Here is a 112,815-nt window from a genome sequence, read left to right on the forward strand (position 1 = left end):
GGCACTTTGACCGACAGCACGCAGGTCAGGCCTTCGCGGGCATCGTCGCCGGTAAAGTTGACCTTTTCTTTCTTCGCGATCCCCGAGGATTGCGCGTAATTGTTGATCGTGCGGGTCAGCGCGCCACGGAAGCCCGCCATATGGGTGCCGCCATCGCGCTGGGGGATGTTGTTGGTGAAGGGCAGCACGGTCTCGTGATAGCTGTCATTCCACCACAGTGCCACCTCGACGCCGATCCCGTTGACCTCGCCCAGCATATAGACGGGGCTCTCCATCACGGGCGTCTTGGAACGGTCGAGATATTTGACGAATTCGCGCACGCCACCATCGTAATGCAGTTCGGTCTTCAGCGGCTCCGCGGGGCGTTCATCCTCGATGATGATACGCACGCCCGAGTTCAGGAAGGCCAGTTCGCGCAGGCGCTTTTCCAGCGTCTCGAAGCTGTAGTTGAGATTCGAGAAGGTGCCCTCGGGGTCGGTTTCCTTGTTGGACGCAAGGAAGCGGACCTCGGTGCCACGTCCACCGACCTCGTCGCCCACGACATGCACATGCTCGACGCATTCGCCCTTCTCGAAGCGGGCTTTGTAGATCTTGTCGTTGCGCCAGACGGTCAGCTCGAGCCAGTCCGAGAGCGCGTTCACCACTGAAACGCCCACACCGTGCAGACCGCCCGAGACCTTGTAGGCATTGCCATCGGTATCGGTATTGTTGAACTTCCCGCCCGCATGCAGCTGGGTCATGATGACCTCTGCCGCCGAGACGCCTTCCTCGGCATGCATATCGACCGGAATTCCGCGCCCGTTATCGCGCACCGATACCGAGCTATCGGCGTGAATTTTTACATGGACATAGTCGGCATAATTGGCCAGCGCCTCGTCGATGCCGTTATCGACGACCTCATAGACCATGTGATGCAGGCCCGACCCGTCATCCGTATCCCCGATATACATGCCGGGGCGTTTCCGTACAGCTTCCAACCCCTTCAAAACCTTGATGGAATCGGCGCCATATTCGGATTTCTTGACGTGTTCTTCGGTCATGCCTGCTCGTCCTTTTTTACGTCCCCGATTTATAGGGGTTTTGGGCCGCCATGTCACGCCTTAGCCACAGAATTCGGGGCTTTCTTGGCGATACGGGCGGCCTGTCAAATAAGGGCGATCAATACCGCTACGGCAAGCATGAGGCTGCCTGCGATGCGGTTCATGCGGGTCATGGCCGCAGGGCTGGAAATCAGTCTGCGAACGCGGCCGACAAAGGCGGCAAGGATCAGGTTTCCGATCATCGGGCAGAGCGCCGAGAGCAGGGTAATCACCGCGATATCGGCCGGGGTGATCGTGTCGAGCGCGAAGAAGCCCGGCACGACGCCCATATAAAACAGGATCGCCTTGGGGTTACCGAGGATTGCCACGACCCCCACAACAAACCCCGCCCAGCGTCCAGGCCGGGTCAGTTTGCTGTTTTGCGAGATCCCCGCCTTGGCATGGCGGATCAGCATCGCGCCCATAAAGGCGAACATCGCCGCAGCCACCCAGCGCAGGACCGTCAGGAAGCCTGCGACATGCTCTACAACCCAGCTCATGCCGACAAGAGCCAGCACGGACCAGAACGCATCGCCAAGCGCCACGCCCACGGCCAGCGGCCACGCTGCGGCAAAGCCGCCGGAGACGGTGCGTGCGAGCATCGCGAGCCAGACCGGTCCAGGGGTCAGGAAGATCACGAGAAGCGCGCCCGAATAGAACAGGGCCTGATGCAGCGTAATCGTCATGGCAGGGCTACTCGGTCGGGGGCAGCGTCAGGCTGCCATCTGCGGCCAGCGGCCAGAACGGATTCATTGCGACCTCCCAGACATGGCCGTCGGGATCGGACCAATAGCCGGAATATCCGCCCCAGAAGACCTTTTCGGGACGTTTGAGCGGCGTGGCACCTGCCGCGAGGGCTGCGGCAAAGGCTGCGTCCACCTCTGGCTCGGTGTCGAAATTCTGCGCCAGTGTCATGGCGCCCGTGCCAAGGGTCGCGCCCGCACGGCCTTGATCCTTGGCCAGATCATCGCGCCCGAAAAGCGCCAGACCCTGTCCGTGCATCTGGTAGAAAGCCACGCCGTCCTGCTGCGCCGCAGGCTCCCAGCCCAGCTGCGCGTAGAAGGCGCAGGAGGCGGCGAGATCGGTCACACCTAGCGTGATCAGGGTGATGCGCTGCACGGGATAGCTCATTCGACTTCCTCCAGAACCGAGGTCGCGGCCTCTTCCGAGACCTGAAGATAATGTCCGCGCGCGCCCAACGCGTCGAACAAAGCGCGTTCCGTGCCCGTCATGAAGACCTGTGCGTCGAGGGCGCAGATCTCGTCATAAAGGGCTGCGCGGCGGTTCGGGTCAAGATGGGCCGAGACCTCGTCGAGCAGGACGATGGCGGGCGCCCTCTCGATCGCGCGCGCATTGGCCAGCACCAAAGACAGCAGAAGCGCCTTCTGCTCTCCGGTCGAGACCTGATCGGCGGGCATCGCCTTGGCACTGTAGATCGCCGTCAGATCGGCCCGATGCGGCCCTTCCAGTGTGCGTCCGGCGGCCATATCGCGACGGCGCGTCTCGGCCCAGAACAGGGCGAGATCTGCGGTGTCATCGCCGGTAACCGACAGATCGGCCGCCGGAAATGCGGTCTGGGCCGCCGTTTGCGCCTGTGCGATCCGCGTAAGAGCGGCAGCGCGTGCGCCACGGATCTCGGTTGCGGCCTCGCTCATCCGCGCCTCCAGCACCTGATACCAATGCGGATCGCCCGCGCCGTCCTTCAAAAGTCTGTTCCGCTCGCGCATGGCCTTTTCGTAAGCCAGACTGGCCTCGGCATGATCGGGGAAGAAGGACAGAGTGATCCGGTCCAGAAAACGTCGCCGCCCTTCGGGGGCCTCGATCCAGAGCCGGTCCATCGCGGGCACCAGCCACTGAATGCGCACCAGCCGCCCCAAAGCGGTCTGCGGCACAAGTTTTTCATCCACCCGCACCTGACGGGGCTGGGCGGGTGCGGCCTCGGTCTGCACCTCGTGGCCGGACAGTCGGGCGCGGATCTTCCAGCCGACATTTTCAGCACGGCGCATCAGGTCGGGGGCCTGCGCGCGGCGCAACCCCCGACCAGGCGATAAAAGCGAGATCGCCTCGAGGATATTGGTCTTGCCCGCACCATTGGCCCCGAAGATCGCAACAGGGCGCGTATCCGGCGCCAAAACGGCACGGCGATGCGACCGGAACTGATAGAGGCTCAGTTCCGATAGCATCGCATTACTTCCCGTAAGAGGCTGATCTTAGACACGCATCGGCATGACGACATAGACCGCCGAGGTGTCGCCACCTTCGCGCATCAGGGTCGGGTCGCCCGAGGTGTTGAACATGAAGACCGCATTCTCGCGATCGACCTGATTGGCGATTTCCAGCAGGTATTTGGCGTTGAAGCCGATTTCGAGACGCTCGTCGGCATAGGCCACAACCAGCTCCTCCTCGGCGGCACCAGCATCGGGTGCGTTGACCGAGAGCACCAGCTTGTCGGCGTCCAGCGTCAGCTTGACGGCGCGCGAACGTTCAGACGAGACGGTGGCCACACGGTCCACAGCCTTGGCGAACTCGTTTGCATCTACTTCGAGACGGCGCGTATTGCCCATCGGGATCACGCGTGTGTAATCGGGGAAAGTGCCGTCGATAACCTTGGAGGTCAGGGTGATACGCGGGGTGGCAAACCGGACCTTGGTCTCCGAAACCGAGACCTCGATCAGCGTTTCGTCATCGTCCAGAAGTTTGCGCAGCTCGCCCACGGTCTTGCGCGGCACGATCACGCCAGGCATGCCCTCGGCGCCCTGGGGCAGGGGGGCATCGATACGGGCCAGACGGTGACCATCGGTCGCCACGGCGCGCAGCATCTGGCCATCTTCGGCGGTGGCCACATGCAGATAGACGCCGTTCAGGTAGTAGCGGGTCTCCTCGGTCGAGATCGCAAAGCGCGATTTCTCGAAGAGACGTTTCAGCTCGCCCGCCTTGGCCGAGAAATTCGCGGTGTAATCCGAGCTGGCCATCACGGGGAAATCCTCGCGCGGCAAGGTCGCCAGCGTAAAGCTCGAGCGGCCCGCCTCGATCACCAGACGGCCCGAGGCAGGATCATCCATCAGTGTGACGAGCGCCCCGTCGGGCAGCTTGCGCACGATCTCGTGCAGCATCACGGCGGAGACAGTGGTGGCACCGGCCTTCTCGACCTGCGCGGGCGCACGGTCGACCACTTCGATATCGAGATCGGTGGCGCGGAAGGAGATCGTGCTGCCTTCGGCCTCGATCAGCACATTGGCCAGAATCGGGATCGTGTTGCGACGTTCGACAACCGATTGTGCTTGCGCGACGGCTTTCAACAGTTCTGCGCGTTCGATGCTGATCTTCATTTCAATCCCTCACGGCTGTCCGGACCGTGACGTTACCATCTAAGACACCGGACACAAGAATTTTCGCGACAATCTAACGCAAAGGCGGGCAGGTCAAGGGACCAGCCCGCTTTCACACAGATTTCGCTTGGTTTTCCCGGAATCAGTTTTCCAGAAGGCGGCGCAGCAGATCGATATCCTCGGCCAGCTGGCGGTCATCGCCCTTCAGCTCCTCGATCTTGCGGATACCATGCATGATGGTCGTGTGATCGCGGCCACCGAAGCGGCGCCCGATATCGGGAAGCGAGCGGGTGGTGAGCTGTTTGGACAGATACATCGCCACCTGACGCGGACGCGCGATGGTGCGCACGCGCTTGGGGCCGATCATATCCGCAAGACGGACATTGTAATGCTCGGCAACCTTGCGCTGGATCTCCTCGATGGTGACCTTGCGGTCCGAGGTGCGCAAGATATCGGTCAGACATTCCTGTGCCAGATCGAGCGTAATCTCGCGGCCGACCAGCGAGGCGAAGGCGAACAGACGCGTCAGCGCGCCCTCAAGCACACGCACGTTGGTCGAGATACGATGGGCGAGGAATTCCAGCACGCCATCGGCAATCATCAGGCCCGGATATTGCATCCGGTAATTTTCGGTCTTGGTCTGCAGGATGCCAAGGCGCAGCTCGTAATCGGTGGGATGGAGATCCACCACCAGCCCGCATTGCAGGCGCGATTTGATCCGTTCTTCCAGTTCCTTGATCTCGCCCGGCGCACGGTCGGCGGAGATCACGATCTGTTTGCCCTGATCGACGAGCGCGTTGAACGTATGGAAGAACTCTTCCTGCGTCGAATCCTTGCCCGCGATGAACTGTACGTCATCGACCATAAGCACGTCGACCGAGCGGAACATCTCCTTGAAATCCATGATCTGGCGTTCGCGCAGAGCCTGCACGAAACGATACATGAATTGCTCGGCCGAGAGGTAAAGCACGCGCAGATCGGGGCGCTTGGTTTGCAGCTCGTGGGCGATGGCATGCATCAGGTGGGTCTTACCCAGGCCCACGCCACCATAGAGGAAGAGCGGGTTGAAGGTCACCGGACCGCCTTCTGCCACACGGCGCGCGGCGGCATGGGCCAGCTCGTTCGGCTTGCCGACCACGAAAGTGTCAAAGGTAAAACGCTGGTCCAGCGGCGCGCCGGGCAGATCGTCATCCTGCGTCTGGGCAAGACGCGGTTTGATCTGGGCAATGCGTGGCGTGCTCGTGGGGGCAGGGGCCTGCTGGACGGGATTGGCGGAATTGGCCGGACGGATCATCGGTGCCGAAGACACGCGAAGATCGATACGCTCAACGATAATCCCAAATTTGCGCAGCTCGTTCTGGATCGCCTCGGAGAAGTTCCGCTGCACCCAGTCGCGCATGAATTTTGTAGGGGCCTCGAAGGCGGCAATGCCGTCATCGACCTCAATGACCTTCAGCGGGGCAATCCACGTCAGGAAGTTGTTTTTTCCCACGCTCTTTTGCAGCTCATCGCACACACGCCCCCAAGTATCGTCGGTCATCATTCTTGCCCATTCTTATCACACCTCGCGACCAACGATTCTCGGAAAATACGATCCACCACGCCAAACAGATTTTGGCGCGTGGTGCATTTTCTGCACTTAGGACAAGGTTACCCGACCCGCTCACGCGGGTTTCGACAGAATCGAAATGTGGGAGGTGGCAGCCCTCCAGCATCGGAATCGCATCCCCCAGGCCAATTGGTCCGGTTGTTATCCTTGTCGTGGCAGACGTTATTGTCCGGTCCAGCTAGGGTAAGATGCGTCAGTCCCCCGAGGCGACGTTGATCGCTCAGTGAAACTACTCCGGCTCGCTGACGAGTCGCAACAGAACTTCACGCTTGACTCCGGATTGCGTGAATCGAATCTGCCACAGTTTCGTCATGTTGCATTTCGGACATATCATCTTATTGAAAACATTGCGAAAAATGAAAAAGGCGCCATAAATGGCGCCTTTTTATCTTGCTTTTGCAAGGGAATCGCTTAGGCGTTCAGAGCCTTCACGCGAGCCGCCAGACGCGACACTTTGCGCGATGCGGTGTTCTTGTGAATCACGCCTTTGGTCACGCCACGCATCAGTTCCGGCTGCGCCACTTTCAGAGCTTCCTGAGCTGCTGCGTAGTCGCCCGAGGTGATGGCTTCTTCGACTTTGCGGAGGAAGGTACGGATGCGCGAACGACGTGCTTTGTTGATGTCGTTACGACGCTCGTTCTGACGTGCGCGCTTTTTGGACTGGAGCGTATTTGCCATGTGTGTGTTTCCACTTTCGGGTTTGGTACAATATGCGACTGCATGCAAAACCCGGGCACACCAGTGAACCGGTTGATTCTAGCCTAAGCGGGCTCCACACGCATTTGAAGGGGGCCTATACGGCAATTTTGCCAAGTTGGGAAGCCCCAAATGAGAACCGGGCCCCGAGGCCCGGCATTTCGCGTAAGTGACCGCGCTTATTTATCGCGGAATTGCGGCTCGCGCTTCTCGAGGAAGGCGGCCATGCCCTCTTTCTGGTCCTCGGTGGCAAACAGCGCGTGGAACATGCGTTTTTCAAACAGCAGCCCCTCGCGCAGGGTGGTCTCGTAGGAGCGGTTCACCGCCTCCTTCACCACCATGGCCGAAAGCTGCGATTTCTCGGCGATCTTCGAGGCGGCAGCCATGGCTTCGGACACCAGTTTGGCAGTCGGCACCACGCGGGAGACAAGGCCCGAACGCTCGGCTTCCTCGGCATCCATGAACCGGCCCGTCAGATGCATGTCCATTGCCTTCGACTTGCCCACGAAACGGGTCAGGCGCTGGGTGCCGCCGATTCCCGCGCAGATGCCGAGATTGATCTCGGGCTGGCCGAATTTCGCATTATCGGCGCAGATGATGAAGTCGCACATCATCGCCAGTTCGCAGCCGCCGCCAAGCGCATAGCCCGACACGGCTGCAATCACCGGCTTGCGGGTGCGCAGGAAATTCTCTGTGGCATCGCCGAAGAAATCGGCCTTGAACATGCCGACAAAGCCCTTCTCGGACATTTCCTTGATGTCGGCGCCGGCGGCAAAGGCCTTCTCGGAGCCGGTGATGACAATGGCACGCACCTTGTCATTGGCGTCGAGATTCGCCAGCGCGTCCCCCATCTCGGTCAGCAGAACGGAGTTCAGCGCGTTCAGTGCCTCCGGACGGTTGAGCCGGACTAGGGCGACATTATCTTCGATCTCGACGATCAGCGTCTGGTAGGCCATTTGGCAGTGCCTTTCCTTTTCATCAGACCGGAGTCCTAACAAAACCGGCCCATATATCAAGTCAACTCTCGCGCCCGTGTTCCTCTTAGCGCTGGCAATGCGCACAATAAAAGCTGGATCGCCCCGATTGCACGATCCTGAGCACCGGTTGCCCGCAGTTTTGGCAGGGCGCGCCCTCGCGACCATAAACTTTGAAGCGGTGCTGGAAATATCCCAGCTCCCCATCGGCCTGCCGGTGGTCGCGGAGCGAAGATCCACCCGCCTCGATAGCTTCCTCCAGAACCTCGCGGATGATTGCGACAAGAGGCCGCAGACGCTTTTCGGCAATCTGGCGGCCCTGGCGGCGCGGATCGATGCCCGCGCGGAACAGCACCTCGCAGACATAGATATTGCCAAGCCCCGCCACGATCGCCTGATCCAGAAGCAACGTCTTGATCGGGCTCGCGCGACTGCGCAGTCTGGCGGTCAGATACTCCTCGTTCAGCTGGTTGCTGAACGGTTCAGGGCCGAGCTTCTCGAGGAGCCAGTAACTGTCCTCGGCGCCAGTGGGGAACAGATCCATCGCCCCGAAGCGACGCGCATCATTGAAGGTGACACGCCCGCCGCCCTCCATATGGAAGACGATGTGGTCATGTTTCTGTGGCGTCGGGTGGTCGATGACGAACTCGCCCAGTGCCACACCGGAGACCAGCATCCGCCCCGACATGCCCAGATGGATCAGGAGGGTCTCCCCGCGATCCAGATCGGCAAGGATATATTTCGAGCGTCTGCGCAGGCGCAATATGCGTGCGCCGGTCAGGCGGGCGGCCATGTTATCCGGCAGGGGCCAGCGCAGATCGGGGCGGTTGACCTCGGCGCGTTCGATCACGCGGCCCTCCATCGCGGGTAAAAGGCCCCGCCTGACGGTTTCGACCTCGGGAAGTTCGGGCATTGTGATCGTCCTCGTGCATTGTCACTTCTGAAACGGCCCCTATAAGAAGGGGGTAGACCAGACGAACCTCAAGGGGCCACGGGACAGATGACCGCAGATCAGAGCAAGACGACGCATTTCGGCTTTCAGACCGTGGACGAGAGCCAGAAGGCCGGCATGGTGCATGGCGTGTTCTCGCGCGTGGCTTCGAAATACGACATCATGAACGACCTGATGAGCATGGGCATCCATCGCGTCTGGAAAGACGCGATGATGGATTGGCTTGCGCCGCGCCGTGGCCAGAAGCTTCTGGATGTGGCGGGGGGGACCGGCGATGTGGCCTTCCGCTTTCTCGGTCGTGCGCCCGAAGCCACGGCGACCGTCTGCGATATGACCGAATCGATGCTGATCGAGGGCCAGAAGCGCGCCGAGGCCGAGGATATGGCCGAGCGTCTGGACTGGATCGTGGGCGATGCGATGGCGCTGCCCTTCGAGGATAACTCCTTTGATGTCTATACGATTTCCTTCGGTATCCGGAACGTGACGCGCGTGCAGGACGCGCTGGACGAAGCCTATCGTGTGCTGAAACCCGGCGGGCGTCTGATGGTTCTGGAATTCAGCCAGATCCCGAATGATCTGATGCAGAAAGCCTATGATCTCTATTCCTTCAATATCATTCCGGTGATGGGCCAGATCGTGGCCAATGATCGTGACAGCTACCAGTATCTGGTCGAATCAATCCGCAAATTCCCCGATCAGGAGACGTTCCTGTCGATGATTCGCAAGGCGGGCTTCGAGCAGGCGAGCTATCGCAACCTGACCATGGGTATCGCGGCGCTGCATTCTGGCTGGAAGATCTGAGATGCGCGGGCCGATCAATATCTGGCGCCTGATCCGCACTGGCGCCACCTTCATCCGCTCGCGCGCGATGCATCAGGTGCTGGAGGCCATGGACGCGCCGCCGCGCCTGCGGGCGGCCGCCTATGCGGTATCGGCCCCTTTCGCGTGGCTTGGCTACAAGGGCGACCCGAACTTGCCGCCGGTGACACGGGCGATCACAGCGCTTGGTCCGGCCTATATCAAATTCGGGCAGATTCTATCGACGCGCGCAGATGTGGTCGGGCCAGAACTGGCCACGCAGTTGCGCGTGTTGCAAGACCGCCTGCCACCGTTCTCGACCGATCTGGCAAAGAAGACGATCGAGGAAGAATTCGAGCGTCCGATCTCCGAGATGTTCACCGAGTTTTCCGAGCCTGTGGCTGCGGCCTCTATCGCACAGGTCCATCAGGCCGTGCTGGCGCGTACTGGCGAGAAGGTTGCCGTGAAGGTGCTACGTCCGGGGATCGAACGCGCCTTCCGCCGTGATCTCGATGCGTTCCATTTTGTGGCGAAATTCATCGAGCGGTTCTCGCCTTCGTCGCGAAGGTTGCGTCCGACCGATGTGGTGAAACACTTCGAGCGCACTGTCATGGGGGAGTTGGATCTGCGCATGGAAGCGGCGCGCGCGTCGCAATTTGCCGCGAATACGGCAGATGATGCGGGGTTTGCGGTGCCAAAGCCTGCCTGGGACATGTCGAGCCGCCGCGTGATGGTGCTGGACTGGGCCGAGGGCGTGCCGATGGGCGATCCCGAGGCGATAAGGGCTGCAGGCCATGATCTGGTCGCACTGTCCGAGCGTATCTTGCAGCTCTTTCTCAGCCATGCGCTGCGCGACGGATATTTCCATGGGGATATGCATCAGGGCAACCTGAAGGTCGCCGCCAATGGTGATATTCTTGCCTATGATTTCGGGATCATGGGGCAGATCGATGAATATACCCGTCGTGTCTATGCCGAGATCCTCATCGGGTTCATCCAGCGCGATTACCGCCGTGTGGCCGAGGTGCATTTCGAGGCGGGCTATGTGCCCGCGGATCGGGACGTGAACGAATTCGCGCTGGCCCTTCGCGCGGTGGGCGAACCGATCTTTGGCATGGATGCAAGCCATATTTCGATGGCACGCCTTCTGGCCTATCTCTTTGAAGTCACGGAGCGTTTCGGAATGCCGACGCGCACCGAACTGATCTTGCTGCAGCGATCGATGGTTGTGGCCGAGGGGGTCGCACGGTCTCTGAACCCGTCGCTGAATATGTGGCAGGCCGCCAAGCCCGCCGTCGAGACCTATATCCGTGAGAATCTCGGGCCGAAAGCGGCGCTGCATGACCTGCGCAAGGTGGTGAAAGTCATGGCGCGTTACAGCCCGCAATTCCCCGATATGTTGAAGAATTCCATCGAGCGGCGCGCGCATCCGGAGGCGCCAACCCCTGCGGACAAACCGCTTCATCCCGCCATTTGGGCGGGGATCATCGCAGCTGTCTTCGTCGCGGGGCTGGCGGCCGGTCTGCTGGCCTGATCAGCTTGAGGGGCTACGCAGTCCGGTGATATCGTCGCTCGAGACGGTAGAGCCCGACATCATGACGAGTTCCGTGCCGCTATCGGTGACGCGCGCTTCGATGATGCGGCCATAGGCTGGTGCGGTCTCGGTAGAGATAAGGTCACTGCCGCTATAGCTTTTGAGTGTGAAGGTGTAGTTGCCATAATCGGCGGTTTCACCATCCGAATTGGTGCCGTCCCACTCGACGAAATCCTCGTCCACATCTACGGCACCGCTGTAAACGGTGTTCCCCGACTCGTCCTGAACCGTAAGAACAGCCGAATCCGCTTGGCTATCGGCTTCGGTTTCAACGACGATCGAGCTACCAAAGAAATACACAGGCTCTTCGGTTTTTCCGTCCATACCGACCCAGCTTGCCAGCTCCGAGATGCCCATCTGGCTGATCGAGGATGCGATGCTTTCCAGAAGCGAGTTGGTCTCTACCTGCTGTTCGACCCCCGAGAAGGTCGCGAGTTGCACGGCATAATCCGTACTATCCATCGGATTGAGCGGGTCCTGATTCTGCATCTGGACGGTCAGCATCTCGAGAAAGGTCTGGTAATCCGAGGTTGCGAAGGTTTGTGCATCCGCCGTCGAGCTGGAGCTCGTCGCGGATGCCGTGGTTGAGGCGCTTGTTACAGTGGTCATGGAAATCCTCCGTCACATTCTGAGATCTAGCCCCCCCAGCACGGAGCCGGAGGTGCGCGAGGGATTGAGGGTGTTGGAAATGGAGCCAGCGCTGAATGCGGCTTGGGTTCCGCGTTCGGCGCGGATACGGTCGGCTTGTTCGGCAAGTTCCTGGGCGTTCTGCCCGCTTTGGCCCTGATCCGTGAAATTCAGGTTCACATCCGTATAGCCGAGCTCCCGCAGGTCGCGGCTGAGCATCTCGGCATGTCTTCGCATCAGGTCGAGAGTTTCGGGCCTGTCGGCATAGATCATCACGGACATGCCGCTGTCGCTATGATGCATGACCATCCGCACCTTACCCAATTCTTCGGGGGCGAGGGTCAATTCGACTGCTCCATCCGATGTGCTGGTTGCGGCGCGTGCGAGCTGTTGCGAGACGTTTTGGGCCATAGCCTGTTGCGCGGCGGGTTGGGATGCCGTTGTCGCCGCGGTCATGCCGGTGTGACTGGGGAGAGGAGCAAGGCCGAAGCGTTGGCTGTCTTCATCGATAGGAGTGGGTTGATCCTGCGCAAGCAAGCCGCTTTCCGCCGGCAGAGACTGTCCGGATGCGCCGTTCGACATTGTCGTGCTCGCTGCGGAGGTAACGGCATAGGCCGTCTCCATACGCGATTGCGCCGTTCGGTCCTTGCCGATCTGGGTAACTGTCAGTTCCTCGTCGAGTTGTTCGCTAAGTTCACGGCGCTTCGTGACATATTTCTCGGCACCCAGTTGCGCCTGCGCAACCGTTTGTAGAGGTATCGCCGAGGTCTGCAGGGGCGTATTCGAGCCGGTATTCACGGTCGAGGTAATAGTCGTCGTATCCGTGCTATCGGTCGTCTCGATGTCGATCGGTGCTGCTGCGGCCGGCTGGGTTTCCTGCGGAGAAATGGCACCGGTCTGCCCGGTTACAATGCCGGAAGGTACTTTGGGTTGCGAGATGTTACGCACCGAGACGCCAATCTCGCTGCGCAGCGCGGGATCGGATTCCACATTTTCGTCCGTCGGAATCGGTAGAGCTACGGCATTTTCCGAGATCTCCTCCATACCGTCGGGAAGTGCAATCTGCCCGGAGGTGGCTCCGTTCTGTGGTGTGCTGAAGAAGCTTGCAGTCGAACTGTGCAAGGCGAATCGTGCTTCGCTGACCGAAGGTGCCGCGGTCGCGGTATATCTTGCTTCGGGGCGCTGCTCGGAGGCTGGCTGTAGTGTTGCGGGTTCGTCTGCTGTTGCGACCGTCTCAGCGGTGCCGGTCTCGTCCGCTGCTGTCAACTGACGACCATATACATCAGATTGCCGAGGCAGGTCGGGTTGCGGAGTTGCGCTCGTACCAGAGGAGGACTGGGCACCAGGGCGAACCGTTTGAGGGGGAGCCTTCTCTTGCGACGCGAAGCCTCGGTTATTGAAAGCGATTTGTGCGGTTGGCTCCGAGGCCTGCAACTCGGAATCCTGCATCGGTGCTACTGCTGACTGCGGCACCATGGCGGATTGCGTCTGGACGCCTGTGTGCGAGAGGAATTCAGGCGCGGTATCTGTTCCCTTATCTGTCTGGAAGGAAGCCATTTCCTCGTCCAGTTCGGCGTGGGGTTCGCTCACTTCCGATGCCGTGAAGTTCAACGTTGGGGAGCTTCGGGGATCAGATTGAGGGAGTGCCGATGCCTCTAGCTGCGTATCGGCGGCAGGAACGTGCTCGGTATCGAAAACCTCATCCGTTTGGTCTCCATCCTTCGAGGAACCATCATTTTTCTTGCTCTCGACCGGAGAGCTGGTGGCCTCTGCTGCGCGCGGCAAGCCCTGTTCTGTCCAGAGAGGATTACTTTGTTCACCTGGCGCCCACGCTTTATCCGTGTTCTTTGCAGAAGAAGGAGCATCTTGCGGTGCTTTGATCTGCCCGGGTGTTACTGTGGGCATCTCGGCAGAGACAATCTGTTCGTCGCGCGGCAAGTTGAATGCGCGGGGTTGCTGTTCAGAATTCGTAGAAACCGGGCCCTTTGAATGTGGCCGAATCGTCGCGCCAGTATCAGCGCGGCCTATCGTCTCGGTCAGAGCCGAAAACTCCAAAGAAAATTCTGTGCTCTTACCGTTCGTCGCGGTGGCGGGCGAATCGATTCCAGCTGCTTGGCCCTTTGTAGAAAAGGGAAATTGAGCTGCTATTGCGTCAAAACTGGTCATGATCCTCAAGACTTCTGCCTGTGATGATCACCACATTGCCTCAATGAGGTTACCGGTTCTTTACCGCAAGCTGTCAAAAAGGAGAGAATGCGAATGATGCGGAGAATCCCATGCAAGTCACATCGACTGGGTTACCTTTAACGACAGATGGATCGAAGTCCTTGCGCGTTGTCAGCGCGGAGCAGCAAGAGAAGATGCGTGATACTGCGCAGGCTCTTGAGGCGAGCTTCCTGTCCGAGATGCTCAAATATACGGGTTTGGGCGAAAATAAATCCGAGTTTTCCGGCGGTGTCGGCGAGGAACAGTTCTCGTCGTTCTTGCGGGAAGAGCAGGCCAGTGAGATGGCAAAGGCCGGAGGAATCGGCCTGGCTGAAACTATTTTCAACTCGATGCTGAAGAGGGCGCAGAATGGCTGATAAAGATGATGCGGTAGTTGAGGAGCTGATCAATTTGCTGCGCCTCGAACGGGATGTGATTCGCAAAGCAGAATTCGAAGCGCTGACGGCTCTGGTTGCGCGAAAGGAAGCACTCCTTATGCAGGTGAAGGATTTCCCGGCGCAAAAGCTGAAGCGTGCACATGAGATGTCCCGCCAGAATCAGCGACTTCTTTCTGCGGCGTTGAAAGGTATCCGCGCGGCGCAGATCAGGCTCTCGGCGATCCAGAAAGCGGCCCATAGTTTCGGAAGCTACGACAAATCGGGCCGCCCGCAGCGCATTGTCGGTACGCAGGGGTCGATCGAGAAGCGCGCATAAACCATTTTAATAAAATGCAACCAAAACAAGGCCGGCCTCAAAGCCGGCCTTAGCTTTTCGTTAGGGGAGATGGTGCAAACATACCCCTGCATCCAGTGACTGGGTGGCGCGCTCCGGGAACCGGGGCGCATGTGTCAGAAGGACCTGTGCATTCGCTCCGACAAGAAGTCGGGCGGTATATAGACACCTTCGCGCAAAAGCGCACATATCTGAGGACCCAAAACTATGTCCAGCATTCTGACCAACACCGGCGCAATGACCGCACTTCAAACCCTGAAGTCGATCAACTCCTCGCTTGGCGATACCCAATCGGCCATCTCGACCGGTAAAGATATCTCCACTGCAAAAGATAACGCCGCAGTTTGGGCAATTTCGAAAGTCATGGAATCGGACGTTGCCGGTTTCAATGCGATCGAAGACTCTCTCGCTCTGGGTGAATCGACCGTTGCTGTCGCGTCGACCGGCGCAGAGCAAATCGTTGAGAAACTCAACGAGATGAAAGAGAAAATCGTTTCGGCGACCGGTGAGAACGTTGATAACGACAAGCTGACCGCAGACGTGAACGAGCTGAAAAAGCAAATCGGTTCGATCATCAATGCGTCGCAGTTCAACGGTGCAAACCTTCTGCGCACCGATGTTGATGGCAATGGCGGGACCGGTATCAGCGTCCTGTCCTCGCTCGACCGCGTCGGTTCGGGCACGGGTGCGACGGTGAGTGCGTCGAATATCAACGTGGCATCGGCTGACCTCGAAGCTGCGTTCGGTACCTACAGTGCGGCTGCCTCTGATGGTGGCATGCTGACCGACATCGACGTGTCCAGCGCAACTGCCGCTGATGCATCGCTGGCGGCGATCGAAGCCCATATCCAGACTGCAACCAACAAAGCTGCAGAACTGGGTGCCGCTGCTTCGCGCATCTCCGATCAGAGCGACTTCATCTCGAAGCTCTCTGATGCCGTGACCTCGGGTATCGGTTCGCTCGTCGACGCCGATATGGAAGAGACGTCGGCACGTCTGCAGGCTCTGCAGGTTCAGCAACAGCTGGGCACGCAAGCTCTGTCGATTGCCAACCAAGCGCCGCAACAGCTCCTGTCGCTGTTCCAGTAATGAGCATCTGAGGGGCGCAGTCAATGCGCCCCTCAACCACCTGGCAAAACGCCGGGTTTTAAAACTTGCAGCCACAGGAAGGGCTTCTCGTGAACGCTTATGCTCAGGCCAAAATGGCCTATTCCAAACCAAACCAGGCGGTGCGAACCGACCGCGATATCGAGTACGAAGCACTTGCTCGTATCACCAGCCGCCTTCGTGGTGTAGCTGGCAAAGAAAAAGAAAAGTTTCCAGATCTCGTCGACGCTGTAAGCCGAAACCGCAAATTGTGGCGGATCTTCGCAGATGATGTCGGTCTTTCGGATAACGGCCTACCAGAGTTGTTGCGGGCGCGGATATTATTCCTCCAGAAATTCGTCGATGTGCACAGCTCGAAGGTTCTGGCGCGTAAAGCTAACCTCGATCCTCTTATAGAAATTAATACTGCCATTATGCGTGGCCTTCGCCCTACTGGAGGCACAAAATGAGTGGCCTTGTTCTAAAGTTGGCTCCCAAGGAGCGTGTTCTCATTAATGGCGCTGTGATCGAGAATGGAGACCGGAGATCCCGTCTCGCGATCATGACCCCGAACGCGAATATTTTGCGACTTCGCGATGCAATCCATCCTGAGGAGGCAAACACACCTGTTCGCCGGGTATGCTATATCGCGCAACTCGTTTTGTCGGGAGATAACAATCCTGAAGAAACTCGACTGCAGCTACTGCGCGGTATTGAGCAGCTTAGCCAAGTCTTGACGGATCACGATAGCAGGACGCAGCTCGCGATTGCAACCAAATCCGTTCTTGAGGAACAGCACTATCAGGCTCTCAAGGCGCTTCGTAGTCTTCTACCAAGGGAGGAGCGGCTTCTGGCCGCGGCACGCCAATGACATATCAACCCATTGTTCCGCTAAGTGGTTATGCCGGTTGGAAAGTCCTTAATCGGACAATGGAAACACAGAAGGCGGCATTCACCGCCTCTGTGACTATTCAGAATGACGAAGAGTATTTTCGTGAAAATATCGGAAACGTAACCTCGGCGGAGGAACTCGTTTCCGATTATCGACTGCTCAAAGTTGCGCTGGGGGCTTTTGGTCTAGATGATGACCTACAGAACAAGTATTTCATCAAGAAGGTTCTCGAAGAGGGTACGCTTGACGAGGATTCCTTTGCAAACAAGCTTTCGGATAAGAAATATGCGGCACTTTCCGAAGCCTTCGGTTTTGATTTCGATCCACCCAATACCGTTCTGAGTTCCTTCGCTGACGAGATGATCGCGAATTACGAAGAAAGGCAGTTTGAGATTGCTGTGGGAGATAGTGATGAAAGCTACCGTTTCGCACTCAATGCTCAGCGTGAATTGGCAGACCTCGCAGCAGAGGATAGCTCTGACAATACAAAATGGTATACGATTATAGGTAATGAAGCTCTCGCTACGGTTATGCGCACCGGTTTGGGATTGCCCGAAAGTACATCGTCCTTGGATGTCGACCAACAGGTCACAATATTCAAGCAAAAGGCCCAACAGGTATTCGGGTCCGATGAGGTTTCACAATTCACTGACGAGGAGAGCGTCGAGAAGCTCATCAAATACTATCTTCTGCGAGATCAGGTGATGAACGGCAGTGTTTCAACCAGCTCCAACTCTATTGCGCTAACCCTGCTGCAAAACGCAGCCAGCTTTTCTGCTCGTTTTTAATGTAAAGCCAAGCATTAAATCACGGGGCCAGTGGCTAGTTTAGGAATGTACTTGGTAATCCCCCCGTTTTTGCGGGGGCTTGGTCGTAGAGTTTCCGCGGCCATTCTCAGTTTCTATGCTGGGGTCATCCCGCCGTTGCCCATGTTCGGACGTTCGTTGTTGTAGGACCAGAGCAATTCGGTGGCAATGTTCTGGACCTCGTCGATGGTTTCGAAGATGTGGAGGTCCAGCTATTCGTGCCGGACCGTCCGGTTGTAGTGCTCGACAAAGGCGTTCTGCTGCGGCTTTCCGGGCTGGATGTGCGCCAAGGCGATGCCTTTGTGTTCGGCCCATTCCATCAAGGTGCCGCTGATATATTCCGGGCCATTGTCGACCCTGATCGTCTTGGGCGGGCCGCGCCATTCGATGATCTGGTTCAACGCTCGGACAACGCGCTCGGCGCGGAGCGAGAAGTCGATCTCGATCCCTAGGCCTTCGCGGTTGAAGTCGTCTAGGACGTTCAGCAGCCGGAACTGGCGACCGTCCCCGAGGCGGTCTGCCATGAAATACATCGACCAGACTTCGTTCGCGGCCTCTGGAACCGCCGACGCCTCTGGCTTGTCCCGCTTCAGCCGCTTGCTGGGCTTAATCCTGAGATTCAGCTCCAGCTCGCGGTAGATCCGGGACAGGCGCTTGTGGTTCCACCCGTGCCCTTGGACGTTGCGCATGTAGAGAAAACACAGGCCGAAGCCCCAGGTCTTCTTTGCCTTTGTCAGTCCGGGCAGCAGACCGGCAATCTGTTCGTTCTCGTCATCGAGCTTCGGGCTGTATCGAAAGCACGTCTCGCTGACATCGAAGGCCCGATACGCTAGCGCAATGCTGACGCCCTTCATCGTCACCGCTTTTACGGCCAACTCCCGGCGTTGAGTTGGCGACTTCAGGCCTCCTTGAGCAGATCATTCTGCATGCTGACGTCAGCATACATGCGCTTCAGGCGGCGATTCTCCTCCGCCATCGCCTTCATCTCGCTGACGATACTTGGCGCGCCACTTGTACAGTGTCGTGCTGCTCATCCCGTGCTCACGGCAAAGCTCGGCTGCTGGCACACCGCCTTCCACCTGGCGCAGCACGCCCATGATCTGGACCTCGGTGAAACGTGTGTTCTTCATCGGAATCTCCTCACTCATCCTGACGAGAAAATTCTACTTCCGCATCCCTTTGGGATCAGGGGAGATTACCCGCTGAACGGAAAACTTGGTCTCACCAACCATCATGGCCTGTGCCGGTGCTACATGCCGCTACGTACGAGCGCATCTGGGACAGTTGTGCCGCGGCGAGCGACGATGAGGAAGTGTCTACAAAGCGCTGAGACCGGCCATCGGATGCAATGGCACGAATGACGGCAATGGGCCGTGAGTGTCAGGCAGCGGGAGGCCGGAGGGACCATGCGGTTTGTCCGCTTCAGCAGTTTCGCCAAGGAATCTAGAGATGAAGGTCAATTTGCCATTTGCTTACAGACAAAGTCGGCGCGTGTTACAAAATCGGCGCGCGGCAGCTCCGTGATTTTGTATCCGAGGGCCGTGTAGGTCTCGCGCATGACGGCACAGGTCGCTTCGGCTTCGGCGTGAGACTGCTTGCGTTCGGTGTCCTGCGTGAAGATCTCATCCCAATACGGCGCCAGAAAGACGCGGGCGTTGTAACTCGCTGCCTTAGCCGCTGCGGCGACGTGGGGCGGCACGGGGAGGCCGCAGAGGGTCAGGTAGCCCAAGATATCAGGGATGCCGCGGTCGAAGATCACGGGGCCTGAAAGCGCCTGTGCGTCGCTGTAGCCGCGCAGATCCCGCTCCAGCATCCGCTCGGCATAGGCCAGACGGTCGGCCCAAGGGAGGGCGTCTCCGCCGTGCGCCATCTCCTCGCGGATGATCGCGCGACCGGATTCGGGGATCGTGTGAAAGCCACGGCGGGAGAGCACGGTGATCAGGCTGGTCTTGCCCGCGACCCAAGGCCGCCCGTCACGACGAAGAAATGGTCGCTCATGGGCCATCCTTGGGTTTGGCAGAGGAAGGGCCACGACGATATCAACACGCCCTAGACGTGGATCAAAGCAGCATGGATTTTCATAGGGAAAACAGCACCGGTCTGCGTGGCAGAGGCAAAACCTCTGACGGGAAAGACAGAACTATCTGGTGCTTTTCATTTACAAGTAAATTTTGGTGGAGCCTAGGGGGATCGAACCCCTGACCTCTTGCATGCCATGCAAGCGCTCTCCCAGCTGAGCTAAGGCCCCGTGCGCAAAGTGTTTTGCGTAGGCGGGTTATTAGTAGGGAATTTGGGGTAGTGCAAGCGGGAATTTTGATTTTTTGTAATTTTCCAGAAGATGTTTTCGGATGTCGCGAGGAACCATCCCAGTGGTCTCATCCATATTTGGCCCGCTTATCAAAATGTCTCTTTTTACAAGACGAGGTGATAATGTCGCCGTCCCCCTTTTCTTTTTTGTGGTCTCTGAGCTGGCCTCGAAATGGTAATTGTCGTCGTCGGTCCTGAGAAGGTCGCTACGCCGTGCGCGGCGGTCTTCTTTGCGTCGCCTAAGACGCAAGTCGGTGAGCTGCAGCTTGAATATCTGGTGGTTACGACACTGGGGTGCGGTTAGGGTTTGGCTCGCGCAGGTGGGACCGCAAAGCGACGCATGAGGCGCCGAAGGGCAGGCATCCTAACTCCCCCGGGAACACCCACCCGCTCCGGATCAACGCTTCTGTGGACCTCCCCTCACTTTGCTGCGCCTCCACCAGTCCGATTGTTTGGGCGCAGCACAGCCCCCGCGCAGATGCAAGAGCGCCTGAGACCGGCGGGCCGTCGCGACATGGCTGGTCCCGGTTTCTGACAACCAATCAGGACTACGGTGCCGGCACCAACCAGGAATTCCATTGGGAACGTTGCCGCATATGGTCCTTGTTGATCCCGCTCGCTGCGAAAGTGACGCCAGACAGGTCTTTGTTAGACGGGACAAGATTGACCCGCCCGCCCGAGGTTTGGTGGAATACGAGATGGAAGAGACCTTATGTTCTGACATATCGGCCTTCGGTAGCTGTAAAAGGGTGGGGCATGTTAAAGGGCGCCTGCATCATCTTGATGGTATGCGTCCGGCATGGCGTGATGCGGTGCCAAGGGCAGGATTTCTCCACTCCCTCGATCACTGCCTCGCGCCCAGGAACCGATTTATCCAGCAACTGGCGGAATGCCCCCGGAATCTCGAAATATGGGGAGCCATTGTGCGCAGCGCATCCGGTTGCGAGCCTGAACCTGAACCGGTAAAGCTACGAGAGGATCAAACCCGTGGTGGATCTTCGCGCTTGCCGACCGGAGTGGCGATGCGGATTTGTTGCGCGAGATGATCGGCTTTATCGCGGAGCACCTGATGGCTCGGAGGTAGGCGTGGACCAGGGAGACATCAGGGCTGAGCGGCTGGCTCCGCGCAATGGCCCCAGAGAGCGGGATCGGCAGATCCGCGTATCCCGACATATCCGGTCTGGGGAAGGGAAGCGGGGAGGCTGTTCTCAGCGACACCCAGTAACGATCTTTCAGAACGTCAAGCAGCGCTGCTTTTTCAGCGGGGGTTTGCGGAGAGCTGTCGATGTGTCTCTGGTGGTCGGCCGGTTTGGTGATCTCGGCGCATAGGGGCATGAAAAAAGGCCGGGAAGATGTCCCGGCCTTTCCATCGTTATCAGCCCAGCTCTGCCAATCGTTTGACGGCAGCGGCGATCTTGTCCGCCTCTTCCTGACGAAGTGCCAGATTGCCGCGAGTTTCCTCGATCACCTCGGCCTCGGCTTTTTCGAGGAATTTCGGGTTCTTCAGACGCCCCTCCATTCCGCCGATCTCCTTCTGGATCTTGGCCAGAGCCTTCTCCAACCGGGTCTTCTCGGCCTTGACGTCGATCACCCCTTCGAGCGGCAGGCCGAAGAGCGCGCCATGGGCAGGGATCGAGATCGCCCCTTTCGGGATCGGCCCTTCGGTGATGCTGTCCACGCGCGCCAGTTTCAGGATCAGCGCCTCGTTATTGGCAAGCGCCGCACGCGCCGCCGCATCGGCCTCGGCCAGGATCATCGGCAGTTTCAGTCCCACCGGCACGCCCATCTGCGCCCGCGAGGAGCGGATTTCCTCGATCAGCGCGATCACCCAGTTCATCTCGGCATCGGCTGCCGGGTCAACGAGTTCCGCTGCCGTGTAAACGGGCCAATCGCCATGGGCCAGAAGCTTCGTGCGCTCGCCGGTCAGCTCCCAGAGCTCTTCGGTGATGAAGGGCATGATCGGGTGCAGCATGGTATAGGCCTGATCCAGCACCCAGCGCATGGTCTCGCGGGTTTCCTGTGCATGCTCGCCGTCAAACAGAGGCTTGGCGAATTCGACATACCAGTCGCAGACCTTGCCCCAGACGAAGCCGTAAAGTGCGTTGGCCGCGTCATTGAAACGATAGGTGTCAAAGGCAGCATCGACCTCTTCGCGGACCTTGGCGACCTCGCCCACGATCCAGCGGTTTACCGTATGGGTGGGCGCGGGCATTGCGACAGGTGCGCCCTCAAACACCCCATTCATCTCCGCGAAGCGGGTCGCGTTCCAGATCTTGGTGCCGAAGTTGCGATAGCCCGCGATGCGGTCTTTCGAGAGTTTCAGCACGCCGCCAAGGGCCGCCATTGACGCATTGGTGAAGCGCAGCGCGTCGGCCCCGAACTCGTCGATGATTTCCAGCGGATCGATGACATTGCCGGTGGTCTTCGACATCTTCTTGCCCTTCTCGTCACGCACGAGCTGGTGCAGGTAGACGGTGTGGAACGGCACCTGATCGACAACGGCGAGCTGCATCATCATCATGCGCGCCACCCAGAAGAACAGGATGTCAAAGCCGGTGACCAGAACATCGGTCGGGAAGTATTTCTTGGTGCTCTCGTCCCAGTTCGGCCAGCCCAGCGTGCCGATCGGCCAGAGGCCCGAAGAGAACCAGGTATCGAGCACATCGCCGTCGCGCCAGACCGGATAGACCAGATGGGTCGGGTCCTGAGACAGGTTATACTCGGCCAGAGATGCCGCCAGCGTTTCCATTGCGGCCTTCCGGTCGGCCACCTCGACGATACGGGCCGCCGAGAGTGGCACGGGCAGAGCGGCATTCGCATCGCGGAACATCTCGGTCACCGAGTCGAAATCGGCGGCGCAATGGTGGATGTCACCACGGTGCAGCATGCCGCCTTCGTTCAAGAGACGGCCCAGTTCGACCTCGTCCAGATCGCCATTGTTCTCGTCATCGGTGAAACCCGTCACCGACAGGTCCAGGCCATACCATACAGGGATCTGATGCCCCCACCAGAGCTGGCGCGAGATGCACCACGGCTCGATGTTTTCGAGCCAGTGGAAATAGGTCTTCTCGCCCGATTCCGGCATGATCTTGGTGCGGCCATCGCGCACGGCATCCAGTGCCTTGCCCACGATCTTCTCGGCATCGACGAACCACTGGTCGGTCAGCATCGGCTCGATCACCACCTTCGAGCGGTCGCCGAAGGGCTGCATGATCGGCTTGTCCTCGACATAAGGCACCCAGATCGCGGCTTCGTTATCCTCGTCATCAGTAATGATCTTCTCGATCGTCACCGCAAGCCCGGCGGCATTGATATCCGCGATCACCGCCTTGCGGGCCTCGAACCGGTCCATGCCACGATATTTCTCGGGCACGAGGTTGAGGCTGTCGATTTCCATCTCGCCCGCTTCGGCGCCTGCCGCGATCTCGCGGGCACGCGCCACGCAGTCCTCGTAAGGCAGGCCATCGGCGCGCATCGCGCCCTGCATGTCCATCAGGCGATACATCGGCAGGTTACAGCGTTTGGCGACCTGATAATCGTTGAAATCATGCGCGCCGGTGATCTTCACGGCGCCCGAGCCGAAGGTCATGTCCGGATATTCATCCGCCACGATCGGGATCAGACGGTCACAGAGCGGCAGATGCACCATCTTGCCGACGATGGGCGCATAACGCTCGTCTTTGGGGTTCACGGCCACCGCGCCATCGCCCAGCATGGTTTCGGGGCGGGTGGTCGCGATGGAGATATAGTCGCGCACCTCCTCGAAGGTGACGTTGCCGTCTTCGTCCTTCTCGCGGTAGGTATAGGTCTCGCCACCGGCCAGCTTGTATTTGAAGTGCCACATATGGCCCGCGACTTCGATATTCTCGACTTCGAGGTCCGAGATCGCGGTCTCGAAATGGGGGTCCCAGTTCACGAGACGCTTGCCGCGATAGATCATGCCCTTGTTATACATATCCACGAAGACCTTGATGACGGCATCGTGGAAATTCGGGCTATTTTCGTGGCCGGTGCGCGGATCGCCCGGTGCGCCCGCCATGGTGAAGGCATTGCGCGACCAGTCACAGGACGAGCCAAGTCGCTGAAGCTGGCCCACGATGGTCGAGCCGTATTGGCCCTTCCAGTCCCAGACCTTCTCCAGGAATTTCTCGCGGCCCAGCTCGCGGCGGCCCGGCTGGCCGGTCTTGGCCAGTTCCTTTTCCACCATCAGCTGGGTGGCGATGCCGGCATGGTCCTGACCAGGCTGCCAGAGCGTGTCAAAGCCGCGCATCCGGTGCCAGCGGACCAGAATATCCTGAATGGTGTTGTTGAACGCATGGCCCACATGCAGCGCGCCGGTCACGTTCGGCGGCGGGATCATGATGGTGAAGGTTTCGGGGCGCGAGGCATTGGCACCCGCTTTGAAGGCCCCTGCCTCTTCCCATTTGGCGGAGATGCGGGGTTCTGCCTCGGCGGCGTTGAAGGTCTTTTCCATCGGCATGCGTCTGATCCTTGTAAGGCTTGGCCCTCTTTAACGTGGGCCAAGCGCGAGGAAAAGCCTTTGGAGCAAGGCAAATGTGTCAGAGCGTGATCCGGTAGAGCGCGAATCCGTCTTGGGCTTCGCCCGCATCCGCGATCTGCACACCCTTCACGGCCTCCATGAAGTCCCGTCCAGCGGGGCCGGAGGCGAAGGTCACCGTGGTGCCTTCCATTGGCGCAAAGCTCCAGTTGCCATCCGCCGCGGGGTTGATCGTGCCTTGCTCCTGAATAAACCGCACGATGATATCGCGATTGGTATCGGGCCCTTCGAACACGATTTTCGAGGCATCCACGCCCGGGAAATGGCCACCGCCGCCAGCGCGGTAATTGTTCGACGCCACGATGAACTCCTGATCAGGGTCGATGGGTTTGCCCTCGAACATCAGATCCACGATCCGCCCGCCCTCGCTGACCTGTTTGCCCTCGCTGTCGAATTTGGCGGGTTTCGAGAGATCGATGCGGTAGCTCACCCCGTCGATCACGTCGAAATTATAGCTCGGGAAATCAGGGTTGAGGAGGGCCGCATCCTTGGCCCCCACTTCGATCTGGTTGAACGCCCCCGCCGAACGCTCGAGCCAGTCGGCCACGGTGGCACCCGTCACCTTCAGCGCGCGGAAGGTGTTGGGATAGAGATAGAGATCGGCCACATTCTTGATGGCAACAGGGCCTTTGGCGACATTGGTGTAATAGTCCGGCCCGCCACGCCCGCCACATTTGAACGGTGCCGCCGCCGAGAGGACGGCCAAATCCTTATAGGCGGTTTCCTTCAGCATATCCTTGGCATACCAGCTTTGCGCCTGCGAGACGATCTGCACCGAAGGGTCATCGGCGACCAGCGCGAAATAGCTGTAAAGCGGGGCCGAGGTCTCGCCCACCGGCGAGCGGATATAGGCGAGTGTCGCCTGATGGTCCGGCTCGACGGCCTCGGTGATGGGTGCGAAGCTCTCTGTCAGGGCGATCGCCTTGCGGTCCTCGCGCTTGTAGATGGGGCGGGCCTCGGAAGTATGGCTCACAATCCCCCATTTGCCGTTCTGCTTCTCCAGCATCAGGTCGATCAGCCCCATATGCGAGCCCCAGAACCCCGCCATCACGGCGGGCTTGCCGGCGAGCGTGCCCTTTTCGGCATCCACGCCCTCGATGCCCGCATAATCGGGGCCGGGCAGGACACGGTGCTGGTGGCCGGTCAGCACGACATCGATACCCTCGACCTCGGCCACATAAAGGGCCGCGTTTTCCATGCCTTCGGTATAGCCACCGCCCTCGATACCGGTATGGGCCAGAGCGATCACCAGATCACAGCCCTCGTCGCCTTTCAGCTTGGGCACCCATGCCTTGGCGGCCGCCACAATATCGCGCGTCGAAACTCGGCCTTTCAGATTGGCCTCGTCCCATTGCATGATCTGTGGCGGGACGAAACCGATCACGCCGATCTTCACCAGATGCGCCTCGCCCGAGCCATCGGTCAGGGCGCGCTCCATCACATAATAGGGCGGGAAGAGTGTCTGGTCCTCCAGCGGATCGGCGCCCAGCTCGGGGCCCGAGACGACATTGGCGCAGACGAAGGGGAAGGCTGCCGCCTCGAGGGATGCCTGCAGGAATTCGAGCCCGTAATTGAACTCGTGATTGCCGAGCGTCGCGCAATCATAGCCAAGGATGTTCATCGCCTTGACCATCGGGTGCACGTCATCGCCTACACCTTTCTGATGCGCGATGTAATCACCCAGAGGATTGCCCTGCAGCAAGTCGCCATTATCCAGCAGAAGCGTGTTCTCGGCCTCGTCGCGCAAGCCCTCGATCAGGGTCGCGGTGCGGGCCAGCCCTTGGGTGTCGTCGGGCTTGTCGCCGTAATAGTCATAGGGGTCGAGCGCGACATGGATATCGGTCGTCTCGATGATGCGCAGATGGATCTGGCCCTCGGCGGCCTCGGCCTTGAACGGATGCACCAGATAGGCGCCGGTGGCGGCGCTGGCCGACAGAAAGAAGCGGCGAGAAATGCCCGACATGAAAATCCCCTTCATCAGTTTTTTCCAAATCTGGCGCAGATCCCCGACAGTTTCACGACAATTGCGCAGGGCACGTCGGGTCAATCCGCCGCAACCTGCCGAAATGCGCGAAAATTAGACCACACGATCAATTCCTATCAACGAGCGGAGGACGGCTTCGGGGTTGATTTGGGTGGTCCAGCTGGCACTTTGGGGACGTGACGCGGTAATTTGCCCTTTTCAGGGCAGGGCTTTGGCCCCATATCGCAGCTCTGGAAAGGCAGGAAGGGCGGACAGCCTCACCTGAGAACGAATTGCGTAAGCGCTTTCCCATCCGCAGGGCGGTTCCTGCATTGGGGCAAAAGGTGGCTGCCACTATGATGGGAGGAAAGCCGATGGGCGTTTCGAAGACGATCTGGATGAACCCGTCCGAGATTATCCGTGTGAACCGGCCCGATCATCCGGTGCTGGTCTTCTCGCCTGCGGTGCTACAGCAGACGGCGGTGCGCTATATCCGCGGCTTTCCGGGGCTTGTGACCTATGATGTCAAATCGAACCCCGCCGAGATGGTGATCGAGAATCTCGCCGCCGCCAGTATCCGCGGCTTTGATGTGGCCTCGCCCGACGAGATCGATCTGATCCGCCGCCTCGCGCCCAATTGCGCGCTCCATTACCATAATCCCGTGCGCGGGCGGGCCGAGATCGCCCATGCGGTCGAGGCCGGCGTGAAGGTCTGGTCGGTCGATAGCCGGAGCGAATTGTCGAAGCTGGTCGATCTGGTGCCCTATGAGGGCTGCGAGATCTCGGTGCGCTTCGAGCTGGCCGACGAGACGGGGGCCTATGACGCAAGCGCGAAGTTCGGCGCGACCGAGGATCTGGCGGTTGCTCTTCTGCGCGATGTGGATGAGGCGGGCTTCAAGCCCTCGCTCACCTTCCAGCCCGGATCGCAGGTGACCGACCCGATGGTCTGGGACCGCTACATCCGTGCCGCGGCGCGCATTGCGGAGCAGGCAGGTGTCAGGCTTCACCGGCTTAACGTGGGCGGGGGATTCCCCAATCACCGCAAGGCGGGGCCTGCGCCCAAGGTCGAGGAGATCTTCACCACCATTGACCGCGTGGCAGGCGAGGCCTTTGGCGAGGCGCGTCCCGCATTGGTCTGCGAGCCGGGGCGGGGGCTGGTGGGCGATGCCTTCACCCATATCACCCGCGTGAAATCGCTGCGCGATGGCGGTGACGTGTTCCTCAATGACGGGATCTATGGCGGGCTGGCCGATCTGCCGCTGGTGGGCAATATCGAGCGCCTGACCTGCTACGGACCTGATGGCCGCAAGCGCGAGGGCGCAACGCTCCCGCGCACGGTCTTCGGTCCGACCTGCGATCCGGTGGACCGCCTACCCAGCCAGCTGGCGCTCCCCGAGGATCTGGAGGAAGAGGATTACATCGTCTTCCACGGCATGGGGGCCTATAGCGCCGTGACCAACACCCGCTTCAGCGGTTTCGGCAAGATGGAGATCGTCACGGCGCTCAGTCTTGTGTGATCAGGGCTTCAGGCTGGTGGTGACGTAATTCACCGACAGATCGCGCGCCGAGGTGGACCAGCGCCATGTGATGGGGTTGAGCACCATGCCCTTGCGGTCGACCATATCCAGCTGGGCGTTCAGGACCATGTCCTCCAGCTCGTCGGGGGTGATGAACTTTGCCCAGTCATGGGTGCCGTTGGGGAGCCATTTCAGGATCCGTTCGGCCCCGATGATGGCGAACATATAGCTCTTGGCATTGCGATTGAGGGTGGAGACAAACATCATCCCCCCCGATTTCACCAGCGCCGCACAGGTCTCGATGAACTCTTGCGGCACGGCCACATGTTCGACGATCTCCATCGCCAGAACCACGTCGAATGTCTCGCCATCTGCGGCCAGCGCCTCGGCGGTGCCGTGGCGGTAATCGATCTCGAGCCCCGATTGCTCGGCATGCAGCCGCGCCACCGGCAGGTTGCCTTCAGCGGCATCCACACCCACCACGGTCGCGCCGAGCCGCGCCATCGGTTCCGACAGGAGCCCGCCGCCACAGCCGATATCCAGAATGCGCAGCCCTTCAAAAGGTCGTGCGTCGCGCAGGTTGCGGCCGAATTGCGCTGCGATCTGTGTGGTCAGATAGTCGAGGCGGCAAGGGTTCATCTGGTGCAGCGGGCGGAACTTGCCGTTCGGGTCCCACCATTCGGCGGCCATCGCCTCAAATTTGGCGACCTCATCGGGATTGATCGTCGATTTCGCGTCTGACATGCTTTGCCCTCGAAATATCTGCCTCTGCCCCGTGGTGGAGCACCGTTTTGCGCTATATAGTCTGATCATGGATAGAACTGCAGGTCAAAAACGTCAGCCGACATCATATCTTTACCCGCCGATCGAGCCTTTCGACCGGCGGATGCTGGATGTGGGCGATGGCCATCAGCTGTATGTCGAGCAATCGGGCAATCCGCATGGCGTGCCCGTGGTAGTGTTCCATGGCGGTCCGGGGGGCGGGTGCAGCCCCGCGATGCGCCGGTTCTTCGATCCGGCCCATTACCGGATCGTGCTCTTCGACCAGCGTGGTTGCGGGCTGTCCAAGCCGCAGGCCTCGGTGGAGCATAATACCACATGGCATCTGGTCGCCGATATCGAGCTGATTCGTCAAACCCTCGGGATCGAGCGCTGGATCGTTTTCGGCGGCAGCTGGGGGGCAACGCTGGCGCTGATCTATGCCGAGGCGCATCCGGACCATGTGCAGGCGCTGGTGCTGCGCGGTGTGTTTCTGGCGATGCAGCGCGAGATCGACTGGTTTTACGGGGGCGGCGCGGGGCAGTTCTTCCCCGATCTGTGGGCCCGCTTTTGCGAGCAGATCCCCGAGGAGGAACGCGACGATCTCGTCGGGGCCTATCACAAACGCCTCTTCTGCGGCGATTATGTGACCGAGGCCCGCCATGCCCGCATCTGGACGATGTGGGAAAACGCTCTGGCATCGGTGGATACTGACGGCCATATGGGCGAGGCGCCGGCGGATTATGCCCGTGCGTTCGCGCGTCTGGAAAATCACTATTTTACCAACAGGGCCTTTCTCGACGAGGATGGCCAGATCTTGCGTGACCGTCACCGGATCGAGCATATCCCGACCATGATCGTGCAGGGGCGGATGGATATGATCTGCCCGCCGCTTTCGGCATGGCGTCTGGCGCGGGACTGGCCGCTGGCCGAACTGCAGATGGTGCCAGCCTCGGGGCATGCGCTGTCGGAGCCGCGTATCACGCAGGCGCTGGTGGGCATCATGGACAGGCTGCGTCGCTGAGGCTCCGAAAGCGGGGCCTGCGCGAAACGCTTGCAAACAGGCGTTCTGTAAGCTATAGACAGGGCCAACAGCGGCGTGTCGGGCTTGGCTCGGCATCCACCGAACCTATGTAACGGGCCGCTTGGCCCGTTTTTTGTTATACGGGTCAAGGCATTCAACGAAGGACGGACATGACCGACCTCATCGCAAAGACCGCCATCGACCGGCGTTTGGCAGATATTGTTCAGCCCACCATTGAGGGGCTGGGTTTCGAGTTGATTCGTATCCGCCTGCAGGGCGGCAGGACGGCAACGCTCCAGATCATGGCTGATCGCCCCGAGGGCGGTATCATCGTGGACGATTGCGCCAAGATCTCGACCGCGGTGAGTGCCGTTCTGGATGTGGAAGACCCGATCGAGGAGAATTACCATCTCGAGGTCTCCTCGCCGGGTATCGACCGCCCGCTGACGCGTCTGAAGGATTTCGACGCATGGGAAGGCTACGAGGCGAAGATCGAGACCTCCGAGATGATCGACGGCCGCCGCCGCTTCAAAGGTTTTATCCGTGGCACGGAGGGCGAGGAGGTCCTTCTCGAGCTGGAAGAACAGGGCGAGACGGTGACCATCGGTCTGCAATTCGACTGGCTGTCGGATGCAAAACTCGTGCTGACCGACGACCTGATTGACGAGATGCTGCGCCAGAAGAAAGCCTCTGGTGCGATTGATGAAACCCAATTCGACGAGATCGAAACGGATACGGATGCTTCCGACGAGGAGAAAGAGTGATGGCAATCACCTCTGCCAACCAGCTTGAACTGCTGCAGACCGCCGAGGCCGTGGCCCGCGAAAAGATGATCGACCCCGATCTGGTGATCGAGGCGATGGAGGATTCGCTGGCCCGTGCGGCAAAGTCCCGTTACGGCTCGGAAATGGACATCCGCGTCCATATCGACCGCAAGACCGGTCGTGCGACCTTCACGCGGGTGCGCACCGTCGTGGCCGACGAAGATCTGGAAAACTATCAGGCAGAGCTGACCGTCAAGCAGGCCAAGCAATACAAGGCAGAGCCGGAGATCGGTGACGAGATCATCGACGAGGTTCCCCCGGTCGATCTGGGCCGCATCGCCGCGCAATCCGCCAAGCAGGTGATCCTGCAGCGCGTGCGCGAAGCTGAGCGTGACCGCCAGTTCGACGAGTTCAAGGATCGCAAGGGCACCATCATCAATGGTGTGGTCAAGCGCGAGGAATACGGCAATATCATCGTCGATATCGGTCGTGGTGAGGGTATCCTGCGCCGCAACGAGAAGATCGGCCGCGAATCCTACCGCCCGAGCGACCGCATCCGCTGCTTCGTGAAAGACGTGCGCCGCGAGACCCGTGGCCCGCAGATCTTCCTGTCGCGCACCGATCCGCAATTCATGGCGGAACTGTTCAAGATGGAAGTGCCGGAGATTTATGACGGCATCATCGAGATCAAGGCCGTGGCCCGTGATCCGGGCTCGCGCGCGAAGATCGCCGTGATCTCGCATGACAATTCGATCGACCCCGTCGGCGCTTGCGTCGGTATGCGCGGTTCGCGTGTGCAGGCCGTCGTGGGCGAGCTGCAGGGCGAGAAGATCGACATTATTCCGTGGAACGAAGATACCGCGACCTTCCTCGTGAACGCGCTGCAGCCGGCAGAAGTGTCGAAAGTGGTCTTCGATGAAGAAGCGCAGAAGATTGAAGTGGTTGTGCCCGACGAGCAGCTGTCGCTGGCCATCGGCCGTCGCGGCCAGAACGTGCGTCTTGCCTCGCAGCTGACCGGTCTCGACATCGACATCATGACCGAGGCCGATGAATCGAGCCGCCGTCAGGCCGAATTCGCAGAGCGGACCAAACTGTTCGTGGATGCACTTGATATCGACGAGTTCTTTGCCCAACTTCTGGTTTCGGAAGGCTTCACCACTCTCGAGGAGGTGGCCTATGTCGAGAGCGACGAGCTGATGTCCATCGAAGGTATCGATGATGGCACCGCCGAGGAACTCCAGGCCCGCGCCCGCGATTATATCGAGGAGCTGAACCGCAAGGCCATCGAGAGCGCTCGCGCGCTCGGTGCCGAGGACAGCCTCTTCGAGGTCGAAGGTCTGACCGCACCGATGGTCGAGGCGCTGGCAAAAGACGGCGTGAAGACGCTGGAAGATTTCGCGACCTGCGCCGACTGGGAGCTGGCCGGTGGCTGGACCACCGTCGATGGCAAGCGCCAGAAAGACGACGGTCTTCTGGAGGCGTTCGACGTCTCGCTGGAAGATGCGCAGACAATGGTTATGACCGCACGCGTTCAGCTGGGTTGGGTTGACCCGACCGAGCTGGAAGCAGCGGCAGACGTAGAAGAGGCCGAGGGCGAAGAGCCCAAGGCCTGAAAGAGAAGGGGATCGGACCGATCATGAGCCGTGGTGGGCGAGACAAAACAAATGACGAGTCGGAACGGCGCTGCATCGTCACGCAAGACGTGCAGCCCAAGGTCGGGCTTGTGCGTTTCGTGCTGGGGCCGGACGGTCTGATCTATCCCGACGTGGCAGAAAAACTGCCGGGTCGGGGGATCTGGGTGACCTCGGATCGCGAGATCATCGAGAAGGCAGTTGCCAAGGGATTGTTCTCCCGTGGCGCAAAAACCAAGGCGGAGGCGCCGGATAATCTGGCGGATCTCGTCGATCAGGCTCTTGCACAACGCGTGGTCGAGCTTATCTCCTTGGTCAGGAAATCTGGCAAAGCCGTATGTGGCTTTGAAAAGGTCAAGGGCTGGCTCGCGGAAGGTCGGGCAAAGGTACTCTTCCAGGCGACCGATGGATCGGAACGCGGGAAGGGCAAGCTCTGGACCCCCGAAGGCAGCCGTTGGTTCGGTTGCCTGACCAGCGCGGAATTGGGTTTGGCTTTTGGGCGTGATCGTGCAATACACGGCGCGCTTGGTTCTGGTGGACTCACTCCGCGTGTCATAACAGAAGCGGCAAGGCTTGCGGGGATGCGCAAGCAGGACGGCGGCAAAGCGGCTGCCAGTAAGGATACGAAGACGGCATGAGCGATACGGACGGCAAAAAAACCCTCGGTCTTGGTGGCGCACGCCCCGGTTCGGTGAAGCAGAGCTTCAGCCACGGGCGCACCAAGAGCGTGGTGGTGGAAACCAAGACCAAGAAACGGGTCGTGAACAAGCCTGCGGCCGGTGCGGCCGGCAAGCCCTCCGGCTCGCGCCCGAATTTGGGTGACCCTAAAAAACGCCCTGCAGGCATTTCCGATGCCGAGATGGAGCGCCGTCTGAAGGCGCTCCAGGCTGCAAAAGCACGCGAAGTCGAGGAAGCTGCAACCCGTGAGGCCGAGGAAAAGGCCCGCGAGGAAGAGCGTGAGCGTCGTCGCGCCGAGCAGGAAGCAAAAGAGAAAGAAGAGCGTGAGCGCGAAGAAGCGCTGCGCCTGAAGGCAGAAGAGGACGAGCGCAAGGCGCGCGAGGCCGAACTGCGTGCGAAGAAGAAGGAAGAGGTCCGCAAGGCTCCCAAAGCCGACGCACCTGCCGCGCCGCAAGACCGCGCCGCTGCAGAGGCCGCTGCTTCGCGTGCCGAGACCAAAGGGGTTTCGGCCTCGGGTCCGCGCAAGACTGATCGTGAGCGTGATCGCAGCAGCGACCGCGACTCGCGTGGCAAAGCTGCCAAGGACGAGAGCCGCCGTTCGGGCAAGCTGTCGCTCAATGATGCGCTGACCGGCCGCGAAGGGCGCCAGCGCTCGCTCGCGTCGATGAAGCGCAAGCAGGAGCGTCAGCGTCAGAAGGGCATGGATAGCGGTCGCGCCGAGAAGCAGGTGCGCGATGTCCAGCTGCCGGAAACCATTCTGGTCGGCGAGCTTGCCAACCGTATGGCCGAACGGACTGCGGATGTGGTGAAATCGCTCATGAAAATGGGCATGATGGTGACCGCAAACCAGCCGCTTGATGTCGATACCGCAGAGCTGGTGATCGAGGAATTCGGCCACCGCGCGGTGCGCGTTTCGGATGCGGATGTCGAGCAGGTGATCGACACGGTTCAGGACAAGGATGAAGATCTTCAGCCGCGTCCGCCGATCGTGACCATCATGGGCCACGTGGACCACGGCAAGACCTCGCTTCTGGATGCGATCCGTAAGGCGAATGTCGTTTCCGGTGAGGCTGGCGGCATCACCCAGCATATCGGCGCCTATCAGGTGACCACCGATAGCGGGGCGGTTCTGACCTTCCTCGACACCCCCGGCCACGCGGCGTTCACGTCGATGCGGGCACGCGGTGCCAATGTGACCGACGTTGTCATCCTGGTTGTGGCGGCAGATGATTCGGTCATGCCGCAGACGATCGAGGCGATCAACCACGCGAAAGCGGCGAATGTGCCGATGATCGTGGCGATCAACAAGATCGACAAGCACGAGGCAAACGCACAGCGCGTGCGCACCGAGCTTCTGCAGCATAACGTGGTTGTCGAAGAGATGGGCGGCGACGTCCAGACCGTTGAAGTGTCGGCCAAATCGGGCAAGGGGCTTGATACCCTGCTGGACGCCATCGCGCTTCAGGCAGAGATCCTCGAACTGAAAGCCAACCCGAACCGTCAGGCGCAGGGTGCGGTGATCGAAGCCAAGCTCGATGTGGGTCGTGGTCCGGTTGCCACCGTTCTGGTGCAGCACGGCACGCTCAAGCGCGGCGATATCTTCGTCGTGGGCGAGCAGTGGGGTAAGGTCCGCGCGCTGATCAACGATCGCGGCGACCGCGTCGATGAGGCCGGTCCGTCGGTTCCGGTCGAGGTGCTCGGCCTCAACGGTACGCCCGAAGCAGGCGACGTGTTGAACGTGGTTGAAACCGAGGCACAGGCCCGCGAGATCGCGGATTACCGTATCTCGGCCGCCAAGGACAAACGTGCGGCTGCCGGTGCGGCGACGACGCTGGAGCAGCTGATGGCGAAAGCCAAGGCCGACAAGAGCGTTTCGGAACTGGCCGTTGTGGTCAAGGCCGACGTGCAAGGGTCGACCGAGGCGATCGTTCAGGCGCTCGAGAAGATCGGCAACGAGGAAGTGCGCGTGCGCGTCATCCATTCGGGTGTGGGTGCGATCACCGAATCCGATATCGGTCTGGCCGAAGCAAGCCAGGCGCCGGTCATCGGCTTCAACGTCCGTGCCAACGCTCCGGCGCGCAGCTCGGCCAACCAGAAAGGTGTCGAGATCCGCTATTACTCGATCATCTATGATCTGGTGGATGACATCAAAGCGGCCGCATCGGGCCTGCTGTCGGCCGAGATCCGCGAGAACTTCATCGGCTATGCGGAGATTCGCGAAGTCTTCAAGGTTACCGGCGTCGGCAAGGTTGCAGGCTGCTTGGTCACCGAGGGCGTTGCCCGCCGTTCGGCAGGCGTGCGTCTGCTGCGCGAGGATGTGGTGATCCACGAAGGCACCTTGAAGACGCTCAAGCGCTTCAAGGACGAGGTCAAGGAAGTCATCTCCGGTCAGGAATGCGGTATGGCCTTCGAGCGTTACGAGGATATCCGCCCCGGCGATGTCATCGAGATCTTCGAGCGCGAAGAGATCGAACGCTCGCTCTGATCAGACACAAGAAAAGGCGGCCCGCGAGGCCGCCTTTTTTATTGCGCGAAAGGGCGGGGCTCAGAGCCCCAGCACATCCATCATATCATATTGCCCGGGGTCCTTGTCCTGACCCCAGAGCGCCGCTTTCACCGCTCCGCGGGCGAAGATGCCGCGATCGGTCGCCATATGGCGCAGGATGATCCGCTCGCCCATGCCCGCAAACAGCACATCATGTTCGCCCACGATATCGCCACCACGGATGGCGGAGAAGCCGATGGCGCCTTTCTCGCGCGCGCCGGTGATGCCGTCGCGACCGGCTTCGCGGTGATCGGCAAGCCGGATGCCACGGCCCTCGGCTGCGGCCTCGCCCAGCATCAGTGCGGTGCCCGAAGGCGCATCGACCTTGCGGTTGTGATGGGCCTCGATCACCTCGATATCCCACTCCTCATCCAGCGCTTGGGCCACCTTTTTCGTCAGCTGGGTCAGCAGGTTCACGCCAAGGCTCATATTGCCCGCGCGCACCTGCACCGCATGGAAGGCCGCGGGTTTCAGCGCCTCGAGCTGCTCATCGGTGAACCCTGTCGTGCCGATCACATGGGTGGCGCGTGCCTGCGCGGCGAGTTCGGCAAATTCCAGCGTGGCTTCGGGGGTGGTGAAGTCGATCACCGCCTGGGCCTTGGCAAAGGCTTCGAGCGGGTCATCGGTGACCACGACGCCATGGCCCAGCCCCATCAGCTCGCCCAGATCGCGGCCGGCCCATCCGTTGCCCTGCCGCACGACCGCGCCGGCCAGCTGCACTTTGTCGGAGGCCACGACGCTGCGGATCAGCATCTGCCCCATACGGCCCGAGGCCCCTGTGATGACGATTCCGGGAAGTTCACCCATGGTTCTCTCTTTCGTTATTGGCCTTTCAGTTGCGACCCTGCTTATCCTGAGTGCCAAGTGTTGGCAAAGCCTCATGCGCCCCTGTCTATCAGGGGCATTGCGTGACGGGCTGCAAATGTCTATGTGCGGAAGTATGGCAAAGAACCGCTTCAATTCGGCCGAAGGGCCCTCTCAACGGCAGCTCCGCGTAGGCGAGCTGATCCGTCGTGCATTGTCTGACATCCTGCTGCGCGGCGATGTGCATGATCCCGATCTGTCCGGCGTGTCCGTGACGGTGGGCGAGGTGCGCTGTTCGCCCGACCTGAAGGTCGCCACCGCCTATGTCACCCCTCTGGGCGGCAGGGGCGAGGAGGGGCTGATCAAGGCTCTGGCCCGCAACAAGGGCGAGATCCGCCATATGGTGGGCAAGAGCCTGACCCTGAAATTCACTCCTGATCTGCGGTTCCGCCTGGACGAGACCTATGACCGTATGGATGAAACCCGCCGTCTGTTCTCGGACGAGACGGTGCAGCGTGATGTGGCCCGTCATGATGACGATGATGACGAAGATCTGGACTAATTTCCTGATCCTTGGCCTTCTGGCTCTGGTCTCGCGCCCACTCTGGGCGCAGACCGCTGATGACCCTTGCCATCGGGTCGATTTCGATGGCGCGGCCTTTACCGTATGCGAGGCCGATGCAGGCGATGATCTGCGGCTATGGTGGAACGATCCGTCCGGACAGCTGATCGGCACCCCCGAGCGCCTGGAAGGTCAGCTGGGTTCCGACGAAGTTCTGGGCTTTGCGATGAATGCCGGGATGTATCACTCGGATCGTCGCCCCGTGGGGCTCTATGTCGAGAAGGGGCAGCAAGAGCGCCCGATTGTCACCTCCGAAGGGCCGGGGAATTTCGGGCTGCTGCCCAATGGCGTGTTCTGTATTGCACCCGACCGTCTGACGGTGATGGAATCGCGCAGCTTCAATGCCGATCCGCCCACCTGCACCTATGCGACGCAATCCGGCCCGATGCTGGTGATTGACGGAACGCTTCATCCGAAATTCCTGCCCGATAGCGACAGCCTGAACATCCGTAACGGAGTGGGCGTGTCGGCGGATGGCAAACACGCATGGTTCGCGATTTCCGAGACACCGGTGAATTTCCACCTCTTCGCGCGGCTCTTCCGTGACGAGCTGGGTGCACGCAATGCGCTCTATTTCGATGGCAAGATCTCGCGGTTGGTCGATCCGTCCGAGAACCGCGCCGATTTCGGCCTGCCGATGGGGCCGATTGTCGGGCTTGTGCGCCCCAAGCCCGCGCCTGCCGAGTGACCCTGTCGATACTCTCGACGGCAGGTTGACCGGATGACGCCCTTGAGCTAGCAGGGCGCCTTGCAGATCTGGTCAAGCGAAGGACGGGCAATGGCACGCAAAAAAGGTCGGGATGTTTCGGGCTGGCTGATTATCGATAAGCCCGCCGGTATTACCTCGACATCCGTTGTCAACAAAGTGCGTTGGGCGCTTGGCGCCAAGAAGGCTGGCCATGCGGGCACGCTGGATCCGGCAGCAACCGGCGTGCTGGCCGTGGCCTTGGGCGAGGCCACGAAGACCGTTCCCTATATCACCGATGCCGACAAGTGCTACCGTTTCCAGGTGCGCCTGGGGGCTGCCACCAATACTGATGATGCCGAGGGCGAAGTCATCGAGACTTCGGACAAGCGTCCGAGCGATGACGATATCCGCGCCGCACTGCCGCAATTCGTGGGCGATATCATGCAGGTGCCGCCGCAGTTCTCGGCTGTGAAGGTGGATGGCGAGCGCGCCTATGCGCTGGCCCGCAAGGGCGAGGAGATGGAGCTGGCCGCACGTCCCCTCTGGGTCGAGAGCCTCGAACTGGTGTCGCGGGTCGATGTCGATACGGTCGAGCTGGAAATGGTCTGCGGCAAGGGCGGTTATGTGCGCTCGATCGCCCGTGATCTGGGGCAGGTGCTTGGGTGCTTGGGCCATGTCCTGTGGCTGCGCCGCGAATGGTCCGGCCCGTTCGAGGCCGCACAGGGGATCAGCCTCGAGACGCTGGATGAGCTGGCCAAGACGCCCGAGCTGGATGCCCGCGTGCAGCCGCTGGAGATCGGTCTGGCGGATCTGCCCGAGCTGAAATGCACCCCCGAGGGCGCGGTGCGCCTGCGCAATGGCAACCCGGGAATGGTGCTGGCCTCGGCCTGCGAGTATGGCGATGAGGCATGGGTGTCCTATGAGGGGGTGCCGCTGGCTGTAGGCACCTACAAGGCGGGCGAGTTGCATCCGAGCCGCGTCTTCAATCTGTAATCCTTGACGGGCCGGTGGATTTCCTCCGGCCTTTGCCTTGGCGAAAGGACGGCCTCATGGTCACGCGCGAGTTTCTCAAGGGCGATGCGGCTTCCATCGCGGTCTATTCCGATGACGAGCAGTTCCGGTATCTGCTGACCCGTGTATGGGACCCGAAAGGCCCGCGCGCGCTGTTCATCATGCTCAACCCCTCGACCGCGACCGAGGTGCAGAACGACCCGACCGTGGAGCGCTGCGAGCGCCGTGCACGGGTGTTGGGATTCGGGGCGTTCCGCGTGACCAATATCTTCGCCTATCGCGCCACCGACCCCAAGGTGATGCGGGCCCAGCCAGATCCGGTCGGCCCCGAGAACGACCGCGCCATCCTCGAGAGCCTCGATTGGGTGTCCGGCCCCGAGGATCGGGTGATCTGCGCATGGGGCGCACATGGGGCACATCTGGGCCGTGGCGCGGTTGTCGAGGCGCTTTTGCGCGGGGCCGATCGCCCGCTCTACCATCTGGGCCTGACACAGGCCGGCGCGCCCAAACATCCTCTTTATATCAGCTACGCGCAGCAGCCGGTGCTCTGGGGGTGAGTTTACCATAGCACCAGAAAGCCTTCCCATTTCGCGATTGCCCTTAGGGAATCTTGTGATGTTGCTGTAATGTTCTTCCTCGCTGGGGGGCGCGAGGAGAGTGGAATGTTGTTTCTGACGGGATTGGTCGGGCTGCTGGTGGCGGGGGCGGGTGCGGCCTTTGCGGGCGGTTTCCGCACCGATGAGGCCGATGACGAAGAGGATGCACAGGAGATAAGCCCCGATATGGAGGACAGTCCCCTGACGGAAGCGGGGGACCGGATTATCGGTGGTGGTCCTACGGATGAGGTGATCACGGGCGGCGCAGGCGATGACCAGATCAACGGCTACGGGGGCGATGACAGCCTGACGGGGCGCGCGGGCGATGACCAGCTCTGGGGCGCGGAGGGCGATGATACGCTTCTGGGCGGGACGGGCGATGATACGCTGAGCGGCGAATGGGGCGAGGACTTCCTTGTCGGAGCGGAGGGCGATGATCTTCTGCGGGGCGGAAGTGGCGATGACAGCCTGACGGGCGGGGCGGGCGATGATAGCCTGCAGGGCGGCGAGGGCGCAGACACCCTGTCGGGCGGCGCAGGAGATGATGCGGTGCAGGGCGGGGCGGGCGATGACAGACTGTCTGGCGGTCCGGGCTCGGACGAGCTGGATGGCAATGGCGGCGATGACCTCCTATGGGGCACCAGCGATTTGGAAGAGGATCAGGATACGGGCGATTACCTCAACGGGGGCACGGGAGCCGATACGCTGATTGCAGGACATGGCGATTATCTTTCGGGCGGCGAGGATGGCGATGCCTTCGTGCTGGGGGCATGGCAAGGGGATGCGCCTGCCGTGATTGCCGATTTCGATCCTGCCGAGGACCGCATCGTTGTCGTCTATGACACCGCGCTGGTTGCCGACCCGGAACTCGGATTGGAAGAGGATGACACGGGCGCATGGATCACGCTTGACGGGCAGCGGCTGGGGCAGGTGCACTCCGAAGAGGGCGTGACGCTGGAGGATCTGCAACTGGTCGGGCGCGCGGCGTTCGAGGCGCAGATGACGGCCCAGTAACCGGGTCCGGTGATTGGGGCTTTATTTTTGGTGCGATTCGGTGTAACTGCGCCCATCGCTTCCCTGAGGGAGGCGTGTTCTATGGACCCTGCTGGACGACATCCCGGCTTGTGCCCCAACCCTTAACCAAGGAGATTCCGATGTCGATCACCGTCGAAGACAAGAACGCCCTGATCAAAGAATTCGCAACCAAAGAAGGCGACACCGGTTCGCCCGAAGTGCAAGTTGCGATCCTGACCAAGCGCATCTCGAACCTGACCGAGCACTTCAAAACCCACAAGAAGGACAACCACTCGCGTCGTGGCCTTCTGATGCTGGTTGCTCAGCGCCGTAAGCTGCTGGACTATCTGCGTGGCAAGGAAGAAGCACGTTACCAAGCGCTCATCGCGCGTCTGGGTATCCGTCGCTAAGCGCATCCGCGCATCGTCAGAATAGATCGGGACGCCCGCTGATTTCAGCGGGCGTTTTGTTTTTTCGTCCTATGTAGAATCAATATGTGACAATTTGCCGCTTTTTCGGGCATAATTTTAAAAACACAAATCGTCTAAATCGCGGGTATTTCTGTTCGTTTAGGCTGTTTGTTTCTGTCCATTTGGTCGGTTTGACTTATTTCGAGATAAGCACAATGTGATCCGTCTTTTTTCTTCGTTTTCGGGGCGGTCCGTGCCACAGACCGCACAAACAAAACAGAGGGGGAAATGATGAGTATCGGTATCTGGATCAGTCTCATCGCCTATTTCATCTTGATGCTGGGCATCGGTGTTTACGCCTGGCGCAAGTCCACATCGAATTCCGAGGAATACATGCTGGGTGGCCGCAGCCTGCCGCCCTCGGTCGCCGCCCTTTCGGCGGGCGCCTCGGATATGAGCGGCTGGCTGCTGCTGGGCCTGCCGGGCGCGCTTTATGCCTCGGGTCTCGTCAGCGCATGGATCGGGATCGGTCTGTTCATCGGCGCGCTGTTCAACTGGATCATCGTGGCGCCGCGCCTGCGCGAGCAGACCGAGCGCTATTCCAACAGCCTGACCATTCCGGCCTTCCTGGCCAACCGCTTCCCGTCCTATGCCACCGCGTTGCGGATGGTGTCGGCGGTGATCATCGTGGTGTTCTTCGCGGTCTATACCGCCTCGGGCCTTGTGGGGGGCGGCAAGCTCTATGCCAGCGCCTTTGGCGGTGATTATATGGTGGGCGTCTGCCTGACCTTGGGCATCGTGCTGGTCTACACGGTCATCGGCGGCTTCCTCGCCGTGTCGCTGACCGATTTCGTGCAGGGTTTCATCATGATGCTCGCGCTGATCATCATGCCTGCCGTGATCCTTTATATGGGGCAGGGCAATGGCGTGGATCAGGCAACCGCTCGCCTGTCCGACATGCAGGAAGGCTATCTGTCGCTGACCCATGGCCTGACCGCGATCGGCTGGATTTCGGCGATGGCGTGGGGGCTTGGCTATTTTGGCCAGCCGCATATCATCGTGCGCTTCATGGCGGTGCGCTCGGTCGCCGATGTGCCAAAGGCGCGTAATATCGGCATGGGCTGGATGGCGATCTCGCTTCTTGGCGCGATCGGTGTGGGCATCTTCGGCCGCGCCTATGTCGAGCGTAACGGTATCTCCGTGGAAGATCCCGAGACCATTTTCATCCTCTTGGCGAACCTGCTGTTCCACCCGCTGGTGACCGGCTTCCTCTATGCAGCCCTTCTGGCGGCGATCATGTCGACGGTCTCCTCGCAGCTTCTGGTAGCGGCCTCCTCGATCTCGGAAGATTTCTACCGCATCGTGCTGAACCGCAAGGCGTCCGATCGGGCGCTGGTGAATGTGGGCCGTATCGCGATCGTGCTGGTCGGCGTTGTGGCGATCTGGATCGCGGCGGACCCGAATTCCGAGGTGCTGGGGCTTGTGTCCAACGCATGGGCCGGTTTCGGTGCCGCCTTCGGCCCGCTGGTGATCCTCGCGCTGACCTGGCCGCGGATGAACGGCGCAGGCGCGCTGGCAGGTCTGATCGTGGGGGCGGGCACGGTGATCTTCTGGATCTATTCTGGGCTTGCCGCCTCGACCGGTCTCTACGAGATTATCCCGGGTTTCGTCGCGGCCTTCATCGCCATCATCGTGGTGACGCTGATCACCCGCGATTCCGGCGAGTTCCGCGCGAAATAAGCGCCCCATCTCCAACACAGAAAGGCCGCAGCCCCCGCTGCGGCCTTTTTTGTTGCGGGCAATGATTCACGGGAAACGCTAACGGGGCCGTTAACCAAAGAGGTGACGCGATGTCGCACAGTTTGCTTTCCCTGAGCCGCATTTTCCTGTATGAGCCGATGCATCTGAGACGTGACGCCCGAGCCCCCGGGGCACATGCACAGGATAGAGGGGCGGCGGCAATGGGGCCGCCATGCAAACGGGAGCCCACGGGATACGCCTGTGAGGTTTCCAGACAGGATACGCTGAATGTTCAACGTTACTAAAAAATCCATCCAGTGGGGCGAAGAGACCCTGACGCTGGAAACCGGCAAGGTGGCACGTCAGGCCGATGGGACCGTGATCGCCACGCTGGGCGAGACCTCGGTCATGGCCAACGTGACCTTCGCCAAAGCACCGAAGCCGGGTCAAGATTTCTTCCCGCTCACGGTTCACTACCAAGAGAAATACTACGCAGCCGGTAAGATCCCGGGTGGCTTCTTCAAACGCGAAGCACGCCCGACGGAAAAAGAGACGCTGACCGCGCGTCTGATCGACCGTCCCTGCCGCCCGCTCTTCGTTCCGGGCTTCAAGCATGAAGTTCTGGTCATGTGCACCGTGCTCAGCCACGATCTGGTCAACGAGCCCGATATCGTCGCGATGATCGCGGCTTCGGCAGCCCTGACCATCTCGGGCGTGCCCTTCATGGGTCCGATCGCGGCTGCCCGCGTTGGCTTCGTGGATGGGGAATATATCCTCAACCCCGAATGCGAGGACATGACCCAGCTGCGCAATAACCCCGAGCAGCGCCTCGATCTGGTTGTCGCCGGCACCAAAGACGCCGTTATGATGGTGGAATCCGAAGCCTACGAGCTGTCGGAAGAAGAAATGCTCGGCGCGGTCAAATTTGGCCATGACGCGATGCAGCCAGTTCTGGACATGATCATCGATCTGGCCGAAGCCTGCGCGAAAGAGCCCTTCGATTTCGTTCCGCCGAACTATGACGAGCTGTATGGCAAGGTCAAAGCTGCTGGCGAGACCCAGATGCGCGCCGCTTTCGCGATCAAGGACAAGCAGGAGCGCACCAATGCGATCTCCGCTGCCGTGACCGCGATCAAGGAAGCGCTGTCGGAAGAAGATCTGGCAGATGCCAATCTCGGCTCGGCCATCAAGAAGCTGGAATCGGGCATTCTGCGCGGTGACATCATCAATGGTGGCGCCCGTATCGACGGCCGCGACAACACCACCGTGCGTCCGATCACCTCGGAAGTGGGCATCCTGCCGCGCACCCATGGTTCGGCGCTGTTCACCCGTGGCGAGACCCAGGGTCTGGTCGTGACCACGCTGGGCACCGGCGATGACGAACAGATCATCGACGCGCTCGAAGGCAACTACCGCTCGAACTTCCTGCTGCACTATAACTTCCCCCCCTATTCGGTGGGCGAGGTTGGCCGCGTGGGCTCGCCCGGCCGTCGTGAAATCGGTCACGGCAAGCTGGCATGGCGCGCGCTGCAAGCGGTGCTGCCGGCTGCGACCGACTTCCCCTACACCATCCGCGTTGTCTCCGAGATCACCGAATCGAACGGGTCTTCCTCGATGGCTTCGGTCTGCGGCGGTTCGCTGTCGATGATGGATGCGGGCGTTCCGCTGAAAGCTCCGGTGGCAGGTGTGGCCATGGGTCTGATCCTCGAAGACGACGGTCGCTATGCGGTCCTCACCGACATCCTCGGTGACGAAGACCACCTGGGCGATATGGACTTCAAAGTGGCGGGCACCGAGAACGGCATCACCTCGCTGCAGATGGACATCAAGGTTGCAGGCATCACGCCCGCGATCATGGAGCAGGCTCTGGCACAGGCCAAAGACGGCCGGATGACCATTCTGGGCGAGATGAACAAGGCGCTGTCCACCGGCCGCACCGAGTTCTCCGAGCACGCACCGCGCATCGAGACCATGCAGATCCCGACCGACAAGATCCGTGAAGTGATCGGCTCGGGCGGTAAGGTCATCCGCGAGATCGTGGAAACCTCGGGCGCGAAAGTCGACATCAATGACGACGGCATCATCAAGATCGCCTCGGCCAATGGTGAAGCCATCAAGAAGGCCTATGACATGATCTATTCGATCGTGGCAGAGCCGGAAGAAGGCAAGGTCTACACCGGTAAGGTTGTGAAGCTCGTCGATTTCGGCGCCTTCGTGAACTTCTTCGGCAAGCGTGACGGCCTCGTGCACGTGTCGCAGATCGCCAACAAGCGCCTGAACCACCCGTCGGACATCCTCAAAGAGGGTCAAGAGGTGAAGGTCAAACTGCTTGGCTTCGACGATCGCGGCAAGGTGCGCCTTGGCATGAAGATGGTCGACCAAGAAACCGGCGAAGAAGTCGCGCCGGAGAAGAAAGAAGAAAAAGCAGACTGATCCCAGCGATCTATGCTAAAAACTTTAGTCAGGCGGCCTCCTTGCTGGGGCCGCCTGATTTTTTGAGATGGATGCTGGATGCTGGAAGCCTCAATGCCTGAATTGGACGCTGTTATTTCTTGGGTTGATGGAAATGACCCGAAGCACCTGCGAAAGCGGGCGCAGTTTAGCGAGGATGCTGCAAAAGCACATTCTAAAGGCCTTTTGCCGACACGCTTCCAACAAGTTGGCGAGATCTATTTCTGTATAGCCTCGATCCTGAAATTCTGTCCGGATGTGCGGACGATCTGGCTTGTTACGGATGATCAGACGCCAGAGTTTTTGGGCGATTTTGTCAAAGAGGGCCTCTGTCCACCGGGCAAGATCCGTATTATCGATCACAAGGATATTTTTGCAGGGCATGAGAATTGTCTTCCAACGTTCAATTCGCGCTCCATCGAAGTCATGTTGCACCGCATTCCGGAATTGGCTGAGAAATATATATATCTCAACGACGATTTCTTCCTGACGCGCGAGGTGACGGTTGAGGATTTCTTCAAGGATGGAAAACCCGTTATCCACGCCGATTACGTCTTGCAGCACCGGAAGAGTTTCAAGGTGCGCTGGCGCCGGTTCTTGCGTAAGATCACATTCCGGAAACAACGTGAGAAGACCAATACGCATATCTGCGCGTCTATCTCGGCGCAGCTGGTCGGCGAAAAGACACATACTGTTAATCCGCGTCACCAACCGCATCCCTTGCGCGTGTCCACGCAGCGAAACTTCTATGAGCGGCATCCCGAGATCCTCCGTGCCCAAATGAAATTCCGCTTCCGCAACCATACCCAGTTCCAAGTTGCAGCTTTGGCTTATCTTCTTGAGTTACGGGCAGATCCGGCGCTTACGATCCACAATGAGCGTGTCCATTACGAGGTAGATTGTGGCTGCGGCGAAGGGGCTGACAAGATCAGGGCCAATATGGAGCCGGCGGTTAAATTCCTCTGTGTCCAGAGCTTAGACTGTGCGGCGGAAGATGATCGGGCAGCGGTGATCGACTGGCTCGTCGAGCGCGTCGGCTCGCACTGTCCCGCGGCTGTTTTGCGGCAGAATGGCAGGGCGCCAGATGATATCCGAACCGCAGCACTGCACCGGGAGAGCGCCTGAACCCGCAGACCATGGCGCGATGCGCACCCATTGCGTCCGGAGGTGGAGTATGGGAAGTCGGAACTGTCCCGTTTTTCGATGAAAGCAGAACAAGATGACGAAAATGGCGACCCTTTGGGTTGGTGAATTAGGTCCTATGGAGCGGGCAAGTCTGGCGTCTTTTGCGCGGTTCGATCAGACCGTGACGGTCTTCAGTTACACTCCTCTGGCCGATATGCCCAAAGGGTTCGAGAACCGCGACGCCAACGAGATCCTGCCGACCGAGACGATTTCCTATTACGCCAAGGAAAACAGCCCCTCGCTGCATTCCAACTTCTTCCGCTATCACATGATGGGACGATCCGAGTTCATGTGGGTGGATCTCGATGTGATCGCGCTGCGTCCTTTCGTCTTTGACAGTGAATGGGTCTACGGGCTTCAGCAGCCGGATTCGGTGAATTGTGCCGTAATGCGGGTGCCTTCCGACAGCGCCGTCACGCGCGAGCTGATGCAATACAAGGCGGGGTTCAGAGGAATCCCTCCGCAGGTGACGGGCCTGCGACGCCTGAAATACCAGATCAGAACACTGGGGCGGGGCCTGCCCATCGAGGAATGGATCTGGGGATCGACCGGTCCGCGTGCCTTTACCGCCGCTCTGCGTAACCATGGCGCATTCGAGCGCGCCTTGCCGATCGACGCATTCTATCCCGTCGCGGTGCGGGATGTGCGCCAGTTCATCGAGCCGGGACGTCTGGATGACAGCAGTTTCGGCCCCGATACCTATGGTGTGCATCTGTCGAAAAGTGTGGTCGAGCGCCATGCCAAACGCGATTTCGAGGGAAAGATCCCGTCCGGTAGCTATCTCGATCTGCAGATCGCGAAAGCTCGGGCGCAGGGCTTCCTATAGGGCCGAAAGGGGGCTGTCATGACCAAACCGGTTCTTATCCTCACCATGAAATGGGGCACGCTTTACGGGCCCGAATATGTGAACCGTCTGGCGGCAGGGGTGCGCAAACACCTTGGCCGGCCGCATCGGTTCATCTGTTTTACCGATGACGCCACGGGGCTGGACGCATCCGTCGAGGCGCTGCCGCTGCCCGAGCTGGGGCTGGCCAAGGGCAAGACCGACACCCGCTGGCGCAAGCTGGCTTTGTTCCGCGAGGATCTGGCGGGGCTGTCGGGGACGGCGCTGTTTCTCGATCTCGATCAGGTGGTTGTCGGTGCGCTGGAGCGGTTTTTCGAGGTGGAGGGCCCGTTCCGTATTATCCGCGATGACGATCTCTTCCGTCACAAGCCCCTGCGCAAGGTGAATAGCGCACGGGATGCTTTCCTGCATTCGGTCGGCAACAGTTCGGTCTTCCGCTACGAGATCGGGGCGCATAGCTATATCCTCGATGCCTATCTGGCCGATCCCGTGGCCGCGACCCGCGATTACGAGATCAGCCAGCAGTTCCAGTCGGCACAGCTGGCCAAGCACGGGCATCTGGCCTATTGGCCCAAGGGCTGGTGCGTAAGTTTCAAGAATGACTGTGTGCCGCGGGGGCTGAAGAGCTATCTGGCCGATCCCTCGCTCCCCGCAGGTGCGAAGATCGTCTGTTTTGCCGGTAATCCCAAGATGACCGATGCGCTGAACGGGCAGGGGGGGAAATGGTATCGCCGGATCGGTGATGTCTCGTGGCTGAAGCGGGCATGGGAGCAGCCCGATGGCTGAGCCGAACTGGTTCCGCTATCTGAAATGGCGCAGGCGCGTGGCAAAAGCACGGCGCGAGATCGCGTCGCGCACAGGGCAGGGGACACCGCATGGCCTGCCGCACCGGCTTGTCGTGTCGCTTACCAGCTTCCCGCCGCGCTATCCGGCGCTGGTGCTGGTGCTGCGCTCGCTTCTGACCCAGAGCATTACGCCCGATGAGGTGGTGCTCTGGCTGGCCGAGGGCGACGAGACCGCCTTGCCCGACGAGATCCGTGCGCTCGAGGCGAAGGGGCTGACAATCCGCACCTGCGCGGACTGGCGGTCCTACAAAAAGCATATCCCCGCTCTGCTGGCCTATCCGGAGGCGGCCGTCGTTACCTTCGATGACGATGTCTATTATCCGCGCGACTGGCTCGAACGGCTGGTGCGCGCGTCCATCGCCCATCCGGGAGAGGTGATCGCCCATCGGGCGCATCGCTTCACGCTATGCGGCGGGCGGCCCGCACCCTATCTCGACTGGCCTAAAAATATCGGCGAGGCCGGATGCGGGGCGGATATCTTCCTGACCGGTGTGCATGGTGTGCTCTATCCGCCCCGTAGCCTGCATGAGGATGTGACCCGCGAGGATCTGTTTTTGCGGTTGGCGCCGACGGCGGATGATGTCTGGATGTATTGGATGGCGCGGATGCAGGGCACGTTGATCCGCCATGCGGGCGGGCGCACCCGTGTGATCGAATGGCCCGGCACGCAGGAGGTCAGCCTCAAATCGATCAATCGCAGCGATAATTCGCAGGGCAATGACGAGGCGATTGCCGCTATGATGGCCCATTACGGATTGCCCGAGCCGAAATGAAAAAGCCCGCGACAGGCGCGGGCTTTCCGGGGATTACTTCGGCTGTTTGGCGAAGCGCAGATAGGGTAGCTTGATGTCCAGATCGCCGTATTTGGCTTTGGCATCCTCATCCGACACCGACAGAGCCACGATCACGTCCTGACCGGGCACCCAGTTGGCGGGGGTGGCGAAGGGCACGCCATCGGTCGCCTGCACGGCATCGAGCGCGCGCAGGATCTCGGCGAAGTTGCGGCCCACCGACATCGGATAGGTCATGGTCAGGCGGACCTTCTTGTCCGGCCCGATGATATAGACGGTGCGCACGGTCGCCGTGTTGGCGGGGGTGCGGTTGGCCTCGGGCAGGTAGAAATCGGCCGGCAGCATGTCATAGGCTTTCGACACGGTCAGCGAGGTGTCGTCGATGATCGGGAAGCCGGCCTTGGTGCCTGCGAAGCTCTCGATATCATTCTTCCATTTGGTGTGTTCCTCGACCGTATCGACCGAAACACCCAGAACCTTGGTATTGCGCTTGGCCCATTCCTCGGCCAGTTGCGCGACGGCGCCAAATTCGGTCGTGCAGACCGGTGTGAAATCGCGCGGATGCGAGAAGAGAACGACATAGCCGTCGCCGATGAAATCGTGGAATTTGATCTCGCCATCGGTCGAGGGTGCGGTAAAATCGGGGGCGATATCGTTGATGCGCAGTCCCATAAGATCCTCCATCTGAAAATGCTGCCAAAGATATAAGCCTGCCGGAAGGGTTTGCCCAGTGGAGGGCAGGAAAATGCCCCGATTTGTGCGGGTACATTATATTCCGTTTCGGCATACCGGTATGTCATTGTGACGCCTTGCGTCCTCGGGATCTTTGCGACAGGCTGCGCCCCAAACAGGAGTCTGCTTATGATCGAAAAACGTCAGTTTTACATCAATGGCGAATGGGTTGCGCCGCTGGCCCCGCGCGACCACGATGTCATTGACCCGTCCACCGAAGAGGCCTGCGCCGTGATCAGCCTCGGCACGTCCGAGGATGTCGATATCGCGGTGAAGGCCGCCAAGGACGCGCTGCCCGCATGGCGCGCGACCCCGCCTGCCGAGCGCATCGCCTATGTCGAGCGCCTGCTCGAGGTCTATAAATCCCGCCAGCAGGAGATGGCCGAGGCGATCAGCCTCGAGATGGGCGCGCCCATCGATCTGGCCTTCGCCTCGCAGGCCGGTGCCGGGATCAGCCATATCACCAACTGTCTGACGGCCGCCAAATCCTTCGAATGGCTGCATCCGCTGGGCGATGGCACGCCGGGCGCGATGATCGGCTACCAGCCGATCGGTGTCGTGGGGCTGATCACGCCGTGGAACTGGCCGATGAATCAGGTCACGCTGAAGGTGGCCCCCGCGCTTGTGGCCGGCTGCACGATGGTGCTCAAACCCTCCGAAGAGGCGCCGCTCAGCTCGATGCTCTTTGCCGAGTTTATCCACGAGGCCGGTATTCCGGCGGGCGTGTTCAACCTCGTGAATGGCGACGGTATGGGCGTGGGTTCCGCGCTGTCGGGCCATGTCGATATCGAGATGATCTCCTTTACCGGCTCGACCCGCGCAGGCCGTGCGATCTCCAAGAATGCCGCCGAGACGCTCAAGCGCGTGGCGCTGGAGCTGGGTGGCAAGGGTGCGAACCTTGTGTTTGCCGATGCCGATGACAAGGCCGTGGAACGTGGCGTGAAGCACATGTTCAACAATTCGGGCCAAAGCTGCAACGCGCCCTCGCGGATGCTGGTCGAGCGTTCGATCTATCCGCAGGCGCTCGAGATCGCCAAGAAGGTTGCGGACGAGACCAAGGTCGGCAGCCCGCGTGAGCATGGCAAGCATATCGGTCCGGTGATCAACAAGTCGCAATATGACAAGATCCAGGGGCTGATCGAGAAGGGCATTGCCGAGGGCGCGACCCTTCTGGCCGGTGGTCCGGGTCTGCCCGAGGGCGTGAACCGTGGCTATTTCGTCCGCCCGACGATCTTTGCCGATTGCACGCCGGATATGACCATCATGCGCGAGGAAATCTTCGGGCCGGTGCTGTCGATCATGCCCTTCGATACGGAAGAAGAGGCTGTGCAAGTGGCCAATGACACCGAATACGGTCTGACCAACTATGCCCAGACCCAGGATCCTGCGCGTCTGCGCCGGATGGCCACGCAGCTTCAGGCCGGTATGGTCGAGCTGAACGGCCAGTCGCGTGGCGCGGGCTCGCCCTTTGGGGGCGTGAAAGCATCGGGCCGCGCGCGTGAAGGTGGTCGTTGGGGCATTGAAGAGTTCTGCGATGTGATCGCGATCTCGGGTTATGCTGCCGAATAACCGGGCCGGATAAAGACTTAAGTAAAAAAGCCGGAGCGTGAGGCTCCGGCTTTTTTACTTAGGCGGGTTTGACCTGTGCCACAGCCTCGAGCAGCGCATCCGCGATGAACTCGAGATCGGGTTGCGTCAGTCTTGCGGGCAGGCGGATGTCGCAGGCGCGCATCAGCATGGCGCGGGTCTTGGGCAGATCGGGTAGGTCGGTCAGAAACTGCCAGTTCCAGAAGGCGCGCGCATTATCGGTGGACAGTCCGAAGACCGAGACCGACACGCCCTGCGCCTTGGCCTCGGCCTGGAAGGCGCGGGCCTCCTCGTCGCTCCAGTCGCCAGATAACAGGAATTGCAGCGAATCCGGCGCGCGGGTTTCGGGCGGCAGGGCAGGCGGCACCGAGAGCCAGCGGCTCTCGCCCAGACGCTCTGCCACATGGTCATGGTTGCGCAGACCGTCCGCCGCACGGCGGCTGATCTCGCCCAGCTGCGGCAGCAGGATCGCCGCTGAAAGGTTCTGCATCCGGCAGTTATAAAGCGGCAGCCGGTTCTGCCATGCCTCGCAGCGCGCGGTCAGGCCCGGGTGCTTTTTCCAGTTATGCTCGTAGGCGCCCGACATGATGATGGCACGCGCCGCCAGTTCGGGATCATCGGTGATCATCACCCCGCCTTCGCCCGCATTCAGCAGCTTGTAGCTCTGGAAGGAGAAACAGCCGATACGACCGATGGTGCCGATCTTGCGGCCATGCCATGTGGTGCCAAGACTATGGGCGGCATCCTCGATCACCGGCAGGCCACGGGCCCCGGCCTCGTCCATGATCATATCCATGTCGGAGGTATGGCCGCGCATATGGCTGATCAGCACGGCATCGGCCCCCTCCAGCTTGGCGCGGAAATCCAGAGGGTCGATCCGCAGGCTGTCATCGACCTCCACCAGAACCGGCACACAGCCCGCATGGACAATCGCGGAAGGTACGGCGGCAAAGGTGAAGGCCGGCACCAGAACCCGCGCACCTGCCGGCAGGTCCAGCGCCTTCATCGCCAGAAACAGCGCCTGCGAGCAGCTGGAGACGGCGATGGCGTAGCTGACCCCCATATGGGCGGCAAACTCCGCCTCCAGCCGCGCAACGGGCGCGTCCTCGGAGGTATAGCGGAAGAGATCGCCGGTGCTCAGCAGGCGCTCTATTTCGGCGCGGGCCGCCTCGGGGATCGGCTCGGCATCGTAGCAGTTTGGGGCGATCCGTGCATCGCGTGGCATGAGACTCTCCTGACACAATTTGCAGCTTCATTGCCCCGGCAGTATGCTAAGGGCGCGTGAAACTAATGTGTCAACAGATAGGCCTGCTTACAACCCTAAGCGGTCGCGCATCGCATACCACGTCATGGCCGCCGCCAGAAGCGGGCTGCGCAGCAGCGCGCCGCCGGGGAATTTGGGCACATCGAGCGAGGCGAAAAGATCGAACTTCTCGGCCTGACCGCTGATGGCTTCGGCCATGATCCGCCCCGCCAGAACGCCCATCGCTACCCCGTGCCCGGAAAACCCCGAGGCCGAGAGGATATTGTCTCCCGCCGGCCGGATGAAGGCTGGCATGCGGTTCATGGTGATGGCCAGCGTGCCGCCCCAAGCGTAATCGATCCTCACATCCTTGAGCGAGGGATAGATCTCCAGCATCGGTTTGCGCACGGTCTTCACGATATCGGGGAAGCGGTAGCCATAGCTCTCGCCCCCGCCGAACAGCAGCCGGTTGTCTTCCGACAGTCGCCAGTAATTGACCACGAATTTGGTGTCGGCCACGGCCACGTTCTCGCGCAGCACCTCGGCGGTGCGGGTGCCCAGCGGCTCGGTCGCGACGATGAAATTGTTGATCGGCATGACGCGGGCCGCGACCTTGGGCTTGAGATCGCCCAGATAGCCGTTGCAGGCCAGCACCAGATAGCTTGCCTTCAGCACGCCATTATCGGTGGTGATGGTGACCTCGGGGCCGGTCTCGACCTTCTGCACATGGCTTTCCTCGTAAAGCACCGCCCCCGCCTTCTCGGCGGCCAGCGCCAGCCCCTGCGCGAAGTTCAGCGGATGCAGATGCCCCGCGCCACGGTCGATATCGCCGCCCTTGTAGCGGTCTGAGGGAAGGATCTCGTGCAGCTCTTCCCTGGAAAGCGGCTCGACCAGATTATAGCCGTAATCGCGGGCCAGTTTCTCGGCCATGTGATGCGAGTGCCGGACCTCGTGCTTGTTCAGGCAGGCATGCACGATCCCCTCATGGAAGGTGACCGGAATGTCATGCGAGGCGATCAGGCATTTGATCAGCCCCTTGGCCTCCTGCCCGAACTCCCAGAGCCTGTGGGCCATCTCGCGCCCGTAGCGCAATTCCAGCTCGTCCTGCTCGAGCCGCTGGCCGGAGCCGACCTGCCCGCCATTGCGCCCCGAGGCGCCGAAGCCTATCCGATGTGCCTCGAGAAGCCTGACCGAATAGCCGCGCTGCGCCAGATGCAGCGCGGTCGAAAGCCCCGTGAACCCGCCCCCGATGATCGCCACATCCGCGCGCGCCTCGCCCGTGAGGCTGGGGCGGCGTTTGTCGGAATAGGCGGTGGCGGCATAGTAGCTAGGCGCATGCTCGCCGGTGGTATCATTGGCAAAGAGCAGGTTCATCGGGTCTCCGTCTTACACGTTGAGCAGCAGGTGCTCGCGCTCCCACGGGCTGATGACCTGTAGGAACTCTTTGTATTCGTTTCGCTTGACCGCTTCATAGACCACGCAGAACTGTTCGCCCAGCACATCGCGGATCGGATCGTGACCGGCCAGAAGATCCAGTGCATCGCCCAGGTTGGCGGGCAGCTCGTCCGTGCCGGAATAGGCGTCGCCCAGATATTCGGGGCGCGGCATCTGCTTTTCCTTCATGCCCAGATAGGCGCAGGCAAGCGTTGCCGCAAGCCCCAGATAGGGGTTGCAATCCATTCCCGCCAGCCGGTTTTCGATCCGCCGCGCCGCAGGGCTCGAGATCGGCACGCGCAGGCCCGTGGTGCGGTTGTCGCGGCCCCATTCGAGGTTGATGGGGGCGGCAAAATCCGGAATGTAGCGGCGGTAGCTGTTCACATAGGGCGCAAGCAGCCCGATCACCGCAGGCAGGTGGCGCTGGAGCCCGCCGATACAATGCAGGAAGGTCTCGGTTTCGGCGCCATTGGCATCCGAGAAAATATTGTCGCCGTTCTCGTCGATCACCGACTGGTGGATATGCATCGCCGATCCCGGCTCGCCCTCGATGGGCTTGGCCATGAAGGTGGCGAAACAGTCATGGCGCAGCGCGGCCTCGCGGATCATCCGTTTGAAGAAGAAGATCTGGTCGGCCAGCTGGATCGGGTCGCCATGGGCGAGGTTGATCTCGATCTGGCCCGCGCCGCCTTCCTGCAGGATACCGTCGATCTCGAAGCCCTGCATCTCGGCGAAATCGTAGATATCGTCGATCACCTTGCCGTATTCATCCACGGCCGACATCGAATAGGCCTGTTTGGCGGCCGCGCGCCGCCCCGTGCGGCCCATCGGCGGGATGATCGGCTGGTTGGGGTCGGTATTGCGGGCTACGAGGAAGAATTCCATCTCGGGCGCGACGATCGGCGTCCAGCCCTCGGCCTTATAGAGGTCCACCACGCGTTTGAGCACGTTGCGCGGTGCGATCGGCACCAGATTACCCGCCTGATCCTTCACGTCATGGATGACCTGCATCGTCCAGTCCGCAGTCCAGGGGGCGGCGGTGGCGGTCGAGAAATCGGGTTCGAGGATCATATCCGGCTCGGTGAAGGCCCCCGCGGGGTTATCGGTCCATTCGCCGGTGATGGTCTGCAGGAAGATCGAGTTCGGCAGGTAGAAATGCGATTGATGCGCGAATTTCGACGCGGGCATGGCTTTGCCGCGCGCCACGCCTGCGATATCGGGCACGATACATTCGACCTCGTCGAGCCGCCGGTCGACGAGGTAATCCTGCGCCGCCTGCGGGCATTTCTTGATCCAGTCGCTCATGCGGTTTTCCTTTCAGCGGCAAGGAACATCCGCGCGATACGCTCGCCGATCACGTTTGATGTCTTGCGTTCAGTCAGTTTTGTCTCGGCGGCATCGATCAGCGCATTCGGGATCGGGCCGTCTCGGCGGGTGGCCAGCATGTCGCCGATCAGGGCGTCGTCGAATTCGGGATGTGGCTGGATGGTGAAGATGTGATTGCCTTTCACCATCGCGCCATAGCGGCAGAAATCATTGCCGCCCACACAGTCGAAGCCCTCGGGCATCTGCGTGACCTGATCCTGATGCCAGGCGTTGAGCACCATGGGCTGGCCGTCGATAGTGTAGTTCTGCGCGCCCACGGCCCAACCGCCCTTGAATTTCTCGACATGGCCGCCGAGCGCCTGTGCGATAATCTGGTGGCCGAAGCAGATGCCGGCCATCGGCACCTCCGCCTTGGCTACTGCGCGGATAAAGGCCTCGAGCGGCGGGATGAAGGCGTGGTCTTCATAGGCGCCATGTTTGGACCCGCTCAGGATCCAGCCTTCGCATTCATCGGGCGTGGCAGGTATTTCGCCTTTTTCGTCAACGTCATAGATGCGGTAGGTGAAGCCGTGTCCGGAGAGAAGTCGCTGGAACATGTCCGAATACTGGCCATGTTTTTCGCGGAGCGGCTCGGCCATGGGGCCGAGCTTGAGGATGCCGATCAGCATATAGAAACCATTCTTTGAGGCGAGATCGCCGATGACAGGAGCCTAGTGCTGCATGCCCCGCGCGACAAGGGGGTCCGGGCGGGGGAGACCGGAGGCACGAGAAGACCCTTTCTATTACCGTCAGGCGCGTTACTTTCCGCCCATGCTGAGAATCACCGACACCATCTCGATCGCCGATTGGGAGATCACCGAAAGCTTCACCCGCTCGCAGGGGCCGGGGGGGCAGAATGTGAACAAGGTCTCGACCGCGGTCGAGTTGCGGTTCGAGGCCGAGCGCTCCCCGCATCTGCCCGCGCCGGTGAAGACGCGGCTGCGTCAGCTTGCCGGACGACGCTGGACGCAGGACGGCGCGCTGCTGATCCGCTGCGAGGAAACCCGCTCGCAGGCGCGCAACCGCGAACTGGCACGCGAGCGGTTGGCCGAGCTGATCGTGGCGGCGACCCATCGCCCCAAACGCCGGATCGCCACCAAGCCCACCAAGGGCAGCCAGCGGCGCCGGCTGAAGGCCAAGACGATCAGGGGCGAGGTGAAATCATTACGTGGAAAGGTGGATGGCGATGACTGAGGCAGTTGTTCTCGAGCGGCGGGACGGCCCTTGGGGCTGGGACGCGGCTGGCGCGCGCTATCTTTGTGCCGATGGCGGCGAGGCGGGCGCGCCCGATCCCGAGGTGATGGCGTTCCTTCAGTCGCGGCTTGCGGCACTTTCCGCGCCACAGGTGGCCGTCCATGACGACCGGATCGTGCTGGTCTTCGACACCTCCGACACCGCGGGGCGCGCGCGTGACGCGCTTGCGGGGCATCTGATCCTGCTGGCGGAGTGTGAGGAGAACCGGTTGCCGGTCCGTCCGGGTGCGGGGTTCTCGCGGCAGAATGCGGCGCTTCTGGTCGAGATGCTGTCGGAGGTGATGTTGGATCTCTCGCCCTCCGCCCCCATGTGGTAGGGGACCGCTCTGTGCCCCCGACAAAGGATCAAGGATGATACGCCGACTGCTGGATGTGATGCAGAGCCTGCTGGGCCGCCGTCCACCTGCGCTGCAGGTGGCCGCGCTATGCACCCGCAAGACGGGCGAGGCTACGGAGGTGCTCTTGATCACCTCGCGCGGCACGGGGCGCTGGGTCACGCCCAAGGGCTGGCCGATGCGCGGGCGCTCGCTCTCGGGGGCTGCGGCGCAGGAAGCCTGGGAAGAGGCGGGTGCGACGGGCCGGATCTCCAAACGGCCCGTCGGGTATTTCAACTATGACAAGGCGCTCGAGAGCGGGCTGGCCATCTCGGTGGATGTGGCGGTCTTTCATATGGGCAAGGCAGAGCTTTCGGAGGACTATCCCGAAAATGGCCAGCGCCGGCGCCGCTGGTTCAGCCCCGAAGACGCTGCAAAAGCCGTTGCAGAAGAGGGTCTGGCAGACATAATTCTGTCATTGCAGCCCATCAAACGTTGATCTTTAAACGCGTCCCGCTTATGGCCGCCACCGGATGTAACAGTTTTGTGGCGGATTCATGTCGACGGAAGATCAGAACGGCAAGCCGGTGAACCAGTGGAAAACGCTCGACCGCGACCTGAAGCGGATCGGGCGGCTGGAATATGGCGCGCAGCACCTTTCCCGTAGTCTTGTGGCGCCCGGCATCGCGCTGGCCTTCATCGGTCTGGCGGGGCTCATGGCCGCCCTTCTGATGGGGGCAGGTCCGGGGCAGGGCGTTGTGGTCATCGGGGCGGCGATCGGTGCCTATATGGCGCTCAATATCGGCGCCAATGACGTGGCCAACAATATGGGCCCTGCGGTGGGCTCCAAGGCGCTGCCGATGCTGGGTGCATTGGTGATCGCGGCCGTCTGCGAGACCGCGGGTGCTCTGCTGGCGGGGGGCGATGTGGTCAAGACCGTGGCCACCGGCATCGTGGACCCCTTCGCGCTGCAGGACCCCGCAAAATATATCTGGGTGATGATGGCTGCCGCGCTGGCTGCGGCCCTCTGGCTGAACCTTGCCACATGGATCGGTGCGCCGGTGTCGACCACCCATTCCATTGTGGGCGGCGTGTTCGGGGCGGGCGCGCTTGCGGCGGGCTTCCATGCGATCGAATGGTCGATGCTGGGCCGGATCGCGGCCAGTTGGGTGATCGCGCCTGTGCTGGGCGGGGCGATTGCGGCGAGCTTCCTTGCGGTGATCCGTCGCCAGATGCTGGATGTGGAGGACCGTATCGGCGCCGCGCGGCGCTGGGTGCCGGTCTGGAACGGGATCATGGGTGGCACGTTCGGCGCCTATATCCTGTTCAAGGGGCTCAAGCATGTGTTCCCGATCCCGCTCGGCGCGGCCTGTCTGATCGGCCTGTGCTTCGGTATCCTGTGCTGGCTGGTCAGCGTGCCGCTGATCAAGCGCAAATCGCAGGGGCTGGAAAACCGTAAGAAGTCGGTGAAGACGCTGTTCTCGCTGCCGCTGATCGTGGCTGCCGCCCTTTTGTCCTTTGCCCATGGCGCCAATGACGTTGCCAATGCGGTCGGTCCGCTGGCGGCCATCGTGCATGTGGCCGAGGTGGGCTCGATCACGGATTCCGTGGGCCTGCCGCTCTGGGTGCTCTTGGTGGGCGCGATGGGGATCTCCTTCGGTCTGTTGCTGTTCGGGCCGCGCCTGATCAAGCTGGTGGGCTCCGAGATTACCAAACTCAACACCGTGCGCGCCTTCTGCGTGGCGCTCTCGGCGGCGATTACGGTGATCGTGGCCAGCTGGCTGGGGCTGCCGGTCAGCTCGACCCATATCGCCGTGGGCGGTATCTTCGGCGTGGGCTTCTACCGCGAATTCCACGCCCAACGCCGCGCGTCCCGTCCGGGCGCCATCCAGAAAGGCAAGCCCGTGCCGCCCGAGGAGCGCAAGCGCCGCCTGCTGGTGCGCCGGTCACATATCCTGCAGGTTGCCGCCGCATGGGTCATTACCGTGCCCTTCTCGGCCTTCCTCGCGATGGCGATTTACTATCTCCTGACGCTGGTGGCCTGAGCTTCGAGGCTGCGGACAACAAAAAAGACGCAAGCGGGTTGCTTGCGTCTTTTTCATGTGCGGGACCTGTTATTCAGGAGACCTGACAGGGGTCAGGCCAGCGTCGCATGCAGCGCCGTCACGCCAAGCGCGGCCTGGGCGGCCTCACGGCCCTTCTGCACGAAATGCTCCTTGTAGATCCGGTTATGGTGATCGGTTTCCTGATAGTGATGCGGCGTCAGCGACACCGACAGCACCGGAACGCCGGTGTCCAATCCTGCTTTCATAAGGCCATCGACCACGGCCTGCGCCACGAAATCATGGCGATAGATGCCGCCATCGACGACAAAGGCCGAGCAGGCAATCGCCGTATAGCGGCCGGTCGCGGCAAGCTTCTTGGCCACCAGCGGCAGCTCGAAGGCGCCGGGGACGTCAAAGACATCGACCTGATCCGCGGGGATCAGCTCGCAGAAGCCTTTATAGGCCTGATCAACGATATCGGCATGCCACTGGGCTTTGACGAAGGCGTAACGGGTGGGTGTCATCTGGATCTCCTTTCGCAACAACACGTCACCCAAGGCGATCACATGCCATACCGCCCGCAGGCGGGAGTTGGCACATTCTCTTCCATCCGGACTATGACCGTCGGCCCGGGCCTCTCACCCGATCTGCTGACCCCTCATGTGGAGGGCGCTCGCGGGCTTGCAGTCATCCTGCTTACCGCCGGTGGGGAATTCCGCCCCGCCCTGAGAACCGCGCGAAACTGGCGCGTTTTCAGGGCAGGTGCAAGAGTCGGGGATAGGGCAATTTTGCACAGCTCCCATGCAGTTCGGGCCCTTAGACGATTACCTCGCGCGCAACCTGTCCGGTGGCCCCGAAGACGCGGCGGTAGCGCTCGATCTCGGATTGCGGGCCCATTGCCTTGTTGGGGTTATCCGACAGCTTGACCGTAGGGTGACCATTGGCCGAGATCGCCTTGCAAACAAGGCTGAAAGGCTCGAGCCGGCCATCGGGTTCGAAGCCGCGGAAATCATTGGTCAAGAGCGTGCCCCAGCCGAAGCTGCATTTGACCCGCCCATGGAACTGCGCATGCAGCGCCTTGATCTCTTCGACATCCAGCCCGTCGGAGAAGATCACCAGTTTCTCGCGCGGATCCTCGCCACGCGCTTCCCACCATTTGATCGCTTTCTCCGCCAGGGGCGCTGGGTCACCGCTATCGATACGGATGCCAGTCCAGCCGGCGAGCCAGTCGGGCGCGTCATTGAGGAATCCTTCGGTGCCATAGGTGTCGGGCAGGATGATGCGCAGATTGCCTTCATGCTCCTCGTGCCAGTCGGCCAACACCTTGTAGGGCGCTTGCTTGAGCGCCTCGTCATTCTCGGCCAGCGCGGCATAGACCATCGGCAATTCATGCGCATTGGTGCCCACGGCCTCGATATCGCGGCGCATGGCGATCAGGCAGTTGGAGGTGCCGGTAAAGGCCCCGCCATTGGCGCTATCACCCAAGCCCTCCAGCATTGCCTGCACGCACCAGTCCTGCCAGAGGTGGCTATGGCGGCGGCGGGTGCCGAAATCGGCGATCTTGAGGCCCTCGAGCTCTTTGAGGACGTTGATCTTTTCCCAGATGCGGGTCATCGCGCGAGCATAGAGCACCTGCAGCTCGAAGCGGCGCATCTGGTTGACTACCGCGCGCGAGCGCAGCTCCATCAGGATGGCAAGGGCAGGGATCTCCCAAAGCATGACCTCATGCCATTTCCCCTCGAAGGTCAGCTCGTATTGGCCATCCTTCACCTGCAAATCGTATTCGGGCAGCTGGTAATTATCAAACCACTCCATGAAATCGGAGCGGAACATCTGGCGTTTGCCGTAGAAGGTATTGCCGCGCAGCCATGTGCTTTCCCCGCGCGAGAGCTTCAGCGAGCGAGCATAATCGAGCTGCATCCGCAGGACATTCTCGTCGATCATCTCGGCCAGACGGATATCCTTGGAGCGGTTGATCAGCGAGAACCGCACCACCGTCTCGGGGCTGTTGCGGAAGATCGACTGGCACATCAGGAGTTTATAGAAATCGGTATCGATCAGCGAGCGGATGATCGGATCGATCTTCCACTTGTGGTTATAGACGCGTGTCGCGATGTCGACCATGGCTGGCCCCTCCCTCTCGTTGCGGGGACTAAACCTATAAATCAGGCACTTGGCAAGGGCAGAGCCCTTGTCTTCTCCGCTCAGATAAGGCGGATGCCGGCCGCGTCCATCTTGGTCAGTGCCGCCTCGAGCGACCCGTCCAGATCGATGCCACGGCAGGCAGAGCGTTTGACAGCAACCTTATAGCCCAGCTTCACCGCATCGAGTGCGGACCACGCCACACAGAAATCGAGCGCGAGACCGCAGAAGGTGAGATCCGTCACACCGCGCTCGCGCAGATAGCCATGCAGCCCCGTGGGCGTGGTCTGGTCATTCTCGAAGAAGGCCGAATAGCTGTCGATTGCAGGGCGGAATCCCTTGCGCAGCACCAGATCGGCGGGATCTGTCGCCAGTTCGGGGTGGAAGGCCGCTCCGTCTGTCCCCTGCACACAGTGGTCCGGCCAGAGCACCTGCGGACCGTAGGGCATCTGGGTGAGGGAATAGGGATCGGCCCCGTGGTTAGAGGCAAAGGATTGATGGTCGGCCGGATGCCAGTCCTGCGTCAGCACCGTCACCTCATGGCGGCCCATCAGCGCATTGATCTCGCCCACGATCAGGTTGCCCTCGGCCACAGCGAGCTTTCCGCCCGGACAGAAATCGTTCTGCATGTCGATGACGATAAGGGCGGTGGTCATGGGCAGCTCCTGTTGTAACGGGCTCACGCTAGGCGGGCAACGAGGAAGGGTCAACCGACGACGCAAAGCTGTGGCAGGAATACCGATTATATCGGACTTGCCTGACGGGCACCCGAAGCAGTAAACGCAGGCCCATGTATATCGTAGCCGCACTCTACCACTTCACCCGATTCGATGATCTGGCCGCTATCCGCGGCCCGCTCCTGGCGCTTGCGCAGGAGGCTGGCGTCAAGGGCACGCTTTTGCTGGCGCATGAGGGGATCAATGGCACCATTGCAGGCCCGCGTGAAGGGATCGATGCAGTGCTGGCCCATGTGCGCGCCTTGCCCGGTTGTGCCGGCCTCGATTGGAAGGAAAGCACGGCCGAGGACGAGCCCTTCCTGCGCATGAAGGTGAAGCTGAAGAAAGAGATCGTGACGATGGGCCAGCCGGATGTGGATCCGACGGCCTCTGTGGGCAATTATTGCACGCCCGAGGAGTGGAACGAGCTTATTCAGGCCCCCGATGTGGTAGTGATCGATACGCGTAACGATTACGAGGTCGATATCGGCACGTTCAAGGGGGCCGTGGACCCCAAGACCAAGACCTTCCGCGATTTCCCGAAATGGTGGGAAGAGAACCGTGAGCGCTTCCACAACAAGCGCGTGGCGATGTTTTGCACCGGCGGTATCCGCTGCGAGAAATCCACCAACTACCTGATCGGGCAGGGTGTGGAGGATGTCTATCACCTCAAGGGCGGCATCCTGAAATATCTCGAGGAGATGCCCAAGGAAGAGAGCCTCTGGGAAGGGGATTGTTTTGTCTTTGACGGGCGTGTGGCGCTGACCCACGGGCTCGAGCAGGGCAAGCACCGCGAGGTCTGCCATGCCTGCCGCCGTCCGCTGGCCCCCGAGGACAGGCAGCGCCCTGAATTCGAGCAGGGTGTGCAGTGCCATCATTGCGTGGGCGAATATTCCGAGGAAGACCGCGCCCGTTTCCGCGAGCGCGAGCATCAGATCCAGCTGGCGAAAGCCCGTGGCGAGCGTCATATCGGGCGTGATGAGACGGGTGTGATGTAACCTCGCGTTTAGGATGCGTTTGCAGGGTTGCAAATCGGCGCGGCTCGGGTAGTTTAGAATTATTCTAAACTTGAGGGCCGCGCCTATGTTTTCCTTCCTTGGCAACCGCCGCCGTTTTTCCGATCTCAACGAACAGGAAATCCTCGCATTGGCGATTTCGTCCGAGGAGGATGATGCGCGGATCTATCGCCAGTTCGCCGAGCATCTGCGTGCCGAATTTCCGTCCTCCGCCAAGGTCTTCGACGGTATGGCGCTGGAGGAGGACGAGCATCGCCGCCGCCTGATCGAGGCACATCAGGCCCGCTTCGGTGATGTGATCCCTTTGGTGCGGCGCGAGTTCGTGGCGGGGTTCTATGCCCGCAAGCCGGTCTGGATGGCCGAGACCATGTCGCTGGAGGCCATGCGCGGCGAGGCCGCCGCGATGGAACGGCAGGCAGAACGGTTCTATGTGGCGGCCGCCGCGCGGGCGACGGATGCAGCGACCCGCAAGCTTCTGGGCGATCTGGCCGCGGCCGAGGCAGGTCATGAAGCGACCGCCGAACATCTGATGGAAGAGCATCTCACGCCGGATGCCCGCGAGGAAGAGGATCGCGCGGCGCATCGCCAGTTCGTGCTGACATGGGTGCAGCCCGGTCTTGCGGGTCTGATGGATGGCTCGGTCTCGACGCTGGCACCGATCTTTGCCACGGCCTTTGCCACCCAGGACCCCAAGACCACGCTGCTGGTGGGGCTTGCTGCCTCGGTAGGCGCGGGGATCTCGATGGGCTTCACGGAGGCCGCCCATGATGACGGGGTGATCTCGGGCCGTGGTTCGCCGCTGAAACGTGGTCTCGCCTCGGGGGTGATGACCGCGCTGGGCGGGCTTGGCCATGCGCTGCCCTATCTCATCCCCGATTTCTGGACGGCGACGATCATTGCGATGGTGGTGGTGTTCGTCGAACTCTGGGCCATCGCATGGATCCAGAACCGCTATATGGAAACCCCCTTCCTGCGTGCGGTCTTCCAAGTCGTGCTGGGCGGGGCGCTGGTCTTTGCCGCGGGCGTGTTGATCGGCGGCGGTTGAGAGCGCTGCAAAAACGGGCAGTGCGGGGCTATTTGAGCACGCTCACGGAGCCCGCGCTGGCCCTTTCGAAAAAGCCGTGCTAGCGGATTTTCCATGTTCGATATCTTCCTGCAATTGCTTCCGTTTTTTGCCCTGATCGCGCTTGGCTGGTTTGCCGGTAAGGTCGGGTTCTTCCCGCCTGCGGCCACGGCCTATCTCACGAAGTTTATCTTCTTCTTCCCGCTCTCCGCGATGCTGTTCGATTTCACCTCCGGTCTGGAGATCAGCCATGTGTTTCAGGGCCGTTTCATGGCGGCCTATTTCACCGGCTCGCTCTGTATCTGGCTGATGGCTTTTGCGGTGGCCAAGTTCCGCGGCGAGGCCACGGATATGTCGGCGATGGAAGCCCAGACGGCAATGATCGGCAATACCGGCTTTCTGGGTGTGCCGATGCTGGCCGCTGTGCTCGGCCCGCAGGCCGTGGCGCCGATCATCATGGTGCTTTGCGTCGATCTTATCGTGTTCTCGGTGCTGTTCACGGTGGTCCTGAGCGCCGCCCGCACAGGGCGGGTGGCGGTGGCCCCCATTGCCTTGGGGATCGTGAAGAACCCGATGATCGGCTCGATGGCGCTGGGGCTCCTGTGGTCGGCTTGCGGCATCCCCATGCCGGCATGGCTGTCGGAGACGGTCAAGATGCTGGCCGCCGCCGCCACGCCCGGCGCGCTGTTCGCCATCGGCGCAAGCCTTGCGGCGCTGACGCTCAACCGGCTGGGGCCGGCCTCGTGGCTTTCGGTCTGCAAACTGTCACTCCATCCGGGCATCGTCGCGCTATCGGCGTTTTTCGTCTATGGCGTGGACCGGTTCGATGCGGGGGTGATGGTGGCCACCGCGTCCTTGCCTGTCGCGGGAAATGTCTACATGCTGGCGCAGAACTACAATGTCGGCGCGCCACGGGTCTCTGCGGCGATCTTCGTGTCGACTGCCGCCAGTATTCTAACGCTGCCAGTCATCCTGCACTGGATCCAATAACGAAAGGGCATCATGCGCATTATTTCCGAAAACCGCTGCTTCGAGGGCGTGCAAGGCGTCTATGCGCATGATGCCAAGACCACCGGCACCGAGATGACCTTTGGTCTGTTCCTGCCCGAAGAGGCCGAGGATGGCCCCGTGCCGCTTCTGTGGTATCTCTCGGGGCTGACCTGCACCCATGAGAACGCGATGACCAAAGCGGGCGCGCAGGCATGGGCGGCGGAGCATGGTGTGGGGCTTGTCTTCCCCGATACCTCGCCGCGCGGCGAGGGCGTGGCCAATGACGAGGCCTATGATCTGGGGCAGGGCGCGGGCTTCTATGTGAACGCGACGCAAGACCCTTGGGCCAAGCATTTCCGCATGTGGGATTATGTCGCCGAGGAGCTTCCCGCGCTGCTGATGTCGGAATTTGCCATCGACCCCGACCGCCAGTCGGTCACCGGCCATTCGATGGGCGGGCATGGGGCGCTGACCATGGCGATGCGCCTGCCGGGGCGGTTCCGCTCGGTTTCGGCTTTTGCGCCTATCGCGCAGCCCACCCAGAGCGACTGGGGCCGCAAGCAGTTGGGCGCTTATCTCGGCGCGGATGAGGGCGCGTGGCTCGAGCATGACAGCACCCATCTGATGACCGAACTCGGCTTTGACGGCCCTGTTCTGGTGGATCAGGGCGCCTCCGACCAGTTTCTCGATCTGCTGCGCCCCGAGGCGCTGGCGGGTGCCATGATGGGGCGCCGTCAGGAAGGCACCTTCCGTATGCAGAAGGGCTATGACCACAGCTATTTCTTCGTCCAGAGTTTCATGGCCGATCATCTGGCCTTCCATGCCGAGGCACTGTGGAAATGATCGAAGCCGTTGTTTTCGACATCGGGAACGTGCTTCTCGAATGGCAGCCCGAGCGGCATTTCGACACGTTCATGGACGCCCAAGACCGCAAGCGTCTGTTTGCGGAGGTCGATCTGCATGCGATGAATGATGCAGTCGACAAGGGCGGCAACCTTCCCGATCTCTGCGCGGCGCTGGCGGAGGCGCATCCCGAATGGCGCGAGCAGATCCTGCGCTGGAATGCCGACTGGCTACAGATGGCCTCGCCCGCAATCCCGCATTCCGTGCGGCTCCTGCGGGCGCTCAGGGCCAAGGGCATTCCGGTCTTCGCGCTGTCGAATTTCGGAATCGGAACCTTCGCGATGGCCGAGGGCAAATACGATTTCCTGCAGGAGTTCGATCGCCGCTATATTTCCGGCCACATGGGCGTGATCAAGCCCGATCCCGAGATCTACCGGATGCTCGAGGCGGATTGTGGCGTGGCCCCCGAGGCGCTTCTCTTTGCCGATGACCGCGCCGATAATATCAAGGCTGCTGAAGCGCGCGGGTGGAAGGGGCATCTCTTCACTACGCCAGAGGCTTGGGCCGACAGGCTGGTGGCCGAAGGGCTTTTGACACCCGAAGAGGCGATCTAACGCGAAACGGCACCCGAAAGGGTGCCGCCCGTCATTTGCAGCACTGCTCTGGCTCAGGCGCGTTTGGCCATCGAGATGTTCAGCATCTCCAAGACCTTCGCCTCGATCTGCGCGGCATTCATCCCCGCCACCTCATACATCTTCTCGGGCGAGGCATGGTTGATGAAATCATCGGGCAGCACCATCGAGCGCAGCTTGAAGCCACGGTCGAACACGCCCTCTTCCATCAGGAAATTCTGCACATGGCTGGCAAAGCCGCCAATTGCACCTTCCTCGATGGTCAGGATCGCCTCATGCTCGGCCACAAGGCGCAGGATAAGATCCTTGTCCAAGGGTTTGCAGAAGCGGGCATCAGCCACGGTCGGTTGGATGCCGCGCGCGCGCAGTGCCTCGGTGGCCTTCAGCACCTCCGAAAGGCGCGCGCCATAGCTGAGGATGGCGACCTGCGCGCCCTCCTGGAGGATGCGGCCTTTCCCGATCTCCAGCGGCACGCCCTGCTGCGGCATATCCACGCCCATACCCTCGCCACGCGGGTAGCGGAAGGCCGAGGGGCGGTCGTTGATGGCCGCAGCGGTCGCCACCATATGCACCAGCTCCGCCTCGTCACCCGCCGCCATCACCACGAAGTCGGGGAGGTTGGCGAGGAAGGCTGTATCAAAGGCGCCCGCATGGGTCGCGCCATCGGCACCCACGAGCCCCGCACGGTCGATGGCAAAGCGCACCGGTAGTTTCTGGATTGCCACATCATGCACGATCTGGTCATAGCCGCGCTGCAGGAATGTCGAATAGATCGCGCAGAACGGCTTCATCCCCGAGGCGGCAAGCCCCGCCGAGAAGGTCACGGCATGCTGTTCGGCAATGCCCACATCGAACATCCGGCGCGGGTGATGCGCCCCGAATTCCTTCAGCCCCGTGCCATCGGGCATCGCCGCTGTCACGCCCACGATCGTGCCGTCGCGATTGGCCTCGGAGATCAGCGCCTCGGCGAAAACCTTGGTGTAGGAAGGAGCGTTCGAGGGCGCCTTCTTCTGTTCGCCCGTGGCGAGGTTGAACTTGGCCGTCGCATGGCCGCCATCGGGGCGGCTCTCGGCGGGGGCATAGCCCTTGCCCTTCTTGGTCAGCGCATGGATCAGCACCGGTCCGCGGGCGCGCGCCTTCAGCGTGCGCAGAAGCGGCAGCAGGCTCTCCAGATCATGCCCGTCCACGGGGCCGACATAGGTGAATCCCAGTTCCTCGAACAGGGTGCCGCCCATGGCCATGCCCTTGAGCATTTCCTTGGCGCGTTTCGCCCCTTCCTTGAACGGTTCGGGCAGGAAGGTTCGGGCCGCGCCCTTGGCGACCTCCTTGAGATCCTGGAACGGGCTCTCGGAATAGAGCCGCGTCAGATAGGTCGAGAGCGCACCCACGGGCGGCGCGATCGACATCTCGTTATCATTGAGCACCACAAACACGCGGTTCTTCAGGTGGCCGCCGTGGTTGAGCGCCTCGAAGGCCATACCGCCGGTCAGGGCACCATCACCGATCACTGCGATCGCGTCGCCGGTTTCGGCCCCCAGCTCGCGTGCCGCCGAGAACCCCACCGCCGCCGAGATCGAGGTCGAGCTGTGGCCCGCCCCGAACGGGTCATAGGCGCTTTCCGAGCGTTTGGTAAAGCCCGACAGCCCGTCCTCCATCCGCAGGGTGCGGATACGGTCGCGGCGTCCGGTCAGGATCTTGTGCGGATAGCACTGGTGGCCCACGTCCCAGACGATCTTGTCGCGCGGGGCGTCAAACACGGCATGTAACGCCACGGTCAGCTCCACCACGCCCAGACCCGCGCCCAGATGGCCGCCGGTTTCGGACACGGCGGCAATGGTTTCACGGCGCAACTCGCCCGCCAGCTGGATCAGTTCGCGGTCGCTCAGGCCCTTCATATCGGCGGGCAGGCGTACACGGTCCAGAATCGGCGTGCTCGAGGTTTGGGTCTGCGGGAGGTCGCTCATCTTTGGCTATCCGCTTTCGTCAGTGTTTGCGCGCAATGGTGAAGCGCGCGAGGTCTCGCAATATGTCGGCACGTTCGCCATAGGGCTCGAGGGCCGCAATCGCCTGCTCGCACAACTCGCCGGCGCGGGCTTTCGCGCCTTCGAGCCCCAGAAGCGAGACGAATGTGGCCTTTCCGGCCTCGGCATCCTTATGCAGACGCTTGCCGGTCAGATCCTCGTTGCCTTCCACATCCAAGATGTCATCGGCAATCTGGAAAGCAAGGCCCAAAGCCTCTGCATAGGCGGCAAGTGGCGCAGGATCTTGGTCCGCAATCACGGCCCCCGCACGCGCGGCAAAGCCGATCAGCGCGCCGGTTTTGCCTTCCTGCAGCTTGGTGATCTGTTCAAGCGTCAGTGGGGTGGCGGCGGTTTCCGCGGCGATGTCGAGCGCCTGACCATAGACCATACCTTCCGCACCCGAGGCGCGGGCCAGATCGGCCACCAGCGCCAGACGGGCAGGGGCCTCGCCAAGGGCCGCATCGGTCAGCAACTCGAAGGCCATCGTCTGCAGCGCGTCTCCGGCCAGGGCAGCGGTCGCCTCGTCCCATTGCACATGGACGGTGGGCATGCCGCGGCGCAGGTCGTCATTATCCATGCAGGGCATGTCGTCATGCACGAGGCTATAGGCATGCAGCGCCTCGACGGCACAGGCCGCAGGCATCGCCTGCTCGGCCGGAATGTCGAAAATCGCGGCGCCTTCCAGCACCAGGAAGGCGCGCAGCCGCTTGCCGCCCTGTAACGCGTAATGCATGGCGTCACGCAACTGGCCCGCGGGATATTGCGCCACACGCGCATCAAGCGCGGTCTGCACCGACGCCTGGGCTTCACTCAAACGGGTCTTGAACATTTACAGCCCTTCGGTCGGCACCGTGCCGGTGGGGGTGCCGTCGGCGGCCAGCGTGATCTTCTCGACGCGCTCCTCGGCGGCTTTCAGGAGGGTCGCACAACGCTCTTTCAGCGCCGCCCCGCGTTCGTATAGCGCAATCGACTGGTCCAGAGGCACATCGCCCCGGTCGAGCTGGTTCACGACCTGCTCGAATTCCTTCATCGCTTCCTCGAAGCTCATCGTCGAAACGTCGCGCATCTGATCCGTCATCGCCCACTCCTTCGTTGGGGCTTGGGATGCCACCAAATGCGGCTTTGGTCCAGCCCTGTTCACGAGAAAGACATGAGGACGGGGCCGTAAAACGCAAAACCCCGCCTGTGGCAAGCCATGGCGGGGAAGCAACTTGAAGGGCCGTCTTGAGAAAGACGACCCTCGAGTTCTAAGGAGATGGTCCGGTTAGGGGTCTGAAGACGATCCAAATCGGAGCCCACCCAGGGTTCAAATTGCCTTAGGGATTGCCCTCAGGCCTCGGCCCCCCTGAATGTCCCGATACCTCTCTCCAATATCACTCTAGACACTGGATCACCTCCTTTCATTGCGTTACCGATACCTCAAAGGTGGCATAGATTTGGTTTATGACAAGTTAATTCTTGCGGATTGAGGTGATAGTTTCGTGACGGCTGCCCGAAACGGCAGCAGTGCGATTAAAGATAAGGCAAACTTTAGCGAACTATCTGCAATTGCAAGCGAAACCCAGAGCGGTGCCAGCGGTCCGAAGCCCAGAACGGGCACGGCGTCATTGGCCCAGGACACGTCATCGGCAGGCCAGATGAAGCTGAGCTGGGTCGCAAAGGCGATCGAGAAGAAGATCGTGGTATCGAGCACGGATCCGACCAGCGAGGAGACCAGCGGCGCACGCCACCAGCGGCCCTCGCGGAGGCGGTCGAAGATGGCGACATCCATCATCTGCGCCACAAGGAAGGCGGTGCCCGAGCCAATGGCCACGCGCACCGAGACGAGCGGGCCGAACTGGCCTTCGATCTGGCTGCCGACCAGCGAGCAGATAACGCCCGTCACGAAACCGGCCAGCACGACGCGGCGCGCCATGGCGGGGCCATAGAACCGGTTCATCAGGTCGGTGACGAGGAAGGCGAAGGGATAGGTGATCGCGCCCCAGGTGAGCCAATCACCCAGGAGGAATTGCACGAGAATATTGGAGGCCACCACGATGATGGCCATGGCGATGACGCCGGGCAGGAAGTGTTTCATAGGTTCTGGCCGTTTTTACATGGTAGCGGAGACATGGTCCGATGCATCGGACAACAGGCGCGGATAACGCCGCGCCGCCCCTCCGGTCAAGTAAAAAAGGCGAAAACGCTATTTCGGCAGCCGGTATTCGACGATCTCGGTCCGTTGCAGGATCTTGCGGAAATTGTCATCCGAGATCATCGTCAACCGGATATACCCCGCTGCGTCGCGCCAGACCGAAAGCCCTTCGAGATTGTCGTGGTGGCCGGCGGTCGTCTGGAGAAGCACCTCGCCACCGCTGAGTTTGCCGTTTTTCACGTCAAATACCTGCACACGGGTCAGGAAGCCCAACAGCCCCCAGAAATCGCGCTCGAGCAGATAAAGCCGGCCATCCGGCCCGAAATCGGCACCGACGGCTTGCCATTCACCCTCGCGCGGGATGGAAAATGGGCGGCTCCAGCGGTTGTTTTTCAGCTCGAAGACCGGAAAGGCCAGACCCGAGCGGCCCGAGCGTTCGGGCAGGGTGTAGAGCGCTCCGCTCTGGTCTACGGCCAGCGCCTCGAGCGAGGCATTGGCCTGCATATTCTTGAATTCGACTGCGCGGGGCAGCTTGCCTGCCCGACTGGAGCCCTTGGCATAATGATCGACCCGCGGCAGGTCGCCCTCGAAGGACACATAGACCCCGCCATCGGGCGCCAGTGCCAGCCCCTCGGAATCACCGCGCGATACGGTCATCTCGCGGTCGCGGTAATCATGCAGGGTGATCGGGTTCTCTGTCGGGGCGACGGCCGTGATCCGGCCTTGCGCATCGCGGGTGATATGGGCGCGCCACAGGCTCGTGCGGTCCGACAACGTGACCAGATCATTGCCATCATCGCTCAGTTCCAGCCCCGAGAAGCCGCCGAATTGCGGGTGGTCCACATGCCATAGATAGCTTTGCAGAAACTCGGCAGGGCCGGTCGCCTGCGCCATGGCCTGTAAGCCGAAGCACAGTGCAATCATCGTGAATACTAAGGTTCTCATTGGGCGTTCAGCACGTTCCGGCATTGGGCGGGAAGATCCGCCATCACATAGGTTTTGGCCGTGCGCTTGGGCGGGCCCGAGGGCTCTTGCGGTGCGGCGGGTTTGGTCGGGTTCAGTGCTTCGGTGACCCACCAGTTGAGCGTCTCGTCACAGCCGTCACCGCCCTTGGACAGCTCGGCCACGCTGGGCGTCTGTTTCTCGCAGGCGCTGGCACCGGGCGGACATTTCAGCCGCACATGGAAATGCGTGTTATGGCCCCAATAGGGGCGGATCTTCTGAAGCCATGCGCGGTCACCGCGCGGCGCGGCATTGCACATCGCGATCTTGGCAGCCGCCGCCACAAAGATGCGATCCACACGCGGATCCTTCGCTGTCATCTCCATCAGCGCCATATGGGCGGGCGTCCAGTTGGCGTTGATGCGGGTCTGGTCGGCCGTGCGGATGGAGACCGAGGAGATCTTCTCGCGTTCGCTTCGGCTCAGGTCCAGCCGCTTGGGTGGCAGCATCCAGATATCGGCATCCAGCCCTGTCTGGTGGCTGGCATGACCGCCGGTCATCGGGCCGCCACGCGGCTGGGCGATATCGCCGATATAGAGCCCCGCCCAACCGGGGAGGGTGGCGGCCTGACGTGACAGGTCCTGCAGGAAGGCCAGCGTTTCGGGCTGGCCATAATTGCGATTGCGCGAGAGCCGCATCACCTGCCATGTCGGGCCGCTTTCGGGCATGGCCACCATGCCGGCCGCACAGCCTTTGGAATAGAAGCCTACCGCTGATGGGGCTTGCGCGGAGGGCGCCCTTTCCGCCCCGAAAAGCTGGCGTGCCAGTGGCTCTGCCTCGGCCAGAGACGACAAGGCCAGACAGGCGCTCAGAGTGGCGATCACGATACGGGGTAGGGCCAAGGGCGGGTTCCTCTTGTCACATGCGGGGGGCGCAGGATTGCGGGGATCTGACCCAGCCTAGCAGGAGAAGCCCCGCCACGAAAAGCACTAAGACGGGGGTGATGCCCCATGACTGGCTGTCTGTCGCCGATGTCACCAGCCCGATGGAGAGCGGCGCGAGGAAGGCGGTGGCCTTGCCCGAAAGTGCGTAGATGCCGAAATATTCGGTGATCCGGTCGGGGGGAGACTGGTGGACCATCATCACGCGGCTAGCCGATTGCAGCGCTCCGCCCGCGCCACCGATGACGCAGCCCAGCACGAAGAAGGCGATGTCGGGTGCGGAACTGCCTTCGGCTACAGCCATGCCGAAGACGGATGTGGGCGTGATGGTGATGATGCCGATCACCGCAGCGATCAGGGCCAGCAGGCAGACGGTGATGACCGGTTTCGAGCCGAACCCGTCATCGGCCCGACCGCCCGCCCATGCAAACACCGCCCCCGCGATGATCGACAGGAGGCCGAAGATGCCAATCTGGGTGATTGACCAGCCGAGCACCCCTGCCGCATAGAGCCCGCCAAAGACGTAGACACCGTTGAGCGCATCGCGATAGAGCATCGAGGAGACCAGCCATGCCGCGAGGCTCGGGCGTGCGGGCAGCGACACCAGCGTGGCGCGCAGCGCAGGCCAGCCCTGCGCCATGGCCGCGCGGATCGGCAGCGCATCGGGTTTGGGGCGGTCCTTGACCCAGAGGAAAAACGGGATCATGAAGACCGCATACCAGAGTGCGGTCAAGGGCCCCACGATGCGGGTATCGGCACGGGTGGCGACATCCAGCCCGAGCAGCGGAGCGATCCCGATCATGGTCCGTCCCGTCGCGGGATTGGCCTGGAACAGCGTCAGCATGAGGATCAGCGCGATCAGCCCCCCCACATAGCCGAAGGCCCAGCCCGAGCCCGAGATCCGGCCCAGACAGCTGCGGGGACCAAGCTCGGGCAGATAGGCATTGGTAAAGGTGGTGGCAAATTCCATCCCGATCAGCCCGATCGCAAAGCTCGCCAGCACGAAGATCAGGCTGTAATCGCCCGGAATGGCCCACCACAGGCCCGCAGCCCCCAGCACATACATTGCCGAGAACAGCCACAGGAAGCGCCGCTTGGCGCCGCTGCGGTCGGCGATCGCGCCGAGGAAAGGCGAGGCCAGCGCGATGATCACGCCTGCCGCGCCGATCCCGTAGCCCCAGACCGCCTGCGCCGCACTCCCGTCGCCCATCAGCGTCTTCATATAGGGGCCGAAGATGAAGGTCAGCAGGAGCGTGTTATAGGGCTGGCTCGCCCAGTCGAAGAAATACCATCCCCAAAGGGTCTTGCGATCGCTCATCAGGGGCTCTCCTTCTGTTGACCGAAGGATAAGCCCGAAAGCCCACGCCCGTGCAAGCACTTCAAGCCCTGAAATTAACGCTAAAATCGCGATCACTTGCATGCGTTGCAAGGTTGCAAGATGAAAGCGGCTCGCTTAGGTAGGAAGTCACCCAGCCGGAGGTCTTTTACATATGGTCACGCTGTTTCAGGCGCTCAATCTCATACTGGATATTGTCTGGTTCATCATGATCGTCCACATCATCATGAGCTGGTTGATCAATTTCAACGTCCTGAACCTGCGTCAGCCGATTATCGGCCAGATCTGGTATGGTCTCAATTCGCTGCTGGAGCCGATCTATTCGCCGATCCGCCGCATCCTGCCCAATACGCCCGGGCTCGATCTGGCGCCGCTGGTGGCCTTCGTGATCCTGATGATCCTGCAGCGCGCGCTGATCAACAACGCGGGCTTCTTCTACGGGTATTGATCCGGTGGTCGAGGCGACATTGCCCGACTGTCATGCAGTCCTGACCGATATCTTCGGGTTCCGCGAATTCCGGCCCGGACAGGAAGAGATCGTGCGCTCCGTGATGGCGGGGCGCAACACGCTTGCCATCATGCCGACGGGCGGCGGCAAATCCCTGTGTTTCCAGATCCCTGCTTTGTGCCGCGAGGGGTTGACGGTGGTGATCTCGCCGCTGATTGCGCTGATGCGCGATCAGGTGCGCGCGCTGCGCGAGGCGGGGGTCGAGGCCGGCGCGCTGACCTCGGGCAATACCGAGGAGGAGACCGAGGAGGTCTTCCGCGCCATCGACGAGAGCCGGCTCAAGATCCTCTATATGGCGCCCGAACGGCTGGCCTCTGGCGGGGCGGTGCATCTGTTGCGCCGCGCGCGGGTAGGGTTGATCGCCGTGGACGAGGCGCATTGCGTCAGTCAGTGGGGCCATGATTTCCGCCCCGATTACCTGCGGATCGGCGAGTTGCGCCGTGACCTCGATGTGCCGCTGGCGGCCTTTACCGCCACTGCCGACGAGGAAACCCGCGCCGAGATGGTCACTCGGCTGTTTGCAGGCGTGGCGCCCGAGACCTTCCTGCGCGGCTTCGACCGGCCAAATATCCATCTGGCTTTTGACCCCAAGAACCAGCCCCGTAACCAGATCCTGACCTTTGCCGCCGCGCGCAAGGGGCAGTCGGGCATCGTCTATTGCGCGACCCGCAAGAAGACAGAGAGCCTTGCGCAGGCGCTCAACGAGGCGGGGCATAGCGCCTGCTACTATCATGGGGGTATGGACCCCGATGACCGGCGTCAGGTCGAGACGCGGTTCCAGCAGGAAGACGGGCTGATTGTGGTGGCGACGGTGGCTTTCGGGATGGGGATCGACAAACCCGATATCCGCTGGGTCGCCCATGCCGATCTGTCGAAATCCATCGAGGCCTATTATCAGGAGATCGGTCGCGCGGGCCGCGATGGCGCGCCTGCCGAGACGCTGACGCTTTATGGTCCCGACGATATCCGCATCCGTCGTGCGCAGGTAGATGAGGGGCTTGCGCCGCCCGAACGCAAGGATGCCGATCACGGGCGGCTCAACGCGCTTCTGGGGCTGGCCGAGGCGACGGCCTGCCGCCGTCAGCGCCTGCTGGCCTATTTCGGCGAGGAATCCGAGCCTTGCGGCAATTGCGATATCTGCGATACGCCGCCCGATCTGTTTGACGCGACCGAGCCGGTGCGGATGGCGCTCTCGGCCTGCCTGCGCTGCGACCAGAGTTACGGGAGCCAGTATCTGATCGAGATCCTGCTGGGGCAGTCGAACGAGCGGATCTCCTCGCGGGGCCATGACCGGTTACCGACCTTTGGGGTTGGCAAGGCATGGTCACGCCCGCAATGGCAGGCGATCTTCCGGCAGATGATGGGCCATGACCTGATCCGCCCCGATGCCGAGCGTCATGGCGCGCTGTTTGTAACGCAGGCCGCGCATCCTATCCTGCGGGGCGAGCGAGAGATCACCTTCCGTCGTGACCCCGTGCGCAGTTCCAGACCGCAGACGGTGGTCAAGGCGCTGGTGTCCGACGAGGATGCCCCACTGCTTTCGGCGCTCAAGGCCAAGCGGCGGGCACTCTCCGAGGCGGCGGGCCTTCCGGCCTATATGATCTTCCCCGACCGGACCCTGATCGAGATGGTCGAGGCCCGTCCGCAGAGCCTTGATGACATGGCGCGGATCAACGGTGTCGGAGCCAAGAAGCTCGAGAGCTATGGCCGCGCGTTTCTGGATGTGATGGCCGAGGACGGCGTGCAGAAGATGCATCCCGCACGGCGCGCGCTGGCGGGAAAACAGTCCGGGCTGCTATTCGATGCGCTCTGGGCCGAACAGTTACGGCTGCGTAGGGGCGAGACTGGAACAGACCGTATCCTCAGCCTGTCGAGCGGGCTTGTCCGCAAGATCGCCGAACAGGGCCCGACCGATCTCAATGCGCTGGCGCGGCTCGGTCTGGATGAGGCCAAGCTGGAACGGTTCGGCCAGCCCTTCTTGAAGATCATCGCCGAGACCTGAACCGCAATCCTGAACTTCAGGCAGCGCCATCCGTCACCGGCAGCGCCATTTTGGGGCAGTTTGCCGCGATATGTTCCACGATCGCAGCCTTGCGCAGCGGCTTGGTCAGGTAATGGTCGATTCCCGAGGCAAGAATACCCTGACTATCGCCCTCCATTGCATGTGCGGTGAGCGCACAGATCGGCACATGGGTGCCGTTCTCGCGGGCGCGGATCTGGCGCGTGGCTTCCTTGCCATCCATCTGTGGCATGGAAATATCCATGAAGATCAGATCGGGCTGGAAGCTCTGCCATTTTTCGATCGCCTCGAGACCGTTATTGGCAAAGACCAGCTCGATCGGCAGATCCTTTACCATCTTGCCGAAGACCAACTGGTTGGTGCGGTTATCCTCGGCGGCCAATATCCTCATCTTGCGTTTTGCGGCAGGAGGCGGCGGAGAGGCTTTAAGGGGTTTCGGCGCGGGATGCGAGAGGGTTTGTAGCAAGCTGAACAGATGCGAGCGCAGAACCGGCTTCTCGAGGCAATCGAGCCGTGCCGCACGCGCCAGGTCGGGGGAGACCGCATCCGGGTCCGAACTGAGCAAAACGAGGGGGATATCCACCCCGCGTTTGCGCAAGGCCTGGCATAGATGGAGCCCGTCCATATCCGGCATCCGGAAATCGCTGAGCATGAGATCGAACTTGCCCCCCCGCTCGAAGGCTGCAAGTGCCTCCTGCGCGTTGCGGCATAGCGTGACCTCGAGACCATAGGTCTGGAGCTGGCGTTCGAGGATGACGCGGTTGACCATCAGATCATCAACCACTAGGGCGGCCCGCAGGGTAATCGGCGGGCCGGGATTGGTAATATGCGGGGCGGGTTCAGCCGCTGGCACAAGGATCTTGAAGCCGAAGCACGACCCGCGGCCCAGCTCGCTATCGACCCAGATCTCGCCGCCCATCATCTCGATCAGCTGTTTGGTGATGGCAAGGCCGAGCCCCGTGCCCTCGAATTTGCGGTTGGTCTCGCTCTCGACCTGATTGAACTCGCCGAACACATGGTCGACGAGGTCGGGACCGATACCGATACCGGTATCCTCGACGGTGATATGCAGCTCATAATTGCCCTGCACCCGCTCGATGCCCACGATGCGGGTCAGCACATGGCCTTCCATGGTGAATTTGACAGCATTGCCCACGAGGTTGGTCAGAATCTGGCGGATACGCCCCGGATCGGCCACGAAACGGGTGGGCAGGAACATATCGTAATCGACGAGAAGCCGCAGGTTCCTGTCGCGCGCGGAAGGCTGCAGCAGCATGGTTACCTCATGCACACAACGTTCCAGATCGAAGACCTCGGGATAGAGTTTCAGCCGCTCGGCCTCGATCTTGGAATAATCGAGCACATCGTTGATGATGGTCAGCAGGGCCTCGCCCGACGAGCGGATCGTCTCCGCGTAAAGACGCTGATCCTCGGTCAGCTCGGTCTCCGCCAGAAGTTCGGCCATGCCGACCACGCCGTTCATCGGGGTGCGGATCTCGTGGCTCATATTGGCAAGGAAGGCCGATTTCGCGCGATTGGCGGATTCGGCCTTTTCGCGCGCCTCCTCCAGCTCGGCTTCGCGGGCGACATGCGCGGAGATATCCTGCGCGATGCAGACCAGATCGCCACCTTCGCCCCAGCGGTCGATCAGCCGGATATGGGCGCCCGAATGGGTGATGATCGTCATCGGCTCGATCGGATTGCGCCGGATGCGGGCGACCATCTCGTGATGCCAGTCGGCAGGGTCACGCCCGTCCAGATCGACCATCTTGTGTCGGGCCACGATCCGTAGGACCGAATCATAGGTATTGCCTGCGGTGATGGCGACCTCGCCCTCGAAGAAATCGAGATAGGTCTTGTTGGCGGCCACCAGACGCAGATCGGCGTCATAAACGGCAAACCCGTCCGGGATCGTCTCCAGCGCATCCCAGAGGCGGCGCTGCGCGATCAGCGCGACCGAATTCGCGCGTTCGAGATCGCCCATGACGCGGTGATTCTCGCCCTTGAGCGATTCTGCCTCCGTCAGGGCGCGGGTCAGGCCATGACGCTGCTCGACGATCTGGTCCGAGAGGGAACGGGCGTGTTGGGCCAGTTTCTGGTTTGCCGCAAAGAGTTCACGCTTCTTCTGGTCAAGTAGACGCTCGGCCGCGAGACGGGCGCGACGCTCTTGTGCCAGCTTGTCAGCGATGGTGTTCTTCGTGCCGGTCGGCATACTGGATCAGCCCCTATAACATACGCTTCGCATCTTCGTGACGTTCGGTAAATTTTGGCTTAAGCGGGACTCGCCACCGCAGCACAAGCTGTAGAAAAAGCTTCGTGTTTTTCTACTCAAGGGTGTAAATCTCCCGTATTTACAGCTTGGGTCCTACAGGCGGAAATGCAGAACCCGCCGCCACCGGAGGGGTGGGGCGGGTCGCGCGGGCGCAGACCGGCGTAAGAACAGGAGGACAGGCCTGTCAGGCGGCAGTGACCGACATCGGCACGAGGGGCTGACGCCCGTTCTCGGTCAGGAGCCACGCATCGCGGCCCTCGATCACCACGGCAGAGACCGGCCCGCCATAGCCTGCGCTGCTGTCCAGATTGAGGCGGTTGCCATAATGGGTCACCTGATCGAGCGCGGTATGGCCATGCACCACCAGACAGCCGTGATCGGTGGTATCCTCGAGCCAGCCCTTACGGATCCAGCACAGATCATCCTCGGTCTGGTTGCCGATACTGACGCCCGGACGGATGCCCGCATGGACGAACAGCAGATCGCCATAGATGAAATGGTTCGGCCGGCTGCCCAGCCAGAGGATATGCGATTCGGGCACTTTCTGAAGCGCTTCGGCATGAACGATATCAGCGGGGCGCTCGTCGGCATTCAGCACCCCGTAGGAGGCCAGCGTCGTATCGCCGCCAAGCCGCGGGTTGAGCCATGTCAGATCCTTGCGCAGCATCGGATCGGCATCGAAGGGATCATTCATGAAGATCGAGAACATCCGGTCGTGATTGCCCTTCAGCACCACCCAGTTCTTGCCCGCGCGCATGGAGGCGATGAGGTAATCAATCACTCCGGCGCTATCGGGGCCGCGGTCCGCCACATCGCCCACATGGATGACGGGGGCGGAGGTGTCACCACAGGCCGCGCGGTCCTGCTCGATCAGATCGTGCGCAATCTTCAGCTTGTCGAGATGTCCGTGAATGTCTCCGATGGCGTAGGCGCGCATATGTGATGTTCCTTGCAAATGGAAAAGGCCCCCGCGGGTCGCAGGGGCCTAAGCGTTCATTTACCTATTATGGCTTAGCCGAGAATGAATTCCAGCGGTTTTACCTGCTTGAAGATGCCCGAGGCTTTCATGGCCTCGACCGTCTCCGGCTTCAGGGCCTCGTCGAGATAGGCGATCGCGATGGCTTCGCCACCGGCTTTCGAGCGGCCGAGGGTGAAGTTCGCGAGGTTTGCGCCATGCTCGCCCAGCAGCGTGCCGAGCTTGCCGATCACGCCGGGAACGTCGTCATTGGTGGTGTAGAGCATGTGCTCGCCCACTTCGGCATCGATATTGATACCTTTGATCTGGATGAAGCGCGGCTTGTCATCCGAGAACACGGTGCCCGCGATCGAACGCTCTTTCGATTCGGAGACGACGGTGACCTTGATGTAGCCCTCGTAGACGCCCGATTTGGTCTGCGAGGTGGTCGAGATCTTGATCCCGCGCTCTTTGGCCAGAGCAGGAGCCGAAACCATGTTCACGTCGGGCTGGCTGGCCTTCATGATACCGGCTACAACGGCGGCATCCAGCGCCTTGAGGTTCAGATCGGCTGCGGCGCCATCATAGGTGATGTTGATCGCTTTAATCGCATCCTCGGTCATCTGGCCGATGAAACCACCCAGATGCTGGCCCAGCTTGACCCACGGGCCCATGACCTTGGCTTCTTCCGCGGTCATCGACGGCATGTTCAGCGCGTTTTCGACAGCACCGTCCAGCAGGTAGTTGGACATCTGCTCGGCGACTTGCAGCGCCACGTTTTCCTGCGCTTCGGTCGTGGACGCACCAAGGTGGGGCGTGCAGACGACATTGGGCAGATTAAACAGCACGTTATTGGTGGCGGGCTCTTCGGCGAACACGTCGAGGGCCGCACCGGCCACATGACCCGATTTCAGCAGATCCGCGAGTGCTTCCTCGTCAACCAGACCACCACGGGCGCAGTTGATGACGCGAACGCCTTTCTTGGTTTTCTCGAGGTTCTCGCGCGAGAGGATGTTCTTGGTCTGCTCGGTCAGCGGAACGTGCAGGGTGATGAAATCGGCGCGCTTCAGGAGGTCTTCGAGTTCGACCTTCTCGACGCCCATTTTCTCGGCCTTTTCCTCACCTAGGAAGGGGTCATAGGCGACCACTTTCATCTTCAGGCCGCGTGCACGGTCGCAGACGATACCACCGATATTGCCGGCACCGATCACACCGAGGGTCTTGCCCGAAAGCTCGACACCCATGAATTTCGACTTTTCCCACTTGCCCGCATGGGTCGAGGCCGAGGCTTCGGGGATCTGGCGGGCCACGGCGAACATCATCGCGATGGCGTGCTCGGCGGTGGTGATCATGTTTCCGAAGGGCGTGTTCATGACGATCACGCCTTTTTTCGACGCCGCTTCCTTGTCGACGTTATCGGTGCCGATACCGGCGCGGCCCACGACCTTCAGATTGGTCGCGTGCTCCAGAAGTTTCGCGGTCACTTTGGTGGCCGAGCGGATAGCGAGGCCGTCATATTTGCCGATCACCTCGGCGAGCTTGTCTTTGTCCTTGCCGAGTTTGGGCTCGAAATCGACTTCGATGCCACGGTCACGGAAGATCTGGACGGCGGTTTCGGACAGGCTGTCAGAGACGAGAACTTTGGGGGCCATGTGCGGGCTCCTTGAATATGGGGGTATCTGGGGAAACGGACGGGCAGGGGCTGCCCGTCACGACATCACAGAAGAGATCACTCTTGCGCGGCGATCTCGGCTTCGAACGCGTATTCGATCCAGGGCATCAGCGCCTCGACATCGGCTTTCTCAACCGTCGAGCCACACCAGATGCGCAGGCCAGCCGGTGCATCGCGATACGCGCCTGCATCCAGCGCCACACCTTCGGCTTCCAGCCGTTTTGCAACGGCTTTGGCGAAGGTCGCGCCATCCTTGATACGGTCATCGGTGAATTTCACGCAGACCGAGGTGGTGGAAGCGTTTGCCGCGTTATTGGCGAGGTTGGCGATCCACGGTTTGGCCGCGCAGAAGTCCCAGACCACTTGGGCATTGGCATCGGCGCGGGCGATCAGCCCTTCGAGGCCACCGATGGTCTTGGCCCAGTTCAGCGCAACGATATAGTCCTCGACGCAGAGCATGGAGGGCGTGTTGATGGTCTCGCCCTTGAAGATACCCTCGATCAGCTTCCCGCCTTTGGTCATGCGGAAGATCTTCGGCATCGGCCATGCGGGGGTATAGCTCTCGAGGCGGGCAACCGCGCGGGGCGACAGGATCAGGACGCCATGGCCGCCTTCACCGCCCAGCACTTTCTGCCAGGAGAAGGTGGTGACATCGAGCTTGTCCCAGGGCAGGTCCATCGCGAAAGCGGCCGAGGTCGCGTCGCAGATGGTCAGGCCCTCGCGGTCGGCGGGGATCGCGTCGCCATTGGCCACGCGCACGCCGGAGGTGGTGCCGTTCCAGGTGAAGACGACATCGGTGTTGAAATCGACGGTCGCGAAATCGACGATGTCACCGTAATCGGCGGTCTTCGTCTCTGCGTCGAGCTTCAGCTGTTTCACGACATCGGTGACCCAGCCTGCGCCAAAGCTTTCCCATGCGCACATGGTAACCTTGCGCTCGCCCAGAAGCGACCACAGCGCCATTTCGACAGCGCCGGTATCCGATGCCGGAACGATACCGATCTTGTAATCGGCAGGCACGCCCAGAATTTCACGAGTGGTTTCGATCGCCTCTTTCAGCTTGGCCTTGCCAACAGCTGCGCGGTGCGAACGGCCCAGAGGCGCGTCGGCAAGCATGTCGAGGGAGAAACCGGGGATCTTCGTGCAGGGGCCCGAAGAAAAACGCGGATTAGCCGGCCGCGTGGCCGGAGCTTCAATAGCCATATCTGGTATCCTCTCAGATAAACGCCCCTCGTTGGGGAGGGGTGTCCCGCTGTCGCCTCTACGCCTGTGCACTCGCCCTTGCAACAGGAATTTTGTCTCAATGCGAAGGATTAGAGTGGTTTTGCGACATCTGCATGGCAGGGGTGCGCGGGGTGCAGGGATGTTAGCGCCTACAGCCCCGCAGCCTGTCTATCCGGTGGGGGCAGGAGGGGGCGACCGGAGCCGCCGGCCCTGCCTTGCACGATGGTGGAGCTCGGCGCAGCCTGAGGCCGGACCACAGAGGGAGAAGAGGATGCGGGAACTGGTGATTCGGCCATTCGAGGCCAGAGACGAGGAGGCGTGGCGCGTGCTCTGGCGCGGCTATCTGGACTTCTATCAGGCGCAGTGCGCCGACGAGGTCTACAAGGCGTCCTTCGCGCGGATGCTTGATCCGGAGCGGCCGCAGCAGGTGGGGTTTGTAGCCGAGTCCGAGGGGGCGCTTCTCGGCCTCGCCCATGTGATTTTCCATGCCCATAACTGGCATCTGGAGGAGGTCTGCTATCTACAGGATCTCTATGTCGCGCCGGAGGCGCGCGGGTCGGGTGCGGGCCGTGCCCTGATCGAGGCGGTCTACCGGCTGGCCGACACGCGTGGCGCGCCTGCTGTCTACTGGACGACGCAGGAGGACAACAGGACCGCACGACAGCTCTATGACCGGATCGGCGAGAAGACGGCCTTCATCAAATACCAGCGTCCGGCCTGACACCGAAGCGCTGCGGGGTCTTCGGCCATGAGGGGCGGCGGGGCTGGCCGCAAACGGGTGGGCCGCAAACGGGCGGGCTGGAAACGGGCGGGGCTTTCGCGCTATATCGCGGGCAACCTCATGATCCGGAGATCTTGCGCATGTATGTAGCCCTTCTGCTGGCCAGCCCGACCACCCCTAAACTCGATGACACCACCGTTGTGGCGCTGCGCAATGCTTGGGGTGGCGGCGAGATCACATGGCTTGCCGAGGGAATCGCGGCAGAATTCCCGATCGAGACGATCCCAGATAACCGCTGGACGGTCTGGGAGGACCTGCAGGCGCTGCAGATCGATCTGGTGGTCGTGCCTTCCGAAGGCCGCAGGAAGAAGATGCTGCTGGCCGATATGGACAGCACCATGATCCAGCAGGAATGTATTGACGAGCTGGCCGATGTGGCGGGCGTGGGCAGCCGCGTGAAAGAGATCACCGCCAAGGCGATGAATGGCGAGCTGGATTTCGAGGGCGCGCTGACCGAGCGCGTGGGCCTGCTGGCGGGCTTGCCTGAGACGGTGATCAGGGAGGTTATCGACACCCGGATCACCCTGATGCCGGGTGGTCCGGAACTCTTGGCCACCATGAAACGCGATGGCGCCTATTGCGCGTTGGTTTCGGGGGGCTTCACGGCCTTCACCCGCCATATCGCGGCGACCCTTGGCTTTGACGAGAACCGTGCCAATACCCTGCTGGTCGAGAATGGCAAACTGACCGGCAAGCCGGGCCTGCCTATTCTGGGGCGTGAGGCCAAGGTGCAGGCCTTCCACGAGATCTCCGAGCGTTTGGGCCTGTCTGCCGATCAGGTGATGGCCGTGGGCGACGGGGCCAATGATCTGGGGATGCTGACCATTGCCGGTGCCGGTGTGGCGCTGCACGCCAAGCCCTCTGTGGCCGCGCAATGCGATATCCGTATCAACCATGGTGATCTGACGGCGCTTCTCTATGTGCAGGGCTATAGCCTCGCGGACTTCGCCTGATCGGCAGGAACTGGCGGATAGGCTGCCGCTTTGACCGCGGGAACGATCACAGAATTGCGGGGTCGCTTGCCCTTTAAGGTGCGACCTCCTAAGCCTTGAGGCAACTTGACGCGCTGAGGAAAGGGTGACCGGAATGTCGATCTTGCAGGTAAAACTGGGCGTGGCCGTTCTGGTATCGGCGCTCGCACTGGCCGGTTGCCAGACCACGACGGGCGGGCGGGCCACGGGCACCGTGATCGCGGGCGATACGGTCCTGAGTGCGCCTGCAGGCTATTGCGTGGCGGGGGAGGGCAATCCCGGCCAGACCGAGAATAACGTGATACTCTTTGGGGACTGTGCGGCGGTCACCGACGATGCGACGCGGCAGGGCGCTCCGCATCCGGCGATGCTGTCGGCCACGGTCGGGCCCAAGATGACCGGCACGCTCAAGAGCCGTTTTCCGATGATCGAGGCCTTCTTCCGTTCGGCGGCAGGGCAGGCGGCCATTGCCCGCTCGGGGCGCAGCGATGATGTCGATATCCTGAAATCGCAGAGCTCGGGAGATATCCTTCTGCTGAAGGTGCGTGACCGTTCGCTGGCCGAGGAATTTCCCGTTTCGGCGGAATACTGGCGCGGGGTGACCTCGCTGGAGGGGCATCTGACCGCGCTGTCAGTCATGCCGCTGAACACCCAGCCGATGAGCGATGCGCAGCAGCTGAAGCTGCTCAAGGATTTCGTAGGGCGGTCCGCTGCGGCAACGAAGGCGCATCTGGCCCGACAGGCTCAGCCCGCGCAATAACGGCTGCGCGCTAACCGGTCCCTGCCATAACCGGTCTGGATCAGGCCGCAGCTCGCGGAATAACTCGCCTCCGGCGGTTCTGGTCAGGAAGCCGTGCCGCCATATCTTACGGCAGATGAAATACGAAATAACCTCAGGGGCTTCTGATCGCGCAGTCTTGACGTAACGCAACTTGTCTGCTTGGTCTGATAGTGACGGGGCGCAAGTCGGGGAAGCGGGGCGGAAAATGGCGCAAAGACAGAGCGGTCTGATGGACCGGCTGGCATTCAGGCGGATGCAGCGGCGCTGGGAGAGGGCGCAGAAAGCAGCACGGTTGCGGGGTGCGGGCGATCTGTCTGAGCTCTGGCGCGAGGTCACCGAGCTGACGCGCACGGGGGAAGCCCTGTGTCATACGATTTCCTGCGAGCGGGCGGCGCGTTTCGCGCGCAGCGAGACGATCGAACGGCCCTTGGGGTGTGACTGGGCATGGCGGCCACCGGTTATGACCCTGCCGGTCGCGCCGGACCAGCTGGCGGGGGCCGCCTCGGGCAGTCTGCTCGGCGAGGGGATGAAGCTGTTCCATGACTGCCCGTCGCAGGAGATAAGCCTGCGCCAGATCCGCAATACCGGCGCAAGCGCCACGCCTTTCGGCATCGAGCTGGAGGTGTTCGGCTTCCATGGCAGTTTCCTCTCGCTGGTGCTCGATCTACCCCAGGATGCGGTTTCCGGCTTCCGGCTGCATCATCTGGTCGAGCTCGATCTCGATATGGAGATGGAAGAGCCCCGTCCTGTCTATTGCCGTTTCAACATCCAGCACGGGCCCAATCATGACCAGCTTCTGGGCCAGATGCCCGAGGGCGGCGGGGTCGTCCAGTTCGATCTGGCCTATACCAAACTCAACGAGAAGCGGCTCGAGAAAGCGTGGATCGATCTGCTCTTCGAGGCGCCCGCAATGAACAAGATCACGCTGCGTGATATGACGCTTCTACGCCATCCGCGTGCCGATCTCTGACCCGAACTCTTCTCCGAAGGAGCCCCGCCTATGACTGTCGAATTCTCACGCCTGCGCGCCGGTGAATGGATCGTCGAGCTGTCTGCCCCGGGACAGCCCGTTCTGGAGGTCAGTTGCCACGGAACGGTGCTCGAGGACGGGATATGGGAGGATCTCGGAGAAGGACGCTGGCGCCTGCGCCAGCCACTGCCGGTGCAGATGCTGGAGGAGGGGGCCCAGACCCTCCTGCTGGCGGAACACTCGGGCGAAGTGGTCGCGCGGTTGCCCCTTCTGGCGGGCGCGCCGGTCGCACAGGAACTGGTTGCGCAGGTCGACCGGTTGCAGGCAGAGCTGGATCTGCTCAAGCGCGCCTTCCGCGCGCATTGCCGCGACACACGGTAGCCATCGCGCGGTTCAGCCCAGTGTGCCGCTGCGGCGGACCTCTTCGAAAAGCTGTTTGCACAAAGTGACGGTTCCGTCCTCGCGATGCTCCTCGACCGAAAGCCCGAACCTGCCCATCTGGGCGGTATAGGCCAGCGCGCCGGCGCCGGTGATAAGGCGGGCGTAGGTATCGGGCTGATCCCTGAACTGCCAGATCGGCTCGGGCTGGGGATGCACGGTTTCCCAACGGCGCGCGGCCTCGATCAGCATGTCGCGGGAGGCGACATCCGGCCCCAGATCGATCCGCAGCGCCTCAAGCCCCGTAAACTGACCCGCGAAGGCAGAGCGGTAGTTATTGGTCGCCACGACGAATTTCTGGGTATCCTCGACGGGTCGCCCCTGATGGCGCATATCGCGGATACGCCCGTGCCCCTCGCCTGTCGCTGCCCCTTGCAGATCAAAGGCAGGCGGGGCCGAGATGTCGATCTCGTAGGTCAGGCCCAGCATGACGTCGAAATTATAGGCGGGGACGCTGGGGCGGATCAGTGTCTGGCCCTGCGAGCCAGCGGGGATCGTCTCGAAAACGATGGCGGCCCGCTCGAGCCAGCTCTTCAGCCCGGCACCGTCAATGATGACGGCAGTGACGATATTGGGGAATAGATAGATCTCGCTGAGATTGCGGATACTGAGCGGGCCGGGTTTCAGATCGAGATAATATTCCGCCCCTGATCTCCCGCCCGATTTGCAAGGGGCTACAGCCGAAAGCAGGGGTAATTCCCCTTCGATCCTGCCTTCCAGCAGGGTTCGCACATGCTCGCGCTGGGCATGGGCCACGAAGGTCAGGGCGGCATCGGGCGCGGCCAGCGAGAAATAGCTGTGCAGCGGTACATCGAGCCGCGCGATACGCTGCCGGCTATGGCGCTGCACCTCGTCATGGGCCTGTGCCGTGCAGGCCACGATTCTCGGCGCCTCGGGCACGCTGGGCGTCTGGCGGACAGGGATGGCCTGCACCTGCGCGCGGGCCACCTGCCACCCCTGAGCATCGTGATGTAATGTCAGGTCGATCTGCCCCAGATGGCTGCCGAAATGGCCGGGCGTGACGGTTGGCACGCCATGCAGGACGCCGTGCTCGGGGTCGATCCAGTCCCGCGCGGGCACGTCAGGACCGGGGAAAGTGATGTGGTCATGGCCGGCAATAAGCGCATCCAGCCCCTCGAGGCGGGCCAGAAGGGTCGCGACATGCTCGGCATGGGGATCGTCCTCGCGCGCATCGGGGTCGATGCCGGTATGGGCAAGCGCGACGACCAGATCGCAGCCCTGCGCCTTGAGTGTCGCGATCTCGTCTCTGGCGGTATCGACAATGGCACGGCTTTGCAGTCGGCCGGCCAGAAACGCACTGTCCCACAGGATGAATTGCGGCGGTAATACGCCAAAGACCCCGATCCGAAGCATATGGACCGTGCCCGCCTCATCGGTCAGCGCCCGCTCGATGATCGTATGGGCTTGGGTCAGCGGCGCCCCCTGCGCGGTCAGGGCATTGGCCGCAAGGCAGGGGAAACGCGCGTCCGACAGGCTTTCGAGAAGGAATTCCAGACCGTAATTGAATTCGTGATTTCCCAGCGCTACCGCATCATAGGCCAACGCATTCATCGCCTCGATCACCGGATGGGGCGCGGCGGGACGCCCGGTGCGGTTGCGCGCCCAGTATTCGGTCAGCGGCGTTCCTTGCAGGAAGTCTCCATTGTCGAACAACAAAGTGTTCGGACAGTCGGCGCGGGCGGCGTCGATCAGGGTTGCCACCCGCGCGAGCCCGCAGCTGGTATCCTCACGGTCGGAAAACAGGTCATAGCCCCGCACATGCCCGTGCAGATCCGTCGTTGCCAGAAGGCGCAGACGCAGGGGTGTCACTTGGCCGTTATGCGGCTGCTGCGTGGGCACGGGCATCGCATTCCTCTCGAACGGGCGATCCAAGATCGCCTTTTGTCACTCATACCATATTAACCGCGCTCAACCCTAAGGTGTATTTGTGACATCAGGTCACGGAGGGAAAAGCTATACTCTTTTGACGATTAAGGCCTAAATTCGTAACACTAAGCAAGCGTATTGCGTAACCAGACTTAAAATCGGGGTCTCCCTTCATGTCATCTGCTGCTTCTGGCCGAATCCTTCCATCGCAAGGACCGTTTTTCCACGACCGTCGGACAGGGCTGGCCTTTGCGGGGGGCGGGCTGGACCGTGCCGGGCTTTCGCGTGAGATGCCCGATCTGGCGGATGCGTGGGTTCTGGCGGTGGCGCAGGGGCAAATCCTGTGCTGCGGCGATCACGAGGCAACGCCCGTTCTGGGGCTTCTGCCGGCTTCCGCGCCGTTTTTTTCGGGGCAGGCGGGCACGCAGGTGCTCTTGGGGCAGGTCGAGGGAAAGATGATCGTCGCGCGGGATCTTCCGCCCGACATCTCCGCCCCCGAGGGTCATGGTTTCCGCGATCTGCGCGAGGTGATGACGGATCTGACCCCGCTCGAGGCCGAGCTGTCGGCCACGGCGCGCGGGGTGCTCGGCTGGCACCGCAGCCACGGGTTCTGCGCCAGCTGCGGCCAGAGATCCGAACCGGTGCAATCGGGCTGGCAGCGGCAATGTCCGTCCTGCGGGGCCGCGCATTTCCCGCGCACAGATCCCTGTGTCATCATGCTGGTGACCCACGGCAACGACCTGCTGCTGGGGCGTAACCCCAATTGGCCGGAGGGGATGTATTCCTGTCTCGCGGGCTTCATGGAACCCGGCGAGACGGTCGAGGCCGCCGTGCGTCGCGAAGTCTTCGAGGAAACCTCGGTAAGCGTTGGCCCCGTCCGGCCCGTGGCCTCGCAGCCTTGGCCCTTTCCGGCCTCGCTGATGATGGGGTGCCATGCCGAGGCGCTCAGCCGCGAGATCGTGACGGACCCGATCGAGATCGAGGATGCACTCTGGATCAGTCGCGAGCGGCTGTTGCAGGTGATGGCGGGGCGCGATAGCGTGATACGCGCGCCACGTCGCGGTGCCATTGCAGGTTGGTTAATGCGGGAATGGCTTGCAGACCGTCTGTGAATGGCGTCTAGATCAGACCTAACGTCATGATCGCCGTGATCTTTTCAGTTGGCATGTGCCAAGGAGTGCCGGATGAAATTCTCGACCAGAGAAGATATGCCTGTCCCTGTTGAGTTTGTCTTCGACGAGCTCAGCCGCTTCGATGCTATTGAAGAGGTTGCCCGCGAGCGTGGTGTGAAACTTCACCGCACCGACCAGCTGGAAGGCGCGGGCAAAGGCGCAAGCTGGGAGATCGCTTTCCGCCTGCGGGGCAAGATGCGCAAGCTGACTGCGGAGGTCACGCGGTTCGAGCGTCCGGAGGCGGTGGGGCTTTCGGGCGAATCGTCGAGCTTCCTGATCGAGACGGTGATCCTGCTGACCGCGCTGTCGCGCACCCGCACGCGGTTGCAGGTCGGGCTGGATATACGTCCGCGCACGCTGGGCGCGCGGCTCATGCTGCAATCGGCAAAGCTTGGCCGCTCCAGTCTCGACCGCAAATTCGCCGACCGCATATCGAAGCAGGCCAAGGAGATCTCGGCCCGCTACGAGGCATCGGGTCAGGCGTGATCTGCGGGCCCTAGCTGCCCGCATTGGGTTCCGTGCGGCCGCTTAGCCGCAGATTTCCTGACGGATCGGATCTGCCGGATAGACGCCGAGGATTTCCATCATATCGGTGAAATAGGACAGCTCCTCGAGCGCCAGTTTCAGATTGGAGTCCTCGGGGTGGCCTTCGACATCAGCATAGAACTGGGTTGCGGTGAAATTGCCGCGCACCATGTAGCTCTCGAGCTTGGTCATGTTCACGCCATTGGTCGCAAAGCCGCCAAGCGCCTTGTAGAGGGCGGCCGGAATATTGCGCACGCGGAAGATGAAGCTGGTCATCATCCGCTCGGAACGGCGCGAGAAATCGGGCTGGCGCGACATAACAAGGAAGCGGGTCGTATTGTTCGAGGCATCCTCGATATGGCGAGCCAGAACCTCGAGCCCGTAGATATCGCCTGCCAGCTCCGAGGCCAGTGCCGCAACCGAGCGGTCGCCTTTTTCGGCCACGATCTTGGCGGAGCCTGCGGTATCGGCCCCCACGATCCGGTGCAGGTTATGAGCGCTCAGGAAGTTGCGGACCTGCCCCAGAAGGACGGTATGCGACATCGCCGATTTCACCTCGGACAGCTCTGTGCCGGGCAGGGCCAGCAGGTTGATATGCACCCGCACGAACGCCTCGCCGATCACCTTCAGCCCCGAGGATGGCAGCAGCTGGTGGATATCGGCCACGCGGCCATAGGTGGAGTTCTCGACCGGCAGCATGCCCAGATCGGCCTCGCCCGAGCGAACGGCCTCGATCGCATCCTCGAAGGTCCGGCAGGGCAGGGCCTCCATATCGGGGAGCGCATCATGGCAGGCCTGATGGGAATAGGCCCCCAATTCACCTTGAAAAGCGATTTTTCCGGTCGTGGTCATCGGGTTCTTCCTGTCTGTTTGCCAAGCTGCCTACCGCCAGATTGCCTGCAAGAAAAGGAAAATATCGTCGGGAGCTGTGCAGCAGGTAGGGGATTTACCGTCTGGAGCCGCGCGACTAAGATGCGCGTCATGACCATGCACAACCTCCCGCCCTCCGATCTGAGCTATGATGCCGCCCTCGCGGCGCTCGAATGGCTATGCGAGCTGGGCGCGGACGAGGCGCAGGGCGACGGGGCGGTGGATTGCTACGCGCTGCCCGACCGGCTGGCCAAGCCGGAGGTCGTGCAGGCCGCACCTGTTATGGCCGAAAAACCGGCGGCGCCTGTGCGCGTTCAGGCCGTGCCACAGGTCGATCATGTCGGGCTGGCCGCGCAGGCGGCAGGGCAGGCGCGCAGTCTGGCCGATCTGCACGAGGCGCTCGATGCGTTCGAGACCTGCGAGCTACGCAAGGGCGCGCGCTGCACGCTGCGTGCCGAAGGGCCCGAGAATGCGCGTGTTCTGGTCATCGGCGACGCGCCCGATCGCGAGGACGAGCGCGCAGGCCGTCCGTTCACGGGGGCGCAGGGGCGGATGCTCGACCGGATGTTTGCCGCCATCGGGCTGGGGCGCGAGGCCCCCGACCGCAATGCGGCGCTCTTTGTAGCGCCGGTTCTGCCGTGGCGCCCGCCGGGCCAGCGCGAGCCCGAAGCCGCCGAGATCGCGATGATGCGCCCGTTCCTGATGCGGATGGTCGAGCTGGTGGATCCCGATATTGTGGTCCTGATGGGAAATGCCGCCTGCTCGGCAGGGATCGGCAAACGCGGGATTATCCGTCTGCGCGGGCAATGGGCCGAAGCTTTTGGCAAGCCCGCGATCGCCATGTATTCGCCCGCCCAGCTTCTGCGCCAGCCCGAGGCCAAGCGCGATACATGGGCCGATCTCCTGTCGCTGCGGGCGCGGCTCGACGGCTAGACCTGTCGTAGGCGGCCAAGTTTTTCTATGCGGCACCGGCAAAGACTGGCACAATGGTCCAACCTCGCCCGATAGTTCCGGATACGCGCATAGATGCATTTTCTTTCACGCAGCCTTGGCGGAATTTTCCTGTTTGCCCTGACGCTTGGCCTGCTTGCCACGGCGGTGGCCGTGATGCGGATGGGCCCGTCCGGAACGGATCGCGGATCCGCAAGAGCGCCCTCGGAACGTATTTATGCCGCCGATGTGGTGGCGCTTGAGTATCAGGATCTTCACCCCGAACTGACCGCCTATGGCGAGATCCGCTCGACACGGCGGCTGGAGCTGCGTGCCTCGAGCGGGGGAACAGTTGTGGAGCTGTCGCCTGTCTTCGAGGATGGGGCAATGGTGCGGCAGGGCGATGTGCTGGTGCGGCTCGATCCGGCGCAGGCGCAGGCCGCGCGCGACAGTGCGGCTGCCAGCCTGTCCGAGGCCGAGGCGGCTCTCGCGCAGGCCGGACGGGCGCTGGTGATCGCCGGCGATGACCTGAAGGCCGCGCAGGCACAGGCCGCGCTGCGGCTCAAGGCGCTGCAACGCCAGCAGGATCTGAACACACGCGGGATCGGCTCGGCGGCGGTCACCGAGGAGGCCGAACTGGCCGCCTCTTCCGCTGATCAGGCCGTTCTGTCGCGCCGCTCGGCGCTCTCGCAGGCGCAGGCGGTGCTCGATCAGGGGAAAACCACGCTTAGCCGCGCGCGGATCGATCTGGCCGAGGCCGAGCGCGAATTGTCGGAGACCGTGATCCGCGCGGGCTTCGACGGCATCCTCGGCGGGGTGATGGCGGTGCAGGGCGGGCTGGTCTCGGCCAACGAGATGCTGGGCGAGCTGATCGACCCGGGCGCGCTGGAAGTCTCGTTCCGTGTGTCCACCAGCCAGTTTTTGCGGCTGACCGATGAGGGCGGTGCCTTGCTGCCACTGGAGGCGCAGGTGCGGCTTGAGACAGCGGAGGCGCAGGTGCAATCGTCGGCGCAGCTCCTCAGGGCGGGGGCAAGTGTCGAGGCGGGCACGGCGGGACGGCTTCTTTACGCGCGCCTTGCGGAGACGCGCGGCTTCCGGCCCGGTGATTTTGTGACCGTGACGCTGAGCGAGCCGCTTCTGGCCGATGTCGCGCGGCTTCCGTCACAGGCGGTGGATGGGAATGGCGAGGTGCTGGCGCTGGATGGCGAGAACCGCCTTTACGCCGCGCAGGCGCGCATCCTGCGTCGCGAGGGCGATACGGTGCTAGTGCGCTCGGATCTGCCGCAGGGCACGCTGGTCGTGGCGCGGCGCAGCCCGCTTCTGGGGCAGGGGATCAAGCTGCGTCCGCTAACAGAGGCATCCCATGACCAGAGCCTGATCGACCTGACCCCCGATCACCGTCAGGCCCTGATGGAGGCCGCCGAGCGCGATACGGGCCTTAGCACCAGCCAGCGCGAGAGCCTGTTGAGCCAATTGCAGCAGGACCGCGTGCCCGCTGCCGTGATCGACCGGCTTGAACAGCGGGGCGGCTGAGATGGGGCTGATCGGGCTTTTCACCCGCCATGCCACGCTGGCCAATATCGTGCTGGTGGTGATGCTCTGCGCGGGGATCGTGGCCGCCCCCAAACTGCGGGCGCAGTTCTTTCCCGATACGGTCAGCGACGAGATCGATGTTTCGGTTGCCTGGGAGGGGGCGGGCGCCGAGGATGTGGATCGCGCGATCATTCAGGTGCTCGAACCGTCGCTGCTGAGCGTCGAAGGGGTGGCCGCGACAGAAAGCACGGCCCGTGAAGGCCGCGCCGAGATCGAGCTGGAATTCGAGCCCGGATGGGATATGGGCCGCGCGATGGATGACGTGCAGAGCGCCATCCAGCTGGCGGGCGATCTCCCCGAGGCCGCCGAGACCCCCGAGATCCGGCAGAGCGTGTGGCGCGATACGGTCACAGATGTGATCATCACCGGTCCGCTCGCCCCCGAACAGCTGGGCCGTCTGGCCGACGAAATGATGGCGCGCCTCTATGCCCAAGGCGTGACCCGCACCACGCTCTCGGGGATTGCCGCGCCCGAGGTAAGGGTGGAGGTGCCCACGACCTCGCTGATGGCACATGATGTCAGCCTGAGCCGGATCATCGCGGTGATCCGAGCCGCCACAGATGCCACGCCGGCGGGCGATGTGGCCTCGGGGGCGGCGCGGGTGCGCGCGGGCGAGGAGCGCCGCGAGGCCCGCCAGATCCGCGATCTGGTGATCCGCACCGATGCCGATGGCGCGGCGTTGACGCTGGGTGATGTCGCGCGGATCAGCGTGGAGGGCGCGGCGCGCGAGCGGGCCTATTATGTGGGCGCCAATCCCGCGATGACGATCAATGTGGCACGCTCGGCCCAAGGCGATGCGATCGCCCTGCAGGGCAAGGTCGAGCAGGTCGTGGCCGCGATGCGCCCCGATCTGCCCGCCAATACCACGATCGAGCTGGTGCGCAGCCGGACCGAGCGGATCGTGGCGCGGCTCGATCTGCTGGTCGATAACGGTCTGGTCGGGCTCGGTCTTGTGCTGGTGCTGTTGTTCCTGTTTCTCAATGCACGCACGGCGATCTGGGTGGCGATGGGTATTCCCGCCTCGCTCGCGGCCGGTCTGGCGGTGATGTATCTGGGCGGTATGACGCTGAACATGATGTCGCTTTTCGCGCTGATCCTGACCTTGGGGATCGTTGTCGATGATGCCATCGTGGTGGGCGAGCATGCCGATTTCCGGGCCCGCCATCTGGGCGAGCCGCCCGAAGTGGCTGCTGAAATGGGGGCGCGCCGGATGCTGGCGCCGGTCTTTGCCTCGACGCTGACCACCATCATCGCTTTTGCAGGGCTGGTGGTGATCGGCGGGCGGATGGGCGATATGATCATGGATATCCCGCTGACGGTAATCGCGGTGCTCGCGGCCTCGCTGGTCGAGTGTTTCCTGATCCTGCCCAACCATATGTCCCACGCGCTGGCGCATATCGGGCAGCCGCGCTGGTATGATGCGCCCTCGCGGCTGACCAATCGCGGGCTGGACTGGTTCCGACGCAAGGCGATGCGGCCTTTGGTGCGCGGTATCCTCCATGCGCGCTATCCGGTGCTGGCATTTGCGGTGCTGCTGCTGGCGGTGCAGGTGGCCTTGCTGAAAACCGGTCAGGTGCAGTGGCGCTTCTTCTCGCCGCCCGAACGGTCGAGTATTTCGGGGGCCTTTGCCATGGCCAATGGCACCACCCGCGAGGACAGCTATGCCGTCATGCGCGAGCTGCAGGCGCTGGTGGCAAAGGTGGGAGCCGATTACGAGACCGAATACGGGCTCAATCCGGTGACCTATGTGATCGGCCAGCTCGGCGGGGCCTCGGGGCGGTCTCTGGCCTCGGCCGATACCAAGGACACCGACCAGCTGGGCTCGATCTCGGTCGAGCTGGTCGATCAGGATCTGCGCCCCTATTCCAGTGCCGATTTCATCCGCCGCCTGCAGCAGGAGGCGCCCGATAATCCGGCTCTGGAGGAGCTTTCCTTCCGTGGTTTCCGCGCGGGGCCTGGCGGCGACAGCCTTGCGGTGCAGTTTACGGGCGCCGAGACACGGGTGCTCAAACAGGCTGCCGAAGAGTTGAAAACCGCACTATCGGCCTATCCCGAGGTCTCGGCGCTGGAGGATAATCTGGCCTATGACAAGGAGGATCTGATCCTCGATCTGACACCGCAGGGACAGGCACTGGGTTTTGATACGGAGACATTGGGGCAGGAATTGCGCGCCCGCCTGAACGGCACCGAAGCCGCGAGCTATCCTGACGGGGTGCGCTCGGCCACGATCCGCGTGGAATTGCCCGAGGCCGAGAAGACCGCCGATTTCATCGACCGGATGCAGCTACAAAGCCCCGGTGGCCAGTGGGTGCCCTTGTCGGATATTGTCACGGTGCGGCGCGAGGCGGGCTTTTCCACCATCCGCCGCGACGACGGGCTCCGCCAGATCGAGGTGACGGGGGATATCTCCGAGGACGACCCTGAACGCGCCAATGCGATCATGACCGAGATGCAGGACCGCATTCTGCCCGATATCGCGCAGCGGCTGGGGGTCGGCTGGCTGCAGACAGGGCAGGCCGCCGACGAGCGCGCCTTTATGAATGATGCGAAGCTCGGGTTGATCCTGTGTCTCTTGGGGATCTATGTGGTTCTGGCATGGATACTGGCCAGCTGGGCGCGGCCACTGGTGGTGATGGCGGTCATCCCCTTCGGGCTCGTGGGCGCGGTCTGGGGGCATTACCTCTGGGACACGCCCATGTCGATGTTCGCCGTGGTGGGCGGGCTCGGCATGGTGGGGATCATTATCAATGATGCCATCGTGCTGATCTCGACGGTGGATGACTACGCGCGGCACCGTGGTTTGCGCCCTGCGATCGTGGAGGCGGTGGCCGACCGTCTGCGGCCTGTGCTGCTGACAACACTGACCACCGTTCTCGGGCTCGCGCCGCTTCTCTACGAGGGCAGCGCCGAGGCGCAATTCCTGAAATCGACGGTCATCACGCTGGTCTACGGGCTTGGCTTCGGGATGGTGATCGTGCTGCTCTTGGTGCCTGCCGTGCTGGCGGTTCAGGCCGATATCCTCCGGATCCTCGCCTCGACGCGGCGCGGACTGAAAGCGCCGCGCCTTGCGGGCGCACTCTGGTGGGGTATCGGGCTGATCGTTCTGGGGGCGGCGCTCGGCTTCGGACCGGTGATCGCGCGGGGTGGTAGCGTGTCGCAGAGCTGGCTGGTCTTTGCGCCCTTCATTCTGGGCGCGCTGGCCGTGGCCGCGTGGCGCACGCGCCGGATGCGCTAGTTACATCCGCGCACAGCCATCCATTTCGTAGGCATGGGCCTTATCGAGCACCGTGATCCGCAGATCTTTCGGATCCAGATCGAAGGGCTCGGAATTGGGCGGCACCAGATCTGCCGTGGCACTCAGGGTATTCCCCTGATGTGACATTTGCGAATCGGACACCCAGACGGGCTGCGACGGCAGTTCGAAGAGCGCCACTTGATCGGGAGCGGCATCGGACGGTAGCTGTGCCGTTACACGGACCCCGTCGCGGATCGGTGCTATGGTGCAGCGTGCTGTGCTGGGAACCTTTTTGGGCTGGGCTGCCAGCGCCTGTGTGATCACTGCATCCTGCGCGCCTTTGCCCTCCAGATCGGCGGCCAGATCGAGCGAGACGGGGATGCAGATATCATGGCAGATCCCCAGATCGAGATCGGCCTCCAGCTGGATCGGCTGGCTGGCATCTTCTGGCACCAGCTCGATCGGCAGGATCATCTGGTCCTTGTAACCGATTGAGCGCGTTCCGCTTTCCATGAATACCTGCGGTCGCGGCCAGTAGATTTTCACATCCTTCAGATTGCTCGAGGCCTTGAAGTTGAAGCTCGGCGGGATGCCCGCATCGCCCGGATGGCGCCAGTAGGTCTTCCAGCCTGCATCCAGTGTGATGCGGATCGCGGCCATGCGCGTGCCGCTCTTTGTCTGCCAGCCGTCCAGCACCTCGGCATGGCTCAGCCCCATCGGTAGTGGCACGGCCTCGGAGGTGGGCGGCAGGGTCATGGCAAGCTCGGTCGTCTGCGCGAAGGCAGGAACCGCACCACAAACGGTCGCGAAAAGGCCTAATCCCAGCCCAGAAGATGCAAGTCTTGTCATGATGCTCATGAGTTCCGCTTATCGCCAAGAAGACGCTTCCGCAAAGTCACAAACGCGCCAGCAAGGCTAATGGCGGCCTTTTGGCCACATTGACACCTTGAAGAGTGACCTCTTGCGGACCAGTTTGATGGAAAGACATTGCGGACTGGTGCCAATGCGGCATCAGATCGGGACAATGCGGCGCATGAGGAGGCCCTGATGGATCTGAGCGGCAAGATTTTGATTGCGATGCCCGGTATGGGTGATCAGCGGTTCGAACATTCGGTGATCATGGTCTGCGCCCATTCCGAGGAAGGGGCAATGGGGCTGATCGTCAACAAGCCCCTGCCCAAGCCCGATCTGCCCGATCTCTTGGAGCAGCTGGGGATCACCATGACCGCTTCCGATGACAGCAGCGAACGTCCGATCCTGTTTGGCGGGCCGGTCGAGACCGGTCGTGGCTTCGTGCTGCATTCGACCGAGTGGGATGGCGGCGGGCCGGTGATGGAGGTGGGCGAGGAGCTGGCCATGACCGCCACCCGCGACATTCTCGAGGATATTGCCGCAGGCAACGGGCCGGATCGCGCGGTTCTGGCGCTCGGCTATGCCGGTTGGGGGCCGGGCCAGCTGGAACAGGAGATCCTCGATAATGGCTGGCTGATTGCCGATGGCGATGCCGAGCTGGCGCTCTCGGGAGATTACGCCAATAAATGGGTGCGCGCGCTGGGGACGATGGGGATTGATCCCCGCACACTCTCTGCGACCGCGGGCCACGCCTGAGGAGGCTCAGGGGCGGTGTTATGGGCGGGGCGCTGCGGCCCGATCCAGCCGGTCATTGACCGCCAGACCCAGCCCTGTATCGGGCACGGGCGCCACTGCGATGCAGCTGGCGCCTTTTTGCTGCGCCAGCGCATCGGCCTCGCGCAAGAGCCCGAAGAGGCGGGTTGCGGCCTCGGTCGTATCGCCCGCCTCCGAGAGATTGAAATCGGCGCCCGCACAATGGGATCCGAAACCGATCCAGATCTCTCCCGACTGGCGGTCGGTGGCGTTCAGCCGCACCGCCGCGCCCGGTGCATAATGCGATTTCAGCTGGCCCGGCGCATTGGGTTTGTCGGCATTGCCGCCCGTGGGCAGGGCGCGGCCCAGCGTGGCCTCGATCTCCTCGAGTGCCAGCCCGCCGGGGCGCAGGAGCGCCAGCGGATCGAGCGAGAGGATCGTCGATTCGACGCCCACCCCGCAGGCCCCGCCCTCCAGCACCGCCGCGATCCTGCCCGAGAGCCCGTCCATCACATGCGCTGCGGTCGTGGGGCTGATCCGCCCCGAGGGGTTGGCCGAGGGCGCGGCCAGCGGCCCGTCATATTCCTGCAGTAATTTGCGCGCGACCGGATGGGCGGGCATGCGGATGGCCAGAGTGTCGAGCCCAGCGGTCACCAGATCGGAGATCCCTGCATCGGGGCGCAAAGGCAGCACCAGCGTCAGGGGTCCCGGCCAGTAGCGCGCGATCAGCGGCCGCGCCGCCTCGGGGATGGTGACATAGCGCTCGGCCATCTCGACCGAATGCACATGCACGATCAACGGGTTGAACTTGGGCCGCCCTTTGGCCGTATAGATCGCGGCGACGGCCTCGCTGTTGCGGGCATCGCCGCCCAGCCCGTAGACCGTCTCTGTGGCAAAGGCCACCAGTTCGCCTCGGCCCAGCAGGCGGGCGGCCTCGGTATAGCCTTCGGGGGTGGCGGAGAGGAGATCGGTCATGGGCGGTATCGGATCTGTTTGACGTAGCGTCGTGATTGCTGGAAAGAGGCAAGGCAGTAACCTCGTCCCCGTTACAGCCTTGTGCATAAGCCTGTCTGCCGCAAATGCCAAGCGGCTGCCACGGGTCGGGTTGAGGGAGGTCATGGCAGGACATCATGGGTTATCGCGCCGCCGCCGGAGATATCCGTTTCATCCTCGATCATCTCACGCCCTTGCCGCAGCTTTATGGCAGCGCGGCCTTCCCCGATCTCTCGCCCGATCTTGCGGGGTCGATCCTGACCGAGGCCGCGAGGATTTCCGATGAGGTCTTGGCACCCTGCAACCGTGCGGGCGATCTTTATCCGGCGCGGCTCGAGAACGGGAAGGTCGTGACCTCGCCCGGTTTCCGCGCCGCCTATACCGCGCTGGCCGAGGGCGGATGGGTAGCGCTGGCCGCGCCCGAGGCTTATGGCGGGATGGGCCTGCCGCAGGCGCTGGGGTTGGCGGTGAACGACATGATGACAGGGGCCAATATGGCGCTGCATCTGAAGCTGATGCTGACGCAAGGCCAGATCGAGGCGCTGTCGCATCATGGCAGTGCCGAGCAGCAGGCGTTCTATCTGCCCAAGCTGATTTCGGGCGACTGGTCGGGCACGATGAACCTGACCGAGCCGCAGGCCGGATCGGATCTGGCCGATATGCGCACGCGGGCCATCCCCGATGCCGATGGTAGCTATGCGGTGACGGGGCAGAAGATCTTCATCTCTTGGGGCGATAGCGATCTGGTGGAGAATGTCAGCCATCTGGTGCTGGCGCGGTTGCCCGATGCGCCCGCGGGCACCAAGGGGATCAGTCTGTTCGTGGTGCCCAAGCTCCTGCCGGAGGGCGAGCGCAACAACCTGCATGTGGCAAGCCTCGAGCACAAGATGGGGCTGCATGGCTCGCCTACCTGTGTGATGGTCTTCGAGGGGGCCAAGGGCTGGATGGTGGGGGAACCCCATGCCGGGCTCGCCGCGATGTTTACCATGATGAACAATGCGCGCCTGTCGGTGGGCGTGGAGGGGATCGGCGTGGCCGAGGCCGCGCTGCAAAAGGCCGCGCAATTTGCCACCGAGCGGGTGCAGGGCCGCCCGATCATCGAGTTTGCCGGTATCCGCAGGCTCTTGGGAGAGGCGCGGGCCGAACTGTTTGCGGCGCGGGCGCTGGCGCTGAAGGCCGGTGTGGCGCTGGATATGGCGGGGGCCGATCCTGCGGGAGATTGGGCCCTGCGCGCGGCGTTCCTGACGCCGGTCGTGAAGGTCTATGGCACCGAGGTCGGCGCACGTGCTTCGGATGCAGGTATCCAGATCCATGGGGGTATGGGCTTTATCGAGGAAACGGGGGCCGCGCAGTTCTGGCGCGATGTGCGGGTGACGGCCATATACGAGGGCACCAACGGTATTCAGGCGCTGGATCTGGTGGGCCGAAAGATGCGCGACGGGGGGCGGATGGCCTGTCAGCTGTTACAGGAGGTGCAGGAACAGGCCGCACGGGCCCACCGGCAGTATCCCGATCTGGCCGCACCGGTCCGGGACGCGGCCGAGGCCGTGCGCGCGGCGGTCGAATGGCTGGTCTCGCAGGACCAGACCACACGGGCCGAGGCCGCGGAAGATATGGTGCAGGCCCTTGCGCTGGTTCTGGGGGCGGGAGCGCATCTGGAGGCTGTGCTGGCCGATCCGGACCGTCGGGCGCTGGCGGCGGTGCATATCGGGCGGGTGCTGCCGCGCTCTGCGGGCGCGGTTGCCGCCATGCGGGCGGGCTCTGGACTTCGGGCGCTTTCGCTTCCAGATTTGGGGCTATGACAAGCCCTCTCTCCGCCCCCCGATCCATCCGCTATCCCTGGCCCGAGCCGCCCGCCCCGGGCACGCTCTGCGAGGTGGCGCCCCGCATCTTCTGGTTCCGGCTGCCGCTACCGATGGCGCTCGACCATGTGAATGGCTATGCGCTGGACGAGGGTGACAGCTGGACGCTGGTCGATCCGGGGGTGGACCGGCCCGCCTGTCGCAAGGCATTGATGGCGCTTCTGGACGGGCCTCTGGCCGAAAAGCCGGTGAGCCGCGTCGTGGTCACCCATCACCATCCCGATCATATCGGGCTTGCGGGATGGCTGCAGGGGCGGGGCGCCGAGCTGTGGACCACGCGCACCGCATGGCTGATGGCGCGGATGCTCCAGCACGATGTGCAGGACCGCCCCGATCCACAGACCGTGGCTTTCTGGCGGGCGGCCGGGATACGGGCGGATATGCTGGAAAAGCGGTTGCAGGAACGGCCTTTCAACTTTGCCGATTGCACGGCGCCGCTGCCTCTGGGCTACCGGCGGCTGGTCGAGGGCGAGCGGATCGAGATGGCGGGGCGGGAGTGGAACGTGCGGATGGGCAATGGCCATGCGCCCGAACATGCGACCTTCTGGAGCGGCGATCTGGTGATCGGTGGGGATCAGCTGCTCCCCTCGATCTCGGCCAATCTGGGTGTCTATGCGACAGAACCCGAGGCCGATCCGGTCGCCGAATGGATGGCGGCCACGCAGTCCTTCCTGCCTCTGGCGCGCGAGACCCAACTGGTTCTGCCCGGCCACAAGCTGCCCTTTACCGGCCTGCCCACGCGGCTTGCCCAGATGATCCAGAACCATGATGGCGCGCTGGACCGCCTGCGCGCGCATCTGGGCGCTGGCCCGAAGACCGCCTGCGAGTGTTTCGCGCCGCTTTTCAAGCGCGAGATCGACGAGGGCACCTATGGGCTGGCGATGGTGGAGGCGGTGGCCCATCTTAACCATCTGCTGCATCTGGGCGAGGTGCGGCGCGAGCCGCGCGCGGATGGCGCGTGGCTCTGGCATCTGCTCTGAGCCCTGCGCCAGATGTGAGCCCGCGTGTTCTAAGGCCGTGTTTTTATGATCGTGCCCTTGGCAGAACAGCTTGCGGTTTTATCTGTCACGGGCCTGTGTTGCTGTTGTCTCCAGCCGGATTTGATGCTTCACAAAGGCGGGATAGGGGATGTTGGCCCCTAGTGATTGCAAAAGATTGAAGGGGGTCTGGCTGATGCGCCGACTACTTGTTTGTTTGGGCATGTTGCTGGGCCTTGCTGCCTGTGCGGCTGAACCGCATTGGGCGCCGGATGACGCGGTTGCCAAAGCCCATTATGTGTCGGGCGATCCGCCCTCGGTCACGCTTTACACCGTGGTCAGCCGCGAGACCGGCGCAGGTGGCCATTCGGGCCTTATGATCGACGGGCCGGAGCGGGTTCTCTATGATCCGGCAGGCACATGGTATCATCCCTATTCGCCCGAGCGGAACGACCTGCATTTCGGTATCACCGAGCGGATGCGCAAATTCTATATCGACTACCACGCCCGCGACCGTTGGGACGTGATCGAGCAGAAGGTGCCGGTCACTATGGCGCAGGCGCAGCAGATCCGCGCGAATGCCGAGAAATACGGGGCCGCGCGGAAATCCTATTGCGCCAATGCGATCTCGACCGTGCTGAAGGATGTGCCGGGCTTCGGGGCGATCCACCATACATGGTCGCCCAAGAAGCTCTCGCGCTATTTCTCCGAACTGCCGGGCGCGACCTATCGCGTCTATCATGACAACGATCCCGAGAATAATACGGGCGTCCTGATGATCCAGCAGACGGATCCGCGCGCCGCCGAAATCCGCGAGAAAGCCTTCGAGCTTCAGGACGGCAAAGCCGCGAACTGACAAAGGGCCCCTCGGGGCCCTTTTCCTTTGCGCGGTGCGCATCTGTTCAGAACAGGACGAACAGCCCCAGATAGAGCGCCGCGAACCCTGCCAGAATGGCGATCAGCACATTGCGCGAAGCGATGCCTGCGGCGAGCGTCAGCAGGGCCGCCAGCATGCGCGCGGGTTCGATCTGGCCGTCGGTTGCCGCAGGCCAGAGCACCAGTGGCGCGACCATTCCGGGCAATACGGCGACCGGCGTATAGCGCAGATAGCGCAGCAACCATTCAGGCATGGGTTTGCGCGCGGCCAGCCCCAGAAACACATAGCGCAGGGCGAAAGTGCCGATCCCGAGGATCGCGATGATCATCCAGATCTGGGCGGTGCTATACTGGCTCATGCGGATTGCCTCCGTGCCTTGATCCGGCCAACAAATAGCTCGACCTGCGCACCGGTGACCATTGCGCAGACCGCCGCCACCAACAGCCCCGTGCCTGCGGGCAGAAAGCCCAAGAGGAGCGTAACCACCACCGAGACCAGCGCCGCCGCGATATGTGGCAGCGACCGCAGCGCGGGCGCGATCATCGCCAGAAAGGTGATCGGCACCGCGAAATCCAGCGCGAATTCCTGCGGGATCGAGGCCCCCACCAAGGCCCCCAGCAGTGTGGCCAGAAACCACAAGGGCGGCAGGATCATGCTACAGCCCGCATAGAAGGCCAGCCGTTCGCCTATGCTCAGGTTCGGGCGACTGCGGTATTCGGTTTCTGCGGTCACAAAGGTCTGGTCGATCAGGAAATAGGCCACCAGCATGTGCTGCCAGCGTTTTGCCTGGCCCAGATAGGGGGCAAGCGCCGCCGAATACATGGCCATGCGCATATTGATCGCAAGCGAGGTGAGGATGACCAGCACCACCGAGGCATGTTCGCTCATCAGGTGGATGGCGGAAAACTGCGAGGCCCCCGCCAGCACCAGTATGGTGAAGCCCATGACCTGTGCCAGATCGAAACCGGCCTCGGTCGCGGCCACGCCGAACAGAAGCCCGAAGGGCGCGATCACGAGGGTGAAGGGGAGCGTGCTGATCACGCCACGCAGAAATGCCTTACGCAAGGGGATGCTTTACTCTTGTAAGTTGGGGTCTGTGGGGGCATGTCATAAAGCCTGTCTGGGCGCTCTCAAGCCCAGAATTGTATCGGAGGCAATTTGGGGTATTTCGGCCTGATCCTCGCGGGGGGCGAAGGACGTCGTCTTGGGGGTGTCGATAAGGCGCTTGTTCCGCTGGGCGGTCAGCCTCTTCTGGCACATGTGATGGCGCGGTTCGCACCGCAGGTCGAGCGCGTGGCGATTTCGGCCAATGGTGATGGTGCGCGGTTTGCGCCCTGGGCTCAGGGCTGCCCCGTTCTGCCCGATCCGCCCGCGCATCTGCACGAGGGGCCGCTGGCGGGGATACTGGCCGGTCTCGATTGGGCGCAGGCGCAGGGCGCACAGGGTGTGGTCACGGTGGCGGTGGATACGCCTTTCCTGCCACACGATCTTGTCGCGCGCCTTGCGGGGGAGGGACCAGCGCTCGCCATGTCATCAGAGCGCAGGCATCCGACCTTTGCCGCATGGCCGGTGGGCCTGCGCGATGAGGTGGCGCAAGCCCTGCGCGCGGGAGAGCGCCGTTTGGGGCGGCCTCTGCAGGGTGCGCGCGCGGTGGTATTCGAGGCGCAGCCCGATCCGTTCTTCAATATCAACACGCCCGAGGATCTGGCGCTTGCCGCGGGGAGGGCCGTGCGATGACCTATCGTATCCGGCGGGGCATCCCCGATCATCATCGTGCGGCGGCGGCGAAGCTCTACTGGCAAGCCTTCGGCAGCAAGCTGGGCCGTGTTCTGGGGCCCGACCCGCGGGCGCTGGCCTTTGTCGAACGGGTGATGGATGGCACGCACGGGTTTTGCGCGATCAACGAGGAGACGCAGGAGCTTCTGGGGATCGTGGGGTTCCGCACGGCGCACGGAGCGTTCGTGGGAGGCGATAATGCAGATCTGCGGGAAATCTACGGGTTGTTCGGTGCTGCATGGCGGCTGACCTGCCTGTGGGTGCTGGCCCGCGATCAGGAACATAAGGCGATGGTGGTGGACGGGCTGTCCGTGCGCGCCGACCAGCGCTCGGGCGGGATCGGCACAGCGTTGCTCGAGGCGGTCTGCACCGAGGCCCGTAGGCGCGGCTATGTCCAGCTGCGGCTCGATGTGATCAAGGAAAACATGCGGGCACGGGCGCTCTATGAACGGCTGGGCTTCCATGTCGTGCGGGTGCGGGAGAGCCGGCTGACGGAGATGCTGTTCCTCTACCGCACGGTGTTCATGATGGTGCGCCCGCTCAAACCATGGGATAACGGGCGCAATGCGCCCGATCCGGGGCAGTCCCGCTCATCAGGCTGAGGTCAGTCGAAGGTGCCGGTGACGCGGCCCAACAGCATGAAGGCGCGGGCCGAACGGGTGTCGGACAGCTCCGAGATCTCCAGATCGCTGGCATTGGGCTCGAAGCCCGCGAAGGTCTTGTCGAACTGGCGCAGGAAATGGTGCGCCGCATCGCGGAAGACCGTGTCGTTGCGCATCCGTGCGGCGGTCAGCGCCAGCGACGAGCGGTCACGCACACCGCCCAGAGCCGCGACCTCGCGGCCACGCTCGCCCTTGGCAAAGCGGCGCCACAGTTCGGGGCGCGCACGGTCGGGCTTGAGATCGTCCATATAGATGCCGTCCTGCGACATGAGGTTCAGGACATCCTGCGCCGAGCGGATCAGCTTGGCCATCATCCGGTCCTCGAGTGCGCGGCGCAGCGCACGGAAGCCCTCGCGGTCATCGGCGGTATCGGGGAAGTTCAGCGCCCGCACGAAATCGGACACCGTTACAGGCGTGCCGACCGGATCGACGGGCGCGCCAAGTTCCAGCGTCGGCTGCTCCTCGTAGAGCGGACGGGCGGGTGTAGGGCTGATCAGGGCCATCTTGGTATCGGCATGGGCCTCGAGCAGTTGCCCCTCGCCCCTCGCCATCAGAGTGGCGATCGTAGCCTCGGTCTGGCGTGTGCTCTGGAGCAGTTCGTCGAGCTTCTTGTCCTGCGCGCCATCACGGCGGGCACGGGCCTCGGTGACCCATGCCTGACGCATCGCGTCCACAGAGGCCCGCAGAGACTGTGCCTCGGCCCGCATCTCGCGGGCCGAACGCGCGGTGAGGGCCGCGATCCAGATCATCGCGAAGGGCAGGAAGATACCCACAAGCGCGAAGACCAGACCCAGCGCCCCTGTCGAGCTGTCCGTTTCCGACCCGACGGGTGCGAGAGCCCAGATCCCGATGACCAGTGCCAGCCAGATCAGGCTCAGAACAGCCGCAATGATCTCGCCGCGGCCGATGACGCCGCCCGTGACGGGCGGGGCCTGATCGAGCGGGCGGTTCAACGGATCGGGTTTTTCGGTTGCCATCTGCGGGCTCCGTCAGGTCAGGAGGATCGGATACGAAAGCTCAGACGAAGAGAATCTCGAGAATCTCGTAGCTGCGCGTGCCACCGGGGGTGCGCACATCGACGGTATCGCCTTCGTCCTTGCCGATCAGGGCGCGCGCGAGGGGCGATTTCACGTTCAGGAGACCTTTTTCCAGATCGGCTTCCTGTTCGCCGACGATCTGGTAGGATTTCTCCTCATCGGTATCGACATCGACGATCTTCACGGTCGCGCTGAATTTCACCGATCCCGACATGGTTTTCGGATCGATTACCTGCGCGAGGCCGAGAATGCTCTCGATCTCCTTGATGCGGCCTTCGATAAAGCTCTGCTTTTCACGCGCCGAGTGGTATTCGGCGTTTTCCGAGAGGTCGCCCAGCTCGCGCGCTTCCGAAATCGCCTGAATGATTGCAGGACGTTCGACGGATTTCAGTTTCTTCAGCTCGGCATCCAGCCGGTTAAACCCCGCGCGGGTCAGCGGTATCTTTTCCATAAGCAAGGCCCTTTGCCGTTTTGTTTTTCCTTGGGCGGTCCGTGAAGTGTAAATCGGGGATGACGCCGCAGTGTCAAGGCCCTGCCACGGCGAGATGCGAAATTTCGCGCCTGATCGGCGGAATGTCGGTTTCGTATTTCCGGCGATCGACACATGGCGCTAGACATGGGGTCGCATTGCCTTGAACAAGAAGGTAGGCTAGTCGAAGTAAAAAAGCACGCGCAAGGCCAGCTAGGGAGCCCCTGATTTATGACCGAGATTACCCGCGAGTCGATGGAATATGACGTTGTCATCGTTGGAGCCGGCCCGTCGGGGCTGTCTGCGGCGATCCGTCTGAAACAGATCGATCCCGAGCTGGAGGTCGTTGTGCTGGAGAAGGGCTCCGAGGTGGGCGCGCATATCCTGTCCGGCGCCGTGCTGGATCCGGTGGGGCTGACGAAGCTGATCCCCGACTGGAAGGAAAAGGGCGCGCCGCTCAATACACCGGTGACCGAGGATAATTTCCTTCTGCTGACCGAGACCAAGGCCACCAAGATCCCGCATTGGCCGATGCCCAAGCTGATGTCGAACGAGGGCAATTACATCGTATCGATGGGCAATGTCTGCCGCTGGCTGGCCGAGCAGGCCGAGGAGCTGGGCGTCGAGATCTTCCCCGGTATGGCGGCGTCCGAGCTGGTGATGGAGGGCGACCGCGTGGCGGGTGTCGTGGCCGGCGAGTTCGGCCGCGAGGCCGATGGCACGCCGGGGCCTGCCTATGAGCCCGGCATGGAGCTGCGCGGCAAATATGTGTTCCTCAGCGAGGGCGTGCGCGGGTCTCTCTCGAAGATCGTGATCGACCGCTATAACCTCTCCGAAGGCCATTGCCCGCAGAAATTCGGCCTTGGCATGAAGGAGATCTGGGAGATTGACCCCGCCAAGCACCGCGAAGGCACCGTGACCCATACGATGGGCTGGCCTCTGGGCAATAATGCAGGCGGCGGCTCCTTTATCTATCACCTCGAGAACAATCAGGTTTATGTCGGTTTCGTGGTCCATCTGAACTACGAGAACCCCTATGTCTTCCCCTATATGGAATTCCAGCGCTTCAAGCATCACCCCGAGGTGGCGAAGCTCCTCGAGGGCGGCAAGCGCGTGGCTTACGGTGCGCGGGCGATCTCGGAAGGCGGCTACCAGTCGCTGCCCAAGATGAGTTTCCCGGGTGGTGTTCTGCTGGGCTGTTCGGCGGGCATGGTCAATGTGCCGCGCATCAAGGGCAACCATAATGCGATGCTCTCGGGGATTGCGGCGGCGGAGGCTGCGGCCGAGGCCATCAAGGCGGGCCGTTCGGGTGACGAGTTGACTGCTTATGAGGCCGAAGTGCGGGGTGGCGCGATCGGGCGCGACCTGAAAAAGGTGCGCAATGTCAAACCGATGTGGGCGAAATGGGGCATGTATGCCTCGACCGTTCTGGGCGGGTTTGACATGTGGACGAACGAGCTCTTCGGCTTCTCGGTCTTCGGCACGCTGGCGCATGGCAAGACCGATGCGGCAGCCACGGGCGAGGCCAAGGATTTCCAGCCTATCGAGTATCCCAAACCCGATGGCAAGCTGTCGTTTGACCGGCTGACCAATGTGAGCTTCTCCTTCACCAACCACGAGGAAAGCCAGCCCTGCCACCTGAAGCTGCGCGATGCGTCGGTGCCGATCTCGGTCAACCTGCCGAAATATGCTGAACCCGCGCAGCGTTACTGCCCCGCAGGTGTCTATGAGGTGCTGGACGGCGAGGATGGCCCGCGCTTCCAGATCAACTTCCAGAACTGCGTCCATTGCAAGACCTGCGATATCAAGGACCCGTCCCAGAATATCAACTGGACCACACCCCAGGGCGGCGATGGCCCGAACTATCCCAATATGTGACGAGAAGGGGCCGGAAGGCCCCTTTTTTTGCATCCGGAAGGCGGCCGGCATTTAATCTCGCATTCAGCATATTGCCGCAAGGTAAGGGTGATTCCTACGGAGACGCCCATGGTTGTGCAAATGCCTCGCATGCCCCGCCTTGACCATCTTGTTCTGAGGCTTCTGGCCAGTGGTGGCGATGTCGAGCCGGTAGGGCTCGACGCGCGGCATCTTCCGGGCCGCGATATGCTGACGGTGCAGATCGGGTTCGAGCAAGCGATTGCCCTTTGTGGCGAAAGCCCCGGTATGGGGCGGCTTCTCAGATCCGTCATTGGCGCGGAGCGGGTCGAGATCTCTTGCTTTCTTCTGCCTGCGAACAAGGCCGCCTATAAGGAGCGTCTTGTGCAGCGTCTGGTGGCGCTGGAGCAGGATCCTGCCCTTGATGCGGCGATTGCCAAGGGGCGGCTGAGGATCCTGACGGCCGATGAGGTGCCCGAGCTGAATATCCAGCCGACGATCCGCTACCGGCTGTTGAGCGGGGACGGCAAGATCATGGGCTCGGGGCTCTACAGTCCCGAAGGGTTCGATCAGGCGCTCTACGACCGATGGCGCGAGGGGCGCTGGCAGCGGATCATCGGTAAGGCCTATGTCTATTACGAGCTATAGGCGGGGTCAGTCCCGCGCTTCGCCCTGAATGAAGCAGGTGCAGGAGCCCTGACCATAAAGCTTGCCATCCTCGGTGCCGCGGATCTCGCCGGTGGCAACGCCTGTCGAGCGCCCGATATGGGTGAGGAGGCCGGTGATGGTCAGCTCGGTCCCGGGTTTGATGGCGCGGATCAGGTTGATCTTGTATTCGATGGTGAACTGGAACTGGCCCTTTTTCAGACCCGAGATCACCGCCATCGACATGCAGCTATCGAGCACCATGCCATACCAGCCGCCCTGGGTGGACCCGAACGCGTTGCTTTGCTCATGCAGCGGGAAGCCACGGAAGGTGACCTTGCCATATTCGGCTCCGATCACGCGGAAATTCATGATCTTGGCGACGGTCGGGTGGGGGGCGGAGCCGTCGATGATCTTTTGCAGATAGGTCACGCCATCGACCGAGGTCACCTCGTCGCGGGTCAGGAAATCATCTGCGTTTTCGGCAAAATAGGCAGGATCGGTCATAGGAGACTCCATACAGATGGCATGAAAAAGGGGCCGAGCGGCCCCTGTTTCGCGTATCTTGTCAGGCATGGCCTGCTTAGGCAACCGCGCCCAGATCAAGCCCCTGTGCAAGGCCGAGATTCTGGCACACGCGGCCCGTCAGAACGGGGCGGTTGACGGTGTAGAAATGCAGGTCTTCCACGCCCCCGGCGATCAGCTCTTCACACAGCTTGGTGCAAAGTTCGATCGACAGCTCCTGCTCGCGGTCCTCGGCAATGGCCTTCTCGAAGGCTGGACCGAGATGCTCGGGGATATTCGCGCCGCAATTGGCCGCGAAGCGCTGCACGCCCTTCCACGACTGGATCGGCAGGATGCCGGGAATGATGGTGGCCTTCACGCCCTCTTTCTCGCAGCGGTCGCGGAAGCGGAAGAAGGTCTCCGCCTCGAAGAAAAACTGGGTCAGCGCCGAGGTCGCACCGGCCTCGCATTTACGTTTGAGCCAGCGCACATCGGCCATATCATCGGCGGCATCGGGGTGCGGCTCGGGATAGGCGCCACACCGGATGGTAAAGCGGCCATCGGCGGCCAGCGCCTCGATCAGCTCGACCGAGGAGGCAAAGCCTTCGGGATGGGGCGTGAAGCGCTCCTGGCCTTTGGGGGCATCGCCGCGCAGCGCCACCAGCTGGTTGACGCCCGCTTCGGCATAGGCATCCACGATCTCCATCGTCTCGGCGCGGGTGGCGTTGACGCAGGTGAGGTGGGCGGCCACGTTCAGCCCGTAATTCTTGCCAATGGTGGTCACCGCCTCATGGGTCAGCTTGCGGGTCGTGCCACCAGCACCATAGGTCACCGAGACGAATTCCGGCTGCATCGGGGCCAGAACCTTTACCGTCTCCCAAAGGCGGAACGACGCTTCCAGCGTTTGCGGGGGGAAAAATTCGAAACTCAGACGAGGCGTGGTCATGGCGGTATCCTTACTGCTTGGCGGCGCTTGTGCCAGATTCCTCAATGTGAGACAAACTCATATTGCTCAAGAATAACATGAGTCAGATCGAATGTACCTTGAATTGCGGCACCTGCGAACGATCCGTGCGATCCATGAATCGGGTGGTCTGGCCCGCGCGGCCGAGGCATTGAATATAACACAAAGTGCTTTGTCGCATCAGATCAAGGGTTTGGAGGAGCAGGCGGGGATGGAGCTGTTTGTGCGGCGCTCGCGGCCCATGCGGTTATCGGCCGCGGGGCAAAAGCTCTTGCGTCTGGCCGAACGTATCCTTCCCGAGATTCGCGCGATCGAGGACGAGTTCACCGCGCTCAGGCAAGGGCGGGCAGGTCGGCTGCATATCGCCATCGAATGCCATGCCTGCTACGACTGGCTCTTTCCGGTGCTCGAGCAGTTCCGCCGCGCTTGGCCTGAGGTGGATATCGACATCCGCCCCGGTCTGGCTTTCCGCGCGTTGCCGGCGCTCCAGAACGAGGAAGTGGATCTGGTGATCTCCTCCGATCCCGAGGAGCTGGATGGCGTGGTGTTCAACCCGCTGTTCGACTATGCGCCCACCTTTATCGCCTCCTCCAGCAGCCCTCTGGCGGCCAAGCCCTTCATCGAGGCCGAGGATTTTCTGGACCAGACACTGATCACCTATCCGGTCGACCGCGCGCGCTCCGATATCTTCTCGGGGCTGCTGACGCCTGCGCGGATCGAGCCGCGGACCCATCGGCAGGTAGAGCTGACGGCGGTGATCCTGATGCTGGTGGCGGCCGGGCGCGGGGTGGCCGTGCTGCCCGACTGGGTGCTGCGGGATGTGCGGTATCGGCCTGATTACATAACGAAACAGGTGACGAAGACCGGCCTGCAGAAACGCCTTTATGCCGCGACGCGGACGGAGAATGCGACCCGACCCTATATGGCGCATTTTCTCGAGCTGGCGCGGACCGAACCGGTGAAGTTGCAGGGGCAGGACGCCCTCGCGCTGGCGAAACCCGCCCAATAAGGCCGAAAGCCTATTATAGAGGCGTATATAAGGCTTGGAATCGCCTCCCCGACGGTATAAGCGGTCGCTTCGAACCCCCCAAGGAGATCTCCCATGCAAGGCAGCGCAAATCTTAACCTCATGATCAAAGCCGCCCGTAAGGCAGGCCGGTCGCTGGTGAAGGACTTCCGCGAAGTCGAGAACCTGCAGGTCTCCTCCAAAGGTCCGGGGGATTTCGTGTCGCGCGCCGACCGCGAGGCCGAGAAGCTCATCAAGGAAGAGCTGCTGAATGCGCGCCCCACCTATGGCTGGCTGGGTGAGGAAACCGGTGAGGAAGAGGGCAAGGACCCGACCCGCCGCTGGATCGTCGACCCGCTGGATGGCACCACCAACTTCCTGCACGGCATGCCGCATTGGGCCGTTTCGATTGCTCTCGAGCATAAGGGTGAAGTTGTTGCCGGTGTGATCTTCGATGCAGCCAAGGACGAAATGTTCTTTGCCGAGAAGGGCTTTGGTGCCTTCATGAACGATACCCGCTTGCGGGTGTCGGGCCGTCGCTCGATGACCGATGCGGTCTTTGCAACCGGTGTGCCCTTCGGCGCCAAGAACACGCTACCCGCGACGCTGCGCGATCTGGCGCGCCTGATGCCCGCCTGTGCCGGTGTACGCCGCTGGGGGGCGGCTTCGCTGGATCTGGCCTATGTGGCCGCGGGTCGCTACGACGGTTATTGGGAGCGCGAGCTGAAGGCGTGGGACATGGCGGCCGGTCTGGTGATCGTCAAGGAAGCCGGCGGGTTCGTGTCTGCCGTGCGCGAGGATCAGGAGATCTTTGCGAGCGGGTCGGTCGTGGCGACCAATGCCGAGATGTTCGAGCCTTTGACGAAAATTCTCCGTAAGCCGGAGTAAGCTCGTTCACCTCTTGTTCACCTTGCTCTGCGATGTTTGGAACAACGCAGAAAGCGAGGTGGATTATGCATCAAGAACAGGACTGGATTCTGGCGGGTGTGACAGCGCGTCGTGTTGTCGTTGACCATCAGGTTGTGGCTGTGGCGATGGGGCTGATCGAGATCGGTCGCGCCGCGCGCGATATCGCCACCTCCGAGGCGGCCGAGGTGCAGCTGCATGGCCGCGTTGCCCGTATCCGCGAAGGGATTGCCCGCGTCGAAGCGCGGATTGCCAAGCTGAATATCATTGATCCGTCGCTCGAGGCTGCCGCAGACGCTCTCTGGGCCGAACTGGCCAGCTATCAGGAGAGCCTGCCGCTGGAGCTAGCATTCCGTGCCGATCAGCGTGATCGCGCGATCGATCGTCTGGAAACCGCGCGCCAGCGTCTGCAGCGCGTGATGGGGCTGATCGACGAAACCCGTCCCGATGATAAGCCCGACCTGCGTCAGTTGCTGCATGATCTGGTGGAAGGTGCGATGTCGCGCCGCGCCGAGGAGATCATCCGGCAGGCGCGCGAGGAAGCGCGGGCCCGTTTTGCAGGGGCGCCACTGCCCGATCCCTGTCTCGAGGATTTCCACATGACCCAGCCTGAAGGATGGTCGGCCTGGCAAGCCTCCCGATTGCTGCGTGAGAACACGGATATGCAGCGCGCCGCTGCGTAACAAAGGCCGCTGCGTCGCGTCGGGGCTGTCGCAGCGCAGCGGTCTTTTGAAACTCCGAACGATCAGCCGGGGCTTTGCTCCGGCTTTTTTATGCGCTGCTGCGCTAATAGTTTACCAAATTTATCAAGAATCGCGCCGTCCATCGTTGACAAGCTTGCTCAGTTTGTATTTCTGATAGAAATACTCTGATATTGAGGACGAGATGGAACCTGAATCGATTACAGTGGATCCAGCGACCGGCCTAAGCCGTCTGACGGACTTCCTCCAGATGGGCGGTCCCGCGATCTGGGCAATT

The 112,815-nt window shown here is 61.9% G+C and carries 107 protein-coding genes, 1 tRNA gene, 1 pseudogene and 1 riboswitch (2 of these 110 running past the window's edge); of the genes and pseudogenes, 61 read left to right on the forward strand and 48 right to left on the reverse strand.

The genetic code is table 11. The features are described 5' to 3' along the window. The 9 genes from gyrB to mutM form a co-directional block, all read right to left on the reverse strand. On the reverse strand, window positions 1-1,040 hold the start of the coding sequence (gene gyrB, locus ABEB22_RS06205; RefSeq protein WP_339113752.1) for a DNA topoisomerase (ATP-hydrolyzing) subunit B. The gene continues 1,411 nt to the left of window position 1, outside the view; only the first 1,040 of its 2,451 coding nucleotides appear in the window; its start codon is at window positions 1,038-1,040; its stop codon lies beyond the left edge, outside the window. A 104-nt stretch (window positions 1,041-1,144) separates the two neighbouring features. Beyond that, a complete protein-coding gene (locus ABEB22_RS06210; protein WP_406871067.1) occupies window positions 1,145-1,765 on the reverse strand; it encodes a LysE family translocator in 621 nt (206 codons plus the stop codon). Window positions 1,766-1,772: 7 nt separating this feature from the next. Continuing rightward, window positions 1,773-2,210, reverse strand: coding sequence for a VOC family protein (locus tag ABEB22_RS06215; RefSeq protein WP_406871068.1), 438 nt, complete (start codon window positions 2,208-2,210; stop codon window positions 1,773-1,775). After that, a complete protein-coding gene (gene recF, locus ABEB22_RS06220; protein WP_406871069.1) occupies window positions 2,207-3,262 on the reverse strand; it encodes a DNA replication/repair protein RecF in 1,056 nt (351 codons plus the stop codon). The genes ABEB22_RS06215 and recF overlap by 4 nt, the downstream gene beginning before the upstream one ends. A gap of 27 nt (window positions 3,263-3,289) precedes the next feature. Next, the gene (gene dnaN / locus ABEB22_RS06225; RefSeq protein ID WP_339113748.1) at window positions 3,290-4,408 is read right to left on the reverse strand and encodes a DNA polymerase III subunit beta; all 1,119 of its coding nucleotides are present in this window, start codon (window positions 4,406-4,408) and stop codon (window positions 3,290-3,292) included. Window positions 4,409-4,550: 142 nt separating this feature from the next. Then, complete coding sequence (gene dnaA / locus ABEB22_RS06230; protein WP_339114439.1) at window positions 4,551-5,948, reverse strand: chromosomal replication initiator protein DnaA; 1,398 nt, start codon at window positions 5,946-5,948, stop codon at window positions 4,551-4,553. Between the two features lie 480 nt (window positions 5,949-6,428). Further along, on the reverse strand, window positions 6,429-6,695 hold the full coding sequence (gene rpsT, locus ABEB22_RS06235; RefSeq protein ID WP_339113747.1) for a 30S ribosomal protein S20: 267 nt from the start codon (window positions 6,693-6,695) through the stop codon (window positions 6,429-6,431). A 197-nt stretch (window positions 6,696-6,892) separates the two neighbouring features. Next, the gene (locus ABEB22_RS06240; protein ID WP_339113746.1) at window positions 6,893-7,669 is read right to left on the reverse strand and encodes an enoyl-CoA hydratase; all 777 of its coding nucleotides are present in this window, start codon (window positions 7,667-7,669) and stop codon (window positions 6,893-6,895) included. 85 nt (window positions 7,670-7,754) lie between these two features. Next, window positions 7,755-8,600 carry a bifunctional DNA-formamidopyrimidine glycosylase/DNA-(apurinic or apyrimidinic site) lyase gene (gene mutM, locus ABEB22_RS06245; protein ID WP_406871070.1) on the reverse strand — a complete coding sequence of 282 codons (846 nt, stop codon included), beginning with the start codon at window positions 8,598-8,600 and terminating at the stop codon, window positions 7,755-7,757. Window positions 8,601-8,687: 87 nt separating this feature from the next. On the opposite strand from mutM, the gene ubiE reads away from it, so the two are divergent. Both ubiE and ubiB read left to right on the forward strand, forming a co-directional pair. Then, a complete protein-coding gene (gene ubiE, locus ABEB22_RS06250; RefSeq protein WP_339113744.1) occupies window positions 8,688-9,440 on the forward strand; it encodes a bifunctional demethylmenaquinone methyltransferase/2-methoxy-6-polyprenyl-1,4-benzoquinol methylase UbiE in 753 nt (250 codons plus the stop codon). Between the two features lies 1 nt (window position 9,441). Continuing rightward, a complete protein-coding gene (gene ubiB / locus ABEB22_RS06255) occupies window positions 9,442-10,971 on the forward strand; it encodes a 2-polyprenylphenol 6-hydroxylase (RefSeq protein ID WP_339113743.1) in 1,530 nt (509 codons plus the stop codon). Here the strand turns inward: ubiB and ABEB22_RS06260 are convergent, their stop codons facing one another. Together ABEB22_RS06260 and ABEB22_RS06265 are read right to left on the reverse strand one after the other, a co-directional pair. Continuing rightward, a complete protein-coding gene (locus tag ABEB22_RS06260; RefSeq protein WP_350939147.1) occupies window positions 10,972-11,640 on the reverse strand; it encodes a flagellar hook capping FlgD N-terminal domain-containing protein in 669 nt (222 codons plus the stop codon). Window positions 11,641-11,652: 12 nt separating this feature from the next. Beyond that, window positions 11,653-13,824, reverse strand: coding sequence for a flagellar hook-length control protein FliK (locus tag ABEB22_RS06265; protein WP_406871071.1), 2,172 nt, complete (start codon window positions 13,822-13,824; stop codon window positions 11,653-11,655). Window positions 13,825-13,934: 110 nt separating this feature from the next. Between ABEB22_RS06265 and ABEB22_RS06270 the strand changes: the two genes are divergently transcribed. From ABEB22_RS06270 to ABEB22_RS06295, 6 genes are all read left to right on the forward strand, one after another. Continuing rightward, entirely contained in the window at window positions 13,935-14,240 is a 306-nt protein-coding gene (locus ABEB22_RS06270) for a rod-binding protein (protein WP_339113740.1), read from the forward strand. Beyond that, on the forward strand, window positions 14,233-14,577 hold the full coding sequence (locus ABEB22_RS06275) for a hypothetical protein (protein WP_339113739.1): 345 nt from the start codon (window positions 14,233-14,235) through the stop codon (window positions 14,575-14,577). The genes ABEB22_RS06270 and ABEB22_RS06275 overlap by 8 nt, the downstream gene beginning before the upstream one ends. A 225-nt stretch (window positions 14,578-14,802) precedes the next feature. Next, entirely contained in the window at window positions 14,803-15,684 is an 882-nt protein-coding gene (locus ABEB22_RS06280; RefSeq protein ID WP_350939149.1) for a flagellin, read from the forward strand. Window positions 15,685-15,773: 89 nt separating this feature from the next. Beyond that, on the forward strand, window positions 15,774-16,151 hold the full coding sequence (gene flaF / locus ABEB22_RS06285; protein ID WP_339113737.1) for a flagellar biosynthesis regulator FlaF: 378 nt from the start codon (window positions 15,774-15,776) through the stop codon (window positions 16,149-16,151). After that, the gene (gene flbT / locus ABEB22_RS06290) at window positions 16,148-16,552 is read left to right on the forward strand and encodes a flagellar biosynthesis repressor FlbT (RefSeq protein ID WP_339113736.1); all 405 of its coding nucleotides are present in this window, start codon (window positions 16,148-16,150) and stop codon (window positions 16,550-16,552) included. Before flaF ends, flbT begins: the two co-directional genes overlap by 4 nt. Continuing rightward, window positions 16,549-17,361: a DUF1217 domain-containing protein gene (locus ABEB22_RS06295; protein WP_350939150.1), complete on the forward strand. Its 813-nt coding sequence runs from the start codon at window positions 16,549-16,551 to the stop codon at window positions 17,359-17,361. Before flbT ends, ABEB22_RS06295 begins: the two co-directional genes overlap by 4 nt. 230 nt (window positions 17,362-17,591) lie before the next feature. On the opposite strand, the gene ABEB22_RS06300 is transcribed toward ABEB22_RS06295, so the two are convergent. The 4 genes from ABEB22_RS06300 to ABEB22_RS06315 all read right to left on the reverse strand — a co-directional run bounded on the left by ABEB22_RS06300 (window position 17,592) and on the right by ABEB22_RS06315 (window position 19,627). Next, window positions 17,592-18,233 (reverse strand): DDE-type integrase/transposase/recombinase, encoded by a 642-nt coding sequence (locus ABEB22_RS06300; protein ID WP_406871072.1) that lies wholly within the window; start codon window positions 18,231-18,233, stop codon window positions 17,592-17,594. 81 nt (window positions 18,234-18,314) lie between these two features. After that, a complete protein-coding gene (locus ABEB22_RS06305) occupies window positions 18,315-18,509 on the reverse strand; it encodes a transposase (RefSeq protein ID WP_406871073.1) in 195 nt (64 codons plus the stop codon). Window positions 18,510-18,835: 326 nt separating this feature from the next. Further along, a complete protein-coding gene (locus tag ABEB22_RS06310) occupies window positions 18,836-19,411 on the reverse strand; it encodes an AAA family ATPase (protein WP_406871074.1) in 576 nt (191 codons plus the stop codon). Between the two features lie 140 nt (window positions 19,412-19,551). After that, window positions 19,552-19,627 (reverse strand) — tRNA-Ala (locus tag ABEB22_RS06315). Between the two features lie 1,037 nt (window positions 19,628-20,664). Here ABEB22_RS06315 and ABEB22_RS06320 point away from each other — a divergent pair. Continuing rightward, window positions 20,665-20,847 (forward strand): annotated as a pseudogene (locus ABEB22_RS06320) (IS256 family transposase); the annotation flags it as partial. Window positions 20,848-21,061: 214 nt separating this feature from the next. Here ABEB22_RS06320 and ABEB22_RS06325 read toward each other — a convergent pair. Next, window positions 21,062-24,166 carry a valine--tRNA ligase gene (locus ABEB22_RS06325; protein WP_339113722.1) on the reverse strand — a complete coding sequence of 1,035 codons (3,105 nt, stop codon included), beginning with the start codon at window positions 24,164-24,166 and terminating at the stop codon, window positions 21,062-21,064. Window positions 24,167-24,245: 79 nt separating this feature from the next. After that, window positions 24,246-26,207, reverse strand: a complete 1,962-nt coding sequence (locus ABEB22_RS06330) for a bifunctional 2',3'-cyclic-nucleotide 2'-phosphodiesterase/3'-nucleotidase (protein ID WP_406871075.1) — start codon at window positions 26,205-26,207, stop codon at window positions 24,246-24,248. A gap of 374 nt (window positions 26,208-26,581) precedes the next feature. Here ABEB22_RS06330 and ABEB22_RS06335 point away from each other — a divergent pair, with 374 nt between their 5' ends. Next, window positions 26,582-27,724 (forward strand): type III PLP-dependent enzyme, encoded by a 1,143-nt coding sequence (locus tag ABEB22_RS06335; RefSeq protein WP_350934672.1) that lies wholly within the window; start codon window positions 26,582-26,584, stop codon window positions 27,722-27,724. Here ABEB22_RS06335 and ubiG read toward each other — a convergent pair whose 3' ends face one another. Then, the gene (gene ubiG, locus ABEB22_RS06340) at window positions 27,725-28,468 is read right to left on the reverse strand and encodes a bifunctional 2-polyprenyl-6-hydroxyphenol methylase/3-demethylubiquinol 3-O-methyltransferase UbiG (protein ID WP_339113719.1); all 744 of its coding nucleotides are present in this window, start codon (window positions 28,466-28,468) and stop codon (window positions 27,725-27,727) included. Window positions 28,469-28,535: 67 nt separating this feature from the next. Here ubiG and pip point away from each other — a divergent pair, with 67 nt between their 5' ends. The 5 genes from pip (at window position 28,536) to infB (ending at window position 35,065) form a co-directional block, all read left to right on the forward strand. Next, window positions 28,536-29,507, forward strand: a complete 972-nt coding sequence (gene pip / locus ABEB22_RS06345) for a prolyl aminopeptidase (RefSeq protein WP_339113718.1) — start codon at window positions 28,536-28,538, stop codon at window positions 29,505-29,507. A gap of 170 nt (window positions 29,508-29,677) precedes the next feature. Then, complete coding sequence (gene rimP, locus ABEB22_RS06350; protein ID WP_339113717.1) at window positions 29,678-30,271, forward strand: ribosome maturation factor RimP; 594 nt, start codon at window positions 29,678-29,680, stop codon at window positions 30,269-30,271. After that, window positions 30,271-31,884 (forward strand): transcription termination factor NusA, encoded by a 1,614-nt coding sequence (gene nusA / locus ABEB22_RS06355; RefSeq protein ID WP_339113716.1) that lies wholly within the window; start codon window positions 30,271-30,273, stop codon window positions 31,882-31,884. Before rimP ends, nusA begins: the two co-directional genes overlap by 1 nt. Before the next feature lie 23 nt (window positions 31,885-31,907). Next, window positions 31,908-32,540, forward strand: coding sequence for an RNA-binding protein (locus ABEB22_RS06360; RefSeq protein WP_406871076.1), 633 nt, complete (start codon window positions 31,908-31,910; stop codon window positions 32,538-32,540). Beyond that, a complete protein-coding gene (gene infB, locus ABEB22_RS06365) occupies window positions 32,537-35,065 on the forward strand; it encodes a translation initiation factor IF-2 (RefSeq protein WP_339113714.1) in 2,529 nt (842 codons plus the stop codon). The genes ABEB22_RS06360 and infB overlap by 4 nt, the downstream gene beginning before the upstream one ends. Before the next feature lie 60 nt (window positions 35,066-35,125). Here infB and dapB read toward each other — a convergent pair whose 3' ends face one another. Then, window positions 35,126-35,932 carry a 4-hydroxy-tetrahydrodipicolinate reductase gene (dapB, locus tag ABEB22_RS06370; RefSeq protein ID WP_339113713.1) on the reverse strand — a complete coding sequence of 269 codons (807 nt, stop codon included), beginning with the start codon at window positions 35,930-35,932 and terminating at the stop codon, window positions 35,126-35,128. A gap of 133 nt (window positions 35,933-36,065) precedes the next feature. On the opposite strand from dapB, the gene rbfA reads away from it, so the two are divergent. The 12 genes from rbfA to ABEB22_RS06430 all read left to right on the forward strand — a co-directional run bounded on the left by rbfA (window position 36,066) and on the right by ABEB22_RS06430 (window position 48,108). Then, on the forward strand, window positions 36,066-36,491 hold the full coding sequence (rbfA, locus tag ABEB22_RS06375; protein WP_339113712.1) for a 30S ribosome-binding factor RbfA: 426 nt from the start codon (window positions 36,066-36,068) through the stop codon (window positions 36,489-36,491). Beyond that, the gene (locus ABEB22_RS06380; RefSeq protein ID WP_406871132.1) at window positions 36,469-37,239 is read left to right on the forward strand and encodes a phosphodiester glycosidase family protein; all 771 of its coding nucleotides are present in this window, start codon (window positions 36,469-36,471) and stop codon (window positions 37,237-37,239) included. Before rbfA ends, ABEB22_RS06380 begins: the two co-directional genes overlap by 23 nt. A gap of 90 nt (window positions 37,240-37,329) precedes the next feature. Further along, window positions 37,330-38,232, forward strand: coding sequence for a tRNA pseudouridine(55) synthase TruB (gene truB, locus ABEB22_RS06385; RefSeq protein ID WP_406871077.1), 903 nt, complete (start codon window positions 37,330-37,332; stop codon window positions 38,230-38,232). A gap of 56 nt (window positions 38,233-38,288) precedes the next feature. Further along, complete coding sequence (locus tag ABEB22_RS06390) at window positions 38,289-38,807, forward strand: DUF1643 domain-containing protein (protein ID WP_339113709.1); 519 nt, start codon at window positions 38,289-38,291, stop codon at window positions 38,805-38,807. A gap of 105 nt (window positions 38,808-38,912) precedes the next feature. Further along, window positions 38,913-39,860, forward strand: coding sequence for a calcium-binding protein (locus tag ABEB22_RS06395; protein WP_406871078.1), 948 nt, complete (start codon window positions 38,913-38,915; stop codon window positions 39,858-39,860). Between the two features lie 140 nt (window positions 39,861-40,000). After that, window positions 40,001-40,270, forward strand: a complete 270-nt coding sequence (rpsO, locus tag ABEB22_RS06400; RefSeq protein ID WP_339113707.1) for a 30S ribosomal protein S15 — start codon at window positions 40,001-40,003, stop codon at window positions 40,268-40,270. Window positions 40,271-40,558: 288 nt separating this feature from the next. Beyond that, window positions 40,559-42,010: a sodium/proline symporter PutP gene (gene putP / locus ABEB22_RS06405; RefSeq protein WP_339113706.1), complete on the forward strand. Its 1,452-nt coding sequence runs from the start codon at window positions 40,559-40,561 to the stop codon at window positions 42,008-42,010. Between the two features lie 288 nt (window positions 42,011-42,298). Further along, window positions 42,299-44,443 carry a polyribonucleotide nucleotidyltransferase gene (pnp, locus tag ABEB22_RS06410; protein ID WP_339113705.1) on the forward strand — a complete coding sequence of 715 codons (2,145 nt, stop codon included), beginning with the start codon at window positions 42,299-42,301 and terminating at the stop codon, window positions 44,441-44,443. Between the two features lie 93 nt (window positions 44,444-44,536). Continuing rightward, window positions 44,537-45,586: a stealth family protein gene (locus ABEB22_RS06415; protein WP_406871079.1), complete on the forward strand. Its 1,050-nt coding sequence runs from the start codon at window positions 44,537-44,539 to the stop codon at window positions 45,584-45,586. Between the two features lie 103 nt (window positions 45,587-45,689). Further along, window positions 45,690-46,472, forward strand: coding sequence for a hypothetical protein (locus tag ABEB22_RS06420; protein WP_339113703.1), 783 nt, complete (start codon window positions 45,690-45,692; stop codon window positions 46,470-46,472). Between the two features lie 18 nt (window positions 46,473-46,490). Beyond that, window positions 46,491-47,276: a hypothetical protein gene (locus tag ABEB22_RS06425; protein ID WP_406871080.1), complete on the forward strand. Its 786-nt coding sequence runs from the start codon at window positions 46,491-46,493 to the stop codon at window positions 47,274-47,276. Next, window positions 47,269-48,108 (forward strand): glycosyltransferase family A protein, encoded by an 840-nt coding sequence (locus ABEB22_RS06430; protein WP_406871081.1) that lies wholly within the window; start codon window positions 47,269-47,271, stop codon window positions 48,106-48,108. The genes ABEB22_RS06425 and ABEB22_RS06430 overlap by 8 nt, the downstream gene beginning before the upstream one ends. A gap of 33 nt (window positions 48,109-48,141) precedes the next feature. Here the strand turns inward: ABEB22_RS06430 and ABEB22_RS06435 are convergent, their stop codons facing one another. Next, window positions 48,142-48,798 (reverse strand): peroxiredoxin, encoded by a 657-nt coding sequence (locus tag ABEB22_RS06435; RefSeq protein WP_339113700.1) that lies wholly within the window; start codon window positions 48,796-48,798, stop codon window positions 48,142-48,144. Window positions 48,799-48,987: 189 nt separating this feature from the next. On the opposite strand from ABEB22_RS06435, the gene ABEB22_RS06440 reads away from it, so the two are divergent. Beyond that, window positions 48,988-50,427, forward strand: a complete 1,440-nt coding sequence (locus ABEB22_RS06440) for an aldehyde dehydrogenase family protein (RefSeq protein WP_339113699.1) — start codon at window positions 48,988-48,990, stop codon at window positions 50,425-50,427. A gap of 58 nt (window positions 50,428-50,485) precedes the next feature. On the opposite strand, the gene ABEB22_RS06445 is transcribed toward ABEB22_RS06440, so the two are convergent. The 4 genes from ABEB22_RS06445 to ABEB22_RS06460 all read right to left on the reverse strand — a co-directional run bounded on the left by ABEB22_RS06445 (window position 50,486) and on the right by ABEB22_RS06460 (window position 55,116). Then, on the reverse strand, window positions 50,486-51,670 hold the full coding sequence (locus ABEB22_RS06445) for a DegT/DnrJ/EryC1/StrS family aminotransferase (RefSeq protein ID WP_406871082.1): 1,185 nt from the start codon (window positions 51,668-51,670) through the stop codon (window positions 50,486-50,488). An 87-nt stretch (window positions 51,671-51,757) separates the two neighbouring features. After that, on the reverse strand, window positions 51,758-53,062 hold the full coding sequence (locus ABEB22_RS06450; RefSeq protein ID WP_339113697.1) for an FAD-binding oxidoreductase: 1,305 nt from the start codon (window positions 53,060-53,062) through the stop codon (window positions 51,758-51,760). Window positions 53,063-53,074: 12 nt separating this feature from the next. Then, the gene (locus ABEB22_RS06455; RefSeq protein ID WP_339113696.1) at window positions 53,075-54,427 is read right to left on the reverse strand and encodes a glutamine synthetase family protein; all 1,353 of its coding nucleotides are present in this window, start codon (window positions 54,425-54,427) and stop codon (window positions 53,075-53,077) included. Then, complete coding sequence (locus ABEB22_RS06460; RefSeq protein WP_350934702.1) at window positions 54,424-55,116, reverse strand: type 1 glutamine amidotransferase; 693 nt, start codon at window positions 55,114-55,116, stop codon at window positions 54,424-54,426. Before ABEB22_RS06460 ends, ABEB22_RS06455 begins: the two co-directional genes overlap by 4 nt. A gap of 142 nt (window positions 55,117-55,258) precedes the next feature. Between ABEB22_RS06460 and arfB the strand changes: the two genes are divergently transcribed. Genes arfB through ABEB22_RS06480 form a run of 4 tightly spaced genes read left to right on the forward strand, consistent with a single transcriptional unit; the run spans window position 55,259 to window position 58,099 of the window. Further along, window positions 55,259-55,681, forward strand: coding sequence for an alternative ribosome rescue aminoacyl-tRNA hydrolase ArfB (gene arfB / locus ABEB22_RS06465; protein ID WP_339113694.1), 423 nt, complete (start codon window positions 55,259-55,261; stop codon window positions 55,679-55,681). Continuing rightward, window positions 55,674-56,057: a hypothetical protein gene (locus ABEB22_RS06470; protein WP_339113693.1), complete on the forward strand. Its 384-nt coding sequence runs from the start codon at window positions 55,674-55,676 to the stop codon at window positions 56,055-56,057. Before arfB ends, ABEB22_RS06470 begins: the two co-directional genes overlap by 8 nt. Before the next feature lie 34 nt (window positions 56,058-56,091). After that, window positions 56,092-56,553, forward strand: a complete 462-nt coding sequence (locus ABEB22_RS06475; RefSeq protein ID WP_406871083.1) for an NUDIX hydrolase — start codon at window positions 56,092-56,094, stop codon at window positions 56,551-56,553. A gap of 58 nt (window positions 56,554-56,611) precedes the next feature. After that, window positions 56,612-58,099 carry an inorganic phosphate transporter gene (locus ABEB22_RS06480; protein ID WP_350934708.1) on the forward strand — a complete coding sequence of 496 codons (1,488 nt, stop codon included), beginning with the start codon at window positions 56,612-56,614 and terminating at the stop codon, window positions 58,097-58,099. A 92-nt stretch (window positions 58,100-58,191) separates the two neighbouring features. Here the strand turns inward: ABEB22_RS06480 and ABEB22_RS06485 are convergent, their stop codons facing one another. From ABEB22_RS06485 to pncA, 3 genes are all read right to left on the reverse strand, one after another. Beyond that, window positions 58,192-58,623, reverse strand: a complete 432-nt coding sequence (locus tag ABEB22_RS06485; RefSeq protein WP_339113690.1) for a 6,7-dimethyl-8-ribityllumazine synthase — start codon at window positions 58,621-58,623, stop codon at window positions 58,192-58,194. 70 nt (window positions 58,624-58,693) lie between these two features. Further along, window positions 58,694-58,836, reverse strand: a riboswitch (FMN riboswitch). 79 nt (window positions 58,837-58,915) lie between these two features. Further along, on the reverse strand, window positions 58,916-60,223 hold the full coding sequence (pncB, locus tag ABEB22_RS06490) for a nicotinate phosphoribosyltransferase (RefSeq protein WP_406871084.1): 1,308 nt from the start codon (window positions 60,221-60,223) through the stop codon (window positions 58,916-58,918). An 80-nt stretch (window positions 60,224-60,303) separates the two neighbouring features. Further along, the gene (gene pncA / locus ABEB22_RS06495; protein ID WP_339113688.1) at window positions 60,304-60,897 is read right to left on the reverse strand and encodes a bifunctional nicotinamidase/pyrazinamidase; all 594 of its coding nucleotides are present in this window, start codon (window positions 60,895-60,897) and stop codon (window positions 60,304-60,306) included. A 134-nt stretch (window positions 60,898-61,031) separates the two neighbouring features. Here pncA and ABEB22_RS06500 point away from each other — a divergent pair, with 134 nt between their 5' ends. The 5 genes from ABEB22_RS06500 (at window position 61,032) to ABEB22_RS06520 (ending at window position 65,483) form a co-directional block, all read left to right on the forward strand. Next, entirely contained in the window at window positions 61,032-61,955 is a 924-nt protein-coding gene (locus ABEB22_RS06500) for a rhodanese-related sulfurtransferase (protein ID WP_350934715.1), read from the forward strand. Window positions 61,956-62,040: 85 nt separating this feature from the next. Further along, on the forward strand, window positions 62,041-63,018 hold the full coding sequence (gene mbfA, locus ABEB22_RS06505) for an iron exporter MbfA (RefSeq protein ID WP_339113686.1): 978 nt from the start codon (window positions 62,041-62,043) through the stop codon (window positions 63,016-63,018). Between the two features lie 93 nt (window positions 63,019-63,111). Next, window positions 63,112-64,026 (forward strand): AEC family transporter, encoded by a 915-nt coding sequence (locus tag ABEB22_RS06510; RefSeq protein WP_339113685.1) that lies wholly within the window; start codon window positions 63,112-63,114, stop codon window positions 64,024-64,026. A gap of 12 nt (window positions 64,027-64,038) precedes the next feature. Continuing rightward, window positions 64,039-64,869 (forward strand): S-formylglutathione hydrolase, encoded by an 831-nt coding sequence (gene fghA / locus ABEB22_RS06515; protein WP_406871085.1) that lies wholly within the window; start codon window positions 64,039-64,041, stop codon window positions 64,867-64,869. After that, a complete protein-coding gene (locus tag ABEB22_RS06520; RefSeq protein WP_350934718.1) occupies window positions 64,866-65,483 on the forward strand; it encodes an HAD family phosphatase in 618 nt (205 codons plus the stop codon). The genes fghA and ABEB22_RS06520 overlap by 4 nt, the downstream gene beginning before the upstream one ends. Window positions 65,484-65,536: 53 nt before the next feature. On the opposite strand, the gene dxs is transcribed toward ABEB22_RS06520, so the two are convergent. The 7 genes from dxs to ABEB22_RS06555 all read right to left on the reverse strand — a co-directional run bounded on the left by dxs (window position 65,537) and on the right by ABEB22_RS06555 (window position 72,857). Beyond that, window positions 65,537-67,465: a 1-deoxy-D-xylulose-5-phosphate synthase gene (dxs, locus tag ABEB22_RS06525; RefSeq protein ID WP_406871086.1), complete on the reverse strand. Its 1,929-nt coding sequence runs from the start codon at window positions 67,463-67,465 to the stop codon at window positions 65,537-65,539. Window positions 67,466-67,484: 19 nt separating this feature from the next. Beyond that, window positions 67,485-68,351 (reverse strand): polyprenyl synthetase family protein, encoded by an 867-nt coding sequence (locus ABEB22_RS06530; protein ID WP_350934722.1) that lies wholly within the window; start codon window positions 68,349-68,351, stop codon window positions 67,485-67,487. Then, window positions 68,352-68,600, reverse strand: coding sequence for an exodeoxyribonuclease VII small subunit (locus tag ABEB22_RS06535; protein ID WP_339113680.1), 249 nt, complete (start codon window positions 68,598-68,600; stop codon window positions 68,352-68,354). It lies immediately after the preceding gene. A 363-nt stretch (window positions 68,601-68,963) separates the two neighbouring features. Then, the gene (locus tag ABEB22_RS06540; protein ID WP_339113679.1) at window positions 68,964-69,599 is read right to left on the reverse strand and encodes a queuosine precursor transporter; all 636 of its coding nucleotides are present in this window, start codon (window positions 69,597-69,599) and stop codon (window positions 68,964-68,966) included. A 108-nt stretch (window positions 69,600-69,707) separates the two neighbouring features. Beyond that, window positions 69,708-70,601, reverse strand: a complete 894-nt coding sequence (locus tag ABEB22_RS06545; RefSeq protein ID WP_406871087.1) for an esterase-like activity of phytase family protein — start codon at window positions 70,599-70,601, stop codon at window positions 69,708-69,710. Further along, a complete protein-coding gene (gene mepA, locus ABEB22_RS06550; protein ID WP_406871088.1) occupies window positions 70,598-71,500 on the reverse strand; it encodes a penicillin-insensitive murein endopeptidase in 903 nt (300 codons plus the stop codon). Before mepA ends, ABEB22_RS06545 begins: the two co-directional genes overlap by 4 nt. A gap of 16 nt (window positions 71,501-71,516) precedes the next feature. Further along, on the reverse strand, window positions 71,517-72,857 hold the full coding sequence (locus ABEB22_RS06555; RefSeq protein ID WP_406871089.1) for an MFS transporter: 1,341 nt from the start codon (window positions 72,855-72,857) through the stop codon (window positions 71,517-71,519). Between the two features lie 172 nt (window positions 72,858-73,029). Here ABEB22_RS06555 and ABEB22_RS06560 point away from each other — a divergent pair, with 172 nt between their 5' ends. After that, window positions 73,030-73,323, forward strand: coding sequence for a YggT family protein (locus ABEB22_RS06560; protein WP_339113675.1), 294 nt, complete (start codon window positions 73,030-73,032; stop codon window positions 73,321-73,323). A 19-nt stretch (window positions 73,324-73,342) separates the two neighbouring features. Continuing rightward, window positions 73,343-75,385 carry a DNA helicase RecQ gene (gene recQ, locus ABEB22_RS06565; protein ID WP_406871090.1) on the forward strand — a complete coding sequence of 681 codons (2,043 nt, stop codon included), beginning with the start codon at window positions 73,343-73,345 and terminating at the stop codon, window positions 75,383-75,385. Between the two features lie 16 nt (window positions 75,386-75,401). Here recQ and ABEB22_RS06570 read toward each other — a convergent pair whose 3' ends face one another. The 4 genes from ABEB22_RS06570 to ABEB22_RS06585 all read right to left on the reverse strand — a co-directional run bounded on the left by ABEB22_RS06570 (window position 75,402) and on the right by ABEB22_RS06585 (window position 81,505). Then, window positions 75,402-77,615 carry a response regulator gene (locus tag ABEB22_RS06570; protein WP_350934731.1) on the reverse strand — a complete coding sequence of 738 codons (2,214 nt, stop codon included), beginning with the start codon at window positions 77,613-77,615 and terminating at the stop codon, window positions 75,402-75,404. 244 nt (window positions 77,616-77,859) lie between these two features. Then, on the reverse strand, window positions 77,860-78,612 hold the full coding sequence (locus tag ABEB22_RS06575; protein ID WP_339113672.1) for a metallophosphoesterase: 753 nt from the start codon (window positions 78,610-78,612) through the stop codon (window positions 77,860-77,862). A 74-nt stretch (window positions 78,613-78,686) separates the two neighbouring features. Then, window positions 78,687-80,282 carry a phosphoglycerate dehydrogenase gene (serA, locus tag ABEB22_RS06580; protein ID WP_339113671.1) on the reverse strand — a complete coding sequence of 532 codons (1,596 nt, stop codon included), beginning with the start codon at window positions 80,280-80,282 and terminating at the stop codon, window positions 78,687-78,689. Between the two features lie 77 nt (window positions 80,283-80,359). Then, window positions 80,360-81,505, reverse strand: coding sequence for a phosphoserine transaminase (locus ABEB22_RS06585; protein WP_339113670.1), 1,146 nt, complete (start codon window positions 81,503-81,505; stop codon window positions 80,360-80,362). Between the two features lie 292 nt (window positions 81,506-81,797). Here ABEB22_RS06585 and ABEB22_RS06590 point away from each other — a divergent pair, with 292 nt between their 5' ends. From ABEB22_RS06590 to ABEB22_RS06610, 5 genes are all read left to right on the forward strand, one after another. Continuing rightward, entirely contained in the window at window positions 81,798-82,247 is a 450-nt protein-coding gene (locus ABEB22_RS06590) for a GNAT family N-acetyltransferase (RefSeq protein WP_339113669.1), read from the forward strand. 140 nt (window positions 82,248-82,387) lie between these two features. Beyond that, a complete protein-coding gene (serB, locus tag ABEB22_RS06595) occupies window positions 82,388-83,260 on the forward strand; it encodes a phosphoserine phosphatase SerB (protein WP_339113668.1) in 873 nt (290 codons plus the stop codon). A 133-nt stretch (window positions 83,261-83,393) separates the two neighbouring features. Next, window positions 83,394-84,038: a hypothetical protein gene (locus tag ABEB22_RS06600; RefSeq protein ID WP_339113667.1), complete on the forward strand. Its 645-nt coding sequence runs from the start codon at window positions 83,394-83,396 to the stop codon at window positions 84,036-84,038. A gap of 226 nt (window positions 84,039-84,264) precedes the next feature. Further along, window positions 84,265-85,029 (forward strand): DUF6478 family protein, encoded by a 765-nt coding sequence (locus tag ABEB22_RS06605; protein WP_406871091.1) that lies wholly within the window; start codon window positions 84,265-84,267, stop codon window positions 85,027-85,029. Between the two features lie 30 nt (window positions 85,030-85,059). Then, window positions 85,060-85,410 carry a hypothetical protein gene (locus tag ABEB22_RS06610; protein ID WP_339113665.1) on the forward strand — a complete coding sequence of 117 codons (351 nt, stop codon included), beginning with the start codon at window positions 85,060-85,062 and terminating at the stop codon, window positions 85,408-85,410. Window positions 85,411-85,422: 12 nt separating this feature from the next. Here the strand turns inward: ABEB22_RS06610 and ABEB22_RS06615 are convergent, their stop codons facing one another. Further along, a complete protein-coding gene (locus tag ABEB22_RS06615; RefSeq protein WP_406871092.1) occupies window positions 85,423-87,333 on the reverse strand; it encodes a bifunctional 2',3'-cyclic-nucleotide 2'-phosphodiesterase/3'-nucleotidase in 1,911 nt (636 codons plus the stop codon). 194 nt (window positions 87,334-87,527) lie between these two features. Here ABEB22_RS06615 and nudC point away from each other — a divergent pair, with 194 nt between their 5' ends. Then, a complete protein-coding gene (gene nudC / locus ABEB22_RS06620) occupies window positions 87,528-88,466 on the forward strand; it encodes an NAD(+) diphosphatase (protein WP_406871093.1) in 939 nt (312 codons plus the stop codon). 96 nt (window positions 88,467-88,562) lie between these two features. Then, window positions 88,563-89,012: an SRPBCC family protein gene (locus ABEB22_RS06625; RefSeq protein ID WP_339113662.1), complete on the forward strand. Its 450-nt coding sequence runs from the start codon at window positions 88,563-88,565 to the stop codon at window positions 89,010-89,012. 42 nt (window positions 89,013-89,054) lie between these two features. Here ABEB22_RS06625 and ABEB22_RS06630 read toward each other — a convergent pair whose 3' ends face one another. Continuing rightward, window positions 89,055-89,903, reverse strand: coding sequence for a prephenate dehydratase (locus tag ABEB22_RS06630; protein ID WP_406871094.1), 849 nt, complete (start codon window positions 89,901-89,903; stop codon window positions 89,055-89,057). A gap of 129 nt (window positions 89,904-90,032) precedes the next feature. Here ABEB22_RS06630 and ABEB22_RS06635 point away from each other — a divergent pair, with 129 nt between their 5' ends. The 3 genes from ABEB22_RS06635 (at window position 90,033) to ABEB22_RS06645 (ending at window position 95,679) form a co-directional block, all read left to right on the forward strand. Beyond that, window positions 90,033-90,854, forward strand: a complete 822-nt coding sequence (locus tag ABEB22_RS06635; RefSeq protein ID WP_406871095.1) for a uracil-DNA glycosylase — start codon at window positions 90,033-90,035, stop codon at window positions 90,852-90,854. A gap of 93 nt (window positions 90,855-90,947) precedes the next feature. Then, on the forward strand, window positions 90,948-92,384 hold the full coding sequence (locus ABEB22_RS06640) for an efflux RND transporter periplasmic adaptor subunit (RefSeq protein ID WP_406871096.1): 1,437 nt from the start codon (window positions 90,948-90,950) through the stop codon (window positions 92,382-92,384). Between the two features lies 1 nt (window position 92,385). Beyond that, entirely contained in the window at window positions 92,386-95,679 is a 3,294-nt protein-coding gene (locus ABEB22_RS06645; protein WP_406871097.1) for an efflux RND transporter permease subunit, read from the forward strand. Here the strand turns inward: ABEB22_RS06645 and ABEB22_RS06650 are convergent, their stop codons facing one another. After that, window positions 95,680-96,528, reverse strand: coding sequence for a protein-disulfide reductase DsbD domain-containing protein (locus ABEB22_RS06650; protein ID WP_406871098.1), 849 nt, complete (start codon window positions 96,526-96,528; stop codon window positions 95,680-95,682). It lies immediately after the preceding gene. A gap of 198 nt (window positions 96,529-96,726) precedes the next feature. Between ABEB22_RS06650 and ABEB22_RS06655 the strand changes: the two genes are divergently transcribed. Next, window positions 96,727-97,287 carry a YqgE/AlgH family protein gene (locus ABEB22_RS06655; protein WP_339113656.1) on the forward strand — a complete coding sequence of 187 codons (561 nt, stop codon included), beginning with the start codon at window positions 96,727-96,729 and terminating at the stop codon, window positions 97,285-97,287. Window positions 97,288-97,305: 18 nt separating this feature from the next. Here the strand turns inward: ABEB22_RS06655 and ABEB22_RS06660 are convergent, their stop codons facing one another. Next, window positions 97,306-98,259, reverse strand: a complete 954-nt coding sequence (locus tag ABEB22_RS06660) for an L-threonylcarbamoyladenylate synthase (RefSeq protein WP_406871099.1) — start codon at window positions 98,257-98,259, stop codon at window positions 97,306-97,308. A gap of 155 nt (window positions 98,260-98,414) precedes the next feature. Here ABEB22_RS06660 and ABEB22_RS06665 point away from each other — a divergent pair, with 155 nt between their 5' ends. The 3 genes from ABEB22_RS06665 (at window position 98,415) to ABEB22_RS06675 (ending at window position 101,972) form a co-directional block, all read left to right on the forward strand. Continuing rightward, window positions 98,415-100,079 carry an acyl-CoA dehydrogenase family protein gene (locus ABEB22_RS06665; protein ID WP_406871100.1) on the forward strand — a complete coding sequence of 555 codons (1,665 nt, stop codon included), beginning with the start codon at window positions 98,415-98,417 and terminating at the stop codon, window positions 100,077-100,079. Further along, window positions 100,076-101,119: an MBL fold metallo-hydrolase gene (locus ABEB22_RS06670; RefSeq protein WP_406871101.1), complete on the forward strand. Its 1,044-nt coding sequence runs from the start codon at window positions 100,076-100,078 to the stop codon at window positions 101,117-101,119. Before ABEB22_RS06665 ends, ABEB22_RS06670 begins: the two co-directional genes overlap by 4 nt. Before the next feature lie 193 nt (window positions 101,120-101,312). Next, window positions 101,313-101,972, forward strand: a complete 660-nt coding sequence (locus ABEB22_RS06675) for a hypothetical protein (RefSeq protein WP_339113652.1) — start codon at window positions 101,313-101,315, stop codon at window positions 101,970-101,972. A gap of 46 nt (window positions 101,973-102,018) precedes the next feature. On the opposite strand, the gene ABEB22_RS06680 is transcribed toward ABEB22_RS06675, so the two are convergent. Together ABEB22_RS06680 and ABEB22_RS06685 are read right to left on the reverse strand one after the other, a co-directional pair. Continuing rightward, complete coding sequence (locus ABEB22_RS06680; protein ID WP_339113651.1) at window positions 102,019-102,351, reverse strand: AzlD domain-containing protein; 333 nt, start codon at window positions 102,349-102,351, stop codon at window positions 102,019-102,021. After that, entirely contained in the window at window positions 102,348-103,058 is a 711-nt protein-coding gene (locus ABEB22_RS06685; RefSeq protein WP_406871102.1) for an AzlC family ABC transporter permease, read from the reverse strand. Before ABEB22_RS06685 ends, ABEB22_RS06680 begins: the two co-directional genes overlap by 4 nt. 93 nt (window positions 103,059-103,151) lie before the next feature. Between ABEB22_RS06685 and mobA the strand changes: the two genes are divergently transcribed. Both mobA and ABEB22_RS06695 read left to right on the forward strand, forming a co-directional pair. Next, complete coding sequence (gene mobA, locus ABEB22_RS06690) at window positions 103,152-103,730, forward strand: molybdenum cofactor guanylyltransferase MobA (protein ID WP_406871103.1); 579 nt, start codon at window positions 103,152-103,154, stop codon at window positions 103,728-103,730. Next, a complete protein-coding gene (locus ABEB22_RS06695; protein WP_339113648.1) occupies window positions 103,727-104,371 on the forward strand; it encodes a GNAT family N-acetyltransferase in 645 nt (214 codons plus the stop codon). Before mobA ends, ABEB22_RS06695 begins: the two co-directional genes overlap by 4 nt. A 2-nt stretch (window positions 104,372-104,373) precedes the next feature. On the opposite strand, the gene ABEB22_RS06700 is transcribed toward ABEB22_RS06695, so the two are convergent. Together ABEB22_RS06700 and greA are read right to left on the reverse strand one after the other, a co-directional pair. Beyond that, entirely contained in the window at window positions 104,374-105,408 is a 1,035-nt protein-coding gene (locus ABEB22_RS06700) for a hypothetical protein (RefSeq protein WP_406871104.1), read from the reverse strand. Window positions 105,409-105,448: 40 nt separating this feature from the next. Further along, a complete protein-coding gene (gene greA / locus ABEB22_RS06705; RefSeq protein ID WP_339113646.1) occupies window positions 105,449-105,919 on the reverse strand; it encodes a transcription elongation factor GreA in 471 nt (156 codons plus the stop codon). Window positions 105,920-106,168: 249 nt separating this feature from the next. On the opposite strand from greA, the gene ABEB22_RS06710 reads away from it, so the two are divergent. Together ABEB22_RS06710 and ABEB22_RS06715 are read left to right on the forward strand one after the other, a co-directional pair. Continuing rightward, window positions 106,169-107,815 carry a 4Fe-4S dicluster domain-containing protein gene (locus ABEB22_RS06710; protein ID WP_406871105.1) on the forward strand — a complete coding sequence of 549 codons (1,647 nt, stop codon included), beginning with the start codon at window positions 106,169-106,171 and terminating at the stop codon, window positions 107,813-107,815. A 108-nt stretch (window positions 107,816-107,923) separates the two neighbouring features. Beyond that, window positions 107,924-108,460, forward strand: a complete 537-nt coding sequence (locus ABEB22_RS06715) for a hypothetical protein (RefSeq protein ID WP_406871106.1) — start codon at window positions 107,924-107,926, stop codon at window positions 108,458-108,460. 6 nt (window positions 108,461-108,466) lie between these two features. Here ABEB22_RS06715 and ABEB22_RS06720 read toward each other — a convergent pair whose 3' ends face one another. Together ABEB22_RS06720 and metF are read right to left on the reverse strand one after the other, a co-directional pair. Beyond that, complete coding sequence (locus ABEB22_RS06720) at window positions 108,467-108,964, reverse strand: PaaI family thioesterase (protein WP_406871107.1); 498 nt, start codon at window positions 108,962-108,964, stop codon at window positions 108,467-108,469. Between the two features lie 76 nt (window positions 108,965-109,040). Continuing rightward, window positions 109,041-109,907: a methylenetetrahydrofolate reductase [NAD(P)H] gene (metF, locus tag ABEB22_RS06725; RefSeq protein WP_350934774.1), complete on the reverse strand. Its 867-nt coding sequence runs from the start codon at window positions 109,905-109,907 to the stop codon at window positions 109,041-109,043. 91 nt (window positions 109,908-109,998) lie between these two features. On the opposite strand from metF, the gene ABEB22_RS06730 reads away from it, so the two are divergent. From ABEB22_RS06730 to ABEB22_RS06745, 4 genes are all read left to right on the forward strand, one after another. Further along, window positions 109,999-110,934, forward strand: coding sequence for a LysR family transcriptional regulator (locus ABEB22_RS06730; protein ID WP_339113641.1), 936 nt, complete (start codon window positions 109,999-110,001; stop codon window positions 110,932-110,934). Between the two features lie 93 nt (window positions 110,935-111,027). Beyond that, the gene (locus ABEB22_RS06735; protein WP_339113640.1) at window positions 111,028-111,819 is read left to right on the forward strand and encodes an inositol monophosphatase family protein; all 792 of its coding nucleotides are present in this window, start codon (window positions 111,028-111,030) and stop codon (window positions 111,817-111,819) included. A gap of 65 nt (window positions 111,820-111,884) precedes the next feature. Beyond that, window positions 111,885-112,520 (forward strand): hypothetical protein, encoded by a 636-nt coding sequence (locus ABEB22_RS06740; protein WP_339113639.1) that lies wholly within the window; start codon window positions 111,885-111,887, stop codon window positions 112,518-112,520. Window positions 112,521-112,722: 202 nt separating this feature from the next. Further along, window positions 112,723-112,815 carry the start of a MotA/TolQ/ExbB proton channel family protein gene (locus ABEB22_RS06745; RefSeq protein WP_406871108.1) on the forward strand. It continues 600 nt past the right edge of the window, so the window shows 93 of its 693 coding nt (coding positions 1-93); it begins with the start codon at window positions 112,723-112,725; its stop codon lies beyond the right edge, outside the window.

This window comes from Thioclava sp. 'Guangxiensis' (genome assembly GCF_045348365.1).
In the GTDB taxonomy this organism is placed as follows: Bacteria; Pseudomonadota; Alphaproteobacteria; order Rhodobacterales; family Rhodobacteraceae; genus Thioclava; species Thioclava kandeliae.

Coding starts and splice junctions, on each gene's coding strand:
- ABEB22_RS06600 (WP_339113667.1), top strand. CDS start 83,394: ATGTCGATCTTGCAGGTAAAACTGGGCGTGGCCGTTCTGGTATCGGCG.
- ABEB22_RS06455 (WP_339113696.1), bottom strand. CDS start 54,427: ATGAGCGACTGGATCAAGAAATGCCCGCAGGCGGCGCAGGATTACCTC.
- ABEB22_RS06300 (WP_406871072.1), bottom strand. CDS start 18,233: ATGAAGGGCGTCAGCATTGCGCTAGCGTATCGGGCCTTCGATGTCAGC.
- ABEB22_RS06475 (WP_406871083.1), top strand. CDS start 56,092: ATGATACGCCGACTGCTGGATGTGATGCAGAGCCTGCTGGGCCGCCGT.
- ABEB22_RS06325 (WP_339113722.1), bottom strand. CDS start 24,166: ATGCCGATGGAAAAGACCTTCAACGCCGCCGAGGCAGAACCCCGCATC.
- ABEB22_RS06695 (WP_339113648.1), top strand. CDS start 103,727: ATGACCTATCGTATCCGGCGGGGCATCCCCGATCATCATCGTGCGGCG.
- ABEB22_RS06735 (WP_339113640.1), top strand. CDS start 111,028: ATGCAAGGCAGCGCAAATCTTAACCTCATGATCAAAGCCGCCCGTAAG.
- mbfA (WP_339113686.1), top strand. CDS start 62,041: ATGTTTTCCTTCCTTGGCAACCGCCGCCGTTTTTCCGATCTCAACGAA.
- pncA (WP_339113688.1), bottom strand. CDS start 60,897: ATGACCACCGCCCTTATCGTCATCGACATGCAGAACGATTTCTGTCCG.
- ubiG (WP_339113719.1), bottom strand. CDS start 28,468: ATGTCAGACGCGAAATCGACGATCAATCCCGATGAGGTCGCCAAATTT.
- ABEB22_RS06650 (WP_406871098.1), bottom strand. CDS start 96,528: ATGACAAGACTTGCATCTTCTGGGCTGGGATTAGGCCTTTTCGCGACC.
- ABEB22_RS06510 (WP_339113685.1), top strand. CDS start 63,112: ATGTTCGATATCTTCCTGCAATTGCTTCCGTTTTTTGCCCTGATCGCG.
- fghA (WP_406871085.1), top strand. CDS start 64,039: ATGCGCATTATTTCCGAAAACCGCTGCTTCGAGGGCGTGCAAGGCGTC.
- ABEB22_RS06645 (WP_406871097.1), top strand. CDS start 92,386: ATGGGGCTGATCGGGCTTTTCACCCGCCATGCCACGCTGGCCAATATC.
- pip (WP_339113718.1), top strand. CDS start 28,536: ATGGATAGAACTGCAGGTCAAAAACGTCAGCCGACATCATATCTTTAC.
- rpsT (WP_339113747.1), bottom strand. CDS start 6,695: ATGGCAAATACGCTCCAGTCCAAAAAGCGCGCACGTCAGAACGAGCGT.
- ABEB22_RS06530 (WP_350934722.1), bottom strand. CDS start 68,351: ATGTTCAAGACCCGTTTGAGTGAAGCCCAGGCGTCGGTGCAGACCGCG.
- ABEB22_RS06665 (WP_406871100.1), top strand. CDS start 98,415: ATGGGTTATCGCGCCGCCGCCGGAGATATCCGTTTCATCCTCGATCAT.
- ABEB22_RS06425 (WP_406871080.1), top strand. CDS start 46,491: ATGACCAAACCGGTTCTTATCCTCACCATGAAATGGGGCACGCTTTAC.
- ABEB22_RS06625 (WP_339113662.1), top strand. CDS start 88,563: ATGCCTGTCCCTGTTGAGTTTGTCTTCGACGAGCTCAGCCGCTTCGAT.
- ABEB22_RS06520 (WP_350934718.1), top strand. CDS start 64,866: ATGATCGAAGCCGTTGTTTTCGACATCGGGAACGTGCTTCTCGAATGG.
- ABEB22_RS06485 (WP_339113690.1), bottom strand. CDS start 58,623: ATGACACCCACCCGTTACGCCTTCGTCAAAGCCCAGTGGCATGCCGAT.
- rimP (WP_339113717.1), top strand. CDS start 29,678: ATGACCGACCTCATCGCAAAGACCGCCATCGACCGGCGTTTGGCAGAT.
- ABEB22_RS06680 (WP_339113651.1), bottom strand. CDS start 102,351: ATGAGCCAGTATAGCACCGCCCAGATCTGGATGATCATCGCGATCCTC.
- truB (WP_406871077.1), top strand. CDS start 37,330: ATGGCACGCAAAAAAGGTCGGGATGTTTCGGGCTGGCTGATTATCGAT.
- ABEB22_RS06335 (WP_350934672.1), top strand. CDS start 26,582: ATGGGCGTTTCGAAGACGATCTGGATGAACCCGTCCGAGATTATCCGT.
- ABEB22_RS06640 (WP_406871096.1), top strand. CDS start 90,948: ATGCATTTTCTTTCACGCAGCCTTGGCGGAATTTTCCTGTTTGCCCTG.
- ABEB22_RS06295 (WP_350939150.1), top strand. CDS start 16,549: ATGACATATCAACCCATTGTTCCGCTAAGTGGTTATGCCGGTTGGAAA.
- ABEB22_RS06435 (WP_339113700.1), bottom strand. CDS start 48,798: ATGGGACTGCGCATCAACGATATCGCCCCCGATTTTACCGCACCCTCG.
- arfB (WP_339113694.1), top strand. CDS start 55,259: ATGCTGAGAATCACCGACACCATCTCGATCGCCGATTGGGAGATCACC.
- dnaA (WP_339114439.1), bottom strand. CDS start 5,948: ATGACCGACGATACTTGGGGGCGTGTGTGCGATGAGCTGCAAAAGAGC.
- greA (WP_339113646.1), bottom strand. CDS start 105,919: ATGGAAAAGATACCGCTGACCCGCGCGGGGTTTAACCGGCTGGATGCC.
- dapB (WP_339113713.1), bottom strand. CDS start 35,932: ATGGGTGAACTTCCCGGAATCGTCATCACAGGGGCCTCGGGCCGTATG.
- ABEB22_RS06480 (WP_350934708.1), top strand. CDS start 56,612: ATGTCGACGGAAGATCAGAACGGCAAGCCGGTGAACCAGTGGAAAACG.
- pncB (WP_406871084.1), bottom strand. CDS start 60,223: ATGGTCGACATCGCGACACGCGTCTATAACCACAAGTGGAAGATCGAT.
- ABEB22_RS06590 (WP_339113669.1), top strand. CDS start 81,798: ATGCGGGAACTGGTGATTCGGCCATTCGAGGCCAGAGACGAGGAGGCG.
- ABEB22_RS06540 (WP_339113679.1), bottom strand. CDS start 69,599: ATGAAACACTTCCTGCCCGGCGTCATCGCCATGGCCATCATCGTGGTG.
- ABEB22_RS06260 (WP_350939147.1), bottom strand. CDS start 11,640: ATGACCACTGTAACAAGCGCCTCAACCACGGCATCCGCGACGAGCTCC.
- putP (WP_339113706.1), top strand. CDS start 40,559: ATGATGAGTATCGGTATCTGGATCAGTCTCATCGCCTATTTCATCTTG.
- ABEB22_RS06450 (WP_339113697.1), bottom strand. CDS start 53,062: ATGAACCTGCTCTTTGCCAATGATACCACCGGCGAGCATGCGCCTAGC.
- infB (WP_339113714.1), top strand. CDS start 32,537: ATGAGCGATACGGACGGCAAAAAAACCCTCGGTCTTGGTGGCGCACGC.
- ABEB22_RS06730 (WP_339113641.1), top strand. CDS start 109,999: ATGTACCTTGAATTGCGGCACCTGCGAACGATCCGTGCGATCCATGAA.
- ABEB22_RS06390 (WP_339113709.1), top strand. CDS start 38,289: ATGGTCACGCGCGAGTTTCTCAAGGGCGATGCGGCTTCCATCGCGGTC.
- ubiB (WP_339113743.1), top strand. CDS start 9,442: ATGCGCGGGCCGATCAATATCTGGCGCCTGATCCGCACTGGCGCCACC.
- ABEB22_RS06305 (WP_406871073.1), bottom strand. CDS start 18,509: ATGAAGAACACACGTTTCACCGAGGTCCAGATCATGGGCGTGCTGCGC.
- dnaN (WP_339113748.1), bottom strand. CDS start 4,408: ATGAAGATCAGCATCGAACGCGCAGAACTGTTGAAAGCCGTCGCGCAA.
- ABEB22_RS06265 (WP_406871071.1), bottom strand. CDS start 13,824: ATGACCAGTTTTGACGCAATAGCAGCTCAATTTCCCTTTTCTACAAAG.
- ABEB22_RS06660 (WP_406871099.1), bottom strand. CDS start 98,259: ATGACCGATCTCCTCTCCGCCACCCCCGAAGGCTATACCGAGGCCGCC.
- ABEB22_RS06630 (WP_406871094.1), bottom strand. CDS start 89,903: ATGACCACGACCGGAAAAATCGCTTTTCAAGGTGAATTGGGGGCCTAT.
- ABEB22_RS06330 (WP_406871075.1), bottom strand. CDS start 26,207: ATGTCGGGCATTTCTCGCCGCTTCTTTCTGTCGGCCAGCGCCGCCACC.
- mutM (WP_406871070.1), bottom strand. CDS start 8,600: ATGCCCGAACTTCCCGAGGTCGAAACCGTCAGGCGGGGCCTTTTACCC.
- ABEB22_RS06535 (WP_339113680.1), bottom strand. CDS start 68,600: ATGACGGATCAGATGCGCGACGTTTCGACGATGAGCTTCGAGGAAGCG.
- ABEB22_RS06395 (WP_406871078.1), top strand. CDS start 38,913: ATGTTGTTTCTGACGGGATTGGTCGGGCTGCTGGTGGCGGGGGCGGGT.
- ABEB22_RS06240 (WP_339113746.1), bottom strand. CDS start 7,669: ATGGCCTACCAGACGCTGATCGTCGAGATCGAAGATAATGTCGCCCTA.
- metF (WP_350934774.1), bottom strand. CDS start 109,907: ATGACCACGCCTCGTCTGAGTTTCGAATTTTTCCCCCCGCAAACGCTG.
- ABEB22_RS06670 (WP_406871101.1), top strand. CDS start 100,076: ATGACAAGCCCTCTCTCCGCCCCCCGATCCATCCGCTATCCCTGGCCC.
- serA (WP_339113671.1), bottom strand. CDS start 80,282: ATGGCCCCCAAAGTTCTCGTCTCTGACAGCCTGTCCGAAACCGCCGTC.
- nusA (WP_339113716.1), top strand. CDS start 30,271: ATGGCAATCACCTCTGCCAACCAGCTTGAACTGCTGCAGACCGCCGAG.
- ABEB22_RS06215 (WP_406871068.1), bottom strand. CDS start 2,210: ATGAGCTATCCCGTGCAGCGCATCACCCTGATCACGCTAGGTGTGACC.
- ABEB22_RS06500 (WP_350934715.1), top strand. CDS start 61,032: ATGTATATCGTAGCCGCACTCTACCACTTCACCCGATTCGATGATCTG.
- ABEB22_RS06570 (WP_350934731.1), bottom strand. CDS start 77,615: ATGCCGACCGGCACGAAGAACACCATCGCTGACAAGCTGGCACAAGAG.
- ABEB22_RS06560 (WP_339113675.1), top strand. CDS start 73,030: ATGGTCACGCTGTTTCAGGCGCTCAATCTCATACTGGATATTGTCTGG.
- flbT (WP_339113736.1), top strand. CDS start 16,148: ATGAGTGGCCTTGTTCTAAAGTTGGCTCCCAAGGAGCGTGTTCTCATT.
- dxs (WP_406871086.1), bottom strand. CDS start 67,465: ATGAGCGACCTCCCGCAGACCCAAACCTCGAGCACGCCGATTCTGGAC.
- ABEB22_RS06430 (WP_406871081.1), top strand. CDS start 47,269: ATGGCTGAGCCGAACTGGTTCCGCTATCTGAAATGGCGCAGGCGCGTG.
- ABEB22_RS06555 (WP_406871089.1), bottom strand. CDS start 72,857: ATGAGCGATCGCAAGACCCTTTGGGGATGGTATTTCTTCGACTGGGCG.
- ABEB22_RS06420 (WP_339113703.1), top strand. CDS start 45,690: ATGGCGACCCTTTGGGTTGGTGAATTAGGTCCTATGGAGCGGGCAAGT.
- nudC (WP_406871093.1), top strand. CDS start 87,528: ATGTCATCTGCTGCTTCTGGCCGAATCCTTCCATCGCAAGGACCGTTT.
- ABEB22_RS06270 (WP_339113740.1), top strand. CDS start 13,935: ATGCAAGTCACATCGACTGGGTTACCTTTAACGACAGATGGATCGAAG.
- ABEB22_RS06605 (WP_406871091.1), top strand. CDS start 84,265: ATGGCGCAAAGACAGAGCGGTCTGATGGACCGGCTGGCATTCAGGCGG.
- ABEB22_RS06720 (WP_406871107.1), bottom strand. CDS start 108,964: ATGACCGATCCTGCCTATTTTGCCGAAAACGCAGATGATTTCCTGACC.
- ABEB22_RS06740 (WP_339113639.1), top strand. CDS start 111,885: ATGCATCAAGAACAGGACTGGATTCTGGCGGGTGTGACAGCGCGTCGT.
- ABEB22_RS06380 (WP_406871132.1), top strand. CDS start 36,469: ATGATGACGAAGATCTGGACTAATTTCCTGATCCTTGGCCTTCTGGCT.
- ABEB22_RS06275 (WP_339113739.1), top strand. CDS start 14,233: ATGGCTGATAAAGATGATGCGGTAGTTGAGGAGCTGATCAATTTGCTG.
- serB (WP_339113668.1), top strand. CDS start 82,388: ATGTATGTAGCCCTTCTGCTGGCCAGCCCGACCACCCCTAAACTCGAT.
- ABEB22_RS06700 (WP_406871104.1), bottom strand. CDS start 105,408: ATGGCAACCGAAAAACCCGATCCGTTGAACCGCCCGCTCGATCAGGCC.
- rbfA (WP_339113712.1), top strand. CDS start 36,066: ATGGCAAAGAACCGCTTCAATTCGGCCGAAGGGCCCTCTCAACGGCAG.
- ABEB22_RS06445 (WP_406871082.1), bottom strand. CDS start 51,670: ATGCCACGCGATGCACGGATCGCCCCAAACTGCTACGATGCCGAGCCG.
- ABEB22_RS06360 (WP_406871076.1), top strand. CDS start 31,908: ATGAGCCGTGGTGGGCGAGACAAAACAAATGACGAGTCGGAACGGCGC.
- ABEB22_RS06440 (WP_339113699.1), top strand. CDS start 48,988: ATGATCGAAAAACGTCAGTTTTACATCAATGGCGAATGGGTTGCGCCG.
- pnp (WP_339113705.1), top strand. CDS start 42,299: ATGTTCAACGTTACTAAAAAATCCATCCAGTGGGGCGAAGAGACCCTG.
- rpsO (WP_339113707.1), top strand. CDS start 40,001: ATGTCGATCACCGTCGAAGACAAGAACGCCCTGATCAAAGAATTCGCA.
- ABEB22_RS06710 (WP_406871105.1), top strand. CDS start 106,169: ATGACCGAGATTACCCGCGAGTCGATGGAATATGACGTTGTCATCGTT.
- ABEB22_RS06545 (WP_406871087.1), bottom strand. CDS start 70,601: ATGAGAACCTTAGTATTCACGATGATTGCACTGTGCTTCGGCTTACAG.
- ABEB22_RS06585 (WP_339113670.1), bottom strand. CDS start 81,505: ATGGCTATTGAAGCTCCGGCCACGCGGCCGGCTAATCCGCGTTTTTCT.
- ABEB22_RS06415 (WP_406871079.1), top strand. CDS start 44,537: ATGCCTGAATTGGACGCTGTTATTTCTTGGGTTGATGGAAATGACCCG.
- ABEB22_RS06210 (WP_406871067.1), bottom strand. CDS start 1,765: ATGACGATTACGCTGCATCAGGCCCTGTTCTATTCGGGCGCGCTTCTC.
- ABEB22_RS06675 (WP_339113652.1), top strand. CDS start 101,313: ATGCGCCGACTACTTGTTTGTTTGGGCATGTTGCTGGGCCTTGCTGCC.
- ABEB22_RS06280 (WP_350939149.1), top strand. CDS start 14,803: ATGTCCAGCATTCTGACCAACACCGGCGCAATGACCGCACTTCAAACC.
- ABEB22_RS06470 (WP_339113693.1), top strand. CDS start 55,674: ATGACTGAGGCAGTTGTTCTCGAGCGGCGGGACGGCCCTTGGGGCTGG.
- ABEB22_RS06715 (WP_406871106.1), top strand. CDS start 107,924: ATGGTTGTGCAAATGCCTCGCATGCCCCGCCTTGACCATCTTGTTCTG.
- ABEB22_RS06610 (WP_339113665.1), top strand. CDS start 85,060: ATGACTGTCGAATTCTCACGCCTGCGCGCCGGTGAATGGATCGTCGAG.
- ABEB22_RS06615 (WP_406871092.1), bottom strand. CDS start 87,333: ATGCCCGTGCCCACGCAGCAGCCGCATAACGGCCAAGTGACACCCCTG.
- recF (WP_406871069.1), bottom strand. CDS start 3,262: ATGCTATCGGAACTGAGCCTCTATCAGTTCCGGTCGCATCGCCGTGCC.
- ABEB22_RS06460 (WP_350934702.1), bottom strand. CDS start 55,116: ATGCTGATCGGCATCCTCAAGCTCGGCCCCATGGCCGAGCCGCTCCGC.
- ABEB22_RS06635 (WP_406871095.1), top strand. CDS start 90,033: ATGACCATGCACAACCTCCCGCCCTCCGATCTGAGCTATGATGCCGCC.
- ubiE (WP_339113744.1), top strand. CDS start 8,688: ATGACCGCAGATCAGAGCAAGACGACGCATTTCGGCTTTCAGACCGTG.
- ABEB22_RS06575 (WP_339113672.1), bottom strand. CDS start 78,612: ATGCGCGCCTACGCCATCGGAGACATTCACGGACATCTCGACAAGCTG.
- ABEB22_RS06655 (WP_339113656.1), top strand. CDS start 96,727: ATGGATCTGAGCGGCAAGATTTTGATTGCGATGCCCGGTATGGGTGAT.